The 115,343-nt window shown below is 59.8% G+C and carries 82 protein-coding genes and 4 pseudogenes (2 of these 86 only partly in view); 47 read left to right on the top strand and 39 right to left on the bottom strand.

Annotation, left to right across the window (positions count from 1 at the left end):
* Positions 1 to 2, bottom strand: a 2-nt sliver of a protein-coding gene (locus CKW17_RS19595; protein ID WP_077573787.1) for a hypothetical protein. 298 nt of this gene lie to the left of the window's left edge; just 2 of its 300 coding nucleotides fall inside the window; its start codon straddles the left edge of the window (only 2 of its three bases are visible, at positions 1 to 2); its stop codon lies off the left edge, out of view.
* Between the two features lie 188 nt (positions 3 to 190).
* Here CKW17_RS19595 and CKW17_RS19600 point away from each other — a divergent pair, with 188 nt between their 5' ends.
* Positions 191 to 631, top strand: a complete 441-nt coding sequence (locus tag CKW17_RS19600; protein WP_095121103.1) for a carboxymuconolactone decarboxylase family protein — start codon at positions 191 to 193, stop codon at positions 629 to 631.
* A 129-nt stretch (positions 632 to 760) separates the two neighbouring features.
* Here CKW17_RS19600 and CKW17_RS19605 read toward each other — a convergent pair whose 3' ends face one another.
* The 3 genes from CKW17_RS19605 to CKW17_RS19615 all read right to left on the bottom strand — a co-directional run bounded on the left by CKW17_RS19605 (position 761) and on the right by CKW17_RS19615 (position 4,320).
* The gene (locus CKW17_RS19605) at positions 761 to 2,353 is read right to left on the bottom strand and encodes a DHA2 family efflux MFS transporter permease subunit (RefSeq protein WP_095121104.1); all 1,593 of its coding nucleotides are present in this window, start codon (positions 2,351 to 2,353) and stop codon (positions 761 to 763) included.
* Positions 2,350 to 3,459 (bottom strand): HlyD family secretion protein, encoded by a 1,110-nt coding sequence (locus CKW17_RS19610; RefSeq protein ID WP_095121105.1) that lies wholly within the window; start codon positions 3,457 to 3,459, stop codon positions 2,350 to 2,352. Before CKW17_RS19610 ends, CKW17_RS19605 begins: the two co-directional genes overlap by 4 nt.
* Positions 3,460 to 3,555: 96 nt before the next feature.
* Positions 3,556 to 4,320: a helix-turn-helix transcriptional regulator gene (locus tag CKW17_RS19615; RefSeq protein WP_095121106.1), complete on the bottom strand. Its 765-nt coding sequence runs from the start codon at positions 4,318 to 4,320 to the stop codon at positions 3,556 to 3,558.
* Between the two features lie 98 nt (positions 4,321 to 4,418).
* On the opposite strand from CKW17_RS19615, the gene CKW17_RS19620 reads away from it, so the two are divergent.
* The 8 genes from CKW17_RS19620 (at position 4,419) to CKW17_RS19655 (ending at position 17,338) form a co-directional block, all read left to right on the top strand.
* Positions 4,419 to 5,552: an MFS transporter gene (locus tag CKW17_RS19620; RefSeq protein WP_095121107.1), complete on the top strand. Its 1,134-nt coding sequence runs from the start codon at positions 4,419 to 4,421 to the stop codon at positions 5,550 to 5,552.
* 108 nt (positions 5,553 to 5,660) lie between these two features.
* Positions 5,661 to 7,388, top strand: coding sequence for a ShlB/FhaC/HecB family hemolysin secretion/activation protein (locus CKW17_RS19625; protein ID WP_095121108.1), 1,728 nt, complete (start codon positions 5,661 to 5,663; stop codon positions 7,386 to 7,388).
* A gap of 97 nt (positions 7,389 to 7,485) precedes the next feature.
* Positions 7,486 to 11,955, top strand: a complete 4,470-nt coding sequence (locus CKW17_RS19630) for a hemagglutinin repeat-containing protein (RefSeq protein WP_095121109.1) — start codon at positions 7,486 to 7,488, stop codon at positions 11,953 to 11,955.
* Positions 11,956 to 12,213: 258 nt separating this feature from the next.
* Entirely contained in the window at positions 12,214 to 12,603 is a 390-nt protein-coding gene (locus CKW17_RS19635; protein ID WP_095121110.1) for a hypothetical protein, read from the top strand.
* A 212-nt stretch (positions 12,604 to 12,815) separates the two neighbouring features.
* On the top strand, positions 12,816 to 13,193 hold the full coding sequence (locus CKW17_RS19640; RefSeq protein WP_095121111.1) for a c-type cytochrome: 378 nt from the start codon (positions 12,816 to 12,818) through the stop codon (positions 13,191 to 13,193).
* Between the two features lie 104 nt (positions 13,194 to 13,297).
* Entirely contained in the window at positions 13,298 to 13,789 is a 492-nt protein-coding gene (locus CKW17_RS19645) for a sigma-70 family RNA polymerase sigma factor (RefSeq protein WP_095121112.1), read from the top strand.
* A 40-nt stretch (positions 13,790 to 13,829) separates the two neighbouring features.
* Positions 13,830 to 14,813 (top strand): FecR family protein, encoded by a 984-nt coding sequence (locus CKW17_RS19650; protein WP_095121113.1) that lies wholly within the window; start codon positions 13,830 to 13,832, stop codon positions 14,811 to 14,813.
* Between the two features lie 98 nt (positions 14,814 to 14,911).
* The gene (locus CKW17_RS19655; protein ID WP_095121114.1) at positions 14,912 to 17,338 is read left to right on the top strand and encodes a TonB-dependent receptor; all 2,427 of its coding nucleotides are present in this window, start codon (positions 14,912 to 14,914) and stop codon (positions 17,336 to 17,338) included.
* Positions 17,339 to 17,423: 85 nt separating this feature from the next.
* On the opposite strand, the gene CKW17_RS19660 is transcribed toward CKW17_RS19655, so the two are convergent.
* Positions 17,424 to 18,575 (bottom strand): MFS transporter, encoded by a 1,152-nt coding sequence (locus CKW17_RS19660; RefSeq protein WP_095121115.1) that lies wholly within the window; start codon positions 18,573 to 18,575, stop codon positions 17,424 to 17,426.
* A gap of 372 nt (positions 18,576 to 18,947) precedes the next feature.
* On the opposite strand from CKW17_RS19660, the gene CKW17_RS19665 reads away from it, so the two are divergent.
* Complete coding sequence (locus tag CKW17_RS19665; RefSeq protein WP_095121116.1) at positions 18,948 to 19,931, top strand: diaminopimelate epimerase; 984 nt, start codon at positions 18,948 to 18,950, stop codon at positions 19,929 to 19,931.
* 15 nt (positions 19,932 to 19,946) lie between these two features.
* Here CKW17_RS19665 and CKW17_RS19670 read toward each other — a convergent pair whose 3' ends face one another.
* The 8 genes from CKW17_RS19670 to CKW17_RS19705 form a co-directional block, all read right to left on the bottom strand.
* Positions 19,947 to 21,263, bottom strand: coding sequence for a T6SS immunity protein Tli4 family protein (locus tag CKW17_RS19670; RefSeq protein ID WP_095121117.1), 1,317 nt, complete (start codon positions 21,261 to 21,263; stop codon positions 19,947 to 19,949).
* Positions 21,263 to 24,667, bottom strand: a complete 3,405-nt coding sequence (locus CKW17_RS19675; protein ID WP_095121118.1) for a hypothetical protein — start codon at positions 24,665 to 24,667, stop codon at positions 21,263 to 21,265. Before CKW17_RS19675 ends, CKW17_RS19670 begins: the two co-directional genes overlap by 1 nt.
* Positions 24,664 to 27,156: a type VI secretion system tip protein VgrG gene (tssI, locus tag CKW17_RS19680; RefSeq protein WP_256586264.1), complete on the bottom strand. Its 2,493-nt coding sequence runs from the start codon at positions 27,154 to 27,156 to the stop codon at positions 24,664 to 24,666. The genes CKW17_RS19675 and tssI (CKW17_RS19680) overlap by 4 nt, the downstream gene beginning before the upstream one ends.
* A gap of 231 nt (positions 27,157 to 27,387) precedes the next feature.
* Complete coding sequence (gene codA, locus CKW17_RS19685) at positions 27,388 to 28,635, bottom strand: cytosine deaminase (RefSeq protein ID WP_095121119.1); 1,248 nt, start codon at positions 28,633 to 28,635, stop codon at positions 27,388 to 27,390.
* Between the two features lie 15 nt (positions 28,636 to 28,650).
* Positions 28,651 to 29,922, bottom strand: coding sequence for a cytosine permease (gene codB, locus CKW17_RS19690; RefSeq protein WP_095121120.1), 1,272 nt, complete (start codon positions 29,920 to 29,922; stop codon positions 28,651 to 28,653).
* 245 nt (positions 29,923 to 30,167) lie between these two features.
* Entirely contained in the window at positions 30,168 to 30,980 is an 813-nt protein-coding gene (locus CKW17_RS19695; protein WP_095121121.1) for an alpha/beta fold hydrolase, read from the bottom strand.
* A gap of 193 nt (positions 30,981 to 31,173) precedes the next feature.
* Complete coding sequence (queD, locus tag CKW17_RS19700) at positions 31,174 to 31,530, bottom strand: 6-carboxytetrahydropterin synthase QueD (protein ID WP_007915588.1); 357 nt, start codon at positions 31,528 to 31,530, stop codon at positions 31,174 to 31,176.
* 85 nt (positions 31,531 to 31,615) lie between these two features.
* Complete coding sequence (locus CKW17_RS19705) at positions 31,616 to 32,695, bottom strand: patatin-like phospholipase family protein (RefSeq protein WP_095121122.1); 1,080 nt, start codon at positions 32,693 to 32,695, stop codon at positions 31,616 to 31,618.
* 245 nt (positions 32,696 to 32,940) lie between these two features.
* Here CKW17_RS19705 and CKW17_RS19710 point away from each other — a divergent pair, with 245 nt between their 5' ends.
* Genes CKW17_RS19710 through CKW17_RS19725 form a run of 4 tightly spaced genes read left to right on the top strand, consistent with a single transcriptional unit; the run spans position 32,941 to position 35,542 of the window.
* Positions 32,941 to 33,249: a PepSY domain-containing protein gene (locus CKW17_RS19710; RefSeq protein WP_095121123.1), complete on the top strand. Its 309-nt coding sequence runs from the start codon at positions 32,941 to 32,943 to the stop codon at positions 33,247 to 33,249.
* On the top strand, positions 33,249 to 33,560 hold the full coding sequence (locus tag CKW17_RS19715) for a PepSY domain-containing protein (RefSeq protein ID WP_064118601.1): 312 nt from the start codon (positions 33,249 to 33,251) through the stop codon (positions 33,558 to 33,560). Before CKW17_RS19710 ends, CKW17_RS19715 begins: the two co-directional genes overlap by 1 nt.
* Before the next feature lie 3 nt (positions 33,561 to 33,563).
* Positions 33,564 to 34,232 carry a response regulator transcription factor gene (locus CKW17_RS19720; protein ID WP_095121124.1) on the top strand — a complete coding sequence of 223 codons (669 nt, stop codon included), beginning with the start codon at positions 33,564 to 33,566 and terminating at the stop codon, positions 34,230 to 34,232.
* A complete protein-coding gene (locus CKW17_RS19725; protein ID WP_095121125.1) occupies positions 34,229 to 35,542 on the top strand; it encodes a sensor histidine kinase in 1,314 nt (437 codons plus the stop codon). The genes CKW17_RS19720 and CKW17_RS19725 overlap by 4 nt, the downstream gene beginning before the upstream one ends.
* 250 nt (positions 35,543 to 35,792) lie before the next feature.
* Here CKW17_RS19725 and CKW17_RS30810 read toward each other — a convergent pair whose 3' ends face one another.
* Positions 35,793 to 36,548, bottom strand: a complete 756-nt coding sequence (locus CKW17_RS30810) for a methyl-accepting chemotaxis protein (protein ID WP_371044236.1) — start codon at positions 36,546 to 36,548, stop codon at positions 35,793 to 35,795.
* A 102-nt stretch (positions 36,549 to 36,650) separates the two neighbouring features.
* A pseudogene (locus CKW17_RS30815) lies at positions 36,651 to 38,039 on the bottom strand (HAMP domain-containing protein); the annotation flags it as partial.
* 290 nt (positions 38,040 to 38,329) lie between these two features.
* Between CKW17_RS30815 and CKW17_RS19735 the strand changes: the two are divergent.
* From CKW17_RS19735 to CKW17_RS30825, 3 genes and pseudogenes are all read left to right on the top strand, one after another.
* Positions 38,330 to 39,646: a Na+/H+ antiporter family protein gene (locus tag CKW17_RS19735; RefSeq protein WP_095121127.1), complete on the top strand. Its 1,317-nt coding sequence runs from the start codon at positions 38,330 to 38,332 to the stop codon at positions 39,644 to 39,646.
* 202 nt (positions 39,647 to 39,848) lie between these two features.
* Positions 39,849 to 40,625 (top strand): annotated as a pseudogene (locus tag CKW17_RS30820) (cache domain-containing protein); the annotation flags it as partial.
* Positions 40,626 to 40,937: 312 nt separating this feature from the next.
* Positions 40,938 to 41,531: pseudogene (locus CKW17_RS30825) on the top strand (methyl-accepting chemotaxis protein); the annotation flags it as partial.
* A 208-nt stretch (positions 41,532 to 41,739) separates the two neighbouring features.
* On the opposite strand, the gene CKW17_RS19750 reads toward CKW17_RS30825, so the two are convergent.
* Complete coding sequence (locus CKW17_RS19750) at positions 41,740 to 42,675, bottom strand: LysR family transcriptional regulator (protein WP_095121130.1); 936 nt, start codon at positions 42,673 to 42,675, stop codon at positions 41,740 to 41,742.
* A 114-nt stretch (positions 42,676 to 42,789) separates the two neighbouring features.
* Here CKW17_RS19750 and CKW17_RS19755 point away from each other — a divergent pair, with 114 nt between their 5' ends.
* The 3 genes from CKW17_RS19755 (at position 42,790) to CKW17_RS19765 (ending at position 44,837) form a co-directional block, all read left to right on the top strand.
* The gene (locus CKW17_RS19755) at positions 42,790 to 43,275 is read left to right on the top strand and encodes a DMT family transporter (RefSeq protein WP_016987941.1); all 486 of its coding nucleotides are present in this window, start codon (positions 42,790 to 42,792) and stop codon (positions 43,273 to 43,275) included.
* A 3-nt stretch (positions 43,276 to 43,278) separates the two neighbouring features.
* Positions 43,279 to 43,731 (top strand): DMT family transporter, encoded by a 453-nt coding sequence (locus CKW17_RS19760; protein WP_095121131.1) that lies wholly within the window; start codon positions 43,279 to 43,281, stop codon positions 43,729 to 43,731.
* 941 nt (positions 43,732 to 44,672) lie between these two features.
* The gene (locus tag CKW17_RS19765; protein ID WP_007919030.1) at positions 44,673 to 44,837 is read left to right on the top strand and encodes a metallothionein; all 165 of its coding nucleotides are present in this window, start codon (positions 44,673 to 44,675) and stop codon (positions 44,835 to 44,837) included.
* Positions 44,838 to 44,862: 25 nt separating this feature from the next.
* Here CKW17_RS19765 and CKW17_RS19770 read toward each other — a convergent pair whose 3' ends face one another.
* Both CKW17_RS19770 and CKW17_RS19775 read right to left on the bottom strand, forming a co-directional pair.
* Positions 44,863 to 45,135 (bottom strand): hypothetical protein, encoded by a 273-nt coding sequence (locus CKW17_RS19770; RefSeq protein ID WP_095121132.1) that lies wholly within the window; start codon positions 45,133 to 45,135, stop codon positions 44,863 to 44,865.
* Positions 45,136 to 45,174: 39 nt separating this feature from the next.
* A complete protein-coding gene (locus CKW17_RS19775; protein ID WP_007919026.1) occupies positions 45,175 to 45,402 on the bottom strand; it encodes a DUF6555 family protein in 228 nt (75 codons plus the stop codon).
* A 136-nt stretch (positions 45,403 to 45,538) separates the two neighbouring features.
* Between CKW17_RS19775 and CKW17_RS19780 the strand changes: the two genes are divergently transcribed.
* The 3 genes from CKW17_RS19780 to CKW17_RS19790 all read left to right on the top strand — a co-directional run bounded on the left by CKW17_RS19780 (position 45,539) and on the right by CKW17_RS19790 (position 47,703).
* Entirely contained in the window at positions 45,539 to 46,321 is a 783-nt protein-coding gene (locus tag CKW17_RS19780; protein WP_095121133.1) for a helix-turn-helix domain-containing protein, read from the top strand.
* A 221-nt stretch (positions 46,322 to 46,542) separates the two neighbouring features.
* On the top strand, positions 46,543 to 46,716 hold the full coding sequence (locus CKW17_RS19785; protein ID WP_007969534.1) for a DUF1427 family protein: 174 nt from the start codon (positions 46,543 to 46,545) through the stop codon (positions 46,714 to 46,716).
* Between the two features lie 30 nt (positions 46,717 to 46,746).
* Entirely contained in the window at positions 46,747 to 47,703 is a 957-nt protein-coding gene (locus CKW17_RS19790; protein ID WP_095121134.1) for a zinc-binding alcohol dehydrogenase family protein, read from the top strand.
* A 123-nt stretch (positions 47,704 to 47,826) separates the two neighbouring features.
* Here the strand turns inward: CKW17_RS19790 and CKW17_RS19795 are convergent, their stop codons facing one another.
* Positions 47,827 to 48,849 carry a purine nucleoside permease gene (locus CKW17_RS19795; protein WP_095121135.1) on the bottom strand — a complete coding sequence of 341 codons (1,023 nt, stop codon included), beginning with the start codon at positions 48,847 to 48,849 and terminating at the stop codon, positions 47,827 to 47,829.
* 15 nt (positions 48,850 to 48,864) lie between these two features.
* The gene (locus tag CKW17_RS19800; RefSeq protein ID WP_095121136.1) at positions 48,865 to 49,824 is read right to left on the bottom strand and encodes a nucleoside-specific channel-forming protein Tsx; all 960 of its coding nucleotides are present in this window, start codon (positions 49,822 to 49,824) and stop codon (positions 48,865 to 48,867) included.
* A 512-nt stretch (positions 49,825 to 50,336) separates the two neighbouring features.
* On the opposite strand from CKW17_RS19800, the gene CKW17_RS19805 reads away from it, so the two are divergent.
* The 7 genes from CKW17_RS19805 to mnmH all read left to right on the top strand — a co-directional run bounded on the left by CKW17_RS19805 (position 50,337) and on the right by mnmH (position 70,946).
* Positions 50,337 to 60,860 (top strand): autotransporter-associated beta strand repeat-containing protein, encoded by a 10,524-nt coding sequence (locus CKW17_RS19805; RefSeq protein ID WP_095121137.1) that lies wholly within the window; start codon positions 50,337 to 50,339, stop codon positions 60,858 to 60,860.
* Positions 60,861 to 61,071: 211 nt separating this feature from the next.
* The gene (tssI, locus tag CKW17_RS19810) at positions 61,072 to 63,075 is read left to right on the top strand and encodes a type VI secretion system tip protein TssI/VgrG (RefSeq protein WP_095121138.1); all 2,004 of its coding nucleotides are present in this window, start codon (positions 61,072 to 61,074) and stop codon (positions 63,073 to 63,075) included.
* On the top strand, positions 63,072 to 63,938 hold the full coding sequence (locus tag CKW17_RS19815) for a DUF4123 domain-containing protein (protein ID WP_095121139.1): 867 nt from the start codon (positions 63,072 to 63,074) through the stop codon (positions 63,936 to 63,938). Before tssI (CKW17_RS19810) ends, CKW17_RS19815 begins: the two co-directional genes overlap by 4 nt.
* The gene (locus tag CKW17_RS19820; RefSeq protein ID WP_095121140.1) at positions 63,935 to 67,525 is read left to right on the top strand and encodes a toxin VasX; all 3,591 of its coding nucleotides are present in this window, start codon (positions 63,935 to 63,937) and stop codon (positions 67,523 to 67,525) included. The genes CKW17_RS19815 and CKW17_RS19820 overlap by 4 nt, the downstream gene beginning before the upstream one ends.
* On the top strand, positions 67,515 to 68,624 hold the full coding sequence (locus CKW17_RS19825; RefSeq protein ID WP_256586265.1) for a hypothetical protein: 1,110 nt from the start codon (positions 67,515 to 67,517) through the stop codon (positions 68,622 to 68,624). Before CKW17_RS19820 ends, CKW17_RS19825 begins: the two co-directional genes overlap by 11 nt.
* Positions 68,625 to 68,808: 184 nt before the next feature.
* Positions 68,809 to 69,843, top strand: a complete 1,035-nt coding sequence (gene selD / locus CKW17_RS19830) for a selenide, water dikinase SelD (protein ID WP_007918229.1) — start codon at positions 68,809 to 68,811, stop codon at positions 69,841 to 69,843.
* Positions 69,843 to 70,946 (top strand): tRNA 2-selenouridine(34) synthase MnmH, encoded by a 1,104-nt coding sequence (mnmH, locus tag CKW17_RS19835; RefSeq protein ID WP_095121141.1) that lies wholly within the window; start codon positions 69,843 to 69,845, stop codon positions 70,944 to 70,946. The genes selD and mnmH overlap by 1 nt, the downstream gene beginning before the upstream one ends.
* 119 nt (positions 70,947 to 71,065) lie before the next feature.
* Here mnmH and CKW17_RS19840 read toward each other — a convergent pair whose 3' ends face one another.
* A complete protein-coding gene (locus CKW17_RS19840; RefSeq protein ID WP_095121142.1) occupies positions 71,066 to 71,740 on the bottom strand; it encodes a histidine phosphatase family protein in 675 nt (224 codons plus the stop codon).
* Between the two features lie 342 nt (positions 71,741 to 72,082).
* Here CKW17_RS19840 and CKW17_RS19845 point away from each other — a divergent pair, with 342 nt between their 5' ends.
* Positions 72,083 to 72,781, top strand: coding sequence for a glutathione binding-like protein (locus CKW17_RS19845; protein ID WP_095121143.1), 699 nt, complete (start codon positions 72,083 to 72,085; stop codon positions 72,779 to 72,781).
* 248 nt (positions 72,782 to 73,029) lie between these two features.
* Complete coding sequence (gene hemB, locus CKW17_RS19850; protein WP_016985320.1) at positions 73,030 to 74,004, top strand: porphobilinogen synthase; 975 nt, start codon at positions 73,030 to 73,032, stop codon at positions 74,002 to 74,004.
* 125 nt (positions 74,005 to 74,129) lie between these two features.
* On the opposite strand, the gene CKW17_RS19855 is transcribed toward hemB, so the two are convergent.
* Complete coding sequence (locus CKW17_RS19855; RefSeq protein WP_095121144.1) at positions 74,130 to 75,665, bottom strand: FAD-dependent oxidoreductase; 1,536 nt, start codon at positions 75,663 to 75,665, stop codon at positions 74,130 to 74,132.
* Positions 75,666 to 75,991: 326 nt separating this feature from the next.
* A complete protein-coding gene (locus tag CKW17_RS19860; RefSeq protein WP_095121145.1) occupies positions 75,992 to 78,196 on the bottom strand; it encodes a TonB-dependent siderophore receptor in 2,205 nt (734 codons plus the stop codon).
* 274 nt (positions 78,197 to 78,470) lie between these two features.
* Here CKW17_RS19860 and CKW17_RS19865 point away from each other — a divergent pair, with 274 nt between their 5' ends.
* Positions 78,471 to 79,562, top strand: coding sequence for a DUF1615 domain-containing protein (locus CKW17_RS19865; RefSeq protein WP_095121146.1), 1,092 nt, complete (start codon positions 78,471 to 78,473; stop codon positions 79,560 to 79,562).
* A gap of 71 nt (positions 79,563 to 79,633) precedes the next feature.
* Here the strand turns inward: CKW17_RS19865 and CKW17_RS19870 are convergent, their stop codons facing one another.
* The 12 genes from CKW17_RS19870 to CKW17_RS19925 form a co-directional block, all read right to left on the bottom strand.
* Positions 79,634 to 80,035 (bottom strand): hypothetical protein, encoded by a 402-nt coding sequence (locus CKW17_RS19870; RefSeq protein WP_095121147.1) that lies wholly within the window; start codon positions 80,033 to 80,035, stop codon positions 79,634 to 79,636.
* A gap of 132 nt (positions 80,036 to 80,167) precedes the next feature.
* Positions 80,168 to 80,860 (bottom strand): anti-sigma factor domain-containing protein, encoded by a 693-nt coding sequence (locus CKW17_RS19875; RefSeq protein ID WP_095121148.1) that lies wholly within the window; start codon positions 80,858 to 80,860, stop codon positions 80,168 to 80,170.
* Complete coding sequence (locus CKW17_RS19880; protein WP_095121149.1) at positions 80,857 to 81,390, bottom strand: sigma-70 family RNA polymerase sigma factor; 534 nt, start codon at positions 81,388 to 81,390, stop codon at positions 80,857 to 80,859. The genes CKW17_RS19875 and CKW17_RS19880 overlap by 4 nt, the downstream gene beginning before the upstream one ends.
* A 165-nt stretch (positions 81,391 to 81,555) precedes the next feature.
* Positions 81,556 to 82,077: a DUF3455 domain-containing protein gene (locus tag CKW17_RS19885; protein ID WP_003223564.1), complete on the bottom strand. Its 522-nt coding sequence runs from the start codon at positions 82,075 to 82,077 to the stop codon at positions 81,556 to 81,558.
* Between the two features lie 168 nt (positions 82,078 to 82,245).
* Complete coding sequence (locus CKW17_RS19890) at positions 82,246 to 83,880, bottom strand: ABC transporter ATP-binding protein (RefSeq protein ID WP_095121150.1); 1,635 nt, start codon at positions 83,878 to 83,880, stop codon at positions 82,246 to 82,248.
* 1 nt (position 83,881) lies between these two features.
* On the bottom strand, positions 83,882 to 84,904 hold the full coding sequence (locus CKW17_RS19895) for an ABC transporter permease (protein WP_095121151.1): 1,023 nt from the start codon (positions 84,902 to 84,904) through the stop codon (positions 83,882 to 83,884).
* Positions 84,904 to 85,968, bottom strand: coding sequence for a microcin C ABC transporter permease YejB (locus CKW17_RS19900; RefSeq protein WP_095121152.1), 1,065 nt, complete (start codon positions 85,966 to 85,968; stop codon positions 84,904 to 84,906). The genes CKW17_RS19895 and CKW17_RS19900 overlap by 1 nt, the downstream gene beginning before the upstream one ends.
* Position 85,969: 1 nt before the next feature.
* Positions 85,970 to 87,835, bottom strand: coding sequence for an extracellular solute-binding protein (locus CKW17_RS19905; RefSeq protein WP_095121153.1), 1,866 nt, complete (start codon positions 87,833 to 87,835; stop codon positions 85,970 to 85,972).
* A gap of 148 nt (positions 87,836 to 87,983) precedes the next feature.
* Positions 87,984 to 90,695, bottom strand: coding sequence for a TonB-dependent receptor (locus CKW17_RS19910; RefSeq protein WP_176470098.1), 2,712 nt, complete (start codon positions 90,693 to 90,695; stop codon positions 87,984 to 87,986).
* Between the two features lie 207 nt (positions 90,696 to 90,902).
* Positions 90,903 to 91,304, bottom strand: a complete 402-nt coding sequence (locus tag CKW17_RS19915) for a biopolymer transporter ExbD (protein ID WP_007918272.1) — start codon at positions 91,302 to 91,304, stop codon at positions 90,903 to 90,905.
* The gene (locus tag CKW17_RS19920) at positions 91,304 to 91,990 is read right to left on the bottom strand and encodes a MotA/TolQ/ExbB proton channel family protein (RefSeq protein ID WP_371044186.1); all 687 of its coding nucleotides are present in this window, start codon (positions 91,988 to 91,990) and stop codon (positions 91,304 to 91,306) included. Before CKW17_RS19920 ends, CKW17_RS19915 begins: the two co-directional genes overlap by 1 nt.
* Positions 91,991 to 92,057: 67 nt before the next feature.
* Positions 92,058 to 92,882, bottom strand: coding sequence for an energy transducer TonB (locus tag CKW17_RS19925; RefSeq protein ID WP_095121154.1), 825 nt, complete (start codon positions 92,880 to 92,882; stop codon positions 92,058 to 92,060).
* A 1,117-nt stretch (positions 92,883 to 93,999) separates the two neighbouring features.
* Here CKW17_RS19925 and CKW17_RS19930 point away from each other — a divergent pair.
* Positions 94,000 to 94,623: a glutathione S-transferase gene (locus CKW17_RS19930; protein ID WP_095121155.1), complete on the top strand. Its 624-nt coding sequence runs from the start codon at positions 94,000 to 94,002 to the stop codon at positions 94,621 to 94,623.
* A 133-nt stretch (positions 94,624 to 94,756) separates the two neighbouring features.
* Here CKW17_RS19930 and CKW17_RS19935 read toward each other — a convergent pair whose 3' ends face one another.
* Positions 94,757 to 95,197: a CBS domain-containing protein gene (locus CKW17_RS19935; RefSeq protein ID WP_008084932.1), complete on the bottom strand. Its 441-nt coding sequence runs from the start codon at positions 95,195 to 95,197 to the stop codon at positions 94,757 to 94,759.
* 198 nt (positions 95,198 to 95,395) lie between these two features.
* On the opposite strand from CKW17_RS19935, the gene CKW17_RS19940 reads away from it, so the two are divergent.
* Positions 95,396 to 97,756, top strand: a complete 2,361-nt coding sequence (locus CKW17_RS19940; RefSeq protein WP_176470099.1) for a DNA polymerase II — start codon at positions 95,396 to 95,398, stop codon at positions 97,754 to 97,756.
* Here the strand turns inward: CKW17_RS19940 and CKW17_RS19945 are convergent.
* Together CKW17_RS19945 and CKW17_RS19950 are read right to left on the bottom strand one after the other, a co-directional pair.
* Entirely contained in the window at positions 97,721 to 98,191 is a 471-nt protein-coding gene (locus tag CKW17_RS19945) for a DUF1810 domain-containing protein (protein WP_095121157.1), read from the bottom strand. The genes CKW17_RS19940 and CKW17_RS19945 overlap by 36 nt on opposite strands.
* 25 nt (positions 98,192 to 98,216) lie before the next feature.
* Positions 98,217 to 99,038: an aldo/keto reductase gene (locus CKW17_RS19950; RefSeq protein WP_095121158.1), complete on the bottom strand. Its 822-nt coding sequence runs from the start codon at positions 99,036 to 99,038 to the stop codon at positions 98,217 to 98,219.
* 479 nt (positions 99,039 to 99,517) lie between these two features.
* On the opposite strand from CKW17_RS19950, the gene CKW17_RS19955 reads away from it, so the two are divergent.
* From CKW17_RS19955 to CKW17_RS19995, 9 genes and pseudogenes are all read left to right on the top strand, one after another.
* Positions 99,518 to 100,033, top strand: a complete 516-nt coding sequence (locus CKW17_RS19955; RefSeq protein ID WP_007949952.1) for an Hcp family type VI secretion system effector — start codon at positions 99,518 to 99,520, stop codon at positions 100,031 to 100,033.
* A gap of 125 nt (positions 100,034 to 100,158) precedes the next feature.
* Positions 100,159 to 103,065: a type VI secretion system tip protein VgrG gene (locus CKW17_RS19960; protein ID WP_095121159.1), complete on the top strand. Its 2,907-nt coding sequence runs from the start codon at positions 100,159 to 100,161 to the stop codon at positions 103,063 to 103,065.
* Between the two features lie 34 nt (positions 103,066 to 103,099).
* On the top strand, positions 103,100 to 103,363 hold the full coding sequence (locus CKW17_RS19965; RefSeq protein WP_095121160.1) for a PAAR domain-containing protein: 264 nt from the start codon (positions 103,100 to 103,102) through the stop codon (positions 103,361 to 103,363).
* Positions 103,364 to 103,483: 120 nt separating this feature from the next.
* Positions 103,484 to 108,202, top strand: a complete 4,719-nt coding sequence (locus CKW17_RS19970; RefSeq protein WP_095121161.1) for an RHS repeat-associated core domain-containing protein — start codon at positions 103,484 to 103,486, stop codon at positions 108,200 to 108,202.
* Positions 108,199 to 108,630, top strand: coding sequence for a hypothetical protein (locus CKW17_RS19975; protein ID WP_095121162.1), 432 nt, complete (start codon positions 108,199 to 108,201; stop codon positions 108,628 to 108,630). Before CKW17_RS19970 ends, CKW17_RS19975 begins: the two co-directional genes overlap by 4 nt.
* Positions 108,631 to 108,955: 325 nt before the next feature.
* Positions 108,956 to 109,129, top strand: a pseudogene (locus tag CKW17_RS19980) (RHS repeat domain-containing protein); the annotation flags it as partial.
* 382 nt (positions 109,130 to 109,511) lie between these two features.
* A complete protein-coding gene (locus tag CKW17_RS19985; protein WP_095121164.1) occupies positions 109,512 to 109,829 on the top strand; it encodes a hypothetical protein in 318 nt (105 codons plus the stop codon).
* A gap of 198 nt (positions 109,830 to 110,027) precedes the next feature.
* Complete coding sequence (locus tag CKW17_RS19990; RefSeq protein ID WP_095121165.1) at positions 110,028 to 110,291, top strand: PAAR domain-containing protein; 264 nt, start codon at positions 110,028 to 110,030, stop codon at positions 110,289 to 110,291.
* Positions 110,292 to 110,371: 80 nt separating this feature from the next.
* Positions 110,372 to 110,767, top strand: coding sequence for a hypothetical protein (locus CKW17_RS19995; RefSeq protein WP_095121166.1), 396 nt, complete (start codon positions 110,372 to 110,374; stop codon positions 110,765 to 110,767).
* A 115-nt stretch (positions 110,768 to 110,882) separates the two neighbouring features.
* Here the strand turns inward: CKW17_RS19995 and CKW17_RS20000 are convergent, their stop codons facing one another.
* Positions 110,883 to 112,031, bottom strand: a complete 1,149-nt coding sequence (locus CKW17_RS20000) for an aldose epimerase family protein (protein WP_095121167.1) — start codon at positions 112,029 to 112,031, stop codon at positions 110,883 to 110,885.
* A 342-nt stretch (positions 112,032 to 112,373) separates the two neighbouring features.
* Between CKW17_RS20000 and CKW17_RS20005 the strand changes: the two genes are divergently transcribed.
* The 3 genes from CKW17_RS20005 to CKW17_RS20015 form a co-directional block, all read left to right on the top strand.
* On the top strand, positions 112,374 to 113,123 hold the full coding sequence (locus CKW17_RS20005; protein WP_095121168.1) for a hypothetical protein: 750 nt from the start codon (positions 112,374 to 112,376) through the stop codon (positions 113,121 to 113,123).
* Between the two features lie 228 nt (positions 113,124 to 113,351).
* Complete coding sequence (locus CKW17_RS20010) at positions 113,352 to 114,566, top strand: MFS transporter (RefSeq protein ID WP_095121169.1); 1,215 nt, start codon at positions 113,352 to 113,354, stop codon at positions 114,564 to 114,566.
* Between the two features lie 228 nt (positions 114,567 to 114,794).
* On the top strand, positions 114,795 to 115,343 hold the 5' portion of the coding sequence (locus tag CKW17_RS20015) for a sulfite exporter TauE/SafE family protein (protein WP_077573721.1). It continues 237 nt past the right edge of the window; the window shows 549 of its 786 coding nt (coding positions 1-549); it begins with the start codon at positions 114,795 to 114,797; its stop codon lies off the right edge, out of view.

The raw sequence follows: 115,343 nt of genomic DNA on the forward strand, positions 1-115,343 counted from the left end.
ATGATCCGTCTCCAGAAAGGGCATGTACCTGATATTGGTCTGATGCGCAGAACCCTTGGTGCCGATTGGCTGACGAGTGGTCAGCCGGGAAAACCGAAGTGGCCTCCTGATCTTCTGGAATATTGGCTATTTGCCGAACCCGGTGCGGGGACTAACGTAGCCACACATTCACTTGCTGCCCGGAGCCACCATGCAACCTCGTACCGATTTCTACACCGCCTCCCCAGACGCACTGAAAGCGATGATCGCCTTGGAAACCGCGGTGTCCAAACTGCCGCTGGAAAAAAACCTGATCGAACTGGTCAAGCTGCGCGCTTCGCAAATCAATGGCTGCGCGTTCTGCATCGACATGCACACCACCGATGCGATCAAAGGTGGTGAAACCCCGCGGCGCCTGTTCGCCGTCACCGCCTGGCGTGAAGCGCCGTTCTTCAACGACCGCGAACGCGCCGCGCTGTTGTGGACTGAATCGCTGACCCAACTGAGCCTGACCCATGCCCCGGATGAAGATTACGACGTGGTCGCGGCCCAGTTCACCCCGAAAGAAATGGTCGACCTGACCGTAGCAATCAACACAATCAACAGCTGGAACCGTCTGGCGGTGGGCTTCCGCAAAATCCCACAGGCTTAAGCTGCCCACAATCCCTTGTAGGAGCTGCCGAAGGCTGCGATCTTTTGACTTTGCTTTTAAAAGACAAGATCAAAAGATCGCAGCCTTCGGCAGCTCCTACAGGGGCCGGGAAAACTTCAGAAAGCTGGATCAATGCCCATCCGCACTCGGCGCTGCCGGTGGTTGCACCTTGCGCATCAAGGGCACCATCGCCGTGGCGATGACGAAGCACACGCCGATCATCAAAAAGGTGTCACCGTAGGTCTGCGTTTGCGCCTCGCGGTAAGTCAGCAGCCACAGCTGGCGCAGGCTGGCGGTGACGCCGACGTCGCCGCTCTGGCCCAGACTCGCCAGATTGCCGCCGACCTGCGACAGCCACTGATTCATCGCCTCATTGCTGCTGTTCAGATGCTCGGCCAGCCGCGTGAAGTGCAGGTTGGTGCGGTCATTGAGAATGGTCGCGCACGCCGCAATACCAATCGCCCCGCCGAGATTGCGCATCAGATTGAACAACCCCGACGCATGCTTCAAACGTGCTGGCGCCAACCCACCCAAGGTCAACGTCACCGCTGGCGGTACGGCCAGTTGCTGGGCAATCCCGCGCAACGCTTGCGGCAGCATCAACTCGCCGGCACCCCAGTCGTGGGTGATCGGGCTGAACTCCCACATCGACACCGCGAACAAGCCGAGACCGATCATCATGATCCAGCGCAGGTCCATGCGATTGGCCAGAAAGGCATACAGCGGAATCGCCATGATCTGGAACACGCCGGTGGAGAAAACCGCCAGACCAATGTCCAGCGCGCTGTAGCCGCGCACCCGGCCGAGGAACAGTGGCGTCAGGTAGATCGTCGCGAACAGACCAATGCCGGTGACGAACGAAAAGAAGCAACCGAGGGCGAAATTGCGATCTTTCAAAGCACGCAGATCGACGATCGGATTGGCCACGTGCAAGGTGCGACCAATGAAGGCCAATCCTGCCAAACCACTGATCCACGCCGTGGTCAGAATGGTCTGATCGCTGAACCAGTTCCAGCGCGGGCCTTCTTCGAGGGTGTATTCCAGGCAGCCGAGAAACAGCGCGAGAAACACCATGCTCAGATAGTCCGCGCCTTTGAGCAGGGACAATTCCGGCTGGTCGATCTTCACCAGCATCGGCACTGCCACGGCAACGAAAATCCCCGGCACCAGGTTGATATAGAACAGCCAGTGCCACGAGGAAATATCAGTGATCCAGCCGCCAATCACCGGCCCCAATGTCGGTGCCAGTGACGCGACCGCACCGATGGTCGCGGCGGCGATTACCCGTTGTTTGCCGGTGAAGAAAAAGAACGCCGTGGTGAACACCAGCGGGATCATCGAGCCACCGAGAAAACCTTGCAGCGCGCGAAAGGCAATCATGCTCTGGATGTTCCAGGTGATGCCGCAGAGCAAACTCGCCAAGGTAAAACCGACCGCCGAAGCGCAGAACAACCAGCGTGTCGAGAACACTCGCGACAGCCAGCCCGACAGCGGAATTACGATGATTTCGGCGATCAGGTAACTGGTCTGCACCCACGCGGTTTCATCGGTGCCGGCGGACAGTCCGCCGCCGATGTCGCGCAGCGACGCCGAGACGATCTGGATATCCAGCAGCGCGATGAACATGCCGATGCACATGGTCGCAAAGGCGAATACTTTGGTCGCGGTCGCCATGTCCGCCGCGTTGAACGGTTGCGCCGGGGCGGCGAGGGTGGTGCTCATGGCGCGACGGCCACGGCGCTGGTTTCCGGTTGCGCGCGGGTGTCGACTTCCGCCGTCACCGACAGCCCCGGGCGCAAGTGACCGAGCACGCCGTCAGCCGGGTCGAGGAGAATCCGTACTGGCACGCGCTGGACGATTTTGGTGAAGTTGCCAGTGGCGTTTTCCGGCGGCAGCACACTGAATTGCGAGCCAGTGGCGGGGGCGAGGCTGTCGAGGCGACCGTGGAATTCCTGACCGGCGAGCACGTCGGCGCGGATACTCACGCGTTGCCCGGGTTTCATCCGCGCCAACTGGTCTTCCTTGAAATTGGCATCGACCCACAAGCCGCTGGCCGGTACCACCGACAACTGTTGTGAACCGGCCTGCGCATAGGCGCCGACTCGAGCGCGGCGGTTGCCAATGACGCCGTCGACCGGCGCGCGCAGTTCGGTATAGCCGACATTCAACTGCGCCAGATCACGTTCGGCGCGGGCTTGCTGGAGGGCGGCGCGGGCCTGTTGTTTCTGGGTGTCGATCACCGCCAGTTGGCGTTGCGCGGCAAGCAGTTCGGCTTGGGCGCGGGCGCTCAAGGCTTGTGCAGTTTTGAAGGTGGCGTCGGCGCGTTGTGCGCTTTCTACCGACACCGCGTTGGTGGTCACCAGGCGTTTGTAGCGCGCGTTGTCATCCCGCGAGCGCGCGGTTTCTGCGCCGGCTGCGTCGATGCCGGCGCGGGCCTGGCCGATCACCGCTTGCTGCAGTTGTTCGGTGGCGTCGAGGTTGGCCAGCAGCGCTTCTTCGGCGGCGACGGCGCCTTCAGCTTTGGCCAGATTGGCGCGATAGTCGCGGGCGTCGAGGCGAATCAACACGTCGCCAGCCTTGACGTGCTGGTTGTCGCTGACCAGCACTTCGTCGATGTAACCGGCGACTTTCGGCCCGATCACCGTGACATCGCCACCAATATAGGCATCGTCGGTTTCTTCGAGAAAACGCCCGGCGCCCCACCAGTGCACGGCGTACACACCAGCGAAGATCAGCGCGAGCAAACCCGCGCCGGGAAGCAGCAAGCGTTTAAGCAGGGGCGGCTTGGTCTTCACCACAAAAGGTTCGAGGGTGGGCATGCTGGTCATGGCGAATTACCTGCGTAAACGGGTCGTTATTACGGCTGTAATATGACGCAGGTAATATTTAGTCGCAAATGATTTTTGGCGCCGATCGTCAGTTGTTCACTTGAGCCAGTGGCCCGGTGTACTGCCGGTCATGGATTTGAAGAAGGCGATGAAGGCGCTGTCGCTGGCAAAACCCGTTTCGAAAGCGCAGTAACTCAGGCTGCGTCCGGTGGCGAGCAATTCCATCGCGCGCATCAAGCGCCACTGCTGGCGCCATTGCTGGTAACTCATGCCGGTTTCGCGCTGGAAGATCCGCCCGATGGTGCGGCTGCTGGCGCCGATCTGCTGCTCCAGCACTTGCAGCTCCGGAGGCAGGCGTTCGGGCGTTTTCAGCAGTGGTGCCAAGCGTTTGTCCTGAGGTAACGGCAACAGCATCGGTTGCTGCGCCGCGTCAGCGATTTCGCTCAGGCACAGGCCGAGCAAGTGAGCAAATTTGCCTTGCTGCCAATCGCTGGCGAAATCCGCCAGCGCCATCGGTTCCAGCACCGCACGCAACAACGGGCTGACTTCAATCACGCAGACCTGCTGCGGCAGTGCGGCGCACAGTTCAGGGATCAAGTAGATGGAGCGGTAATCGACACTCTGCTGCATCACCGCGCGATGGCTGACCCCCGGCGGAATCCACGCAGCCCGCGACGGCGGCAGCAGACACAATTGCTGCGCCAAGGTAATCCGTGTACAGCCTTGTCGCGTGTACAGCAGTTGCCCGCGTTGATGACGGTGCAAACCGGAGTCGTGATCGCCCAGGGTCGAGGCGATACCGATTACCGGCGCCTGAAAGCGATCAGCGTCAAAGGTTGCGTGGGCGTCGAGCCAGGCCATGGGTTGTCCGATTTCAGCGATTAGTTGGCAGGGTTCGGATAATACGCCACTCCTTGATTCTTAAACTCCTCGGCGGTTTATGAGAGGAGTGATGAAGGATGCACAACAGAAATTTCTTGCTGCTGGCGATCGCGCTGCTGATGTTTCCGCAGATCGCGCAAACCCTGTACAGCCCGGCGCTCGGTGATATCGGGCGTGTGTTTAACGTTGGCCCGCAAGCCGCCGCGCAGACGTTGTCGGTGTATTTCCTCGCGTTTGCTGTCGGGGTGGTGGTGTGGGGGCGTTTGTGTGATCGCATCGGTCGGCGCCCGGCAATGCTCGCGGGACTGGCCATCTATGCGATTGCCACGCTTTTAGGCCTGCGGGTCAGCAGTTTCAACGGCTTGTTGCTGGTGCAGATGTTGGCGGCGTTCGGTGCTGCGGTGGGCTCGGTGGTCACGCAAACCGTGTTGCGCGACCGCTTCAAAGGCGCCGAACTGGCCCAGGTGTTTTCGTTGGTGGGCATCGCGCTGGCGGCCAGTCCGGCGATTGGCTTGTTCAGCGGCGCCAGTCTGGTTCAGGTTTTCGGTTATCGCGGTGTGCTTGGCGCGTTGCTGTTGCTGGCAACGCTGTTGTGGCTGTGGAGTTGGTACAACCTGGAGGAAACCCGGACAGCGCCAACCGGCCATGTCGGTTTGTTCGAAACCCTCGGGCGCATGTTGCGTGACTCGGGAATCTGGCGCTCGGCGCTGTGGATCGCGTCATTCAACGTGGCGTTGTTCAGTTATTACAGCCTCGCTCCGTTCATGTTTCAGCGGCTGGAGGTGGACGCCAGTGTGTTCGGTTACAGCGGTGTGATCCTCGCGCTGGGTTCAGGTTTTGGAGCATGGCTCAACCGGCGTTTACTGACGGCCGGGTTCAAGGCATTGCAGTTGATTCGCCTCGCGGGTGGTATCGCGTTGCTCGGTGGTGTGGGCGTGTGGGCGCTGCAGAACAGTGTCGCGTTCGTCCTGCCGATGTTGCTGGTGGTGTTGGCGTTTGGCTTGGCGATCCCCAACGTTCTCGGTTCGGCACTGGCCGATTACGCTGATCGATTGGGCACCGCCGGGGCGTTGTTGGGTTTGATGTATTACCTGCTGATCGGCACAGGGCTGATGCTCGCCGGCTGGTTTCAAGCCCTCGGGGAAACCCTGATAGCGTGCAGTGCCGTGGCCTTGCTGCTGACAATAAAGCCAGGCAAAGCAATTGTTTAAGAAATGTAAGCGCTGTAGGAAGCGTCTTGCATTTGTGTAGGAGGGCTCCGACTATCACGATCATTGATGACATGGCATTACGCCATTTTATGATCGCAAGGATGTTGCGTGCCGTTTCCGTTTCGCGCTGTTTTTCGCCGTCGTTCCCCGCTTTGCCCGCTGCTGTCGGCCTTTGTGTTGAGTGTCTGTGCCTCCTCGATTGAAGCCGCCGAACCTGTCGCGCCGGGCCAGGAAGTGCTGCGCCAGCAGCAACAGCAACAGCGCGATCTGCAACAACTGCAACTTGAACAGAGAAAACGGCAATTGGAGCGTGGCGCGTTCGGCCCGACGTCGATCACCCCGGCCATCCCGCAGACCGTTGCCCCCGATGAACGTTGCTGGCCTTTGAGCGGCGCGCGCATCGGCGGCGTCACGCTGATCGACAGCGACAAGCTCAATGCGCGGATCAAACCGCTACTTGCGCCATGCATGGGCGTCGGCCAGATCAACCATCTGCTGACGACCATCACCGCGAGCTATGTCGACAAGGGCTACATCGCCAGCCGCCCGTATCTGCTCAGCGCACCGGCAGCGGGGCAGTCGCTGGATATCCGCGTTGACGAAGGCTACATCGAGTCCATTGAACTGGCCGATCAAAGTCTGCCGGTTTCCCTCGGCGGCGCGTTTCCGAACATGCTCGGCGAGCCGCTGAACCTGCGCGATCTGGAGCAGGGACTCGATCAACTCAATCGCTTGCGTTCGATCGATCTCACCGCCGATATCGCTCCCGGCAGCCAGCCCGGCGCCTCGCGGATCATTCTGCGTTCGCGCACCTCGGCGCATTCGCGCTGGGCCTTGAACGCGGGGATCGACAACCTCGGCAGCGCCAGTACCGGACGCGATCGCGACACCGTCAGCCTCAGTCTCGACAGCCCACTGCAACTCAACGATTTGTTGAGCCTCAGCGCCAGCGACACCCTCAATCAGGGCGACCGCTACAACCGCAATGCCAGCCTGTATTACGCGATCCCTTACGGCTACTGGACCTACAGCGTGTTCGCCAGCCACGCCGAATACCGCGCGCCCTTCAAACTGCCGAGCGTGACTTTTCACAACACCGGCATCACCGATCAGGTCAGCCTGCGCGCCGACCGTGTGTTGTGGCGCGACCAGAGCCGTCAGCTCAGCGCCAACCTGCAACTGGCGCACAAGGATGTCGACAGCTATCTGCAAGACGTTCGCCTCGGTATTCAGAGCCCGACGCTGACCGTGGCCGAGGCTGGACTCAATCTGTTCTGGCTCGACCGCGCGGTGTGGAACCTCGACGTCAATTACGCCCAGGGCCTGCGCTGGTTTGGCGCCGACGATGACTCGCAGCAGCAGATCAACAACCTGCCCAAAGCGCAGTTCCGCAAGTACCGCGCCGGCCTCAGCCAATGGCGTAACGGTCAGTTCGGCGCGCAGGCCTGGCAGTGGCAGAGCCAGCTCAATGTGCAGTACAGCCCGGATCCGCTGCCGGCGATCGAACAGTTGCTCGGCACCGACGATTCGGCGGTGCGCGGCTACCGGGTCAGCAGCGCTTCCGGCGCCAGCGGCGCGATCTGGCGCAACACTTTGCGCCTGCCTTTGCGCAGTGAGTGGCCGCTGCAGATCACCCCGCGCGTAGGCCTCGACCACGGCTGGATCAAGGCCGATCACGGCGCGCAGGGCCAACGCCTGAGTGGTGCCAATGTCGGTCTGAATCTGGGTTGGAAGAACCTGCAAGTGGACGTCGATTACCAACGCGCGCTCAACACGCCGAACGGTCTGCAGCACGAGCCTGAAACCTGGCTGATGCGAGTCGGCCTGCAAATCTGAACAACGCAGTGAACAAACAGCCGTCGGATCTGAGCGCGTCAGCCACGGCCAAGACTAAACGCGCAACGTGATGCCGTACTCACATGGAGACGTTTTTATGCCAGCACACACCTTTGCATTTCATCTTTCCCCTCGGGGCAAATTGCGCTGGGCGATTGCCAGCCTGTTCTTCGCCGTGCACCTGCCGAGCGCGCTCGCCGGCGGCGTCGTGGTCGCACCGGGACCCGGCGGCACCGCGCAATTGCAGACCCAGGGCGGTGTGCCCATCGTCAACATCGTCGCGCCCAACGGTTCGGGCCTGTCGCACAACCAGTTCCTCGACTACAACGTCGACCGTCAGGGCCTGGTGCTGAACAACGCCTTGCAGGCCGGGCAATCGCAACTGGCCGGGCAACTGGCGGCCAACCCGCAACTGCAAGGCCAGGCGGCGAGCGTGATCCTCAACGAAGTGATCAGTCGCAACCCGTCCGCCATCAACGGCGCGCAGGAAATCTTCGGCCGGCCCGCCGATTACGTGTTGGCCAACCCCAACGGCATCTCGGTCAATGGCGGCAGTTTCATCAACACGCCGAACGCCAATCTGGTCGTCGGTCGTCCGGAATTGAATGACGGCAAACTGCAAAGTCTGAACAGCCGCGACGCCAGCGGTCAGTTGCAGATTCACAGCGGCGGCCTGCGCAACGGTGAGGGCTCGATCAATTTGATTGCGCCGCGTATCGACAGCCAGGGCGCGATCACTGCGCGCGATCAATTGAACCTCACGGTCGGGCGCAATCAGGTTGAATACGCCAGCGGTCAGGTGAAAACAGTCGACCCTGCCGGCAACACCGGCGATCAACGCATTGATGCCAGCCTGTTCGGCGCGATGCAGGCCGGGCGCATCAATATTGTCAGCACCGCCGAAGGCGCAGGCGTGCGGGTGGGCGCGGTGCAAGTGGCCGGGCGTGACGGCGTGCAGATTCGTTCCGCCGGTGATTTGAGTGTCAGCGGTGAAGCCGTGGCCAACAGCCTCGACGTGACCCGCGCCGGTATTCGCAGCAGTCAGGGCGATGTCGCTTTGCACAGCGGCAAGGACCTGACGTTGGCGGCTACCGATGTCAGCGCTCGCGACGTCGCCGTTGACGCGAAACGCAACCTGACCCTGTCCACGGTCGAAAGCCGCAAGCTTCAGGAAAAGCGTGAAAACTGGAACAACAGCACCATCGGCATCACTTGGGAAACCTACGACCGCACCCAGACCGACAGCGAATCGCGGCAGCATGGCAGCCAGATTATCGCCAGTCGCGACGCCAAGTTGTCGTCCGGCAAAGACACCGAGCTGAAAGCCGCCAAAGTCGAAGCGGCGAACAATCTCGACGTGCACAGCGGCGGCGATCTGCGCCTGACCGCCGCCACCGAAAGCCACACCCAGACCGATCAAGGCAACCATCGCAAGCACCTGTGGAAAGCCGATTGGAACAGCAGCAGCGAAGAGCAGCGCAGCGTCACCAGCCAGTTGAAGGCCGGTAACATCGCCCTGCAAACCGCCGCGCTGTTGCGCTCCGAAGGCGCTGAATTGAGCAGCGCCGGCGACATGCAACTGGCCGGTAAACAGGTGGAAATCAGCACCGCCACACGGACCCATCGCAGCAGCGACAACCGTTACTCCGGTGACTTGGTTGGCGGTGGTTTCTTTGGCAAGACCGGCGATGCCGACAAGGGCAAGACCCAGCATCAGGGCAGCAAGGTCAACGCCAGCGGCAAACTGATCGTCAAGGCTGACGATGTGCGCATCAGCGGCAGTCAGGTGCGTGGCGGCAGTGACGCCAGCGTGATCAGCGACAAAGGATCGCTGGTGATCGATGGCGTGCAGGACACCTCGCACAGCAACAACCACGACAAGGACAGCAAGTTCTTCGGCATCAGCAAGGACGAGTCGCGGCAGAACAGCAAAGACAGCAGCACCGTGCGCAGCGAACTGGTATCCGACAGCAACCTCAAGCTCAAAAGCGCCAAGGACATCAAAGTGGCGGGTTCGACGGTCAAGGCTGACGGGGCGCTGACGGCCGACGCGGCGGGCGACGTCAATGTGCATGCTGCGCAGAATACTCACGACAGCACTGACACCACGCAAACCCGTGGCTTCGATGCTTATGCGAAAGAGCAAACGCCGGAGCAGTATCGCGCCGGGATTCACTACCAAGACAAACAACAAACCGTCACCCGCAACGATGTTACCCAGCAAGGCTCCAGCCTCAGCGGCGGCAGTGTGCAGGTGAGGGCGGGCGGTGACGTCACGCTCAAAGGCGCGCAAGTGAACTCCACCGCTGGCGACACGACGTTGAGCGGCAAAAACGTCTCGTTGCTGGCCGAAGCAGACAGCCACAAAACCTCTTCCGATACGTCCAGCACCGGCGGCGGTTTCTACTACACCGGCGGCCTCGACCGTGCCGGCAGTGGCGTCGATTTCGCCCGCAGCACGGCGCAGGATTCGACCAGCAAAACCACCGCACAAACCAGCAGCGTACAGAGCAGCGGCAGCCTGACGATCAATGCCGACAAACTCGCCACCGAAGGCGCGCAACTCAAGGCAGGCAACGGTCTGAACGTCGCCGCCAACGAGATCGACAATCGCGCGGCCAGCAACAGCGAAAGCAGCACGCACAACGACAGCAATTGGTCGGCGGACATCGGCGCCAACGTCGAGTACAAGGACATCGCCCGGCCGATCGCGGGCGCAGTCAAAGACGTGCTCAACGGCAAGGTGCCGGACAAGGACTCGCTGGCCAATCTCGGTCAGCCGAATGTCGGAATCGACGTTGCAATCGGTCATGGCAGCGCCAGCAAAACCGAGCAAAACAACAACGCTGTGGTCAGTCGTTTTGATGGCGGCACTGTTGATGTGAAAACCACGGGCACGCTGCACGACCAAGGCACGCAATACAACGCCAGCGCCGGCCAAGTGAACATCAGCGCTGACCGACTGCTTGCCGATGCCGCCAGCAACACACACAACAGCAGCGCTAACGCGGTGGATGCCAAGGTTGATGTGCGCGTCTACACCAAGACCGGCGAAGACGTGAACGTCGCCGGCAGTGGCGCAGGTGGCAGCAGTGCGTCGAGCAAGAACAGCTCCACCGCTGTTGTCGGCGCTTATGCCGGCAGCCAGGGTGTGAATATCAAGGTCGGCGGCGATGCGCAGTTCGAAGGCAGCCGTTTCGACGGCGGGCAGGGCGGTGTGAATATCAAGACTGGCGGTGATCTGGCGCTGAATCAGGCCAACGACCGGCAGACCAGTAATGACAGCAGCCTGCGCGGCAACGCCTCGCTGGCGGTCGGCACCTTGCCGGGAACCGATGGCACCAACGTCGACGTCGGCGCCGGTTTCCAGCTCGATCACACAGGCAAGCAAACCACTGACACCCAGGCCCATGTGGCAAGCATCACCAGCAACGGTCCGGTGCAGTTGAGCAGCGGCGGCAATCAGGTGCAGCAAGGCGCGAAAGTCGACAGCGCTGGCGCCATTGATCTGCACGCTGACGGCAAGCTCGATCTGCAAGCGGCCACCGACACTCACACCGCCACCGGCAGCAACCTCGGCGGCGGCTTGAAGGGCGGCGGCAGCAAAACCAGCAGCGAGAAGAGCCGTGATCAGGGCGGCAATCTGAGTGGCAACTTCAATATCGGTCGGGTTAACGAGGATTCGAAAACCCTCAGCGGTGGCCAGCTCAACAGCCAGAGCGGCGTCGCGTTGAGCGGTGATTCGATTCATCTGCAGGGCACGCAAGTCAGCGCACCGAACGTCAACATCGACGCGCAGAAGGGCGGTTATGTGCAGGAGTCGGCGCAGTCCACCGACAACCGCAACAACTGGAACGTGGCGCTGAATGCTGGCGGCAACCTGAGCAGCAAAACCCCGACCGCCGCTGATGAGAAGGCCAGCGGCGATCACGGCTTCAACGCCGGAGCCAAAGTCGGTGTGGATTACCTGCAACGCAGCACCCAGCAGAACAGCCAGATCAAGGCTGACAGCGTGATGTTGAACAGTGCCGGTGATGCACAACTGGCGGGTGCGCGGATCGACGCGAAAACTGTCAGCGGCAAGGTCGCGGGTGATCTGAGCGTTGAAAGCCGTCAGGACTCGAGTAATCACGCCAAGATCGATGTCGATCTGGGCCTGACCGCGAAGAAAAATCCACCGAGCGACAAGGAGAAACTCGCCGGCACCGACTACAAACCGACGCTGAAAGCGCAGGGTGAGTACGCGCACAAGGACAGCGTTGCGCAGGCGTCCGGTATCAGTGCCAGCCAAGGCTTGAACCTCGCGGTCGACGGCGCAACACAACTGAGCGGCGCGCGGATTTCGGCGGCGCAAGGGAAGGTCGATCTGGGTGGTTCGAAGGTCAGCAGCACTGATCTGAGCAACCGTGACTACGGTGTGAAAGCGGGCCTTGAACTGCCGCATAAAGCCGAGGAAAACGCACCGAAGATTTCCCTGGAAAACGGCAATCTGAAAGTCGGTCCGGTCACCCTCAGCGGGCATCTGGACACCCAGACCCTGCAAGGCGGGATCGACGAAAAAGGCTGATCCAATGGCCAACGGTGGATGCACTTGAACCTGCATCCACCACCCAACCCTGTGGGAGCGAGCCTGCTCGCGAAAGCGTCCATCCAGTCAATGAAATAAGTGACTAGTTTATATTTTTTATTTCGAATTGATCTGTAAACCTGTTATTTCTGACAGTTACCGAATCGAGAGCGTTGTTTTTTAATTAGCTTGGTGGATGGTTAGCCACAACTGCTGACACTTCATTAAATTCTCTTACGCTGATTAAAGGAAATTGATATGAGTGAAATTACTTTTCCAGGTGCGGACTTCAGTTTCGATCCGCCCCTCATCAACTGTACCTCCAAGCCGATGGACGGAATCAGAGTAAAAATCGGCCCTCTGGGTAACGCGCAAGTCGGAGCGGTATTGAAGTTGACTTGGCAGGGTGAGGATATGAGTAATAAACCTATTCCAGATACTGAGATATCACTCAATCACTTTGTAACTGAAAATGATCAGGTAAAAGGGTTTGAGGAGTTAATTGGTGATTATTTCTTACATATCAAACCGATCCTCAATGGATATGGTCGCGCGAGCTATACGATTAATGGAGGCCCTGAACAGTCAGCCCGTATTAGAGTTTTTCTGAGTTATCCTGATGGTACGACCTGCGATGAGAATCACTAGTAGTTCAGATGTCTGGAAGCGCCCATTCAGTCAATGTTATGGGTGACTGGTTTACCGCTTTCGCGAGCTTGCTCGCGAAAGCGTCCGATCAGTCAATGCATTAAGTGACTGATGTACCGCCTTCGCGAGCAGGCTCGCTCCCACTTTGTTTTGCGTCAGGGGTTAAATCTCGCGCATCATGCGCGACCTTAAAGACGCCAGGGAGGCAAACAATGAAAACAGCATTCGTCGCTGTAATCGGGGCTCTGTTGATCGCCCAACCATCCGTGTCCTTCGCGGACACCAGCAACGGCAAAAATCTCTATTCGCAGCGCTGCGCTGTGTGCCACGGCGCCGATATAAAAGGCACAGGGCCGCTGGCGCATAAAAGCAACCCGCCCACACCTGACCTGACAACGTCCGCGTTCAAAAAACGCCTGAATGAATATCCGGGCGTGATTGTGTCGTCGATCATCCTTCGCCCGAACGGCAATCTGATTCCGAAAACGTTGCAGGAGAACGGGGTAAAGATACCGCCACACGCCTGGAGCATTAAGGATCTGCGCGATCTGCATGAATACATGAGCGGCGTGATTGCGCTAAAACGCTGAGCTTCAGTTGCTGCGCGGACAGTCGGTCGAGGAATCCATTGCTTCGGCTTAATGGTAACCATTACTATTCACGCCCCTTTCCTCAGCACGCCGCCCATACCCCCATGCGTCCCCGCAGACCCGGCTTTTTCGAGCATTACGAAGAGTTGATCGGCACCTGGACTCGCCGCCTGCGCAATCGCGCGCAGGCCGAGGATCTGGCGCACGACACCTTTGTGCGGGTGCTTGAGTCGGATTCGGCGGCGGTGCAGCAGCCACGGGCGTATTTGCACCAGACCGCGCGCAATATCGCGGTCGACGGTTATCGGCGTGAGGATCGGCGCGGCGCCATGGAGTCACAGGCCCTTGATCACAGTGAGTCGTCATCCGGCGACCCGGAGCATTACATGCAGGCGATCCAGCTGGCCGACTCCATCGAGCGGGCGCTCAGCGAGCTGCCGGTCAATTGTCGCAAGATCTTTGTCTGGCAGAAGATCGAAGGCCTGACTCAGGCCGAAATCGCCGAACGCCTGGGGCTGTCCAAGAACATGGTCGAAAAGTATATGATCCGCACCCTGCGGCATCTGCGTGATCGCCTCGACGGGTTGCAGTCATGAGCCGCTGCGACATTTCCTCCCCAGCCCAACAGGACATTCCATGATGGATACGCGTGATTGCGCGTGCGGGCAAACAACGGTGCGCGATGACGCGGCTCGCTGGTTTGTGCGTTTGCAGGAGCCGGCTATTGATGGCGACGAGCAGCAGCGCTTCGACGCCTGGCTGAATCAACATTCGCAGCACCGTGACGAATTCCAGTTGCTCCAGGGCTTGTGGTCGGCGGCCGATCTGCTGCCGGCGCCACGCCTCAAAGCCCTCGTTGAAACACCGCCGAGCCGCCGCGAACGCCGTCCGATGCTGCGTTATGCCGTGGCTGCCAGTGTGCTGGCGGTCGCACTCGGGCTGGGACTGTTCAGTGGTTTGAATCATCCGGGCGGTTACCGTGCCGAGTTCGCCACGGCGCTGGGCGAGCGTAAACACGTGGCGCTGCCGGACGGTTCGGTGATTGATCTGAACAGTCGCAGCCGCTTGCAGGTGCGCTTTGAACAGGATCGTCGCGTCATCGAACTGGCAGAAGGCGAAGCGATGTTCAGCGTCGCGCACGACACCACGCGACCGTTCGTGGTCGAGACCGGCAATGGCAAGGTCACGGTCACCGGCACGCGTTTCGATGTGCGTCGCGATATCGCGCAAACCCGCGTGGCGGTGGAGCAGGGCACGGTGAAAGTGCAGGGTCGTGATGCAGCGGATGATCAGTTCATCAACCTGACCGCAGGCCTTGGCACTTCTGTCGATGCGCAAGGCAAAGTGGCCGCAGCCTATGCGGTCAACGCGGCGGAACTGACGGCGTGGCGCGGTGGCAAACTGGTGTTCAACAACGCCAGCCTCAGCGAAGTGGTCGCCGAAGTGTCGCGCTATCGTGAGAAGCCGCTGACCGTGGCCAACCCGACCGTGGCCAGTCTGCGCCTGACCAGCGTGTTCAAATCCGACAACACCGACGCCTTGCTCAAGGCCTTGCCGAGCATCCTGCCGGTGGCCGTTCGCACTCTCGCGGATGGCAGTCAGGAAATAATCGCAAAATAAAATTCAGGTTTTTTTCGAGTTCATCGTCTTCCTGTTCAACTGCAACTGGTTTGCATTAACAGCCGCACACTCTTGCGATCCACAGGACTACGTACGACGTGAAAAACACCCCTGCCAACAACAAAAAATCCCCTTGGTTGCCGCTGGCCCTTGCGCTGGCGGTTAACGCGGCCATGCCACGGGCATTCGCTGGCGAAGCGATCCATATCCGCGCGCAGCCACTGGGTCAGGCCCTCAGCGAACTCGGTCAGCAGACATCGCTGCAAGTGTTTTTCAGCCCGGATCTGGTCGCTGGCAAACAGGCGCCGGCCGTCGACGGTGATATCTCGCCGGAGCAGGCGTTGCGTCAATTGCTGCAGGGCAGCGGTCTGGATTATCAGATCAATGAAGGTTCGGTGACGCTGTCGCCCGCGACGACTTCCGCCGCCAGCAACGGTCCGCTGGAACTGGGCGTCACCGACATCAAGGTGGTCGGCGACTGGCTCGGTGATGCCAACGCTGCGGTGGTGCAAAACCACCCCGGTGCGCGCACGGTGATTCGCCGCGAAGCGATGGTCGAGCAGGGCGCAATGAACGTCAGTGACGTGCTCAAGCGTGTGCCGGGCGTGCAGGTGCAGGATTCCAACGGTACCGGCGGCAGCGATATTTCCCTGAACGTCGGAGTGCGTGGTCTGACTTCGCGTCTGTCACCGCGCTCCACCGTGTTGATCGATGGTGTGCCGGCGGCGTTCGCCCCGTACGGCCAGCCGCAACTGTCGATGGCGCCGATTTCCTCGGGCAACCTCGACAGCATCGATGTCGTGCGTGGCGCCGGTTCGGTGCGTTATGGGCCGCAGAACGTCGGCGGCGTGATCAACTTCGTCACCCGGGCGATCCCGGAAAAAGCCACCGGTGAAATCGGCACTACGCTGGAAACCACACAGTACGGTGGCTGGAAACACATCGACACCGCGTTCCTCGGCGGCACTGCCGACAACGGCATGGGCGTGGCGTTGCTGTATTCCGGTGTCAACGGTAACGGCTACCGCGAACGCAACAACGGCAATGACATCGATGACGTGTTGCTCAAGACGCACTGGGCGCCGACCGATCAGGACGATTTCAGCCTCAACTTTCACTACTACGACGCCACGGCTGATATGCCCGGCGGCCTGACGCAAAAGCAGTACGACGCCAAACCGTACGATTCGGTGCGTGACTACGATCAGTTCACCGGTCGGCGCAAGGACGTGTCGTTCAAGTGGATCCGCCAGATCGACGATCGCACGCAAGCGGAAATCCTCACTTATTACACCGACAGCTTCCGTGGCAGCACCATCGCCGCCCGCGACCAGAAAACCCTCAGCTCGTACCCGCGCTCGTATTACACGCTGGGCATCGAGCCAAGGGTCTCGCGGGTTTTCGATGTCGGCCCGACCACCCAGGAAGTCAGCGTCGGTTATCGCTATCTGAAAGAGGCGATGCACGAATCGTCGAGCCGTGTGGCGCTGGTCAACAACCAGCCAGTGCTCACGCCGACGTCTGATGGTCATGTGTTCCAGGATCGTACCGGCGGCACCGAGGCCAACTCGGTCTACATCGACAACAAAATCGATGTCGGCAACTGGACCATCACCCCGGGCATTCGCTTTGAACACATCAGCACCGACTGGCATGACCGCGCGGTGCTCGACACGGCGGGCAAACCGGTGCAGGCGAAAAACCGCAGCATCGAAAGCAACGAACCGCTGCCGGCGCTGAGCGTGATGTATCACCTCTCGGACGCGTGGAAACTGTTCGCCAACTACGAAACCTCATTCGGCAGCCTGCAGTATTTCCAGCTCGGTCAGGGCGGTTCGGGTGATCAGACCGCCAATGGCCTGGAGCCGGAAAAGGCCAAGACCTACGAGATCGGCACGCGCTACAACGATGACGTGTGGGGCGGTGAAGTGACGCTGTTCTACATCGACTTCGACGATGAGCTGCAATACATCAGCAACGACGTCGGCTGGACCAATCTCGGCGCGACCAAGCACCAGGGCATCGAAGCCTCGGTGCATTACGACATGGCGGCGCTGGATCCGCGTCTCGACGGCTTGACCGCCAATGCCGGCTTCACCTACACCCGCGCTACTTATGAGGGTGAGATTCCGGGCTTCAAGGGCCGTGATCTGCCGTTCTATTCGCGGCAGGTGGCGACCGTCGGTTTGCGCTATGACATCAATCGCTGGACCTACAACCTTGACGGTTTCGCCCAGTCGAAACAGCGCTCGCCGGGTACCGGTGTGAATGCCGATGGCAGTTTCAACGGCAACTACATCACCGATGGCACGGCGGACGGGCAGTATGGCGACATTCCGGGTTACGTGACCTGGAACGTGCGTGGGGGTTATGACTTCGGGCCACAGGTGTCGAACCTGAAGCTGGGCGCCGGGGTGAAGAACGTCTTCGACAAGCAGTACTTCACCCGCTCCAGCGACAACAACTCGGGGATGTATGTCGGTGCGCCGCGCACGTTCTTTGTGCAGGCCAGCGTCGGCTTCTGATAGACCGCGTCACCTTCTTCGCGAGCAGGCTCGCTCCCACATGGATCACTGAAATCCTGTGGGAGCGAGCCTGCTCGCGAAGCTTTTAGACTTTAAGGACTTTGCCGCCAATGGCCACCGCGACCAACAGCACCGCCATCAAGCCAAAGGCAAAACTCAGACTGCTGGCATGCGCCACAAACCCGATCACCGCCGGTCCGGCCAGAATCCCTGCATAACCGAGCGTGGTAATGGCCGGCACGGCGATGCTTTCCGGCATCACCGTCTGCTTGCCTACCGCCGTGTACAGCACCGGCACAATGTTCGAACAGCCAGCGCCGACCAGCGCATAACCGACCAGCGCCGCTTGCCAGCTCGGAGCAAACGTCGCCAGAAACAAACCGGCCGCTGCCAATAGACCGCCAAACAAAATGATCCGCGTTGCACCGACAATCCGCACAATCCGGTCACCCATCAAACGCCCGGCCGTCATGGTCAATGCAAACGCCGCATAACCCATCCCCGCGTACGCCGTGTCGATCCCGCGTTCCTGCGCCAGAAACACCGCACTCCAGTCCAGCGCCGCGCCTTCGGTGAGAAAGACAATAAAGCACATTCCGCCGATAAACAGCACGATGCCATGGGGGATGGCGAATGCCGGGCCCGAGCTTTCACTGCCGTAAGGCAACATGTGCGGCACGCACTTGAACAGCGCCGCGATCAGCACCACGACCACCACCAGCATCGCCGCGAGTGGCGTCAAACCCAGGCCGAGCAAGGCACTGACCCCCGCCGCGCCGACAATCCCGCCGAGACTGAACAAGCCATGGAAACCCGACATCATGTTCTTGCCGCTGGCGCGCTCGACGATCACCGCTTGCAGGTTCACGGTCGAATCCACCGTACCGAGGCCTGCGCCGAACATGAACAGGGTAGCGATCAGCGCCGGTATCGATGACACCGTCGCCAGTAAGGGCAAGGCCGCGCAGATCAACAAGGTGCCGCCGGTAGCGACACGCCGACAGCCGAAGCGTGTGGCCAAAATCCCCGCCAGCGGCATCGCCAGAATCGAACCGACGCCGAGGCACAACAGCAGCAACCCCAACGTGCCTTCATCCAGTCCGGCGCGGGCCTTGGCGTACGGCACCAAAGGCGCCCACGCGGCAATACCGAGCCCGGCGATGAAAAAGGCGATGCGCGTGGACATCTGTTGCAGGCGTCCGGGGACGAAGGTGTCTTGAGGGTAGAGGCTGGTCATATCGATCCTTGGCAAAAAACTTCGCGTCCCCGAAGGACAGTGATACGGCGACGAGGTTCGATCGCCCATCATTCGAGGCAGTACAGCCGACATCCTACCCTGTGGGAGCGAGCCTGCTCGCGAAGGCGGAATGTCAGCTGAAAAATATATCGACTGACCCACCGCTTTTGCGAGCAAGCTCGCTCCCACATTGATTGGAGCAGGCTCACTAATCAGCGGTCATGCACCGATTCCTGTGGGAGCGAGCCTGCTCGCGAAGGCGCAGTGTCAGCTAAAAATATATCGACTGACACACTGCATTCGCGAGCAGGCTCGCTCCCACAAGGGATTGCGTTTTACAGTGGCCTTCTTCGGCGACAGGGGCAAACACTGATGACGCAGTTTTACGATGCACGGGGCAATATTTACGGGGTGATTGCGCCGCAGGCACTGCGCGACGCGGGCATTGCCTTGCCCGACAGCGCCACCGAATGCGCCTCTTCGCGTGGGTCGTGGAGCGAAGCAGCAATCAAAATCTGCTGCGACTGGCCCGCAGGCCAGCGCCGGGCGAACAGCAAATCCCACCGCAGCGACGGCCTGCTGATCGGTCCTTTCCAGACGTCGCCACCGTTCGACGTATTGATCGTCAACACCGACGGCTCCCTCGCCGAGCGCAGTGGCAATGGCCTGACGATTTTCTCGCAGGCGCTGACCGAGCAAGGCTTGATGTCGGAGGAGGGCGCGTTGTTGCGCGTGCATCACGACAAGGGTGGCGTCGTGGAGACCTCGGTGAAACCGGCTGAAGTCGAAGGCTCTCAAGGCTTTTGGCTCGATCTTGGCCGACCTGGTTTCGGGCCGGATGCCGTCGATGCGAAGACTGTTCAAGGCATTGAGTTCAACGCGCGGGACTTGAGCCACGTCCAACCCCTGGCACAACTTGATCCCGACTGGGCGCACAGCCAATTCGTGCGAATTGGCAATCCGCATTGCGTCACACTGCTCAACGATGCAGTTGCTTTGCCGAGCAACGAGCAAATGCGTGAATCACCCCTGAACGAAGGATTGACCGACATCGCCTACGCCATGCCCTCCGGTGCCGGTGATCCATGCCCGGCAGGTGTCAATCTGCAATGGGCGGTGCTGGAATCACCACAGAAAATTCTCGCCCGAGTGTTCGAACGCGGTGAGGGGCCGACGGCGTCTTCCGGCACCAGTGCCAGTGCGGTGGCCTGCGCGGCCTGGCGTGTGGGTTGGGTGGCGGCCGGTGAAGTGCAGGTGGTGATGCCCGGCGGTACGGCGCCGATCCTGCTTGATGCAGAACACGGGCAATTGCGCGGCGTCAGACTGTTTGGCACCGCGCGACGGATTGCGCACTGAACGCCGTGCACGGGGTTATTTCTGGGTGGACTCGGGAAGAGGGCGCACGCTTTGCAGCGTATGCATCAGCAGCGTTTTTACCTGTTCAAAACCCAAAGGTTGATGATTCGCGAAGCTTTCGACTTTCAGCACCAGCGCAGGACTGCTCTCGGAGTTTGTATGCCCGGCAGTAAGAGTGAAGCGTTCCGCGGTTTCTCTTTCGCCGTTATCCGGATCAATACCTCTATAGCGGGCACCGCCAATAACACCGTCAATAGCGCCGATTTTGGCAGGTTCAGGGCCAAACCTGTTGCGTTCAACGGCGTTCGCGAACGGATTGGCAAACATTGTGGAGGTTAACAAGGGTAAAAGCTTCAGCGCTTTATCACTTTCATTGCTCAAGTTCAGGCTGTAAAGAAGGCGCGGATTTTTGGTGGGATGCCATGCCAGCGTAACAGCGTAATTCTCGCGGCCATTGTCGGCAATAAAGCCGAAAGGCAAGCAAAACCCCGGCTCTTGCGGTATTTCGAATGGGGCTCGCGGGCGGAAATTTGCCAGTACTGTCTGGACTTTGGGTTTCAGTGTTTCCAGCGCTTGGTCAGTTTGGTTACCTGGCGTACTGTCAGTGACGGTGAAACGGTAGACATGGCCGCCACGCCAAAGCAATGCGACCAGTTTTCCGGGGGCCCAGGAAATCTGTGCATCGACTATGTCCCAGTCAACATAACGCTCTTGCTCAAATTGGGCATCAGACGGATAGGTGGCGAGCTCTTTTTGATAACGTTCAAGCTCTGACTGGAGTTTCTCGGTGGGCCGCCCACTTTCGGTAAACGCTGCGATGGTGCCTCTGAGCATGACGGTCTCTGAATAGAGTTTGCTCAAGCGTACGCGTTTGTCTTCCAATGCATACCGTTCAGCTTTCAAGGCGTTGAATTGTTCTGGGTTACTTTGCTCCAGCTCCCATGTCAGCGCTTGTTTGATGGCGTCTATTTTTTTTTCTATGGCGCGTGTTTGCGCGCCTTCCATGTCAGGGCCGTGGCGATCTTTCAACTGCTGAAAAACCGCCAGTGTTGTCGGTGGACTGACCTCGATATCGAAGAGATAGCCATTCTTCCGGAAAGGGCTGTCGCCATAGCTCAGTTGCTTTTCGCTGGGGTCAATATTAGGCGAATAGATTCCAAAGTCCGGATAGTTCCAGTGCCCGCCGGCGACGTGCCATTCAATGTCTCCCGGTACATCGAACAGCGTCCGGCCGAGGCACTCGGTACGCCATTTCGGGTTATCTGCAGGGGCTGCATTTGCCCAAGCCTCAGCTGGCGTCAAAAGTGCCAGCATCAGGGGGAGATGGCGCATCAGGTTCTTTCCTTGCTCTGAGTGTCTTGCGCTAAAACGGCATAGTGCTGAGATGTTGCAGCTCTGTCACGCGTGGGTTCGATTTTCGCCAGGATCGTAAGGTTGAACCCTGAGTTATTGTTTTCGTATTTCGTCCAATGGATCGGAAGTGCGGTGATGAATCCACATACTGTGGTCGGGTGCTTGCCGGCCATGGTGCTGAGCCAGAATTCTTTTTCAAAGGGCATGGCGTTGCTTGCACCTTTGACCGCGGCGCTAGAAGAGGGCGGTGCGACCGATACCTGTCCCCACAGTGGCCAGATGGATGCGTCGTTGCGAGGGACGTGGCGAAAAGCCTGCTCATAGGCCTCTGCATTGCTGAAGGCCTGACGCTGGATCGCTTGCCATGTCGCGGCCGCTGCGGGGGTTGCGATGACTTTCTCCAGATCACTGGCGGGTTGTACCGAGTTTTTTCGTGGTTGTGCATTCAAGGCAAAAATTTTTCGCCATAAATCTGTGCGCAATTGTTTGACTTGAGGGCATACCGGATATTGCATGCGGCCATTGATCGAAGTGGGAAGTGAGGTTGATCCAGCCACGACAACAGCCAATTCCGAGTCTCGATCTCCCATCTGACTACGATCATTTATGTTGGCGCTGCCAAGAATGGCGATCCGATCATCAGCGATCAGCAATTTGCTGTGAATGTAGATCTGTTCTGTGACCGGTTGCTGATTGATTTCCTCCCAGGAGCGCAAATTCAAAAGGGTCAGGTAGCGGCTCCAGTCTTCGTCTTCAAACACTCTCTTCGTTTCGGTGCGGTCTTTGAAAAACTTGATGGACTCTATGGCTTGAGTCTCTGTTTTGCCCCTGTCCATTTGAGCTTTTATGGCCATCGCTCGTTGGATACGCTTGATCAGACTCTGCTCTCCCAGAGAGAGACTTTGCATGGTCAAGTGCACTTGAGTCATCAGGTTCAGGGCGTTCAATGGACCTTCTGGATGAACGGGAAGCACCATGTAAACGTGAAAGTTCTCGCCCATTTCGATTGCCCGTTCGATACGCTCAGCGAGCGCCTCGCAGAGAGGGTTCTTGATCACATTTTGGGGTGTTTGCATGCCTTTGAGTATTTCGACGGTGGACTGGTTGCTCAGTACCTGCATCACTCCCTGTGTGAACGTCTCCGCCTCTTTGTTGCGAATCATTCTGGCAAGTTCGAAGTAATCCACATTGGCCAGGCTTTTGGGATTGTCTTTTAGATTCCCCAACCGCAGCCTGTCCTTGTATATCTCGTAGCCGGGAAGGCCTTCAATCTTCATCAGGCTTTGCATGGGCCCCGCAGTGACAGCAGCAGTATCAGCACTGTCTGCACCATATTCACTCTGGAAAAACTGGTTTTCAATGTAGATGAAGTGCTGCGCGCCAGAGATAGCCTGAAGCATCGCCTGCAAGCAGTTGGCTTGCACGCCGTTGGGGGCAGCAGACGTCAGGTTATGCCCTGCCTTGGCAGCGCCTTGTCGCTCTTCGTTGCGCATGCGCATCGGGGCGCTGCGAAGAACCTGTACGTTCATTTCGCCCGTGGGCGCGACACGTTCGGGTTGCGCGAGATAGTGAGCCTTGAAAGGGACAGGCTCGAGGTTTTTCGTCGCAAATTTCAGCAGACCGATCAGCGCGCTTGGCATTTTTTGCACCTTGCCATCAAAGCGAGCCTGCAAACTGTTCCATCGGTCAATAAAGTTGCGCGACAAGTCATAAACAGAGCTGCCCTCCAGGCGCATGTGGACGTCATGCCAAGGCATTCGCGGCTGCGTTTTGTCGTCGAGCATCATCCCACCACGCGGCAGCAAGCGAGTCGCTGGATCGGCCAGGTACGAATAGGGCTCGTCCTTTTGAGTCTCACTCAAACGATCAAGTACCGAATGCAGATAGAGGATGAATGGCGTGGAGATCTGCTCAAGTTCCTGCAGGGCTTTGGCCGTAAGAATCGGAGAAGGTGTGTTGTTGATCCAGGCGTAAAAAGCCCCCAGTCCAGTCTGCTGGATCCATAGACTGGTCAGTTCGCTGCCCTCGTTCAACAACTTGTCCGTGAGCTGCCCTCCAGACTTTATGATTTGCGTGGCCCAAGTCGACAGGTCCTGTTGCAGTTGATCCAACTGCGGAGTGACTCTTTGCACCCACATCTGGACTTCACTCTTGAGCTGGCCGACCTGATTATGCAGTCTGGCGCGGCCCGATTGAGTCATGGACGTCAGCATCGGAACTTTCTGTTGCGCGCGTACCAACCAGTCTTCGACTCGTTGCTGAATGGCTGAAGCTTCTTGCGGTTTTTCCAGCCACACACCGATTGCCAGACTTATGGATTTTGCCTCCTGACGCAATTCAGTCAGGGTACTGTCGGTTTTTTTCAGGGTCTGAGCTTCTTGATCGATAGTGTTAACCGCGCCGTCCAGTGAGACCTTCCATTGACGCAGAGTGTTTTTCCAGGCTTCCAGGTTGTCACCGGTCATCTGTCTTTTAACAAACTCGGCAATATAAAGGACGCTTCCGGTGGAGTACGCAGCGCCTGCGCCAAGCAAGCGCATGCCATCCTTGCCCTTGTCCGAGAACCACTCACCCACCTCTTTTTTTGCCTGACGGAGTACGTTGAACATTTTGTTGTCCATGGCCCAGGCCAGCTTGCGCTGGGCTTTGCTCAGCACATCGCCTTCCATCAACGCTGCGCTGATCAACTCGACGGTCGTCATGTAGGGGTATTGTTGGTGTGGATCGATTTCCTTGAGCGCAGGGATGCAAGGGTTGTAAAACTCGTTCGCAGTTCTTCCATCGGCGGCAAGCCGAAAGTTGTTGTCATCACGACGGCCATAGGCGAGGTCGATTCCGCCGACGTAAGCAACTTCGTTGTCGATCACTACCATTTTCTGATGGTGAGAAAAGAACAGGCCGAGACTACCCATATCACTTTGCTGGATCGCTGGCAGACACCAGACTTTTTTCTTCTTGAGACCTGCGTTCAGAATAAATGCAGCCACCATGGTTTCCAGGTCGCCAGTATCGACGGCAGCCTTGGGGGACAACCACGGCATGAGGTAGATATCCGGCGTCTCACCTTTTTTTCGCAGAGCGTGATTCAGGCAGTCCCAAAGACGGGTGTCACCCTCGAGGCGGACTTCGTAGTTGATTTGCCAACCGGAAATGAAAATCGACTTTTTGGCGTTTTTAATCGCACTGGCGACGTCTTTGAAGTAATCGCTACCGGTAGTGAAAAATTTGACCAGGTTGCCCGGGCGCTCTGGTGAAAAGGCTTCGCCATACGTTGAGTTACCCTTGATGAACCAACCTGGTGCAGAAGTGGCAGTGAAGGCTTCTCCGTCTTTCGAGTTCAGCTGGTTCAGTTGTTTGGACTGAATGCCGTTCAAATGGCTCATGCCTTGAATTCCTTTAACTTGTCGAACAGTGCGATGCCGTCAGCCATGGTCAGGTTCTCCAGGGCACTGCGCTTGTCGGTGCTGGCTTGCGCATGATCTGGATTCGCGTGGGGCTCGCTGCTGAAGTCCATGCTGGCCAATGCCAGCATTTCACGCTGAACCTCTGACCATCCCGTGTCGGTATGCGCTTTCAGGGCGACACACTGGCCTGGGTACACCAACCAGAACAGTTCCGGATTCTGCGAGTATTCGAGGGAGAGTTTTTTCTGCGCCTCCTCGGAAAGAATGACCCTGCCGTCGTCATCGGTTTCGCCTTTGGCAATGACATCACTTTCGGGTACACGGCCCAGTTTCTTCCAAGTGGGCTCACTCATTTTGATGATTCGCCACGCAGTATTGGCCAGCGCGAAGGATCCCTCGCCTGGCCTGTCCGCTAGACGAATATCGAAACGAAGGTTTTTCTGTTCGACAGGTGCGACGGGTGATTGCGCATTGCCCTGAGCGCGATCCATCAGGTGGCCTGCCTTGTCCTTATCCACAGGAATCGGCAGGGTGGGTGTCAGTATCGCAATCCCCGAACCACTTCCCGCCGCACCCCCGGCATTGATTTTCACCACTGGTCCGATCACGGTGATGCCGCCGCCATCGAGTTTGATGAAGCTGCCACCGGCCTTGATCGTCAGCTCCGTACCGGCCTCAATCACCATTTTATCGCCAGCCCTGAGATGGATTTCCTGGCCAGCGCTGGTCAGTTGGGCGGTGCCGAGTTTGACGTGCTGGTTCTGGCCGACGGTCAGGTGATCGTTGGCTTTGACCTCAACCTTGCGGTCGGAAATCGTGGTGCGGTGTTCTTCGGCCTTCAGCTCGGTATAGGTGTTCTTCACCACCGTGTCGTGGCGTTCATTGCCGACCCGAATCTTCTGGTCGTGCTCAACGTTTTCATCCCAATCGCGCTGGGCGTGGATGTAGATCTGCTCCGCACCTTTCTTGTCTTCAATGCGCAGTTCGTTGTACCCACCACCACCCGGCGAGCTGAGTGTCTTGAACACGCTGCGTGTCTTGTTCGCCGGCAGTGCATACGGCACCGGGTTTTCCTTGTGGTACAGGCAGCCGGTGACGAGCGGTTGGTCGGGGTCGCCTTCGAGGAAGGTGACGAGGACTTCCATGCCGATGCGCGGGATGCTGATGGCGCCGTAGCGGTCGCCGGCCCAGGAGCTGGAGACGCGCAGCCAGCAGCTGGTTTTGTCGTCGGCCAGGCCTTCGCGGTCCCAGTGGAACTGGACTTTGATGCGGCCGTACTGGTCGCAGTGGATTTCTTCGCCTTTAGGGCCGGTGACCATGGCGGTCTGGCTGCCGAGCACGCGCGGTTTCGGGTGTTCGAGGGCCGGGCGGTAGAACACGTCCCACGGGGTGGCGAGGAAGGTGTTGCGGTAGCCTTGGTGGAAGTCGTCTTTGTTGTCGGTGGTGTCGCTGGTCACGCCTTCTTCGAGGACTTGCGGCTGTTTGCCTTCGTGGACGATTTCGGTGAGCAGCCACAGGTCGTTCCACTCGCTGCGCGGGTGGTCGGACATGGCCATGAAGTGGCCGCTGACCAGTTTGGTCTGGTCGCCACGGCCTTCGGCTTGTCGGTAGTCGGCGCGGTGGCGTTCGAGGGCGCGCTGGCTGAGGAACTTGCCACGGGCGCGGTCGATGAAACGGCCGGGGTAGTCGTAGTCTTCCAGATCTGGCTCAGCGTCTTTGCTATCGAGAGCGCCTTCGGGTTTGTACGCCGCTTCCATTTGCAGGCGCGGTTTTTCGAAGTCGTAGTCGCGGCGCGTGGTGCGGCTGGTGCGGGTTTCCAGGCGCAGCTTGAAGCCTTTGATCACCGGTTCTTCGGCGACCATGCCGCTGCCCTGCACGTACGCGGTCGGCTGGCCGAGATCGGGGAACACGGTCTGGTCGTCGCCGAACACCAGCAGGTGGCCTTTGTCGCTGTGCTGGAAGTGGTAGTGAATCCCTTCCTCTTCGCACAGGCGCTGGACGAAGTGCAGGTCGGTTTCGTCGTACTGCACGCAGTAGTCGCGATCCGGGCACGGCTGGCTCAACTGGAAGCTGTAGGCGTTGCCCTTGATGCCGTGTTCTTCAAGGATCAGCGCGATGATTTTCGGCGCTGACATCTGCTGGTAGATGCGCTGGTTGGTGCGGTGATGCAGGTATTGCAGTTGCGGCACCATCGACACTTTGTAGCGAGTCAGGCGCTTGCCGGCATCGCCTTGGGCGACACGGTAGATCTGGCCGTGGATGCCCGAGCCTTGTGGATCGAATGCGAGAAACGCCTGCTTGTGCAGCAGTTGTTCGAGGTCCAGATCCGGGTTTTCGCTGACCAGTTCGAGGTCGAAACGAAACGGCTGGCTGATGCCTTCGGTGCCGGTGAACGACAGCACTTGGAGGTCGCCGACGTAGTCTTCGACCTTGAGGCTGAAGTGGGTTTCGTTAGCGGGGTTGAACATCTCAGGCTCCTTGAGATTTACGCCGGTCATCCACGGGCGTTTTGCATCGGTCTGGAGAACGCAGACAGGAGCTGGATGTTAAAGGGAAAAAGTTGCGCAAAAAGTTGCGCACATGGGAGGAGGTCCCCGGTCTATAAGGGTAAAAAGGAAGTGATTCAGAATGTTTCTTGGCGAAGTGCCATCAGCCAAGCCCGAAAAGACGTGGTTTTCGGGCTTTTTTTGAAAGTTCGTTCAGATCAGTTGCGGGGCAAACTCCACCACCGGCATCTGCCGCGTCATCAACACCTTGCCGCCGCGAATCGAATACAACGGCAAGCCCTGACTGCGGATCACCTCGTAATCACTGTCCGCCGAGAGAATCAGCAGATTCGCCGGACGCCCCTGTTCCAGCCCATAGCGCTCACCCAGATGCATGGCTTTGGCGCTGTTGTCGGTCACCAGGTCCAGCGCACTTTGCAGGTTGCGGTAACCGAGCATGTGGCAGATGTGCAGCCCGGCTTCGAGCACGCGCAGGATGTTGCCGTTGCCCAGCGGATACCACGGATCGACGATGGAATCCTGGCCGAAACACACATTCATCCCGGCTTCGAGCAATTCGTTGACGCGCGTTACGCCACGGCGTTTCGGGAAGTTGTCGAAGCGTCCTTGCAGGTGGATGCTTTCGGTTGGGCAGGAGACAAAGCTGATTCCGGAATGCCCGAGCAAGCGGAACAGTTTGGCGCAGTAGGCGTTGTCGTAAGAACCCATCGCCGTGGTGTGGCTGGCGGTGACGAGGGCGCCCATGTCGCGGCTGCGCGCTTCTTCGGCGAGCACTTCGAGGAAGCGCGAATGCGGGTCGTCGGTTTCGTCGCAATGCACGTCGACCAGGCAACCGGTGCGCTCGGCCAGGTCCATCAGGAACTTCACCGAACTGACACCCTGATCGCGGGTGTATTCGAAATGCGGAATCCCGCCGACCACGTCCGCGCCCATGCGAATCGACTCTTCCATCAGCTCGCGGCCATTGCGGAACGACTCGATGCCTTCCTGCGGGAACGCGACGATTTGCAGGTCGATGAGGTGACGGCTTTCCTCGCGCACTTCGAGCATGGCTTTGAGCGCGGTGAGTTGCGGGTCGGTGACGTCGACGTGAGTGCGCACGTGCTGAATGCCGTGGGCGGCCAGCGTCTGAATGGTTTTCTTCGCGCGGGTCTTGGTGTCTTCTTCGGTGATGGTGACCTTGCGCTCGCCCCAGCATTCGATGCCTTCGAACAGCGTGCCGCTCATGTTCCAGCGCGGCTCGCCGGCGGTGAGGGTGGCGTCGAGGTGAATGTGCGGTTCGACGAAGGGCGGCACCACCAGATTGCCGCCGGCGTCGAGGTAATCCGGGCCGAGGGTCGGTGCTTCGGTCTGCCGGGCGATGCTGCGGATCAGGCCGTCTTCAAGGTGCAATTCGTGCAAACCTTCCTGGTTGCGCAAACGGGCGTTGATGATGTGCATCAGGCGAATCCTTTTTTATAAGTCTTGTAGTGGCGCGGCCGCGCTGCGAGCGCCGAGCGCGCCGGTGACGATGACATACGTTAGCGCGGCAGCAGCGATCCCTACCAGCGGCGCGACCCACGGTGAGCTGAAAGCGGCGATGGTGCCGACCGCATAGGCCCCGAGGCCCGGCCAGTTGAACGCCGGCAACCGTGCGTCGGCCAGACGCGGATAGTGCCCGCGCCAGCGGTAGAAAAAGTCCGCCATGATCACTCCGCCAATCGGCGGAATCACCGTGCCGAGCAGAATCAGATAGGGCACCAACATGTCGTACATGCCCAGCAGCGCGAGCAGGGTGCCGATCACTGCGCCGGCGAGGGTCACGGTTTTGCGTCGGCCGGTGCGCAGCAGGTTGCAACCAGCGACGGCGAAGTTGTAGATGGTGTTGTCCTGCGTGCTCCAGATGTTCAGCAACAGCATGGCCATTGCGGCCATGGCGAAACCTTGCAACAGCAGCACTTCAACCACGTCCGGTTGTTGGTAGACGATGGCGCCGTATGCGCCAATCAGCACCATCAGGCCATTGCCGATGAAGAAACCGATCAGGCTGGCCAGTACCGCGACCCGCGCCGAACGTGAAAAACGCGTCCAGTTGGTTGCTTGCGTCGCGCCGCTGACGAAGGTGCCGAACACCAGAGTGATCGCCGTCGACCAGTCCAGCGAGCCGCTTGGCACGACGCTGAGCAAACCTTCGAAACCGCCGACTTTCACCGTCGCCACCCACATCGACAGCATCAGCAGCAACATCATCGCCGGCACCGCGATGTACGAGAGAATCTCCAGCCCGCGATAACCGACGTAAGCGGTGGCGCAGAACAGCAGACCGAACAGCACCATCAGCCCGAGCACCGTGCCTTCGTCGAGATTGAAATATTTACCGATCACCACGGCAGCCGTCGCGGTGCCCCAGGCGTACCAGCCGATCTGGGTGAAACCGAGAATCAGGTCGCTGAGCTTGCTGCCGACTTCGCCGAAGCAGAAGCGGCCCATCAGTACCGAATTCAGGCCGCTTTTGAAAGCGATATAGCCGAGGCCTGCCGCGTAGAGACCGAGCAGCAGATTACCGACGATGATCACCGCCATCATTTCGCCGAAACTGAACGCCACGCCCAGCTTGCCGCCGGCAAACATCGTTGCGGTGAAAAACGTGAAACCGAGCAAGACCATGGCCGTGGAGGCCAGGCCTTTGCGCGCGTGCATGGGGACTTCGCTGAGGGGGTAATCGTTGCCGGGATCGTTCTGCGTCATGGGGCGGTCCTTGCTGGAAGAGAGGAGACGCGGGGGAGGGTTGCAGTGGTCGTGCCAAACGCCGGATGGCGCGGGTTATGTATAGACGAGCCGCGCGGATTGGCGCGAAAGCGGTGCACCTGAATACACCCAAGCCCAATGTGGGAGCGAGCCTGCTCGCGAAGGCGGTGTGTCAGGCGACATCTGCAGTGGCTGATATTCCGCTTTCGCGAGCAGGCTCGCTCCCACAGGGGGAGGGTGTTGGCTCAGAGAAAGCGCAGCAGGGCGGCGACGATGGCTTCGGGGGCGTCTTCCTGGACAAGGTGGCCGGCGTTGGCAATCGGCTGGAATTGTGATCCCGGGATCATTTGATGTAACGCTCGGCCACGTTCGATGGGTATCCACTGATCGTCTTCACCCCAGAGAATCTGCACCGGACAGCGGATCGTCGGGTACAGCGGTTGCGCTTGCAGCGTGTAGCGCTCATCCATCTGCGCAATCTGCCGATAGAACGCCGCTTGCCCCGGCTCGCCCAGCCACGGCTGCACGTAGGGCGCCAGTTCGTCATCGGCAATATCACGGTGAATCGCCCCGCGAATATAGGTCGGCACGATGGCGCGCTGGATGTAATCGGGCAGGCCACTGAACGCCGCTTCATGCTGGCGCACATGCTGCACGAACGGCGAACCCCAAGGCGTCAGCGCCACCGGATCAATCAGGGTCAGGCTGCGGTAATCCTTGCCGTTGAGCAGGTGTGCGCGCAGCACGGTGGCGCCGCCGAAGTCGTGAGCGACGACGTCGGGGTTTTGAATATTCCAGTGGTCGAGCAACTGCGCCAACAGTTGGTTTTGCACGCCGAGGGAGACGTCGGCGTCGGGTTGCGCGGAGCGCCCGTAACCCAGCAGATCGAAGTAGTACACGCGATGCGTGGCGAAAAAGTGCGGCGCGATCCGGTGCCATACGTATGACGAAAACGGCGTGCCATGCACGAACACCAGCGGCGGGCCGTCGCCGCGCACGGCGTAACGAATGTGGTGCCCGTTGAAGTCAAAGACCTGATCCAGCAGCCAGTCTGTCATGGGCCTGTCCTCTTGGCGGGTGGGAGCCAAAAAGCATAGGCGTAAAAAAACAGCCGTGAAGGCTGTTCTCTGGCAATACACCAATCCCTTTGTAGGAGCTGCCGAAGGCTGCGATCTTTTGATTTTGCTTTTAAGAACCAAGATCAAAAGATCGCAGCCTTCGGCAGCTCCTACAAGGGAGATCTATCCCAGGTTATTCACCGCGATAGATGCAACCGCTGGTGCACGTCTCGTGAATACGGATCGCGCTCAGTTCCGGCAGCAACGGTTTCATTTCATTCCAGATGAATTTGGCCAGCACTTCACTGGTCGGGTTTTCCAGGCCGGGAATGTCGTTCAGGTAGTTGTGATCGAGACGCTCGTACAGCGGCTTGAAGATCGCTTTGATTTCGGAAAAATCGCGGATCCAGCCGGTGTGCGGATCAAGGTCGCCGCTGAGGTGAAGCGCCACTTTGAACGAGTGACCGTGCAGACGCCCGCACTTGTGGCCGTCCGGGACGTGCGGCAGGCGGTGGGCGGATTCGAAAGTAAATTCCTTGAAGATTTCCACAGTATTTTCGGCTCTGTTCAGATGGCGTTCGCCGCAGCGATTCGGGCAGGCGGCGAGTTTACCAGCTTGTGTTTGGCCGTGCTGACTAAAGGGTCAGCAAGCGCTCGGCGAGGCGACCATTGGCAGTCAGTTCAAGAAACTCATCGCCGAGGCGACGGCTCTCGTCCATCGCCGCGTGCCAGTATTTCTGCCGGCTCGGCGCATCACCCATGAAGCGTTTGAAGTCATTGCGGTCGGGCAGTTTGCCGAAGGGCAGGCGCGCCAGATATTCCTTCGATGGCGCGAGCAGCAGCACGTCCTGCAGGCGCTCCACCGAAGCCTTGCGCCACGGCAGGGTCTTGTCGAACCAGCCGGGAATCACCCGATCAGTGAAGTGCGGATAGAGCACGATGCCGTCGCCGCTGTAGGGCAGGTCGAGGTGATAGTCGAGCAGGCCGCCATCGCGGAACGTGCCAGCACCGGCGCCCGGCAAGTCGCGTACGCCTTCCATGACCATCGGAATCGAACCAGAGGCGAGCAGGGCCTGGCGCAGGTTACCGGCATTCAGGGCGACGAAGCGCGACGGGAAATCGTTCAGCGCATTCACCGGTGGGGCCAGGCGCGGGTCGTGGATGATCAGCCGTTCGAAGTGCCGCGACAGCCGTGCGCGGCCGCGCAAGTTGTCGGCAATCACCGAACCCAGTGCCAGACCCAGTCGCCCGCGATGGTCATCGGCCAGACGTCCCTGACTTTTCACCACCATGATGTTCAGGCGGTAATGCGCGTTGTCGAGGATGCTCGCGTCGCGGCCGTCGAGCAGGTCATTGAGCATGCGCTGCGAGCTCTGACTGATCTCGGCCATGGTCACGCCTTTGTTGAAGTTCTGCTCGGCGTACAGCTGACCGAGGCGGCGGATGCCTTCGGCGGCGTCCGGCAGACAGGCACTGGCGAAGCGCCAGGAACCGACCGAGGCGCCGATCAGCGAACGCTCGCGCGGCGCGCTGGGCAGCCATTCGGCGAACAACGCCAGATCCAGCCCCTGAATCCCCAACGCCTTCGGCCCACCGGCGGCACCGGGCAGGGTGCCGACGTCGGCAGCGTTCAGGCCTTGCGCACGAATGCGCGCCATGGCCCGCGGGCCGGCCTTGAGGGTGAGGGCGGGGAATTTGATGTGGATGGCGGTCATACCAGTCTCGATCGTTAGCAAGCGAACAATTATAAGCACATGTTGCAAAACCTTGTAGGAGTGAGCCTGCTCGCGATAGCGGTGTGTCAGTTAACACTTATTTGACTGATAGACCGCTATCGCGAGCAGGCTCACTCCTACAGGGGTTGTATGTTGATTCAGAGCAATGATGGCAATTCAGTTTCAGTTAAGTTCATCCCGCTAAGGTGCCCACCGTAAGCAACACATAAAAATACGGAGACCCCATGAAAACCCTGACTGCCCTGTCCATTGCCTCGATCATTGGTTTCACTGCCAGCCTCGCCCACGCCCGCGATCTCGGCCCTGACGAAGCCCTGCGTCTGCGCGACGCTGGTACTATCGTCTCCTTCGAGAAGCTCAACGCCACCGCGTTGGCCAAACATCCGGGTTCGACGATCACCGACACCGAGCTGGAAGAGCAGTACGGCAAGTACATCTACCAGATCGAAATGCGCGATCCGCAGGGGCTGGAGTGGGATCTGGAATTAGACGCGGTGACTGGGCAGGTTCTCAAGGATCATCAGGATGCGTAATGAAGGTTAATGTTCGCGCCACCCGCCGCACGGCGTTGGCGCTGGTGATGTGTTGCTCGACGGCGATGGCTCGCGACCTCGGCCCGGACGAAGCGCTCAATTTGCGCAAGCAGGGCGTGATCCTGCCACTGGAGCAAGTGCTGCAGCAGGCGATGGATCGCTATCCCGGCGCAAAGTTGCTGGAAGTCGAGCTGGAAGAAAAACACGACGTCTACATTTATGAAGTCGAGTTGCTCACCGTCGAAGGTGTCGCCCGTGAGCTGCACTTGAAGGCCGATACCGGCGAACTTGTGAAAGACAAGGAAGATTGATCGATGCGTTTGCTATTGGTGGAAGACCATGTACCGCTGGCCGACGAACTGCTCGCCGGCCTGCAACGCCAAGGCTACGCTGTGGATTGGCTGGCGGACGGTCGTGATGCGCTGTATCAGGGCAGCAGCGAGCCCTATGACCTGATCATTCTCGACCTCGGCCTGCCCGGCGTGCCGGGCCTTGAAGTGCTGGCGCAATGGCGCGCCGGCGGTCTGGCGATCCCGGTGCTGATCCTCACGGCGCGCGATTCCTGGGCCGAACGCATTGAAGGCCTGAAGGCTGGCGCCGATGATTACCTGACCAAGCCGTTTCACCCCGAAGAGCTTTATCTGCGCATTCAATCGTTGTTGCGCCGCTCCAAAGGGCAGGCCAATCAGCCGACGTTGCAGGCGGCCGGCCTGCATCTGGACGAGGGTCGGCAATGCGTGGTTCGCGACGGCGCCGACATTCAACTGACCGCTGCCGAATTCCGTCTGCTGCGCTATTTCATGCTGCACCCTGAGCAGATCCTCTCCAAAAGCCACCTCGCCGAACACCTCTACGACGGTGAAACCGAGCGCGACTCCAACGTCCTCGAAGTGCACGTCAATCATCTGCGGCGCAAGCTCGGCAAAAGCGTGATCGAAACCCGTCGCGGCCAGGGTTACCTGTTCGGCGGGCAAGCTTCGTGAGGTCGATCCAGCGCCGTTTGAGCCTGGGTTTGATCAGCGTGATGGTGGTCGTCGGTGTGGTGGTGGCGCAAACCAGTCTGTGGTTGTTCGAAGTGGGTTTGCAGCGCTACCTCGAAGCCGGTTTGCGCAACGACAGCGAAAGTCTGCTGGTGGCATTGGTGCGCGGGCCGCAAGGCCTGCAACTGGATGAGCGGCATTTGTCGCCAGCCTATCAGCGGCCGTTTTCCGGGCATTACTTCCGGATCGACTTTGCCGACAGCCATTGGCGCTCGCGTTCGTTGTGGGATCAGGATCTGCCGCTGCTCGACCATCCCGGTTTGCACAGCAATCTGCAACTGGGCCCGGACGGTCAGCAGTTGCTGGTGCTGCGTTCGGACTATCGACGCCTGGGCCAATCGATTTCGATCAGCGTCGCGCAGGATTACACGCCGGTGCGCGAGAGTTTTCAGCGCATGCGCCAGATCGGGCTGGGCATGGGGCTGGCGGCGTTGCTGTTGATTCTGTTCTTGCAGCGCTTGACCGTGCGCCGCGCGTTGAAGCCGCTGGAAAGGGCTCGCGAGCAGATCGCGCAATTGCAGCAGGGCCAGCGCTCGCAACTGGATGATCAGGTGCCGGTGGAACTGGAGCCGCTGGTGGCGCAGATCAACCATTTGCTCGCGCACACCGAAGACAGTCTCAAGCGTTCACGCAATGCTTTGGGCAATCTCGGGCACGCGTTGAAAACGCCGCTGGCGGTGCTGTTGAGTCTGGCTTCCAGCGAAAAACTCGATGCCCATCCTGAGCTGCGCAAGGTGCTCAAGGAACAGCTGGAGCAGGTGCAGCAGCGGCTCAATCGCGAGTTGAACCGTGCGCGGCTGTCCGGTGATGCGTTGCCGGGGGCGCTGTTTGATTGCGATGCGGAACTGCCGGGGTTGCTGGCGACGTTGAACATGATTCATGGCGAGCATCTGGCGCTGAGTTATGCCGCGCCGGCGGGGTTGCAACTGCCATGGGATCGTGAGGATTTGCTTGAGTTGCTCGGCAATCTTTTGGACAACGCCTGCAAGTGGGCGGATGCCGAAGTGCGTCTGAGTGTGATTGAACGTACGGACGGCTTTGCCCTGAGCGTGGAAGATGACGGCCCGGGGATTCCCGAATTGCAGCGCGCTCAGGTCTTCAGCCGGGGGACGCGGCTGGATGAGCAGACCCACGGGCATGGTCTGGGATTGGGGATTGTCCGCGATATTGTCGAGACCTGGGGCGGGTTGCTGGTGTTGGGCGAGAGTGAGTGGGGTGGGTTGAAGGTGGTGATCGAGTTGCCTCGGCGGTGAGTCTTTGAGAAGCCCCTCACCCTAGCCCTCTCCCGGAGGGAGAGGGGACTGACCGCGTTGTTTGGGAGAGTTACGCCGACGTGAGATACCGAGGCGAACTCAGGGTTTGAAAGCTTCCCCGTGACCTGAAATACCAAGCCGGACTCAAGTTTTGAATGACATGAAGATCGGCTCCCTTTCCCCCTCGCCCCCTTGGGGGAGAGGGCTGGGGTGAGGGGGGGAATCCCACTGACACCCCACAACCTGCGAATCACACCCGAAACTGATCCATCAAACTCTGCTGCTGATTCGCCAGACTATTGAGCGACTGGCTCACCCGCGCCGACTCATTCGCCTGACCGGACAACGACTCCGTGACATCACGGATCGTCGCCACGTTGTTGTTGATCTCCTCGGCCACCGCACTCTGCTCTTCCGCGGCGCTGGCAATCTGCAGGTTCATGTCACTGATCACCGTCACCGCATCGCCAATCTGGCGCAGTGCAGTCACCGCTTGGCCAACCTGTTCGACACTGCCCTGAGCCTGACGATGGCTGTTGCCCATCGACCCGACCACATCCTGCGTACCGCTCTGCAACTGCTCGATGACCTGACGGGTTTCTTCCACCGACTCTTGCGTGCGGCGGGCGAGGTTGCGGACTTCATCAGCGACCACGGCAAAACCACGGCCGGCCTCACCGGCACGCGCCGCTTCGATCGCGGCGTTGAGTGCCAGCAGGTTGGTCTGCTCGGCGATGGCGCGGATGGTTTCCAGCACCGCGCCGATTTTCTCGCTGTTGGCGGCGAGGCCTTCGACCTGCACCATTGCTGCGCTCATATCGGCGGCGAGGGTGTCGATGCTCGCAGTGGTGCGGTCGATCACGGTCAGGCCCTGACGGGTAGCGCGATCGGCATCCTTGGCAGCCTCGGCAGCTTGTGCGGCGCTGCGGGCGACGTCTTGTGCGGTGGCGCTCATTTCGTGGGAGGCAGTGGCGACCTGATCGACCTGTCGGTATTGCTGTTCCATACCGGCGCTGGTCTGGGTCGCAATCGCTGAGGACTGATCGGCGGTGTTGCGCGCGTCCTGCACCGAGCGTTTCACTTCGGCGATGATCGGCTGCAACTTGTCGAGGAACTTGTTGAACCAACCGGCCAACTGACCGAGTTCGTCCTTTTTGTCGTAGGCCAGACGGCGGGTCAGGTCGCCTTCGCCGCTGGCGATGTCTTCGAGCATGTGTGCCACGCCGAGGATCGGTTTGGTCACGCTGCGCGCCATCAGCCACACCAGCAGCAAGCCGATCAATGCGGCTAGCACGCCGAGGCTCAATTCGATCAGCGTGCCGGAGTTGTTGCTCGCGTCCAGTTGTTGCTTGAGCGCTTCGGCACGGCTGACCAGCACTTTCTCCGGTACATCGAGCAAAACGCCCCACGACGGGCCGCCGGGAATCGGCGGGAACGGCGACAGCACTTTCAACTGACCGTTGCTGTGCAGGCTGCTGACGCTGCTGGTGGAAGCGAGTTTGCTCAGCAGTTCGGCACCGCTGACCTTGTCGACGGTATCCAGACGCTGGCTGAGTTTGCCGGCATCCGGGCTGTAACCAGCGAGCAGGCCGGCGGGGCTGATGATGCTCACGGCGGTCTGGCCGTCATAGAGCTTCTTGCTCGCGCCTTGACTGATGGCTTGCAGACTGTTGAGGTTGATGTCGACCGACAGCGAAGCGATGACTTTGCCGTTGACCATCAGCGGGAAGACGATGCTGGTCATCAGCACCTTCTGGCCGTCGATCACATAGAAGTACGGTTCGATTACACACGGCTTGAGCGTGGCGCGTGGGCAGGTGAACCAGGCGTTGGCCGCTTGACCGCTGGGGCCGGTGCTGGTGTCGGCCATGTCGCTTTCCGGCAGGGCCATCGAGGTGACTTTGCCCGGGGTCGGTTGCGACCAGTACAGGGCGAAACGACCTTTGTCGTTGCTGCCCAGTTCAGCCTGACCGGCGAACAGTTCGTCTTTGCCATCCAGCGCGTTGGCTTCGAACACCAGCGACAGGCCGAGCAGGTCCGGATTGGCCTGCAGCGCCGATTTGACTTGGCGAGTCATGTCCTCACGCAGGTCGAAGGCATCGAGGAAACGCTTCTCGGCTTGTTCGCGCAGAAACAGCACCTGCCGCGAGAAGCCGTGGCCATATTGATAGGCGTCCATGAACTGCTGGCGAATGCCGGCGGCCTGCACTTCACCTTGCGACTCGATGCGCGCTTGCGCCGACTCGGTGAGCATTTCCATGCTCGAAGCTTTCACCAGTGCAGAACTGTGCTCCATGCGATACAGCGAAAGACCGACCAACAGGGTCACGATACCGGCCAGGCAGAGGCCGGCGAGCAGGGTGATTTTCCATTGGATGGAAAGTTGTCTGAGCGACATGGAGACGTCCTTATTCGATAAATATCTGAGACTTTGCACTGTAACGGCCTCAAATCGGCTTTCTTTATCCTTGAAACACAATATGACCAATTGTCGCATCCGGTGATCTACACCTTTCAACGTGGTTGATCGTTCCCACGCGCAGCAAAGGAATGCAGCCCGGGACGCTCTGCGTCCCAAAGCGGACGCAGAGCGTCCATTGAGGCGTTACCACGCAGAGCGTGGGAACGATCACTGGAGGCGGTGTCGGCTTTGACAAGGGAAGTTCGCTGCGGCACAGTGCGCGCCCTTCTAATAAGACCCTCTTTGCAAATCCGCCAATCAAACGCTGGCGGACTCATTCTGTCTGGCGGTCGGTTTTCCACCGCAGTGTTTTTCGAGGAAGTGAAATGAATGCAGTCATAGCGGCAGTCGGCGTCATGCTGATTCTCAGCCTGTCCCGCGTGCACGTGGTGATCGCCCTGATCGTCGGTGCACTGGTCGGCGGCCTGACCGGTGGTCTGGGCATCGACGCCACGCTCAAGGCGTTCAACAGCGGCCTGGGCGGCGGCGCGACGGTGGCGTTGTCCTACGCGTTGCTTGGCGCTTTCGCCGTGGCGATTGCCAAGTCCGGCCTGGCCCATGCGCTGGCCGACAAGGCGTTGGCGATGGTCGATCGTCAGCACGCAACCGGCGGTGGCAGCGTCAAATGGCTGTTGATCGGCCTGTTGTGGGTGGTGGCGATCGCTTCGCAGAACATCCTGCCGATCCACATCGCATTCATTCCGCTGCTGGTGCCGCCGCTTCTCTATGTACTGACCAAGCTGCAACTCGACCGCCGCTTGATCGCCTGTGTCATGACATTCGGTCTGATCACGCCGTACATGTTCCTCCCGGTAGGCTTCGGTAACATTTTCCTCAATGAGATTTTGTTGGCGAATGTTGCGCGCAGTGGCGTCGACATCAGTGGCATCAACGTCACCCACGCCATGGGCATTCCGGCGCTGGGCATGTTGGTTGGGCTGGGCATTGCCTTTATCAGCTACCGCAAGAAACGCGTTTATGACCTGGCGAAGATCGAGCAGGTTGAACAGGTGGCGGTGCAGTACAACCCACTGAGCCTGATGATTGCCGGGGTGGCGATTGCCGCCGCGTTCATTATTCAGTTGTTGCTGGACTCGATGATTATCGGCGCGCTGGCCGGCTTCCTGATCTTCTCCGCGTCCGGCATCGTCAAGTGGCGTGAGACCGATGATCTGTTCACCGAAGGCATGAAGATGATGGCGATGATCGGCTTCATCATGATCGCGTCTTCCGGTTTCGGCGAAGTGATCAAGGCTACCGGCGAAGTGCAGACACTGGTGCAAACGTCGGCGGCGTGGATCGATCACAGCAAGGGCATCGGCGCCTTGATGATGTTGCTGGTGGGGTTGCTGGTGACCATGGGCATTGGCTCGTCCTTCTCGACCGTACCGATTCTGGCGGTGATTTTCGTGCCGCTGTGCGTGCAACTGGGCTTCAGCCCGATCGCGATCGTGTGCATCGTCGGTACCGCTGGTGCGCTGGGCGACGCCGGTTCGCCTGCTTCGGATTCGACGCTGGGCCCGACCTCCGGGCTGAACATTGACGGTCAGCATCACCACATCTGGGACACCGTGGTGCCGACGTTCCTGCACTATAACTTGCCGTTGCTGGCGTTCGGCTGGGTGGCCGCGATGGTCCTCTGAACCCCGCGGGTGATCGTTCCCACGCTCTGCGTGGGAATGCCTCTTGTGACGCTCTGCGTCACGTTGTTGGACGCAGAGCGTCCGGGGCTGCATTCCCACGCAGAGCGTGGGAACGATCCTCATACCGAAGCTCAACTTTTGATCTGGCGTGCCGTTAAAGCCTTTAACCACGCCAATAAAACCAAAAGAGTGAGCTCCCACAATGCGCCTGAGCCTCAAGGCTAAAGTCCTGTCCCTCGCCGTTCTCCCGGTGTTGCTCTTTGCGCTGGTCATCAGCCTGACCACGCTGTTCATCCTCCAGGAACAGGCGCACAAAGAGGTCGAACAGACCCGCGAACGCCTGCTCGGCGATGCCAAAGCCACTCTGCAAAGTTACGTCGCCGTGGCCATGACCACGATCAAACCGCTTTACGACGCCGCCGCGCCGGGTGACAACGAGGCGCGAGCGCAGGCGATCAAACTGCTGTCGGGCATTCGCTACGGCAAGGACGGCTACTTCTTCGGCTACGACTCCGAAACCGTGCGCCTGTTCAAGGCCAACGACCCCGAAGGCGTGGGTAAAAGCTTCAAGGACAACCGCGATCCGAACGGCGTCTACGTCAATCTCGGGCTGGTGAAAGTGGCGAAGGACGGCACGCACTATCTACAATACAGCTCGCCGCTGCCGGGTAATGCCAAGGTGCTGGTGCCGAAACTCGGCTACACCGAATATCTGGCCAAGTGGGACATGGCCGTCGGTACCTCGGTCAACCTCGACGGCATCGAGGCACAAGTGGCGTTGGTCGAAGCGCAGGTGCAGGAACGTGTGCAAGGCGTGGTACTGAGCATCGTCGGCGTGGCGGTGGTGGTGTTGTTGGTGATTGCGGCAGCGGGGATGCTGCTGGCCAATACCATTTTGCGTCCGTTGACCCTGATGAAAGCCAACCTTGATGACATCGCGGCGGGTGAGGGCGATCTGACCCGCCGACTGAACATCACCAGTCAGGACGAACTCGGCGAACTGGCTGGCTCGTTCAACCGCTTCGTCGACAAGATCCATGGCCTGGTGCGGCAGATCACCGAGATGACCACGCAACTGACCGGGCTGGTGACGCAAGTGTCCGATCAGGCCCAGCGCTCCGATCAGGCGATGGAGCGGCAGCGTCACGAGACCGATCAGGTCGCCACCGCCATCAATGAGATGTCCGCCGCCGCGCAGGAAGTGGCCAAGAGCGCGCAGAACGCCGCCGTCGCCGCCCAGCAGACCGACGAAGAAGGCCAGAGCGCCAAGCGTGTGGTGGCCGGCAGCATCAAACAGATCCATGCGCTGGTCGATGACATCCGTAGCAGCGGCGTGTCGCTCGACAGCCTGCAGCAGGACGTGACGTCGATTGTTGGCGTGCTCGGGGTGATTCGTTCGATTGCCGAGCAGACCAACCTGTTGGCCCTGAACGCCGCGATTGAAGCAGCGCGCGCCGGTGAGGCCGGGCGCGGGTTTGCCGTGGTGGCGGACGAGGTGCGGGCATTGGCCAGTCGCACGCAGATCAGCACTCAGGAAATTCAGGGGATGATCGATCGTTTGCAGGCGGGTACGCAGCAGGCCGTGGAAGCGATGCGCCGCTCCAGCGAGGCGGGTGACGGCACTTCACAGCAAGCCAATCAGGCCGGCGCTTCGCTCGACGCGATGGCATCGTTGATTGCGACGATCAACTCGATGAACGCGCAGATTGCCAGTGCGGCGGAAGAGCAGACGGCGGTGGCCGAAGAGATCAACCGCAGCGTGCATCAGATTGCGGTGGCGGTGGATAACGTGGCTGATGAAACGCAGTTGGGTGCGCAGACTTCGCGAAGTCTGGCGGAGCTGGGGCAGCGCCTTGGCAAACTCGTCGGTCAGTTCCGGATCTGACAGCCTGAAAAGCCCCTCACCCTAGCCCTCTCCCTGAGGGAGAGGGAACTGACCGAGGTGTCTTGCGTCATACATCGACCTGAAAGATTCAGTCGATTATGGATTCGGTAAAGCTGTTTCAGGTCGGCGTAGTTCCACAGCATCCCCCAATCAGTCCCCTCTCCCTCCGGGAGAGGGCTAGGGTGAGGGGCTCTTGATCTTCATCCCCTCAAGGCCTGTCCCAGTAGGGCACTTCGCCAAAGCATTCGATAAAGAAATCAATCACCGTCCGCACCTTCACCGACAACCGCCGGCTCCCCGGCCACAACACCGCAATCTGCTGCGGCTCCAGGCTGTTCGACACCTGATACTCCCTAAGCACCGGCACCAGCGTGCCATCGCGCACCGCTTCACCAATCAACCACGACGGAAACATCACCAGCCCCAGGCCTTGCTCGGCGGCTTGGGTGAGGGTGTCGGCGTGGTTGCCGGTGATCGGGCCCTTCACCGAATACGGCGTCCAGTCCTCGCCATCGCGGCGGAAAAACCAGCGCTGCTGGCCGGTCGCGCCTTTGTAGGCGAGGCATTGGTGTTGCGCCAGATCTTCGGGTTTCTGCGGCGTACCGTGGCGCTTGAGATACGCCGGGCTGGCCGCGACCTGAAAACGGTGCGGCGCCAGAATCCGCGCCTGCATGCTTGAGTCGTGCAGCGGGCCGATGCGGAACAGTAAATCCGCGCCTTCCTGCAACGGGTCGACGTAATGGTCAGTCTGCTGGATATCCAGTTGCAGCTTCGGATAGCGCGCGCACAACTGGCCCAGCCATGGCGTCAGATGCCGCTGGCCGAACACCACCGGGGCATTGATGCGCACCAGACCGGTGGGTTCGCTTTGCTGCTCCTGCAACGCCTGTTCGGCCTCTTCCAGTTGCACCAGTACCAGCCGCGCATGATGACCGAGCATGCGCCCGGCTTCGGTCGGCGTCACCGCGCGGGTATGGCGGTAGAGCAATTGCTGGTTCAGCGCCTGCTCCATCAACTGGATCTGCCGGGAAATCGACGAGGGCGCCACGCCTTCACGGCGGGCCACTTCGGAGAAACTGCCGTGGTCGAGTACCGCGACAAACAGCCTTAGCGCCTTGAATCCGAGTTCGTTGAGCCCGTGCATTGTTTTGTCCTGCTGTGCGAGTTGCGCAAAAGTGTTGTCCGGATGCTCCCATTTATCGCACAGCTTGGCCAGCCGATAATCCGCGCCATCGTTTACTTGAGTGGAAGGTTGTTTATGCAGACGTTGGATGAGGTGAGTGTCAGCGCACCGGCGACGAAATCCGGATTGCGCTTGTTGTTGCTGCCGCTGGTGATTCTCGCGGGTATGGGCTTGTCGGTGGAGGCTGGATTGCTCGGGCCGTTGGGGGTTCAGGTCGGGCATCTGTGGGCGACCTTGAGCATCTTCGGGGTCGGCTCGGCGATTCTGTTTTTGCTGTTGTTGTTTGCGGGGCCGCAGAAGGGGCCGGCACTGACTGATCTGCCGCGTTGGCAGTTGATCGGTGGGTTTCTTGGGCCGATGTATGTGGTGGTGTTGACCCTGGCAACGCCGCATATCGGTATTGCCATGACCATGATTGCGATTTTATCCGGGCAGGTCGGCAAGAGTGTGTTGATTGACCATTTCGGCTGGTTCGGGGCGACGCGCAAGAAGGTCAATGCCGAGCGGTGGCTGGCGTTGGGGTTGATTGTGGTGGCTTTGGTTTTGATTGCGCGGGGGTGAGTGATGAGTCTGGTTATTTTGTTGGCGGTGGTGGTGTTGGCGGGTGCGGTGTTGAGTGTGCAGGCGGCGATCAATGGGCGTCTGGGTGAGAGCGTCGGGGTGTTGCGCAGTAGTTTGCTGACGTTTGTTGTGGGCGCGGTTTCGACCGGTTTGTTGATTTTGTTTTTTGAGCCGGCGCATGCGGTGAGTTTGTTGGATGTGCCGAAGTGGCAGTTGACCGGGGCGTTGTTTGGCGTGGTCTACATGATGGTGATGGTGGGGGCGGTACCGGTGGTGGGGACGGCTGTGGCGACGGTGGCGGTGATTGTCGGGCAGTTGGGGATGGGGATGTTGATTGATAATTTTGGCTGGTTGGGGAATCCGGCGATTGAGCTGTCTGGTTCGCGGATTTTGGCGATGGGGTGTTTGGGGGTGGCTTTGGTGTTTATGTATCGCAGTTCGCGTGCTGCTGAGTGATTTGGATTGGGGGCATATCCGTTGCTTCGGGTGTTGCTGATTAGGGTTCCGCCCTTACGGCGGGTCACTTTTTCCAGACGCCGAAAAAGTAACCAAAAAGGCTTGCTCCTACGTGCGGCCCGCTCGCTGGGGCTCGGGGTTCCTTCGCTACGGGATCGATCCGGGCGCAGCGTCTACGGTTTGCTTCGCTGCACCTCCTCTCGCTGTGTTTGGCTGCGCCAAACGGTCGCTGCGCTCCCACGCCCGGATCAATCCCTCCACTCAGCCTTCCGACGTCGCCTTACAGATCAAAAGCCGCAGCCGAGCTAACGCTCATCCTGTTAAGTGGTGAGAGCACAGCGTGCTCGGCTTTGGTTTTGTGGTGGGGCTACCCCTCACCCCAGCCCTCTCCCGAGGGAGAGGGGGCCGGTTTGTGTGCTTTTCAAAGCCTGAGTTCAACGCGGTATCGCACGTCGGCGTACCTCTCCCAAGCACCACCGTCAGTCCCCTCTCCCTCCGGGAGAGGGCTAGGGTGAGGGGCTCTTGATCTGGCTTTTGATCTTGCTTTGGCTTTTGATTTTTTGCCCCTTCGGCAGGCCGAGCGTAGGTGTTCATCCGGGGGTGGGCGCGCAGCGCCGTGCGGCGCAGCCGCATTCATCGAGAGGAGGTGCAGCGAAGCAAACCGTAGGCGATGCCCCCGGATGGACACCGTAGCGAGGGAACACTGAGCCTAAGCGAAGTGCCGTACGCCAGGGGCAAAGCCTTTTGCTTACTTTTTGGCGTTTGAAAAAGTGAGTCGCTGTAAGAGCGAAACCGCCAGCGGCAACACCCGCCGCAACGGATATGCCCCCAATCCCAATCCCAAACAAAATCAAAAGATCGCAGCCTGCGGCAGCTTCTACACTGGTTATCACGGCTTGCCCATCAAGCCCCAGACAACCACCACCCAAGGAATCTGCCCCATGCCCGATAGAAAATGCGATTGTCCCAACTGCAAATGCACCATCAAGGAAGGCGAGCATGCCTACGCCGTCCACGGCAAACACTATTGCTGCGAGGCCTGCGCCCACCACCACAAGAGTGGCGAAGAGTGTTCAACCAAAGGCTGTAAATGCGCCCACGGATGACGAACGACGCAGAAAAAAGTGGAGCCTAATCAGGCTCCACTTCCAGTTTCAGGCTCTCATCATCCAGCCGCTCTGCATGCCTTACCGTACCTTGCAGCCTTCGCCCTTCAACCCTGACCACCACGGTTTTCGCCTGGTCGAGGTCTTCCGGCAGCGGTGCCGGCACACGCAGCGCAAAGCGAAACGGATCATCCTCGACCGCCTCCAGCCCAACGCGGCAATCCACGCTTTTGGTGATACGCCCGAACAACGTATCAAGGCCGTAGTCCAGATGCGCCGGGCTGCTGATATTGGTCATTGTGCATTCCCCCGAATGATGCCGATCGCCAGGCTGAGCTTAGCTGGTCGGTCGCCAGACGACGTTTTCCACGCCGAATTTTTCCGCCATCGGTTTGCTGGTCTTCTGCACCTTCTCACGGCCAAAGCGCGGGATGCGACCGACTCCGGCGTCGCAACTCGCCCAATGCCACGCCTCGGTGTTGTCCATTTTGTCCGAGCGGATAATGAACGACTTGGGCGTGCCGTGAAGGGTGTATTCGATGACATACAGTTTTGCGTTGTTCATAAAGCCCGTATTCCTCCCTGTGGTAATAGAGGGATCGCGGCGCATCGGGAAAATTCACTCGGATTGTCCGACGGTATCTATCGTTGGCGACGCTGTGGCGCACTGGTTACCATGGCGCTCTCGCCAAGCCCAATGAATGCTCGCCATGGCCCTCGCCACGCCCCCCGATCTCAGTGATACCGATGTGCCCGTGCAGCCGCTGGCGCGTACCTATCCGCGCGGCTTGTTTATCGAGCCGCACGAGCATGTCTGGGGGCAGTTGTTGTATGCGATGAGCGGGGTGATGTGGGTCGAGACGCCGCACGAAGCGCTGGTGGTACCGCCGCAGCGCGCAGTGTGGTTGCCGCCGGGTGTGCCGCACGGGATTCGGGTGGTGTCGGATCTGCAGATGCGCAATATCTACTTGCGCCCGGCGCTGGCGGCGACGCTGGATCAGAAGGTGCAGGTGATCGAGGTCGGTGGGTTGCTGCGCGAGTTGATTGTCGGGCTGGTGGAGCAGGGTGATAGCGGGGATCCGGCGTATTACGAGGCACTGGTCGGGTTGGCCTTGCTGGAGCTGAAACGCGCAAGGCGTTCGCAGTTGAAAATCCCGCTGCCGGACGACTCCGACCGGCGCTTGATGAATCTGTGTCAGGCAGTGATGGCGGCGCCGTCGCTGGAGATTCCCTTCGAACAGCATGCGGAAAATGCCGGAGCCAGCGTGCGCACGCTGGCGCGGTTGTTCAAGGACAGCCTCGGCATGGGCTTCGCCGAGTGGCGGCGGCAGGTACAACTGGCGACGGCGGTGGCGGAGTTGATTCAGGGCGTGGCGGTGAGTGTGATTGCTCGGGAGCTCGGCTATTCACCCAGTAGTTTCAGCGACATGTTCCGCCGCGAATTGGGCGTCGCCCCCTCGCAATTCATGACTCACAGCGGATGATCAGACTGGCCTAAGACCTGTAGGAGTGAGCCTGCTCGCGATAGCGGTGTGTCTGTTGATACATCGGTGACTGACAGACTGCTATCGCGAGCAGGCTCACTCCTACAAGGGTTTGTGTTGGCTCCAAAGGTTTGTCCGAAATTCAGAAGTCCTTGGCCGATGCCATCCCGGCCAGTTCCCTAAACTCTGCCCATTCCTTTCCACGGGCGGAGTTGCTCCCCATGAACTACCTGATTTCGCTGGCCATCGGTCTGGGCGTCGGCCTGTTGTACGGCGCGCTGGATTTCCGTTCTCCCGCGCCACCGGCCATCGCGTTGGTGGGTTTGCTCGGCATGCTCGCCGGTGAGCAGCTGTGGCCGATGGGCCGACAGCTGGTCGCGGGTTGGTTGTCCTGAATTTCCTCTTTTCCTTTGGTGGATGTCCCCATGAAAGCACTGCAATTCGATAAAACCGGCGACCTGTCTTCCCTGCGCTATGTCGAGGTGCCGACCCCGGTCCCCGGCGCTGACGAAGTGCTGGTGCAGATCAAGGCTGCCGGGCTGAATCCCAGCGATGTGAAAAACGTCCTCGGCCGTTTTCCCTACACCACGCTGCCACGAATTCCCGGTCGCGATTTCGCCGGTGTCGTCGTCGAAGGCCCGCAAGCGTTGATCGGTCAGGCAGTCTGGGGCACTGGCCGAGAGCTGGGCTTTTTTGCCGATGGCACTCACGCGCAATTCGTCAAACTGCCGGCCAATGGTGTGGCGCACAAACCCTCGCACCTGAGTTTCACCCAGGCCGCCAGCCTCGGCGTGCCTTACACCACAGCGTGGGATGCGCTGGAACGCAGTCTGGTAACGGCTGAAACACGTTTGCTGGTGATCGGTGGCGGTGCGGTGGCCACGGCGGCATTGGCTCTGGCAAAAGTGCGTGGCGCGCAGTTGCTGGCGGCGGCGCGGCGCCCGGAGCAGGTGGCGGAGTTGCATGCGCAGGGTTATCAGACAATTCAGCTGGATAAGCCGGAAGACCTCGGCGCGCAGGTCAATGCGGTGTATCGCGGCGGCGCCGATGTGATCTTCGACACCACCGGTTTCTGGTTGCCAGCGTCGGTGGCAGCATTGGCCACCTTCGGACGGATCGCGATCATCGCCGCGCCGGTGGATGGGCATGTGCAATTGCCGGCGCTGGCCTTGTATCGCAAGGGCGGGTCGGTGGTCGGGATCAATTCGCTGCTGTATGGCGTTGAAGCCTGTGCGGCGATGCTCGAGCAGTTCGGGCGGTTCTTTGATGAAGGCTTGCTGCCGTTGCCGCAAGGGCTGGTCGAAGCGCCGCTGGCCGAGGGCCTACAGCGTTATGGCGATGTGAATCTGGGCAGCGGCGACAAAGTCGTCCTCATTCCCTGACCCACCGCAAAACCCCGTGTAGGAGTGAGCCTGCTCGCGATAGCGGTGTATCAGTCACTCATGATTAAACTGACACACCGCTATCGCGAGCAGGCTCACTCCTACATTAGATGGGTGTTGGGCTCAGGATTGCGGTACGCCGTTTTCCCACGCCGACCAGTTTTTCAGGATGTCCTGCACCAGCGGATTACCCGCGCGATAGAGGTTCTCCAGCGCCGGCACAAAACCGCCCTGATCGGCGTACTTGAGCAGATTGTCCACTTCACTGCCACCCGGTTCCGGGCGGTCAAAGTCGGAGCCGGCACGCACCACGGCCAGACGTTGCACATCGACCAGACCTTCACGACCGGCACGCAGCAACGCCTCATAGGTCGAGTTGTCTTCCTGCTGCGTCGTGCAGTATTCGCCCTTGTTGTCGGTCAGCAGTTTGGTCCAGATCTCGGCCCGTTCGCTCAGGCGCGTGCCGGAAAACCAGGTGTTGCCGGCCAGTGTGTCGCAACGGGTCACCACCGGTGGTTGATTGGCCGGGGCCGACGGGTATTTCAGGCGCCACGTGGCGGACTCCTTGCTTTCGCTCAGCTCAACCTTGTGGCTGAGGGCGAAGGCCTTGGCCTGCAGTTTCGGGTTGAGTTCAAAGACTTCGGTCTTGTAGTCCAACGGTGGTTTTTCGTTCGGGCCTTTGGTGTTGATGCCCAGGTAGCCGGTCGGCCAACTCGACGGCGCATCGCGCGAATCGATCTCCCATTGCGTGCCGAACTCCACCAGATAATGCGCCCACGCAGCCGTGCCGATCGTCCCGTGCTTCGGGCTGATCCCGGCAATGCCAGCGATCAGGAAGTAACTTTTGCGCAGGTCGAATTTCGGCGACAGCGCCAACGCCAATGTCGAAGCGGCCGCATTGGTCTGACCCATGCCAGTGGTCAACAGGCACACTTGCTGCGTGTTGCAGCGGATGCTCGGGTACTCGGCGGACAGGCCCGGCACGCGGATTTCCTGCTTCAACTCCAGGCGATCAATCCAGTTTTGTGCCTCGGGGGCGAACATGGTGATCAGCATGACTTTCGGTTGGATCGGTGCCTCGGCCGCCCACGCGGTGGAGGAGAGCAGGGCTGCACCGGCCAGGGTCAAACGCATCATTGTTTGCATGGAAAACTCCTTGATTCAGAACTGATAACCGACGCCGGCGTAGTAACCCCAGCCGTTGGAACGTGCGCGGAAATTGCCGTCGCCAAAATTCGGCTCGCTGCCGTCTTCCCAGTTGCCGCCGTTGTGGAAATAACGGCCGACCAGGGTGAAGCGCAAGTGGGTGAACGAGTAGAGCAGGACGTTGGTCGCCACCGTCGCGTTGGCCGTACGCGCGGGGTTGTCCTTATGGATGTCCGAACCGAAATCGAAGTTGGTGAAACCGATGTAGGTCAGCGACGCGCCGTTGCTGAATTTGTCGATCGGCACGATGTACTTCAGTTGCGCGCGATAGCCGTCCCACGAATATTCGTTGCTGGCGCCGTAGTTTTCCCACTGATAGCGACCGTACAGGTTGGCCGACAGATTGACTCGCGAATGGGTGTCGATGTCGGTGCCGAAACCGCTGTAGAGGGTGTTGGCGCGGTTCTCTTTGCGGCTGCCATGGTCGTAGATCCAGTCGAACGCTACATACCATTCCTTGAACGGGCCGATGGCCAGGCTGCGGCCGGCAAGGTAGTCGATGGAGATGCGCGGTTCGTGTTCCATAAACACCGGCGAGCCGTGATCCCACACGCCTTTGTCGTGGCTGTTGCCGATGTTGAAGATCTTTGGAATGTCGATGTAGCCGTACAACTCGAACGGACCTTTGCGGCCGAAGTACTCGTATTCCAGATAGATGTCGTCGGCCGGTTGCGGGCCGAAGCTGATGTCTTTGCTGCCGATCAGCATCAGGTCCTGGTTGTACCAGTCCGACAGATAGGCACCTTTTTTCGGCGGACTGGCTTCGGGGCTGAGGGCTTCGCCTTGGGCGGATTCTTCGGCTGGCGCCGGTTGCGCCAGAACGCTGTGGCTGAGAACTCCGGTAACGCCGGTCAGTAGCAGGGAAACAGCGAGCGTGCGCGCAAACGGTGCGCGAAAAGGGCATGCGATGGGCATTCAAAGTCCTTTTTTTGCGGATCGAGGCCCGTGTTCCGTGGGCTTGTACGGTTTTGTTACGAAAACGTTGGGATTGACGTTACGCAAACGTTTGCACAAGGCGTACCAGTTTTCTCAATGTCCTGAAATTTCGAAGGTTTCAGCTTATTTTTTGATGGGGCAGTCAGGTACGGTTTGTACACCCCTAGTCCCCTGTGGGAGCGAGCCTGCTCGCGAAGGCTGAGTATCAGAAAAGTAGTTCTCAGCTGACCCACCGCTTTCGCGAGCAGGCTCGCTCCCACAGGTTTTGTATCGCCCTCAGACCAGTGTTTGCGGGCTGAAACGCCGATTCCAGACCCCTCTAGTATTAAAGTATTAACACCATTTAATCCGTGCCCCATTGCCGGGCGTCTACTAGCTTTGTCCCCAGTTAAACGGTTTTGTGATGACCGTCGCAGTCTTGATTCGCGTGTGGAATAAGCACGGCTCTTCGCGCGCTCAAGGAAGAAATTGGCCACGAAAAGGAGTAGCCCGTGGAAGCAAGGTTTAGTGTCGCCCTCGTTTCGCGCTTTTCCCCTCTTTCCCTTGCTGTGCACTTGAGCGTTGCCGGGCTGTTGTTCGGCGGCGTCAGCGCACCTGCGTTGGCCACGTGCTCCACGGCGGGTTCAACGGTGACCTGTACCGGCGTGCCCAGCCTGCCGCTGTTTCTCAATAATTTTTCCAGCGCCACCAGTGGCTTGACGGTTAACGTCAACAGCGGCGCGCAGATGAACGCGACCCTCGGCGGCCATGTGATGGACTTGACCGGGGTGAATATCTCCCTGAACAACTCCGGCACTATCGACCCGGCGCTGCTCGGCCTGGTCTCGGTGTTGAGCGGCGGCGCGTTCATCGGCACTGGCGCAACAAGCACGGTCAGTGTGCTCAACAACGCCAGCGGGATCATCCGTGGTACGGGCATGCTGCTCGGGCTCAACCTGACCAGCATCGACGGTCTGGCCCTTTCGGTTAACAACGCGGCAACCGGCACCACCAGCATCACCAACAACGGCACCATCACCTCGACCGGACTCTCGATCGGCGGAATCACGTTGGCGGATACCCCGGTGATCGGCGTCTACGGTGGTTCGCAGGTCAACATGACCAACAGCAGCACCGGTGTGATCAACGGCCGGATCGCGTTCGAGACCTCGGCGGCGGGCAACACCTTTACTAACGCCGGTGCGATTACCGGCGGTGTGTCGATGGGCGCGGCGAGCACCAACACCTTCACTGCGCTGACCGGCTCCAGCGTCAACGTCGGTGACGGTGTACAGATCAGCGTCGGCCTCGGCGGTTTGATCGGCATCAACCTGACCTTCGCCCCTACCGGTACGGTGGATGGCGGTGCGGGCGGCACCAACAGCCTGATCCTGCAAAACCCGGCTGGCGTCGGCGGCGGTATCACCGGGACTGGCACGGCATCGAGCGCCACCTACATCAACTTCAACAACCTGACCCTCAACAGCGGCACCTGGACCTTGCAGGGGCCATTGGTCAGCGGCGCGACCACGCTCAACGGCGGTATCGCGAATTTCAACAACAACGCCACCTTTGGCAGCGGCGTAATCACCTCCAACGGCGGGACTCTGCAGGCCAGCAATGCCGGGTTGAACATCAGCAATCTGATTTCCCTCGGCGCTGGTGGCGTGACGGTGCAAGGCACCAACGCGACCACCCTGAGCGGGGTGATTTCCGGCAGCGGCGGTTTCACCAAGGCCGGTACCGGCCAGCTAAACCTCAGTGCCGCCAACACCTATCTGGGTAACACCACGCTCAATGGCGGCACGGTGCAGTTGGGCAACAATCAGGCGTTCAGTACTGGCACCCTCAACGTCACCGGCGCGACGACGTTGAGCGCACCGGGCACCATCAGCCTGGCCAACGCCATCAGCCTCGGCGGCACCTTGACCGCCGGTGGCACCGGCGCACTGACCCTCGGCGGTTTGATCAGCGGCAGCAGCGGCCTGACCAAAACCGGCAGCGGCAGCCTGACCGTCAGTGGTGCCAACAGCGGTTTCACCGGCACCACCACCCTGAGCGCCGGTAGTCTGCTGGTGACCAATAACAACTCGCTCGGCAGCGGTGCGCTGAATACGGCCGCCGGTACCAGTCTCGACAGCACCGCCAACGTCACTCTGGCCAACAACATCGCGATGACCGGCGCGCTCAACGTGCTCGGCAGCAATGCGCTGAGCCTCGGCGGCGTGTTGTCCGGAACTGGCGGGATTACCAAATCCGGCAGCGCCAGCCTGACCTTGAGCGGCAATAACACTAACAGCGGCAACACGTTGCTCAATGCCGGCAGCCTGTTCGTTGGCAGCAACACCGCGCTGGGGACCGGCGCGCTGAATGCGGCGGCTGGCACCACACTGGATGCGACCACGGCGGTGACCCTGGCCAACGCCGTCGCGCTGGCAGGCGATCTGACCCTTGGCGGCACGCAGGCATTGGGCCTGAGCGGCGTCGTCAGCGGCGCCGGCAATCTGATCAAGAACGGCACCGCCAACCTGAGTCTCAGTGGCAACAACACCTTCTCTGGCGTTACTGCGCTGAATGCCGGCACGCTGATTGTCGGTTCCAACACCGCGCTGGGCACTGGCGCCTTGACCACGGCAGCCGGCACTACGCTCGATGCCAGCACCGCAGTTGCGTTGACTAACGCCGTCTCACTCGGCGGCAACCTCAACGTCGGCGGCAGCGCCAACCTGACCTTGGGCGGGATTGTCAGCGGCAGCGGCGGGCTGACCAAAAACGGTGCGGCCAACCTGATTCTCAACGGCACCAACACCTTCCTCGGTGCCGTAGCGTTGAACGCGGGCACGATCACCGCGGGTGCCAACGCGGCGCTCGGCAGCGGCAATATCACCGTCGGTGGCGTGGCGACCCTAGACAGCAATGCGGCGGTGACCCTCAACAACGCGGTCATTCTCAACAACAGCCTGGGCATTGGCGGCAGCAACGCGCTGACCCTCGGCGGGGTGATCAGCGGCGCCAGCCAACTGGTGAAAAACGGCGCCGCCAATCTCACGCTCAACGGCACTAACACCTACAGCGGCGGCTCCACGCTGAATGCCGGCAGCCTGACGGTCGGCAACGGCGCAGCACTGGGCACCGGCGCCTTGTCGGTGGAAGGTGCGGGCACGCTCAACAGCAGTTCGGCCGTGACCCTGAACAACAACGTGATTCTCAACGCCAACCTCACCGCTGGCGGCGCCAACGCACTGACCCTTGGCGGCGTGATCAGTGGCAGCAACGGTTTGATCAAGACCGGCGCATCGAGCCTGACTCTCAACGGCAACAACACCTACACCGGCACCACGGCGCTGAATGCCGGTTCACTGATTGTCGGTTCCAGCACCGCCCTCGGCACCGGCACACTCAATGCCTCGAACGGCACTACCCTCGATGCCAGCACCGCCGCCACCCTGGCCAATAACGTCAACCTCGGCGGCACCCTGACCTTGGGTGGCAGCAATGCGCTGACCCTCGGCGGCGTAGTCGCCGGTATCGGTGGGCTGACCAAGAACGGCGCTGCCGACCTGACCCTCAATGGCGCCAACACTTATTTTGGCAACACCGCGTTGAACACCGGCAAACTGATTGTCGGCAGCAACACCGCGCTGGGTTCCGGTACGTTGAACGCGGCGGCCAACACCACGCTGGACGCCAACACCGCCGTCAGCCTGAACAATGCCGTGGCACTCGCCGGTGCCTTGAACATCGGCGGCACGGCGAATATCACCCTGACCGGTCTGGTCAGCGGCGCAGGCAGTCTGGTGAAAGACGGCGCGGCTAATCTGATTCTCAACGCCGCCAACAACTACCTCGGCGGCACCACGCTGAACGCCGGCACCCTGACCGTCGGCAACAGTTCGGCGCTGGGTTCCGGTGCATTGACCGTCGCTGGCGCCGCGACACTGGACAGCAACTCGCCGCTGGTCAGCCTCAACAACGCGGTCGCATTGAATGCCGCGCTGACCGTGGGCGGCACGCAGAACCTCACCCTCGGCGGCGTCACCAGTGGCACCGGCCAGTTGATCAAGGACGGCGCGGCCAACCTGACTCTCAACGGCAGCAACACGTTCAGCGGCGGCACCACGCTGAATGCCGGCACGCTGACTCTGGGCAATGCCAACGGTCTGGGCAGCGGCGCATTGGTCGTCGGTGGCGCGGCGACTCTGGATAACAGCGCCTCGTTCGGCATCGGTAATGCGATCACGCTCAACGCCGGGCTGACTGTTGCCGGCAACAATGATTTGAGCTTGAACGGCATCATCGACGGCGCTGGCAGCCTGACCAAAAATGGTTTGTCCGACCTGACCCTGGCCGGCAACAACACCTTCACCGGTGCGCTGAATATCGTGTCCGGCAGCGTCACCACGCTCAACACCAATGCACTGGGCAACACATCCGGGGTCAACATCAGCGCCGGCGCCGGGCTGAATCTGGGCAGCAACGCCAGCCTCGGTGCGCTGACCGGCAGCGGCAGTGTGCAACTGACCGGCAGCAACACCCTGACCGTCGGCAGCGGCAACGTCACCAGCACCTTCGACGGTGATCTCAGCGGCAGCGGCGGCCTGGTCAAAGTCGGCACCGGCACCTTGAACCTCACCGGGATCAACGGCATTACCGGCAACACCGCGATCGATGGCGGTATCGTCGATCTCAGCGGTTCGCTGGGCAGTGCACAGGTCAACGTCAACACCGGCGGTACCCTCACCGGCACCGGTTCGGCGCTTGGTAGCGTCAACGTTAACAGCGGCGGGCATCTGGCGTTGTCGTCGGGCAACCAACTGTCCGCCGGTGCGCTGACCCTCGCTGCCGGCAGCAATGTCGATGTGGCGTTGGGCACGCCGTCGACCGCGTCGCTGATGAACGTCGGCGGCAACCTCACCCTCGACGGCAATCTTAACGTCACTGATGCCGGCGGTTTTGGCGTTGGTGTGTATCGCCTGTTCAACTACACCGGCGCCCTGACAAACCTCGGTCTGGATGTCGCCAGCGTGCCGGTCGGCTACGGCCTCGGCGATCTGCTGGTGCAAACCGGCGTGGCCAATCAGATCAACATTCAAGTCTCTGCGCCGAACAGCAACATCCGTTACTGGGACGGCAGCCAGACCATCGCCAACGGCGTGGTCGATGGCGGCAGCGGCACGTGGAATGCGGTCGGCACCAACTGGACCGACGCCAATGGCTTGGTCAACCAGCCGTGGGCGGGTGATTTCGCGGTGTTCCAGGGCACCGCCGGCACGGTGACGGTGAACGGCACGCAAGCGTTCACCGGCATGCAATTCCTCACCGACGGTTACAACCTGGTCAACGGTGCAGCGGGGCAACTCACAGCGGTCAACGGCACCGGCGGCACCACTTCGTTGCGCGTCGATCCGGGCGTGACGGCGACCATCAATGCCAATATCGATGGCAGCGGCATCCTCAATAAACTCGACGCCGGCACCCTGGTGCTCGGTGGTGCCAACACCTATACCGGCGGCACGCAACTGGACGGCGGCAAGATCATTGTCGGCAGCAACACCGCGCTCGGCACCGGAACGTTGACGGCGAATGCCGGTACGCAACTGGACAGCAACGCGGCGGTGACACTGGCCAACGCCGCGACGCTGAACGGCAACCTCACCGTGGTCGGCAGCAATGCGCTGACCCTCAACGGCGTGCTTGGCGGCACTGGTGGCCTGATCAAAACCGGCACGGCCAACCTGACCCTCGGCGGCAACAACGCCTTCCTTGGCCCGGTGGCGCTGAACGCCGGCGGACTGATTCTGGCGTCGAACTCGGCGCTGGGTTCCGGCACGTTGAACGCGGCGGGCGGCACCACGCTGGATGCGAGCACTGCGGTTTCGGTAAACAACGCGGTCAACCTGGCCGGCAATCTCGGCATCAGCGGCACGGCAGATCTGACCCTGGCCGGTACGGTCAACGGCGCCGGCAGCCTGAGCAAAAACGGCGCCGCCAACCTGACCCTCAGCGGCAACAACAATTTCCTCGGCGGCACCACCCTCAACGCCGGCACCCTGACCGCCGGCAGCAACTCGGCGCTGGGCCTGGGCAACCTCACCGTAGCCGGCGCCTCGGCGCTGGACAGCAACAGCGCGCTGAGCCTGGGCAACAACGTCGTGCTCAACGCCAATCTGAGCAACACCGGCAGCAACAACCTGACCCTCGCTGGCGTCGTCAGCGGCGCGGGCGGGTTGATCAAGAACGGTGCGTCGAACCTGACGCTAAACGGCATCAATACTTACTCCGGTGGCACCACGCTGAATGCCGGTACGCTGACCCTTGGCACTGGCGGGTCGCTGGGCAGCGGCGCGCTGACCGTGGCCGGTGCTTCCACCCTCGACAACTCCGCGCCACTGGTGCTGGCCAACAACCTCAACGTCAATGCCAATCTGGCCCTGGCCGGTAACAACAACCTGACCCTCGGTGGCGTGATTGCCGGCGCCGGCACGTTGACCAAGAACGGTCTGTCCGACGTGACGTTGAGCGGCAGCAACACGTTCAGCGGCACCTTCGATGTGGCGTCCGGCAGCCTGACCACACTGAGTGGCGCGGCGCTGGGCAACAATGCCACGGTCAATCTCGCGGGCGGCGCGGCGTTGAATCTCGGTGCATCGGGCAGCCTCGCCAGCCTCACCGGCAGCGGCACGGCGCTGATTGGCACTGGCAATACGTTGAGCCTCGGCGGCAACAATGTCAGCAGCACCTTCGCCGGCATCCTCAGCGGTGACGGCAGCCTGAGCAAACTCGGCAGCGGCACCCTGACCCTCAGCGGCATCAGCGACCTGACCGGTGACACCAACGTCAACGCCGGCACCTTGCAGGTCAACGGTTCGCTGGCCAGCGGCAATGTGCTGGTCAACAGCGGCGGCACTCTCGGTGGCAGCGGCACCTTGAGCGGTGCCGTGACGGTGGCCGATGGCGGTCATCTGGCGGGCGTCACCGGCAGTACGCTGAGCGTCAGTTCGCTGCTGTTCAACGGCAATTCAAACTTCGACGTCGGCCTCGGCACACCGGTGTCCGGTGGCGGCAATGCGCTGGTCAGCGTTGGCGGCAACCTGACCCTCGACGGCACCCTCAATGTCAGCGACATCGGCGGTTTCGGCAGCGGTGTGTATCGCCTGATCGACTACACCGGCGGCCTGACCGACAACGGCATGCTCTTCGGCACACTGCCGGGCAGCGTCAGCCCGGGCGATCTGACCCTGCAAACCGCACTGGCCAATCAGATCAACCTGCTGGTCACCGCACCGGGCGTCACCGTGCAGTTCTGGGACGGCAATCAACTGGTGGCCAACGGTTCTGTGGAGGGCGGCAGCGGCACCTGGGGCACTGGCACCACCAACTGGACCGATGTCAACGGCACCACCAACCAGGCCTGGACCAACAGCTTCGCGGTGTTCCAGGGCGCGGCCGGCACGGTGACCGTCAACGGCGCGCAAACCATCACCGGCATGCAATTCGTCACCGACGGCTACAGCCTGGTGAATGGCACGGCGGGCTCGCTGAACCTGGTCAACGGTTCGCTGGGCAATGCCACGGTGCGGGTTGACCCGAACGCCACGGCAACCATTGGCGTCGCACTCAACGGCAGCGGCACACTGGGCAAATACGACAGCGGTACACTGGTGCTCAACGCGGCCAACGGCTACACCGGCGGCACCGCGCTCAACGGCGGCAAGATCGTCGTCGGCAACAACGCGGCGCTCGGCACTGGCGTGTTGACTGCTGCTGACGGCACAGCGCTGGACAGTAATGCAGCCGTGACCTTGGGTAACGACGTGGTCGCCAACGGTGGTTTGACCGTTGCCGGTTCCAACGCCCTGACCCTCGACGGCGTGGTCAGTGGCAGCGGCAGCATCATCAAGGCCGGCGCATCGAGCCTGACCCTCAACGGCAGCAACACATACACCGGTGGTACTCAACTCGCCGGCGGTACGCTGGTTCTTGGCAACAACAGTGCACTCAGCAGCGGTGCGCTTAACGTGACCGGTGACGGCACGCTCGACAGCACCTCGGCGCTGCAACTGGCCAACGCCGTCAACCTGGGCGCGCAACTGACCCTCGCCGGCAATCAGAACACCACGCTGATCGGTGCTGTGACCGGCACCGGAAGTCTGCTGAAAAACGGTAGCGGCGATCTCGTCCTCAGTGGTGCCAACACCTACAGCGGTGGCACCACGTTGAACAGCGGCACGACGCGCGGTGACACCAGCAGCCTGCAAGGTGCGATCGTCAACAACGCGACGCTGACCTTCGAGCAAAACGCCGATGGCAGTTACACCGGCAATCTCACCGGCGCCGGTACGCTGAACAAAACCGGTACGGGTGAGTTGCTGCTGACTGGCAACAACACCTTCACCGGCAACACCTCGGTGCAGGCCGGCAACCTGATCGTCAACGGTGTGCTCAACAGCGCCAACGTCAACGTTGCCAGCGGCGCGAGCATCGGCGGTGGCGGTCAGCTCGGTGGCGCTGTGCAACTGGCCGACGGTGCGACGCTGGCCGGTGGCGGCACCGCGACGCCGTTGTCGGTCGGTTCGCTGGCACTGTCCTCGGGGACCAATCTGGACTTCAGTCTCGGCTCGGCGGCCAGTTCGACCACGGTGGTCAATGTCGCCGGCAACCTGACCCTCGACGGTACGCTGAACATCAGCAACGCCGGCGGCTTCGGCACCGGGGTTTATCAACTGTTCAGCTACGGCGGCAGCCTGACCGACAACGGTCTGGTGTATGGCAGCCTGCCGGTGTCGGCGGCCAATTTGACCCTGCAAACCGCGATTGCCAATCAGATCAACCTGCTGGTGCAAGGCACCCCGGGTGAGGTGCAGTTCTGGAACGGTGGCACCACCAATCCGGACGGCAGCATCGGTGGTGGCAGCGGCGTGTGGGGGCCGGGCACCAACTGGACCGATCCGAGCGGTACTCAGGCCCTGGCATCAAATGGTCAGTTCGCGGTGTTCGGTGGTCAGGCGGGTACTGTGACCGTGCAGGGCAATCAGAACTTCACCGGTCTGCAGTTCCTCTCCGGCGGCTACAGCCTGGTTCCGGGGGCTGGCGGTACGCTGACGCCGGTCAATGGCGCCGACGGCAGCCTTGCACCGGTACGGGTGAATGCCGGCGCGAGTGCGGAAATTTCCACGCCACTGGTGGGCACGGGAGGGATCGAAAAGCTTGATTCCGGCACGCTGGTGCTCAGTGGCGCCAACACCTACAGTGGTGGCACCACCGTCAGCGGCGGTACGTTGATCGGTAATACCACCAGCCTGCAGGGCAACATTCTCAACAACGCTTCGCTGGTGTTCCAACAAAACGTCAATGGTCAGTTCAACGGGGTCCTCAGCGGTCTCGGGGCGATGGCCAAACGTGGCGCCGGTACCTTGCTGTTGACCGGTGATAATCCGTTCAGCGGTACCGTGTCGGTCGATCAAGGTGTGCTGCAAGTTGGCAGCCGCGCCGCGCGAGCTTCGCTGGGCGCGCAAGTCACCGTGGCCAACGGCGCGGGTCTGAGCGGCAACGGCAGCGTCGGCTCCGTGGTCAACCATGGGGTTGTGGCTTCGGGGTCCGAAGCCGGAACCCTGAGCGTCGCCGGTAACCTGACCAACGCCTCCGACGGTGTGCTGGCGCTGACGGTCAGCGCACCCACCGCAACGCCACTGGCGGTCGGCGGTACGGCAACGTTGGGCGGCGGCTTGCAAGTCAACTCGCTGGCACCGTTCACCGGCAACACCACGTATTCGCTGATCACGGCGGGCGGTGGCGTGAACGGCACCTTCAGCGCTGCGGACCTTCCGCAATACGCGTTCCTCAACAGCGCCCTGGTGTATGACGCCAACGCGGTGAACCTGGTGGTCAGCCGCAATGGCAATTCGTTCGCCGATGTCGCCGCCACCGACAACCAGTTCCGCACCGCCACCGCGCTGTCGAACAACGGCCCGGCGGGCGCGGCGTTGCAGAACGAGATCGTCAACCTCAGTGTCGCCGGCGCGCGTAATGCCTTCGACAGTCTGTCCGGTGAGATCCACGCCAGCACCGCCAGTGCCATCCTCGAGGATTCGCGCTACGTGCGTGACGCGGTCAACGACCGTATGCGCCAACCGTCATGCAGCGCGGCGGACGATCCACGCCGTGCCTTGGCGCCAAGTGGCAACCAACTGAGCAGTAATGGTTGCCACGGTGAAATGGTCGGCTGGGCCCGTGCACTCGGCGCGTGGGGCGAGTCTGATGGCGATAGCAACACGGCGAAACTCGACCGTAACCTCAGCGGCTTCATGCTCGGCACCGACAAGCAACTCGATGACCAGTGGCGCGTGGGTATGGCCGCCGGCTACACCCGCAGCGACCTCGATGCCCATGATCGTCGCTCGGATGCGACCGTCGAAAGCTACCATCTGGCGGCGTACCTCAACTCGCAGTTCGATGCCTTGGCGGTACGCCTCGGCGCGGCTTATAGCTGGCACGACATCGAGACCAAACGCAACGTCAGCGTCGGCAGCTACAACGACCGCTTGAAAGCCAACTACGACGCACGCAGCGCCCAGGTGTTCGGTGAAGTCGGTTACACGATTGAAGCCGGCGGCATTGCGCTTGAACCGTTCGCCGGTCTGGCCTACGTCAACTACGACACCGACAAAGCCAAGGAAAAAGGCGGAGTAGGGCGCCTGGAGGCCGATGCCGATCAAGACATCACCTTCTCGACCCTCGGCGTACGTGCCGGCAAAGTCATCACCCTGGCCAACGGCGGGCAATTCACTCCGCGCGCGGCCATCGGCTGGCGCCATGCCTTTGGTGATACCAAGCCTGATGCTGATCTGACCTTCATCGACGGCGGCGCCTCGTTCAGCACACAGGGCGTGCCGATCGCCAAGGACAGCGCGATTGTTGAAGCGGGTGTCGACTTCCAGATCAGTCCGACCGGCAAACTCGGCGTCGGCTACTCGGGGCAACTGTCGAACGACAGCAACGACCATGCGATGACCATCAGCTTCAGCCTTGGCTTCTGATTTAGGGTCGAAGCACTTTTAGCCGCCCGTAAGGGCGGTTTTTTTTGCACGGGCAAAAAGTCGCGGTCATGTCTGTAGGAAATCCGGCCTGAGGTCGACCATTTATCCCCAATCGGAAAGAACCTACGTCAAACATCGAATCATCTGACTTCACCAGTTCAGCCGTCGCCCCCCACAGTCCCGAGCCTTAAACAGACACAGGGAAATGTGGATGCTGACTGCTGGCAAGTCCGTGATGTTCAGACTCGATATCGAAGGTTTTTCCCATGATCTCCAGGTATACGAATTCAGCGCGAAGGAGGCGCTCAACCGAACTTATGAGGTCGAACTGGAACTGGTCAGCGAGCGCCCCGACCTTGATCTTGAATCCTTGCTGCACCGTCCCGCCTTCCTCTGTTTCAGTGCCGACGGCGCCGGCCTGCATGGGCAGATTTATCGAATTGCCCAAGGCGACTCTGGCAAACGCCTGACCCGCTACCAGATCACGCTGGTGCCGCATCTGGCCTATCTGGCGCATCGACACAACCAGCGAATCTTCCAGCAACAGAGCGTGCCGCAAATGGTCGCCCGGGTGTTGCGTGACCACGGCATGCAAGCGGATGCCTGGCGCTTCCAGCTCAGTGCCGACTATCAACCTCGCACCTATTGCGTGCAGTTCGCCGAGACTGACCTGCACTTCATTCAGCGCTTGTGCGAGGAAGAGGGCATTCACTTTCATTTCCAGCACCGCCGCGATGGGCACCTGCTGGTGTTCGGTGACGATCAAAGCGTTTTCCTCCCGCCAGCCCAGCCCACGGCCTATAAACAGGACAGCGGCATGGTTGCCTACGCGGCAGTGATCGACCGTTTCAACGTGCGCCTGGAAACACGCACCACGCAGGTCAGTCGCCGTGATTACCACTTTGAAAAACCCAACGTGCAACTGGATGCCGAAGCCAAGGAAGTGCAGGTTCCAGTGCTTGAGGATTACGCCTTTCCCGGACAGTTCACCCACCGTGATCGCGGCAGACACCTGAGCCAGCGAGCCCTTGAACGCCATCGTGCCGATTACCGGCAGAGCCACGGACGCAGCGACCAAAGCCTGATGCGCAGTGGCAGCTTCGTCGACATGCGTGAACACCCACGCGACGATTACAACGGTTTATGGTTGTTGACCAGCGTCGAGCATCTAGGTCGGCAGCCGCAGGTGCTGGAGGAATCTTCAACCGTCCCGGCTGCCGACGACGGCCTCAAGCAGGGGTATCGCAACCACTTCGTCGCAACACCGTGGGAGGTGATTTTCCGACCCGCACTCAAGCATCCGAAACCACGCATGACCGGCAACCAGCATGCCGTGGTGACCGGTCCGCCCGACAGAGAAATCTACAACGATCGCTACGGGCGAGTAAAAGTCCAACTGATATGGGACCGCGAAGGCCAGTTCAATGAACAGTCCAGTTGCTGGCTACGCGTCGCCACAAGCTGGGCTCATGACCGATACGGCAGTGTGCAGACTCCACGCGTCGGCATGGAAGTGCTGATCGGGTTCACCGAGGGCGATCCGGACAAGCCGTTCGTGCTGGGTTGCTTGCCCAACGCAGTGACGCCGGTGCCGCTGGACCTCCCGGCAGAGCAGACGCGCAGCATTTGGCGCAGCCAGAGCAGTCCTGGCGGCGGTGGCTACAACGAGCTGCGCATCGAAGACCGCAAAGGCGCCGAAGAAATCGCCATCCGCGCCCAGCGTGACTTTGCGCAACTGGTGCTCAATGACCAGCGCGTGCAAGTCGACAATCAACACACCCTGGTCGTTGGTGGTATCAGCAGCCAGGAGCTACGCAGCGACGAACACCATATGACCCATGGCAATCGCCTGACCGAACTCAAGCAGGACGATCACCTGTGGGTACACGGCGACCGCCATATCCGGGTCAGCAGCCAGCGGCTCAGCGCTACGCAGCACCTGCATTTTGGTGCCACTGCGCAAGTTGTCATCGATGGCGGCACGCAACTGGTGCTGCAGTGCGGTGGGCATTGGTTGACGCTGGGGCCGGAAGGGATTTTCAGCAGCGTGCCGATTGTTCAGGGCGGTGTGCCGGCGGTCGGGTTGGCGGCAGAGCCTTTGGTGCCGGGGGCGGTGCCGTTGTTGACGGTGGTATTTGATCCGGTTCAACAGCGACAGGCGTTGGTTTCCAAGCGCCCTGCGCGCTGCCAGATTTGCGAGGCTGCGCAAGCATGAGCGGGTTGACTTCCTTTCCCGAGGGTTTGCCTTGGGGCGAGCAGCAGGCCTTTTTGTTGCTGGACGGTGCGACGATCAGCGATCTGCCGCAGCGGTTGAAACAGCTCAACCCGACGGCCAGCACGCTTGCCCTCTACGACCAACCACCGTTTTCAGCGTTGCGCGATGTCTCGCCATTATTGGTGGCGATCGAGCAACCGGACGATTCCTTGGCGCAGTTCTATCTGCACGGCGCGCAGGAGGAGTGGGGCGTGTTGTTGTTCAGTGCTGCGCCGCTGCACGGCGTCGCCGAACACCTGCGCAAACTGATCACGGTCGAGTTGCCCGCCGGGCAATCGGCGTTTTTGCGCATGGCCGATGCAGCGGTGGCGCAGGCGTTGTTTGCCTGTGCCGATCAGTCTTTGTTCGGACCTTTGACCTGTGTAGTGACAGCCGACGTCGTCAATGACCTATGGCGGTTTCAGCGGCCCCGCCAGACGCAACATCCAGAGCTTACCGTGCCCTATCGCCTGAGTCCTGAGCAGGACATTGCGCTAGATCAGGTTGACCGGCGCCGAACGTTGCTTGAGCTCGATGCGCATTTGCTCCGCTACTTCTCTGAGCGCCATAGCGGCGAGAGCCTGGCACAACGCTGGGGCGTACTTGATCAGTTGGAGACTCAAGCATCTGCCCTTGGCCTCGGCGGTCCCTCTGCGTTGTTTTATTACGCCAACGTCGTGTTCTGGCTCGGCAGCAGCGAGTTCGAACAGCATCCGCAAATCCATCACTTACTCCACACGCCCTCGCTGCAATCACCCGGCGAGCGCGTCGCGCTGGCTGCGGCCCTGGCGCATCAGTGGGCAGCTGAACGAGTTCGATCATGAACCATCCCGCCAACCTCGCTGCTGCTGCGGCGTCCAAAACCCCCATCGGTTCTCCCGGCGCTTGCCCATTGCGGCAAACCCATGTGCAACTGTTGCCGTTGGCCTATGGCCTGGTGGAACGACCGCACGACCCGGCCGCCGAATTGACGCTGCCCTATGCCTTGACCGCGCGGCCAATGGGCATACGCCGGTTGCGCGACGGCTGGCTGTACATCATCGACAGCCTCGGTGGCGAGTTGTACGAATACCGCGTACTTGACGGCATCGTCACCGCGCTGCTGCACCAAGGTAAAACCGTTACTGAGGATCAACGCGCGGCCATCGAAGAACGTCCGGCGTTGATATTTTCCCGCAAGAGCACGTTGTACGTGACCTTTGCCGAAGTGCAGCTAAGCGCCGCCAAGTGCCGGCAGGTGCTGGATAGCACGGAGGAGCGCGAGCACTTCATGCAGGCGGTCGATCTGGGGCCGGTCAATTGCCTGGTCGGCGGCGAGCACTTGTTGACCGTCGAGCAGACCCGGCAATGGCTCGCGGAAGTGGCGGTGGGGGCTGAACCGGTTGCCGAAGCCGATGCGACGCGGATGCCTGCGGTGCAGGTCAGCGACGCCCCCGAACACGAACGCGAACCGTATCTGTGGGAACAACCGCGACGCTTTCGCGAGGCACACATCGGCGAGTTTCTCGGTCGGGTGCGCGGGCCTTATCAGGACGACACGCTGTTTCTGCTGGTCAATGATGACCTGGGCGTGATGCGCGATCTGGCCGAGTATCAGGACACCGTGGTCGGCTGGGTCGAAGAGTGGAGCAACAGCGGCAACAACGAGCGCGATTACCTGCTGGCCAGTTACATCGAGTCTTTGAGCCAGCTCGGCAGCGCAGATTTCGACAGTCTGGCCAAGGCCAGTGACGATCCGCGAGCCAAGGCTTTTTATGCCGAGCTGGAGCAACTGCCCGAACCGGATCGGGAAAATACGCGCAAGGCGTTGCTTGAGTATTTGAACAAGGGCGGCAAGGTTGAGCCAGCTTCTGCGGAGGCAACGCCAGAGCTTTCGCAACTTCGCGAAAAGGCCCTCGACGATTCGCTGGCGCTGAACCGGTTTGACGGCGTCGCCCCGGACTTCACCGCTCACGGTCGCGTCACCGCCGAGGCGGATCGACGTTTTTATACGCGTGAGTATTTTGCTGAAGTCGCCCCGGTCGATTTCGTCGAGCGGCACCTGAGCACGCTGGTCGACCTCGGCAAGGATCAGGACCGACGCATGCGCGACGTGCTCGACGGCCCGTTCCTTAGCGGCAAACGCGGGGTCAACGACCTGATCGACCGCCCGGCGATGGACGAAGTCCTCAACCGTCATCGCGACAACCTCGGCCGTTGGAACCGCGTGCTCGAACGCATCACCGCCGACCGCACGCAACTGCTGCTCGCCGGACGCTTCCATCGTTCGGCCTGGTACTACGACGCGCAAGTGGCGGCGCAAATCGGCCAGGCCCTTAGCACCGAATACGCCTGCCTCAAAGACCTGTGCCGCAGCGACATCGCCAGCGAACAATTGCTCGGTTATCTCGAACAACATCCAGAGCTGACCCGCACGTTGTTCTACACCTTGCCCCTGCGCCTGCAAACCCAGCAAGCCGGGCAGTATTCAACGCTGTTCAACGCCGGTATGGCCACCTTCAACAACCTGCCGGACTGGCTGGCTAAACTCAAAAAGATCGAACAACCGCACCTGCCGGCCCTCGACGATCTGCCCGAGCACTCCCGCACCGTCGCGGCCGCCGTGCAGGACACCTACAGCCCCGCACTGAACCTGGGCCTGAACCGCGTACTGGAAGGCTTCGACCTGTCGGGCGAAAAAATCTCCGAGCTGGATGAACTGTTCCAGCGCCTGCCCAAAGCACTGCGCCTGCGCCTCTTCGACGCGGCAAAAACCAGCGGCGTGACCTTCACCGTCGCCAGCCCCGCCGAACAGACCGCGCTGCAAACCGCGATCAAGGAAGTGCTGCGCGAACGCGAATACCTGAAAACCCTCAACCGCGAACGCAACCAGCTCACCCACAATAAAAACCGCCAAGGCCATAAAACGGCGCGGGCGGTGGAATTGCAGGAAGAAATCGTGCGGGTTCGGGCGCAATTGACGCTGTTCGAAGGACGGTTGGCAGCGGCGTTGAGCCCGATCGAAGAACTGCCGGATCGCTCGGCGCGGCTGTACGGCGCGACACCGGCTCGCGCAGGGGTGACAGTGGTGTTTCCGCCGGCGCAGCAGGGGGAGTTGAGGAGTTTGCTGGGGAATATTCGGTTGGGAGTGAGTGGGGTGTCGGCGGGGAGTCTGGTGAAGACGGAGGGGATGGGGTTGGTGGTGGTTTTGGTGCAGGTGGTGAATTTGGTGGGGGCGTACCGGGAGTTGATGAAGCAGACCCGAGACAAGAACAAGCGGGCGAATTTTCTCTCTGCTTTGGCTGCAACGGGTGCGGCCGGGTTTACAGCGGCGCAGGGACTTGCGGATACGGCGTTGAAAGCTCGTGGAACAGCGCTTGTGGCAAGTTTGCAGCTTGAGGCCTTGCAACATGTTCAGGTTCAAATGGGGAAATTGCATGTGGGACTGGGTTTCTTTACTTATATCTTCGGCTTCAGAGCTTCTGCTACCAACTTCGGCAACCAACATCGAAACTGGCAAGCGGCGATTCGCAGCGGGAGTCAATCTGAGCGGAGCATGGCCGCATTGGCGACGTTGGGCGCCGGAGGAATGGTGATAACTAACGCTTACGGAGTGGGTAACACTGTTCACGCTTCTTTCAAGGTATTGGCTGCGCCGAATAACTCAGCACGAACAGCCGCTTGGGCTGCCGCTGGCACACGTCTTTCCAGCGTGTTCTTTCGCTTCAATCTGGCTGGTGCATTGTTCACTGTGCTGGAGTTCGTGGGTACTTGGCTGTTCAATCGATACAACCTGTCTGCCCACGACAAATGGCTGAAAATTACGCCTTGGAGCCGTGACCCGGAAGTGCGCGGTGACCACTCACTAGATGACTATCAGAGTTATCTAGCCTTTTTGATGCACGCACCTTACGCACAACTGGGGCCAAATCCGGATGACGCCTGGTTAAAAAGTCTGCTGTTCGGCGCCAAGCCCAGCGATATTCATTTGGTGCTGCCAAGGTTGATGCTGAATGATTTCCTGCCTCCTTTAAACAGTAAGCCAACTCATCGGTTGGGCATCGGTGCCCACCGAATTTTGATGCCATTGCATGCTCGAGGAGCACCGCGAGAACGCAAGGAAGTAATTAGCGACGAGATACTGCGCAGCTTGCATATTGTGAAGTCATCGCCAGAGGGATTGATACTCTGTCTTCAATACCCTGTTACTCCCAACTCTGAATACGCGCCTGCAAAGGAAACGCTAGAACTGGCAATCTGTGTTCAATCCCTGAATGGCAAAGGCGAGTGGGCGTCGCGAACTCGTGTAATCCATCTGGATCCGAGGGGTGATGGTCATTTTTCAGTGGTTGCTCCTTCATTGGTAAAAGAAAATCCTCCGATGTTGCTTGTCGAAACCCAATATCTCGAGTGGGCTGACCATGCTGAATAATTACGACAAGCCCTTTGGTACTTCGCAGATTGAGAGCCCTAGAAAAGCAGGAGATGTAGAGTCATTTTCAGGCGGAAAAACTACATACCTCGCACCGTTGCCACTACCTACGCCGATTTCGCCTTATGGGCCGCACATTGCAGGGTTAAATGAAACGTACATGGACTTTGGTCTTGGATCACCGCAAGTATTTTCCTGGCAGCTAATTCTGGGTGGGTCATTCACCGGCGCTTTCATGGTCATAGTTTTATTCCCTTTATTTACTGGGTTGTTGGGGATTATTTTTGGCTACGGGCATGAGGCAATCTGGGAGTCAGTAATTGGTATGTTCGAAGAGGGCTATGAGAACGAGTTAATTGCCGGCCCTTTCATTTTGCTCATCTGCCTCGCCGTCTGGCACCACAATCACAAAAAACGCGCCCATATCATCCCAACCCGCTTCAACCGCCAACGACGCGAAGTCTGCTTCATGCCCGCAGGCGCCACAGAGCCCGTCTTCGTCCCCTGGGAATCTCTTTCCGCCTGGATCATCGAAGCCAAAGGCGCGACCCAGTACGGTATCCACCGCCAATACGGCATGGGCATCGGTTTCTACCACGGCGAAACCCTCACCAGCCTCGAATTCCCCTGCGCCGGCCTGCCGCTCGCGATCAGCCATTGGGAAGCGATCCGCGGCTACATGGAATACGAAGTCAACGACCTCAAATCCATCCAGGACCTGCAAGACCTGCAAGGCCCCGACGACCCACCCCACGAAGGCCTGCACACCTTTCGCAACGCCCGCGCACGCATGCATCAGCAGATCCGCGAAGGCACACGAACAAGGCTGTCGGGCTTCTTCTGGTACCTCTACCACGTCATGACCCTGTGGACGATTCCCAACCACCTCGTCGAATGGGAAGTGCGCCGCCTCGAAAGAATCGGCAAACAGGCACTGCCCGACGTCATGCGCGAATGGTCAGAACCGCTGCCGCAAGACCAATGGGCCAAACCCAGTGAAGAGCTGCTGCGGATGAGTGAACAGGTGCGGCAGATGCAAAAGCGTCAACCTTATCGACCAATTACCGAAATTTTTGCGCAGGTGCAGCGCGAGCGTTAACAGAGCAAAAGACCGCAGGCAGCGATTTTTTGATCGTGCGCACGAAGGTAAAGCCGAATATCGCAAACGGATACGGACAGTTTGCGCAGTTCGAAGTGGCGCCGAGGGGTCGCTCGGTCAGTGCAAAAATCTGCTGCCTCGCGCTCTGCTAGAATCCGCCCCATCAACAGCCTGAGACTCCCCCATGAGCGAGCCGATTCGTCTGACCCAATACAGCCACGGCGCCGGTTGCGGCTGCAAGATTTCCCCGCAGGTGCTGGAAGTGATTCTGGCCGGCAGCGGCGCACAGAACCTTGATCCGAAACTGTGGGTTGGCAATGCCTCGCGCGATGACGCGGCGGTGTACGAGATCGATGCCGAGCGCGGTGTGGTCTCGACCACGGACTTTTTCATGCCGATCGTCGACGACCCGTTCGACTTCGGCCGCATTGCCGCGACCAACGCGATCAGCGATATCTATGCGATGGGCGGTGATCCCCTGATGGCGATCGCCATTCTCGGCTGGCCGGTTAACGTGCTGGCGCCGGAAGTGGCGCGCGAAGTGATTCGCGGTGGTCGTGCCGTGTGCGACGCCGCGGGCATTCCGCTGGCCGGCGGGCATTCGATCGATGCGCCGGAGCCGATCTTCGGCCTCGCTGTCACCGGTCTGGTGGAAAAGCGCCACATGAAACGCAACGACACCGCCACCGCCGGTTGCCTGTTGTACCTGACCAAACCGCTGGGCATCGGCATCCTCACCACCGCCGAGAAGAAGGGTAAATTGCGCGCCGCCGACGTCGGCGTGGCCCGCGACTGGATGTGCACCCTGAACAAACCCGGCAGCCGCTTCGGCAAACTCGCCGGCGTTACGGCGATGACCGACGTCACCGGTTTTGGTCTGCTCGGGCATCTGGTGGAAATGGCCGATGGCAGCCAACTCACTGCGCGCATTGCCTACGACCGCGTACCGCGTCTGGACAGCGTCGAGTACTACCTCGATCAGGGCTGTGTGCCCGGCGGCACGTTGCGCAATTTCGACAGCTATGCGAGCAAGGTCGGCCGCGTGCAGGAGCTGCACAAACGTGTGCTCTGTGACCCGCAAACCAGCGGTGGCCTGCTGATCGCGGTGACGCCTGAAGGCAACGAAGAATTCCTCGCCGTCGCCGCCGAACTGGGCCTGAACCTTGCGCCAATCGGCGAACTGGTTGAGCGACAGACGAACGCAGTCGAGGTGATTTGATGCTCCGCGACTGCACTGACTACCGTGACATTTTTCTCAATGACCGGCCAATGATGGACGCCCGTGCGCCGGTTGAATTTTCCCACGGTGCGTTCCCCGGCGTGGTCAATCTGCCGCTGATGAACGACCGTGAGCGCGAACAGGTGGGCACCTGTTACAAACAGCACGGACAGCAAGCTGCGATTGCCTTGGGTGAGCGCCTGGTGTCCGCCGAGGTTCGGGAGCAGCGCATTCAAGGCTGGGTCGAGTTCGCCCGTAACAACCCCGATGGCTATTTGTATTGTTTTCGCGGCGGCCTGCGTTCACAGATTGTCCAGCAATGGATCAAGGACGAGGGCGGCATCGATTACCCGCGTGTCGGCGGCGGTTACAAGGCCATGCGCACATTCCTCCTGGAAACGGTCGATCAGGCTGTGACCGAATGCGATCTGGTTCTGCTCGGCGGCATGACCGGCACCGGCAAGACCGAAGTGCTGGTGCAGTTGAGCAATGGCCTGGATCTGGAGGGCCATGCCAATCATCGGGGTTCGAGTTTCGGCAAGCGCGCCACCGGGCAACCGACCAACATCGATTTCGAAAACCGCCTGGCCGTTGACGTGCTGAAAAAACGCGCCAATGGGATCGGGCAATTTGTCCTGGAGGACGAGAGCCGGGTGGTCGGCAGTTGTGCCTTGCCATTGCCTTTGTACAGGGGCATGCAAGCGGCCCCGCTGGTATGGCTGGAGGACAGCCTCGACAATCGGGTCGAGCGAATCCTGCAGGATTATGTGATTGAACTGCATGCCGAATTCGTTGCGGTGCATGGTGAGCAGGGCTTTGCGCTGTACGCCGAACGATTGATTTCCAGCCTGAACAATATTCAGCGTCGACTGGGTGGCGAGCGTTATCAACGCATGTATTTGCAAATGGAGGCGGCACTGGCCGAACAGGCACGCAGCGGTTCGGTTGAGCTGTTCCGTGAGTGGATCGGCGTATTGCTGCGCGATTACTACGACCCGATGTATGTGTTCCAGCGCGAGAAGAAGGGCGGGCGGATCGAGTTCGCCGGGGAGCGTGGGGCGGTGCTTGAGTATCTGCGCGAGCGGGTCAATCAGAAAGTTTGACGTTATAGCGGCTGGCCTCTTCGCGAGCAGGCTCGCTCCCACATTGGATCTGAGTGAAGTACAAATCCCCTGTGGGAGCGAGCCTGCTCGCGAAGGGGCCGGTTCAGGCCATACAAAACTCAGGTCGGACAGGTTTCCTTGCCATGATCCAGGCCCTGCTTGTAGCTGTGGCTCTGCAGACTGGCCTTGCCGTTGTGCCAGGTCAGGGTCAGTACGTACAGCGAGTCAAAATCGTTGCCCGCCCAGTCCTCGGTGATGTTCTGTTTCTCGCCGACCGCGTTGCCCGCCACCTTGTTGATCAGCTCCGGCAGATAGCCGTGGGACCAGGCGGTGTAGATCGTCGAGTTGTGATACTTGTCTTCCAGCAGTTCGCGGGCCAGGTCACTGGTGTCGTTGGCCGAAAACTCGATATTCACCGGCAGGCCGAGCTTGATCGCGGCGGGGCTGATGGTCATCAGTGGGCGAATATAGCTGTAGGAATTGTCCAGCTCTCCTTCCTCGACATTGCGCGTCGGATTGGCGGCGAACACGTAGTCAGCCTTGCCGAACTTCTCCGGCAGCAGCGTCGACAGGTCGATGGCGCGGTTCAGGCCCTGGCAGTTGAGCTGGCCGAGACCACCCTCGGGCTTCTCCGCATGGCGCAGGAACACCAGTGTCTGGGTGCCGTCCGCTGGTTGCGCGCGGCTCTCGCTCGACTCAAGAGACAGGAACAGCGCACTGACGGCCAGCAGGGAAGGCAGGGCCACATACGCGCGATGTTTGAAACGTTTGGCGAAACGCATAAGGTTCGTCATCAAATAGAAAGTTCTTCAGCTGATTCAATTAAGGCTGACAAACCTTTACACCGCGGGCTCCCAGCACCGGGTGTTTTCCCTGTCATAAACGGCTTCCTTTGCAACAAAGGCATAGCTCAGAGTCCCCTGAGGGCCGTTTGGTTCGATCGTCAGAGTGCGCAGCACTCTAACGGCTATGTTCAGCGGCCTGGTGGCAGGTTAACGACAGGATGTTACGGTTCATGGAGGCGCTGGCGCAGGCTGCGATCTTTTGCTGTTGCCGGAGGCTCAAGATCAAAAGATCGCAGCCTGCGGCAGCGTCTACATTATGATCAGGCTTTAATTTGTGACTGGATGCTTCCCATGACCGATCTGTCCGCGTTCCCGATCACCCAGAAATGGCCGGCGCAGTACCCTGACTGGATTCAGCTCTATTCCTTGCCCACGCCCAACGGCGTGAAAGTCTCGATCATGCTCGAAGAAATCGGCCTGCCGTACGAGCCGCACAAGGTCGCTTTCGACAGCAATGATCAGTTGTCACCGGAGTTCCTGTCGCTGAACCCGAACAACAAGATCCCGGCAATCCTCGATCCCCATGGTCCCGAAGATAAGCCGCTGCCGCTGTTCGAGTCCGGTGCGATCCTGATTTATCTGGCCGACAAAAGCGGCCAGTTGCTGGCGCAGGAAGGCGCGCTGCGTTACGAAACCATTCAGTGGTTGATGTTCCAGATGGGCGGCATTGGCCCGATGTTCGGCCAGCTTGGCTTCTTCAACAAGTTTGCCGGCAAGGACTACGAGGACAAGCGTCCGCGTGACCGTTACGTCGATGAAAGCAAACGCCTGCTCAAAGTGCTCGATGGCCGGCTCGAGGGCCGTGACTGGATCATGGGCGAGCGTTACACCATTGCGGATATCGCCACGTTTCCGTGGGTGCGTAATTTGATCGGGTTTTATGAGGCCGGTGATCTGGTGGGCATCAGCAACTTCCCGAACGTTACCCGTGTGCTGGAGCGATTCCTCGCCCGCCCAGCGGTCATTCGCGGCCTGACCATCCCTTCCTGACTACACACAAACCCATGTAGGAGTGAGCCTGCTCGCGATAGCGGTTTATCAGTCGATATCAATGTTGACTGACACACCGCTATCGCGAGCAGGCTCACTCCTACAAGGGAATGTGCAAAGTCCGAGGGATTATTACACCCCCGGTAATGCACTCTTGATTGATCCAGGTTTGTACGCCAACCCCCGCAAGGCATAAGCTTCGCCCCCTACGACTTTCGTCTCATCTGCCGTTTTCAGGAAAGGCCCCCATGTCCAGTCAGTTCCCCGAAGCACGTCCCCGCCGTCTGCGCCGCAATGCGAGCCTGCGCAGCCTGTTCCAGGAAACCGAGTTCAGCCTGAACGATCTGGTGCTGCCGATTTTCGTCGAAGAAGAAATCGACGACTTCGTGCCGATCAACAGCATGCCCGGGGTGATGCGCATTCCCGAGCGCAAACTGGCCAGTGAAATCGAGCGCTATGCCCGCGCCGGCATCAAGTCGGTGATGACCTTCGGCGTGTCCCACCATCTGGACAGCAACGGCAGTGACACCTGGCGCGAAGAAGGCCTGGTCTCGCGCATGTCGCGCATTGCCAAAGACGCAGTGCCGGAGATGATCGTGATGTCCGACACTTGCTTCTGCGAATACACCGATCACGGCCACTGCGGCGTGATGCACAACCATGAAGTCGACAACGACCAGACCCTGATCAACCTCGGCAAGCAAGCCGTGGCAGCGGCACGCGCCGGTGCGGACGTGATCGCGCCGTCGGCAGCGATGGACGGTCAGGTGCGCGCCATTCGCCAGGCGCTGGATGCGGCAGGTTTCACCCAGATTCCGATCATGGCCTACTCGACCAAATTCGCTTCGGCACTCTACGGCCCGTTCCGCGAGGCGGGTGGCAGCGCGCTGAAGGGCGATCGCAAAAGCTATCAGATGAACCCGATGAACCGCCGCGAAGCCCTGCGCGAATCGCTGCTCGACGAGCAGGAAGGCGCCGATGCGCTGATGGTCAAACCGGCCGGCGCTTACCTCGACATCATCCGCGACATTCGTGAAGCCTCGAACCTGCCGCTGGCGGCGTATCAGGTCAGCGGCGAGTACGCGATGATCAAGTTCGGCGCACAGGCCGGGGCGATCGATGAGGATCGTGTGGTGCGTGAAAGCCTGGGCGCGATCAAGCGCGCGGGTGCGGATCTGATCTTCACTTACTTTGCGATGGATCTGGCCCTGGCCGGGATCTAAGCAACACCGCAAATCCAAACTGTAGGAGTGAGCCTGCTCGCGATAGCGTCTTGTCAGTCAACATTAATGGCGGCTGATACACCGCTATCGCGAGCAGGCTCACTTCTACAGGGTTTTGTGGTGGGTCAGGGGCAGTTGAAGTAAGGCCGGATCCCATGATCGCGGAAGTAGCGTTCGATGACTTTCGGATCCGCGCTGTTCTCGGCAATCGCCACATAGGTATCCGGGCGCAGCAGATAAAAGCCATTACGCCCCAACCCCGCCGTTTCAAACGCCGGGCGCCAGTCGAACACATGCAGCGGCAAATGATGTTCCTGGCACCAGGCGATCATTTCGTCACTGGTGTCGCCGTAGACATGCACCTGCCAGCACGGCTGTCTGAGCGGTTCGTAGTTATCCCCCTCACCATCATGCGCCCAGGGCAAACGGTCGCCGCCGTGGACATGACCGGCCGCGCCTTGGCTCAGCGGCATGCCGCGATAGTGGAGGGTGACTTGCGATACCGTGCGAAAAAGGAATTCGCGACTGGCCTCGAACGAGGCCATTTTCGGAATCAGAAACGGTGCCACGCGCATGCGCAGCAGGTCTGCCATACGCCCTTCGGCGGTGACGAAACTGAAGACTTTGTCGGTGGTCGACACCAGTCGACGGGCGAAGGCGATGCGTTCGGTTTCGTAGCTGTCGAGCAGGCTCGGTTCGGCGGCGCCGCTGAGCACGGCGGCAAGTTTCCATGCCAGATTGATCGCGTCGCCGATGCCGGTGTTCATGCCCTGACCGCCCGCCGGGCTGTGCACATGCGCGGCATCGCCAAGCAGAAATGCGCGGCCACTGCGAAAATGCTCGGCCACGCGGTGATGCACACGGTAGGTCGAGAACCAGTGCACGTCTTCGATGTGCACCTTGAGATGTTCGATGGCACGGCTGCTGACATCGGAAAATTCAAGGGTTTCGGCGCGATCAGCGCGCTCGTCCCGCACGGTGCCGATCAACCGTGCGCGGCCTTCGCCGGCCAGTGGAAACACAGCGAGAAAGTCTGCTTCATCCAGGTCCAGGTGCAGCTCGCCGTTCATTGCCGGGCCGCTGGCCTTGACGTCCGCGACGTAGAAAATCTGCTGATAAGTGCCGCCGGGGAAACCGGTGTCGAGGGTTTTGCGCACCACTGAGCGGGCGCCGTCACAGCCGGCCAGATAACAGGCCTGGCAGATTTCCTGCTCGCCATCGGGCAGGCGCAGATGCGCGGTGAGGCCGTCGCCGGTTTCTTCGAAGCTTTCCAGCGTGGTGTTGCGTTCGACCGTGACGCCGTAGTCTTCGAGGCGCTCGATCAGCAGCCGTTCGTGCTCATCCTGCGGAAAAATTTCGACGAACGCGTACGGCGTCAGGCCTTCGCCAATGCGGTTCAGTGGCAATTGCGCGACCGGTTTGCCGTTGACCCAGAAATTTGCTGCAGCCACCCGATGGCCGTTGCGCACGATGGTGTCGGCGAGGTCCAGTTGTCGGTACAGCTCAAGGGTACGCGCCTGCACTGCCAGCGCTCGCGAAGTGGTGCCGGGTGCGGAGGTTTTATCGATGATGCGCACGCGTACGCCGAGTTTGCTCAGCCACAGGGCCAGCACCAGACCGGTGGGGCCGGCGCCGATGATCAGGACGTCGCTGCGGTTCATGGGCCTGTCCTCCTTTTGCTGTGGAGCAAGTATGGATCAGAAGGAGAGGGTGGCCAGTTGATCGGCCAGACGGAAGAAGGCCCCGCAGCGGTGAGGCTGTGGGGCCTTTTTTGGGTGTTCGGCAAGGGGGCTGTTGTGCTGCGTAGATCCGGGCCCCTCACCCCAGCCCTCTCCCGAGGGAGAGGGAGCCGATTTGTGTGTTTTTTAAGACCTGAGTTCGACTCGATGTTTCAGGTCGGTGTAACTTGCAAGAACACCACGGTCAGTCCCCTCTCCCTCTGGGAGAGGGTTAGGCGGGCGGCGTTCCGATGAGGGGCTTTTCAGCCTTAGAAATCAATAGTCCCGGACAACTTCGCCACCCGCGGCTCACCCTGAGTCAGATACCCACCCTGAGCCGATTCCCAATACTTCTTGTTCGCCAGATTCTCCACACCCAGACGCACGGTCACGTCCTTCTCCGACACCTTGAACGCATAACGCGCACCCGCATCGAAGCGGTTCCAGGTCGGCAGGCTCAGATTGTTCGCCGCGTCGGCGTATTGACCGCCGGTACGCAGCATCCGCGCATTCAGCGCTACGCCTTGCAGGCCCGGCACGTCCCAATCCGCACCAGCGTTGAACTGGAAGGTCGGCACGCCGATCGCACGGTTGCCGTCATTGGCGCCGTTGAGGGTGTTCTTCAGCTCGGTGTCCATCAGGGTCAGGCCGCTGATCAGGCGCAGGCCCTGGATCGGCTCGCCGAACACGTTCATTTCCACGCCTTTGTTGACCTGCTCGCCTTCACGCACGTAGGTGCAGGTGGTGGCGCTGTCGATTTCGCAGTAACCATCGCTCGGCTGTTCGATGCGATAGACACCCAGGCTCGCGCCGTAAGTGCCCATGTCGACTTTCACACCGGCCTCGGTCTGTTTGGAACGCGCGGGCGCATAGACTTCGTTGCCGTTGGTCACCCGGAAACCGCCGGAACTGGTCGGCGAGGTAGGGCCTTGGGCCAGGCCTTCGATGTGGTTGGCGTAGAACGAAACGTGTTCCCACGGTTTGAACACCACGCCGTACACCGGCGTGGTGATCGATTCATCGTAGCTCGACTTGCGGTCGCCGCTGCCCCAGCTGGCGTAGTTGTAGCCTTGCACCACCAGTTGCTGGCGACGCAGGCCGGCGGTGACCAACAGGCGATCATCGAAGAAACCGAGGGTGTCGGAAATCGCGATACTGCGGTTGAAGGTCTTGCCGACGATGCCCGGATCATTCAAGTCGCCGCCGGCAAAGTTACCGACCGGCGACGGTGTTTGCACCGGGTGGTAGATGTTGTTGGCGTATTGGGTCAGGTCAAAATCATAGGCACTGCGCTGTTCGGCCCAGATGCCGGTCAGGCCGAAGTTGAGCTTGTGGCTGACCGGGCCGGTATTGAATTTGCCGTTGAGGCCGGCCATCACGCTGGTGTTGTCTTCATCGTGGGGGACGAACGAACCGGTGGTAAACGACGCGCCGCTGTTGCCAACCAAAGTGGTCGAGTTGTAACGCCCGACTTCGCGGGTGTGCTTGGCGCCGCCGGCCGCGTAAGCGGTCCAGTTATCGTTCAGGTCATATTCGGCGCGAAGCATGCCGAAGGTGTCTTCGATGTCGGTATAGCCCCACTTCGGCGCGTAGTTGGTATCGGCCGATGGCGCGTCCGGAATGTGCGTGGCAGTGCCGAGGTTGACCGAGCTGCGGCCACCGTTGACGCGTTCTTTCTGGTAGGCGAAGTCGCCGGAGACGCGCAGGGCGTCGCCGCGATAGTCGAGGCCGATGGCGAACAGTTTCGAGCGCTGGTTTTCGTGATCGATACCGATGTCGCCTTCACGCTGGGACAGGTTGATCCGGGCGCCGAAGCGGTTGTCTTCACCGAAACGCTGGCCGATGTCGAAGTGATGACCGATACGGCCTTCGCTGTTGATGTCGGTGGTGTAACGACGCAGCGGCACGTCGCCGGCGCATTTCGGTTGCAGATTGACGCCGCCGCCGATGCCAGAACCGGTCGGGGTCACGCCGTTGATAAAGGCGTTCGGGCCTTTGAACACTTCCACGCGCTCCAGTGCATCGGTGGAAATGATCTGCCGTGGCAGCACGCCGTACAGGCCGTTATAGGAAATGTCATCACCGTTCAGCGGCAGGCCGCGAATCATGAAGACCTGCGCCTGGTTGGAGAAACCCGAGGCCTGACGCACCGACGAATCGTTGAGCAGCACGTCGGCGACGTTTTCGGCCTGCTGATCCTGGATCAGTTGTTCGGTGTAGGACGCAGCGCTGAACGGCACGTCCATCATGTCCTGATTGCCGAGCACGCCGAGTTGACCACCACGGGCGACCTGACCACCCGCGTAAACCGGGGGCAAGGCGTTGGGCGTCGGGGCCTGAGCATTGACGTTGACGTCGTCCAGCACCAGCGCTTTGGTATCGCCTTCAGCGGCGTGAGCGGTGACAGTCAGGGAGCACAGCAGGGCGAGAAGCGTCGGGCGAAACGGGACGGCGAGTCGAGCTGAAGCGGGCATGTAGGGACCTGGAGGCACGCGGCCGGTGAGAAAAATAAGGGCGGCGCGGGAACTCCTTGCGCAAATGCGACTCCAGGTGCAAATGATAGATTTTCTCAGTAACGTTTTGCAATCAGTTTGTCATCACCTCTTCAAAACCCACATTCCTGTGTAGGAGCTGCCGCAGGCTGCGATCTTTTGATCTTGTTTTTTAAAGTCAAAAGATCGCAGCCTGCGGCAGCTCCTACACGGATTGTGTATGGTGGTTCTGGCTTATTGGACTGGATGGAGCAACATGCACAACCCTCGATTACCGATCACCCTCGCCGCACTGCTGGTGCTCGCCGGTTGCGCAGGGCAACGCAGTACCGAGCCGGTGCCGCGTGCGCCTGCCGAAGTGAAGGCTGAGATCGTGCGGCTGATGCCGGCCAAGACGGCCGATCGCCAAGGCTGGGCCACCGATATCTACGCCGCATTTGCCGCGCAGAACATCAGCCCGACCACGCAAAACCTGTGCTCGGTGCTGGCCGTTGCCGAACAGGAATCCACCTTTCAAGCCGACCCCACCGTGCCCGGCCTGGGCAAAATCGCCCGCGACGAAATCGACCGGCGCGCCGCCAAAGTGCATATCCCCAACCTGTTGGTCAGCGGCGCTCTGCAAGTACGTTCAACCAACGGCAAGACCTACAGCGAACGCCTGAATGCGGCACGCAGTGAAAAAGAACTCAGCGCGATCTTCGACGACTTCATCGGTCGTGTGCCGATGGGCCGCACGTTGTTCGGCGGCTTCAACCCGGTGCACACCGGCGGGCCGATGCAGGTCAGCATCGAATTTGCCGAGCAACACGCCAAGGATTATCCGTATCCGGTGGACGGCACGATCCGCCGTGAAGTGTTCAGCCGCCGTGGTGGCATGTACTTCGGTATCGCGCATTTGCTCGGTTATCCGGTGAGTTATCGCGAGCCGCTTTATCGCTTCGCCGATTTCAATGCCGGCTGGTACGCCAGTCGCAATGCTGCATTTCAGAATGCGGTTAGCCGCGCGTCGGGCATCCCGCTGGCGCTGGATGGCGACCTGATCCGCTACGACTCGATCATGCCCGGCGGCACGGAACTGGCGGTGCGTACCCTCGGCAAGTCTTTGGGCATGCGTAACCCGACCATTCGCGATCAGCTGGAGAAGGGTAAAACCCTGGAATTTGAAGAGACCAAACTCTATCAGCGGGTATTCGAACTAGCGGAGCAAGCGGAGGGCAAGAAGCTACCGCGTGCGGTGCTGCCGGGCATCGTGCTGCAGAGCCCGAAGATCACCCGCAAACTGACAACGGCGTGGTTCGCCAAGCGCGTGGACGAGCGCTACAAGCGCTGCATGGCCAAGGCCGGGTAAAACTCACAGACATAAAAAACCCGGCCAAGGGAGCCGGGTTTCTCTGGGTTGTTGCGCTTGAAGCCATGCATTCAGGCAACGCGGCGTTCGATCAGACGATCCGAACCACCTTCAGCAACGCGACGTTCGATCAGACGATCAGAACCACCTTCAGCAACGCGACGTTCGATCAGACGATCCGAACCACCTTCAGCAACGCGACGTTCGATCAGACGATCCGAACCACCTTCGGCAACGCGACGTTCAATCAGACGATCCGAGCCACCTTCGGCAACGCGGCGTTCGAGCAGACGATCCGAGCCACCTTCGGCAACGCGACGTTCGATCAGACGATCCGAGCCACCTTCAGCCACACGGCTTTCGATCAGTTTGTCCGAGCCACCTTCAGCGATCATGGTGTGGGCCGGGGTAGCGGCGAAAGCGTTGATAGCGAAGACCGAGAAAGCGATGCCGAGAAGAGTTTGGCGTTTCATGATGGTGTGCTCCGGGGTGTTGTTGGTTGGTATGGAGCAGATGTTACGCCCGGGATTTTTTATGAGAACTTCATTGCCGTGATGGTGAACATCGATGCCGATGATGTTTGCCAGGAGCCGCAGAGCAGAGCCTTACAACACCTTCACAGCACGCCCGATCGCCTGAATCGGCCCGGTCGGTTTGCCGATTGGCGAGCCATTGGCGCCCTCAAGTGTCAGCTCGAACAACTGATTGGGTTGCAGCGGCGGCAGCTTGTCCAGCGGCACCGACAACGCCTGCCCAGGCTTGACCAGACCCAGCGACACCGGCCCCTGCCAGCCATCAGCCTTGGTCCAGAATTCCAGCGCCTTGTCCGCCGGCACCTCAACCACACCGAGCGGAATCAACTGAATTTCCCGCGAGTTGCTCGCCTGAATCACCCAGCCCGGGGCCTTGTCCTGCGGCGCAACCAGCACCACCAGATAGCTGGGTTTCGGCGTGGTCTGGGTCAGCAGGATCGAACCCAAAATCAACGTGGCGGCCAATCCGATAGCACTCAACCCGCGCCAGAGTGGCAGCAGGTTCCACCATGAAGTCGACGGCGCTTTTGCCGTGAGTCGGTCGAGGCTGCGTTCGATGCGCGGCCACAACAGCGCAGACGCTTGCTGCGAGGGGACAAGATCAGTCAACTCCAGCAGGCGCCGCTCCCAGGCATCCACCGCTGCACGCAATTCAGGATCATTCGGCAAGCGTCGTTGCACCTCGATCCGTTGTTCAAAAGAAAGCGTGCCGAGCACATATTCGCCGGCCAGTTCATCGCGGTCTTGCGCCGATTCGCTGGTCATCCCATGCACTCCCGCAATGCGTTGAGGCTGCGTTTGATCCACGCTTTGACGGTGCCCAGCGGCGTGTCCAGGCGCGCGGCAATCTGCGCGTGGCTGTAGCCGTCGACATAGGCATGCAGGATGCAGTGGCGGCGTTGTGGCTCGAGTTGTTCGAGGCAACGATGAATGCGTGCCGAATGCGCATGGGCATCGAAGTCGTCAGCATCCCCGACTGTTTCGTGCTCAACCCCGAGCGACGTTTCACGGCCCTGATCTCGCAGCAGATTCAGCGCCAGATGCCGGGTCACGCTGAACATCCAGCCACGCGCCGAACCGCGCGCCGGATCAAACCCCGCCGCGCCGTTCCAGATCTTGATGAACGCCTCATGAACGATGTCCTCCGCCAGCGCCGTATCGCGCACCAGCCGTTTGGCCACGCCGAGCAGACGCGGGCCTTCCTGCACATACAAATCGCGCAGGGCCGCGCGCTCGCCTCGGGCACAGGCAGCGAGGCGGGCTTCGTAATCGAAAACGGATTCGGCTAAAGGCATGTCGTGCAATCTAGCTCACATTCCGCAAACATCCACACAATCCAGTTCCACCCTGTGGGAGCGAGCCTGCTCGCGAAGGCGGCGTGTCAGTCGATACATCTTTCTCTGACCCACCGCCTTCGCGAGCAGGCTCGCTCCCACCTTGGATCTCGGTAAGTCCGGAGATCAGTTCGCCGCCCAGAAAATGTAATCGGCCTGATACTTCACCACTTCCTGCTTGCCCTTGTTCGCCGCCGTGCATTCACTGCCCGGCGCTACGCCGCCCTTGAGCGCGACCCGCTGGATGTAACTCACTCCGCTCATCGCGCCTTTGCCTTCTGCGGGATTGGCCTTGACCAGTTGATAGGGCAGGTTGCCCGGGCTTGATGGCGCCACGGCCAATTGTGTGCCGGTGACTTTCGAACCGTCCTTGGCCTGCCAGGTAGCAGGTGGGCCAAAGTAGGTGCCGACCTGTTTGCCGCTGCGGTCATTGAGCACCGCTTTCGGGCCGACGAAGGTCCACTCGGTCTGCCCGGCCGCGTTGGGCTTGTCGCGGCATTCGTAGGTGATCTCACCGACGCCGGTGGTTTCCAGGGCGATCTTGTGGCCGTCCGGGACTTTGATCGCGTCGGGATAGTTGCTTTGGGCGAAGGTCGTCGAGGACAGGGCGAGCAAACCGGTGAGGCCAATCAGCTGGGTGATGTTCATCAGTGTTATCTCCGAAAAGGGTAGACCGCTGACAGCCGAAGAGGGCTGTTACAAGGACTACCCGTGACGGAGGCGTTTGGATGCAGTGCCCGACAAATAAATTTCAATGACTCACCACCATCCCTGTAGGAGTGAGCCTGCTCGCGATGGCGGTGGGTCAGGCAGCACTCATGTCACTGGGATACCGCTATCGCGAGCAGGCTCACTCCTACAGGGTTTTTTGTCGGGCTTTAGGCCGGAGGCTTTCAGGAGTTCCTGGGTGTAGGGGTGTTTGGGCGCGGCAAAGATTTCCCGCGACGAACCCTGCTCAACCACCTTGCCATCCTTGATCACCATCAAGTCATGCGCCAACGCATGCACTACCGCCAGATCATGGCTGATGAACAAATAGGTCAGTCCATGCCTGATCTGCAATTGCCGCAACAACTCCACCACCTGTTTCTGCACCGTACGATCCAGCGCCGAGGTCGGCTCATCGAGCAGAATCAGCGCCGGTTCCAGCACCAGCGCCCGGGCGATGGAAATACGCTGGCGCTGGCCACCGGAAAATTCGTGGGGATAACGATGACGGCTCTGCGGGTCGAGGCCGACTTCCTCCAATACGCGAATCACCGCCGCCTCACGCTCGGCTTCAGTGCCGATGCCATGGGTCAGCAACCCTTCGGCGATGATCTGCTGCACCGACATCCGTGGGCTGAGGCTTCCGAACGGATCCTGAAACACCACCTGAATCTGCCGGCGCAACGGCCGCATCAAGCGCTGATTGAGCAGACTGAGTTGCTTGTTGCCAAAACGGATATTGCCCTCGGATTCGACCAGTCGCAGGATCGCCTGACCCAGCGTCGACTTGCCTGAACCCGACTCGCCAACAATGCCCAAGGTCTTGCCCCGTTGCAGGGTGAAACTCACGCCGTCCACAGCTTTGATGTAATCCTGCTGGCGACTGAACAACGCCTTGGGCAGTGGAAACCACACCTTCAAATCATCGACTTCAAGCAAGTTGTGCTCGTACTCACTGGGCACCGGAGCGCCGCTGGGTTCCGCCTCGATCAACAAGCGACTGTAAGGATGCTGCGGCGCACCAAACAGCGTTTCGCAATCGGCCTGCTCGACGATCTCGCCATGGCGCATCACGCACACCCTTTGCGCAATGCGCCGCACCAGATTGAGGTCATGGCTGATCAGCAACAGCGACATGCCAAGGCGTTGCTGCAACTCGATCAGCAGCTCAAGAATCTTCTGCTGCACCGTGACATCCAGCGCCGTGGTCGGCTCATCGGCGATCAACAGTTCCGGCTCGTTGGCCAGCGCCATGGCAATCATCACCCGTTGCCGCTGCCCGCCGGAGAGTTGATGTGGATAGGCTTTCAAGCGCTGCAAAGGCTGACGAATGCCGACGAGTTCCAGCAGCTCCAACGTCCGCTCACGTGCCGCGCGCCCCTTCAAACCTTTGTGAATCTCCAGCACTTCGCTCACCTGCTTTTCCACCGTGTGCAACGGATTGAGCGAAGTCATCGGTTCCTGAAAAATCATCGCAATGCGGTTGCCACGCAAGCTGCGCATCTGCTGCTCGCTGGCGTGCAATAAGTCCACGCCGTTATAGCGGATCGCGCCGCTGCTGCTGACGTTCTTGCCCGGCAACAAACGCAGAATCGAATGCGCCGTCACCGACTTGCCCGAGCCGGATTCACCGACCAGTGCCAGGCATTCGCCACGGCGAATATCCAGGTTCAATCCGTGCACCACTTCTTGTCCGGCGAATGCGACGCGCAGATCGCGAATTTCAATCAGGTTGTCGTTCATGTCAGCTCCGGGGATCAAATGCATCACGGCAAGCCTCACCGATGAAAACCAGCAAAGACAAAATCAGCGCCAGGGCAAAAAACGCCGTCAGCCCCAGCCACGGCGCTTGCAGATTGCGCTTGGCCTGACCGATCAGCTCGCCCAGCGATGCAGTACCCGCCGGCATACCGAAACCAAGAAAATCCAGTGCAGTCAGCGTCGCAATCGCGCCGGTCAGAATGAACGGCAGGTAGGTGAGGGTGGAGGTCATCGCGTTGGGCAGAATGTGCCGACACATCAGTTCGTTGTCGGTCAGGCCCAGTGCCCGCGCGGCTTTGACGTATTCCAGATTGCGCCCACGCAGAAACTCGGCGCGCACCACATCGACCAATGCCAGCCAGGAAAACAGCGCCATGATCCCCAGCAACCACCAGAAACTCGGCGAGACGAAGCCGGACAGAATGATCAGCAGGTACAGCACCGGCAACCCCGACCAGATCTCCAGCAGCCGTTGCCCGAGCAAATCGACCCAACCGCCGTAATAACCCTGCAACGCCCCGGCAACGATGCCGATCAATGCACTGATACCCGTAAGGATCAGCGCAAACAGTATCGAAATCCGCGTGCCGAAAATCACCCGCGCCAACACGTCGCGCGCCTGATCATCGGTGCCCAGCCAATTGCTCGATGACGGCGGACTCGGCGCCGGTTCGCTGAGGTCGTAGTTGACCGTGTCGTAGCTGAACGGTATCGGCGGAAACAGCATCCAGCCGCCCTGATCCTCGATCAGTTTGTGCACGTAACCGCTGGCGTAATCGGGCTGAAACGGCAACTCGCCGCCGAAGTCGGTTTCCAGATAATCGCTGAGGATCGGAAAGTAAAAGGCGTCGTGGTAACGGATCACCAGCGGCTTGTCGTTGGCGATCAACTCACCGCCGAGACAAATCAGGCACAGGCCGATAAACAGCCACAGCGACCAGCGCCCGCGCCGGTTGGCCTTGAACTGCGCAACGCGACGTTGACCAAGAGGAGAAAGAGTGAACATCAGGCAGTCCTCGCCGAGAAGTCGATGCGCGGGTCGAGCAGGGTGTAGCAGAGGTCGCCGATCAGCTTGATCAGCAAACCGAAGAGGGTGAACAGGAACAACGCACCGAACACCACCGGATAGTCGCGCGACACCGCCGCTTCGTAGCTCATGCGCCCCAAACCATCGAGGTTGAAGATGGTTTCGATCAGCAGGGAGCCGGCGAAAAACACCTCGATCAGCGCCGACGGCACACCGGCCACCACCAACAACATGGCGTTGCGAAACACATGGCCGTAGAGCACGCGCCTCTCGGTCAGACCCTTGGCCCGCGCGGTGATCACGTACTGGCGGCTGATCTCGTTGAGAAAGCTGTTCTTGGTCAGGATCGTTAGCGTGGCAAAGCCGCCGATCACCAGCGCCGTCACCGGCAACACGAGGTGCCAGAGGTAGTCGCCGACCTTGCCCATCGTGCTGAGGCTGTCGAAGTTATCCGAGACCAGCCCCTGCACCGGAAACCAGTTGACGTAGCTGCCACCGGCAAACACCACGATCAACAGAATCGCGAAGAGGAACGCCGGCATCGCGTAGCCGATGATGATCGCCGTGCTGCTCCAGACATCGAAGGCGCTGCCGTTCTTGATCGCTTTGCGAATGCCCAGGGGAATCGAAATCAGGTAAGTGATCAACGTCGCCCACAAGCCCAGCGACAGCGACACCGGCAACTTCTGCACGATCAGATCGGTGACCTTGGCGCCGCGAAAGAAACTGCTGCCCAGATCCAGCTGCGCGTAGTTTTTCAACATCAGCCACAGGCGTTCGTGCATGGGTTTGTCGAAGCCGTAATGGTGTTTGATCTCCTCGATCAGCGCCGGGTCGAGGCCACGGCTGCTGCGCCCGGCACCGCCAATCGCGGCAACCTCGCCACCGCCGCCCATGCTGTGCCCGCCGAAGCCTTGCAGGCGGGCAATGGCTTGCTCCACCGGGCCACCCGGCGCGGCCTGCACAATCAGAAAATTCACCACCAGAATGCACAGCAACGTGGGGATGATCAGCAGCAAACGTCGACTCAGATAACGCAGCATGTCACTGGCCCCCCGCGAGTTGAGAGTGCATCTGCTGGGTGGTCAGCGCCTTGGCCGATACCTCCCACCAGGTGTTGAGGCCTTCGTCATACGCCGGTTGCACGGGTGGCATGCCGAAGCGGTTCTGATACACCGTCGGTGTGCCTTTGGAGTAGTAGTTGGGAATCATGTAGTAACCCCATTGCAGCACCCGATCGAGGGCGCGGGCGTAATGCACCATGGCTTCGCGGGTGTTGGCCTGGACCAGCCCGTCGATCAGTTGATCGACCGCCGGATTGGCCAGCACCATCGAGTTCGAACTGCCGACTTGCGTGGCGCTTTGCGAGGCGTACAGGCTGTACAACTCGCGGCCGGGAGAGACGATCGGATCGCCGCTGCGCGGGAAAGCGACGACGATCATGTCGTAGTCGCGGGCGTTGAGGCGGTTGATGTATTGCGCCGAATCGATCCGGCGCAGATTGAGGGTGATGCCGATCTGCGCGAGGGTGCGTTTGAACGGCAGCAACATGCGATCGAAGCCGCCCTGACCGTCGAGGAAAGTGAACTCCAGCGGCTCACCCGCAGCGTTGACCAGACGATTGTGTTGCGGCGTCCAGCCAGCTTCGGCGAGCAGCTTCAGCGCTTGCAATTGTTTGTCGCGGATGTAGCCACTGCCATCGGTTTTCGGTGCCTCATACACGGTCGTGAAAACTTCGTCGGGAATCTGTCCGCGCAGTGGTTCGAGGATCTTCAGTTCCTCGGCATCGGGCAGGGCGGTGGCGGCCATTTCGCTCTTCGGCCAGAAGCTGTTCTGGCGCACGTAGAAGCCGCGCATCATCTGTTTGTTGGTCCACTCGAAATCCCACAGCAGGCTGATCGCCTGACGCACGCGGCGATCCTTGAAGAACGGGTTCTGCAGGTTGAACACGAAGCCTTGGGCGGCGGTCGGTTTTTCCGGGGCCAGAATCGACTGCTGCAAGCGACCGTCACGCAGTGCCGGGCTGTCGTAGCCGACCACGTAACCGGACGAGGAGAACTCGCGGTTGTAGTCGAACGCGCCGGCCTGCAGCAGCTGTCGGGCAACGTCGGTGTCGCCGTAGAAATTCACCGTGAGATTGTCGAAGTTGTACATGCCGCGACTGACCGGCAGGTCCTTGCCCCACCAGTCCGGGTCGCGCTGAAAACTGATGCTGCGCCCGGCGTCGACCTTGCTCACCCGGTACGGGCCGCTGCCCAGCGGTGGCTCGAAACCACCGCCATTGGCGAAGTCGCGGGTTTTCCACCAGTGTTCGGGGACCACACGCATGGTCGCCAGATCCAGTGCGAGGGTGCGGTTGAGATTGTTCTTGAAGGTGAAGCGCACCTGCCGCGGGCCTTCGATCAGCACGTCCTGCACATCGGCGTATTGCTGGCGATAACTCAAGCTGCCCTTGGTCATCAGCAGGTTGAAGGTGTAACGCACGTCTTCAGCGGTGATCGGCGTACCGTCGGCGAAGCGTGCTTTTGGATTGAGGGTGAAGCGCACCCACAAGCCATCCGGATCGCGCTCGATCTGTTGCGCGACCAACGCGTAAACGGTGTACGGCTCGTCGAGCGAGCGGAACGCCAATGGCGAGTACACCCAGTCGTTGACCTGCACCACGGAAATGCCCTGATCGGCGTACGGGCTGATGTAGTTGTACTGGCCGATTTCCATCGACGCGCGACTGAGTGAACCACCCTTGGGCGCCTTGGGATCAACGAAATCAAAGTGCTGGAAGTTCGCCGGATACTTCGGCGCCTCGCCGTACACCGTCAGCGCATAGCTGCCGCCGGCCAGCGCCGAGGTGCCGGTGCACAGCAGCGCACTGCCCAGAAGCAGGCCCGCCATGTTGCGCAAAAAACTCATGCAATCACTCCTCAATTCCTGAATGCACACAGATCAAAACTGTAGGAGTGAGCCTGCTCGCGATGAGGCCAAGTCAGACCCTGCAAGGTTGACTGAAAAAACGCTATCGCGAGCAGGCTCACTCCTACAGGAGTTGCGGTGCTCTTGGTTAGAAGTGGTAAGTCATGCGCGCAAACAAGGTACGCCCCAGCGGATCGGTATAGCGCGGGTCATAGCCGCTCTGGAAGTTATAAGCCTGGTTGGAGAACGGCGGGTTGCGGTCGAACACGTTCTTCATCCCGGCATCGACATCCAGCACCTTGTTGAAGGTGTAGCCGGCCGACAGGTCCCAGACCGAATACGACGCCACGCGCGCGTGGGTGTCGCGGTCGTAGTCGTTGTAACCCGTGGTGAAGCGGTTGGTCAGCGCCGCCCGCGCCGCGCCGAAGGTCCAGCTGCCGGTGAGGTTGTGCTTCCAGCGCGCGATCACGCCGTCACCCTGAAAGTCGCCGACCTTGTCGGTGAATGGGCCTTTGATGGTGCTCTGGAAGTCGTACTCGTCAACGTAAGTGCCTTGCAGGCCCAGACCGAACTGACCGTAAGGCGTGTTCGGGAAGCGATAGTCGAGCGACACGTCGACACCGTTGGTTTCGACGATGCCGAGGTTGGCGTTGCCGGTGACGATGTAGTTGAGCGTGCCATCGGCATTGCGCACGAAGCGGTCCGGGTAGGAACCGGCCTGATCAAACACGGTGGACTCCGGGAACGGCTGGATCTGGTTGGAGATGTGAATCCACCAGAAATCCAGACCTACTGACAGGTTGTTGATCGGCTGATAGACGAAGCCGAGGGTCACGTTGCGTGCCTTCTCCGGGGCCAGGTCTTCGTTGCCGCCAATCTGGTTGAGGAACTGCTGACCGCAATCGCGGCCGCCGTTGCCGCCCGGTTGCACCACACCGCCGGTACATAGCACCGGGTCGTTGTAGTAGCCCTGAGTGAAGGTGATGCTGCGCGGCGAATACAGCTCGTACAGCGACGGCGCACGGAAACCTTCGCTATAGGCGCCACGTACCACCAGCTCTTTCAATGGCTGATAACGGAACGAATATTTCGGGTTGGTGGTGCTGCCGAAGTCGCTGTATTTGTCGTGACGCACGGCGGCGGACAGTTCGAGGCTGTCGAGCACCGGCACGTTGATTTCCGCATACGCAGCTTTGACGCTGCGGTCGCCTTCGACGCTGCCGGCCGGGTCGATGCCGAGGCTCTGGATGTCGCCGGCGAACGACTCGAAGTCCTGATGGAATTTCTCCTTGCGGTACTCGCCACCCAGCGCCAGACCGGACGGGCCGGCACCGAACCAGTCGCCGATTTCACGACTGATACGACCATCGAAACCGGCTACACGGCCCACAGCAGTCGAATAGGCGCCGTGATATGCCGCGTTGTCGATGTACTGCTGACCAGCGGCCGACTGCGGGCCGAACGGGTTGAGCAAACCGCTGGCCAGACCGTCGATCATTGCCTGATCGCTGACATAGCCACTGGTGACGCTGGAGACGATTTTGTTCTGGTTGTACGAGGCCCCGACGTTGTAATCCCAACCGCCGACCAGACCATCGAAACTGAGCAGGAAGCGCTGGCTGGTATTCTGGTCTTTCGATTCACGCGGGCCGGCAGCGGTTTCGCGCCAGTTCACATCGACCGGTTGCGTCGGGTCGAGGGCGAAATCGGTCGGCGCCGGGGTGATGCCGTTGCCGGGGTAGTAGGGTGACGAGGAATCGAGACTCAGCCCGGTCAGCGGCGCAGGGCCGACGGCGACGGCGTTGTTGTTGCGCGACCAGAAGTATTCGAGGTTGACGTTGTGATCGTCGCCGAGCTTGCCGGTGGTCTTGCCGAAGAAAGAGGTCTTCTCGGTCTGCGGCACCAGGTCGATGAATTCACGGGTACTGAAGCGGCACAAACCGTCGCGGGCGATCAGGTTGGGGCCGTTGCAATTGCTGTTGGCCAACGGGTTGGTGGCGTTGCCGTTCTGGCTGTAGTTACCGGGGAACGCGGTGCCGGAGGTCTGATCGAGGCCGCGACCGGGGGCGTAGTCGGTGGCGAACGAGCGGTCGTTGGCGTCGAGGTTCTGCTGCTTGTTGTAGTTGAACACGCCGAGCACGTTGAAGCGGTCCTCTTCTAGGTCGCCGTAGCCCCAACTGGCGCTCATGTCTTTGGTTTGGCCGCCGCCGCTGTGGGTCGGGGTTTCGCCGCCGAGGGTCAACTGGCCGTCGGTCAGGGATTTCTTGGTGATGAAGTTGATCACACCGCCGATGGCGTCGGTGCCGTACAGGGCCGAGGCGCCGTCACGCAGCACTTCCACGCGTTCGATGGCGGCAAACGGAATCATGTTCAGATCCACCGCGCCGCCGGCCGAGTTGGTGCCCGACAAGGCATTGTTGGCCAGGCGTCGACCGTTGAGCAGCACCAGCGTCTTGTTCGCGCCGATACCGCGCATGTCAGCGAACGAGGCGCCGCCAGTGGCTGCGCCCACGGAGCCTGCGCTGTTGTTGATCGACTGGCTGCCAGTGATGCGCTGGACCAGTTCGGCGGTGGTGGTCACGCCCTGTTTGCGCAGCTCATCGGCCTTGAGAATGGTGATCGGCACCGCCGTTTCCGCATCGACCCGGCGAATCGCCGAACCGGTCACTTCCACCCGTTGCAGTTGCGTGGTCGGCGCAACCACCGCTGCAGCCGCCGGGACGCCAGCGTTGTCGTCCTCGGCCGCCTGCACAGTCCCGGCGCCCATCCCCATGGCCACCAGATACAACGGAACAAAACGGTGGCGAGAAATCGTGGCCACCAAGGGTTTGAGCGTGAAGCGTGGAGTGTTCATCAGCATGGTTATTTCCGACTTTTTAGACGTTATCGAATTGGCCTTGTGAGCCCCTCATTGCTCCGCTATCGGTGATACCGCGTGCGGAAAACCACTTTCTTCAAGCAAGCCGATCCCCTCCGAAGACGCGTGGCGTTTTTTCGGTCGGCTGATTGCGACAGGATTCAGCGGGCGGTGGCGGGCGCGTTTTTCACTGCGCGCCCGCCACCGCACTCAGTGGGTGGTCATCACCGATATTTTGGTAATGCCCGAGCGTTCGATCGACGCCATGGCTTTCGCCACCTGGCCGTAATTGACGGCGGAGTCGGCCTGCAACTGCACGCGGACTTCGGCGTCCTTGGCCTTGACCTCCTTGAGGCTGGCTTCCAGTGATTCCGGGGCCAACTCGGTCTTGGCCAGATAGAACTTGCCGTCCTGATCGACGCTGACCACCACCGGGTCTTTCTTTTCGGCGGGGGCGACGGCGTCGGTTTTCGGCAGGTTGACCTTGATCGCGTTGGTCATCAGCGGCGCGGTGACGATAAACACCACCAGCAGCACGAGCATCACGTCGACCAGTGGCGTGACGTTCATTTCGCTGAGCACTTCATCGCTGTCTTGCGTAGAAAAAGACATCAGCTGGCCTCCCGCACGGCGGCAGTGGTTTTGCTGGCGATGGCCTGACGGCTGATGGAAAACGCACTGCGCGAGGCGAGGGCGTCGAAGTCGTGGGCGAAGTCATCCATGTCTGCCGAGGCGAGCTTCAAGCGGCGCAGGAAAAAGTTGTAAATCAGCACCGCTGGCACGGCGACAGCAATGCCGACGCCGGTGGCGATCAGCGCGTGACCGATCGGCCCAGCCACTGCTTCAAGGCTGGCCGAACCGGTTTCGCCGATGCTTTTCAGCGCCTCCATGATTCCCCACACGGTGCCGAACAAACCAATGAACGGCGCGGTGCTGCCGATACTGGCGAGAATTGCCTGGCCGTTTTCCAGTGAGCGGCGTTCCTTCTGGATCTGCTGGCGCAGGTTGCGTTCCAGACGATCCGAACGGTTGATGGTGTGCGCCAGTTGCTGGGTGGTGCGCGGCGAATCTTCCACCAGCAGCGCCTCGAAACCGCTGCTGGCGATGCGCGCCAGAGCGCCCGGATACTGGCTGGCGTGTTCGGCGGCGGTGAGCAGATCCGGCGCGCCCCAGAAGGCCTTGGTGAATTGTTTGTTCTGCGCTTTCTGCCGCAGGTACTGCGCCGACTTGACCAGCAGGATCGCCCAGCTGACCACGGAAAACAGCACCAGACCCCAGAGCACGCCGGGGACAATCATCGAAGACAAATCGTTCATGGTGACACCTCGCTTGCGTTATTCGGTTGTGCGTTGATTGAGCGTTCGGTTATTGCGGCAATTTGAAATCGATGGTCTGGGTGGCGAAGCCGTCGATCGGCGTGTCACCGCGTTTGGCCGGAATAAATTTCCAGTTCTTCACGGCAGCAACAGCAGCGTCATCCAGTTGCGGCTTGCCGCTGGATTTGGTCACCGTCACCGAGCCTGCACGACCATTGGCGAGCACCTGAATGCGCAGCACCACGCTGCCTTCCCAGTTGCGTCGCAGGGCCAGCGACGGGTATTCCGGCGGCGGGTTGCCGAGGCTGGCGAGACCGGAAATCGCTGCCGACTCCTTGACCGGACCCGGCGCGGCGGCAGGGGCCGGCGGTGCGCTCGGGGTGGCCGGGGCAGCGGGTGCAGCCGGTTGTGCCGGGGCCGGTGGAGCTTTCGGCGGCTCGACCTTTTTCACCGGTTTCGGCTTCTCGACCGGTTTTGGTTTTTCGATCGGCTTGGGTTTCTCCACCGGTTTCGGCGGCGGCTTGACCGCGTCCTCGTCTTCCACCGGTTGTTCAGGTTCCGGCGGTGGTGGCGGAGGAGGCGGGGGTGGTGGTTCCGGCGTCGGCGGTGCCGGTGGCGTCGGGCTGGTCAGCTCGACGGTCATTTCCGGAATCTGCGGGGGCGTTGGCAATGGCTCTGTTTTGGATTGCTGGAGAAACCACCAGGCGCCGCCATGTATCAGCGCCGACACAGCCACCAGCAAGACCATCTGCTGTTTATTCAGCCCGCCAGGTTGCGAGGTATTGGCTTTAAACGCCGGCCTGCCCGGTGGCGGCGGGACTGGCGCTTCCCGCAACGGCCCCGGCAGGGTTCTGTGCTTTACCGCATCGTTCATTAAAGCTCCCTCGGGTTGATGAAGGGCAATAAGGTGCCGTCCGAACATCCGGGGGATGTTCGAGTGGGTGGGTGCAACTTTCTTCAAGGTGAGCAGAAGCCGATAGTTAGTTGAACTATCCGGTTAACAAGGCTTGTGCAAACTTACTGGCTTAGCGTCATCGACTTCGAGTGTTCATTGGCCATTCCCTGGTTGTTCTTCTATTGCGTGAGCGCACTGTCGGTGTCTCATGCTTGTTACATATAGCAACGGTTGTGCCAGATATTGCCGAAATGTAGAACGCTTATTTCCTGAGTGTTACCCATGTCGCATTTATATAAGTTTTGCCATCGCCGTGGTTTTTCTCCGGCGCACGGATTCCCGTTACTCCGGTTAAGGGAGCTTTTTCAGAGACGAGTCAGGCTCTACGCGCTATCACGCTGATCGGCGGGATAGAGCGGCGGCGTGGCTGGCGGCCGGGGCACTTGCTGGTGCGCGGCGGACTGATTTGGTGCGGGCCAATGTTTTAGCGGGTCACGGCGTATGTTCCTTGTTGTTGTTTAAATGAAATCAATGTTTGCTGTGCTGTTTGGTCCAAGTCGCTGGTGCTGTTTTGGTGCGCTTGTAAAATCGCTGGAAGTTATTGTTCGACAATCCTGCCTGTGTTCATTTAATACATTGGTTGTGCAATAACTTTGTGAGTTGTATTTAAAAAATAAATAGCACGCCATTGCCGGCGAATAAGTCATTGCCGATCACAGGGCGCGGTCGTGGAGTCAGGTAATAAAGTAAAGGCGTTGGTCGCCGGGACTGTTCGAATGAACTCGGCGTTGTGCACAAAGAGGCAAGCAGAGGTTGATGCGGCAGAGCGTTTGAAGATTCACGCGGTGAACTCCTTGTTGCCAGCTCGGATACGCGAACTTTTGGTTCGGTATCGCACCTTACAAGAACGCGGATAGCGTTCGATGATTGCTCTTGGTGCGGGATGGGCACCGCCAGCGCTGTTTTGCGAGGTTTGAATTCGCAAGTCGCGAGTGCATGGGAAAACCGTGCCAAAACCGATACACAGACAGATTATTTCTACACCCGCGCTACAGCCATCTACCCTGTGGCAATGGCCTTTTCGGGGGGATTGGATATGTACCAGCTCTACGGGCACAGAAACTCGGGCGCCGCCGCCATCGAAGCGGCGCTGGAACTGTGCCAGATCGCTTACCGCTTCATTGATATCGAAGCCAGCACCGAAGCCGCCGAGGCGCTGGCCCAGCTCAATCCACTCAAGCAGATACCGACCTTGCAACTGCCCGACGGCAGCGCCATCACCGAAAGCGCGGCGATCCTGATTCATCTGGGCCTGACGTTTCCCAAGTCCGGCCTGCTGCCGGTCAGGGCGGATGATCGCGATCAGGCGATTCGCGGCCTGGTGTACATCGTCAGCAATTGCTACGCGGCGATCGGCGTCATCGATTATCCGGAGCGCTGGCTGCTGATGCCCGACGAAGCCTCGCGGCAGAATCTGATCGCTGGCGCGCGTGAGCGCTTGCACTGGAGTTGGGAGGTGTTTGCCGACCAGTTTTCTGCCGAGCTGTATCTGGATGACGAAACGCCGGGGGCACTGGATGTGCTGGCGGCAGTAGTGACGCGCTGGGCGGGCAGCCGCGAGCATTTACGTCAGACGCGACCGGGGTTTTATGCGTGGTTGCAGCGGATTGACCGGCACCCGGTGCTGGCGCCGGTCTTCGCCCGGCATTGGCCTTCTTGAACACACCGCAGATGATCGTTCCCACGCTCTGCGTGGTAACGCAGCCCGGGACGCTCCGCGTCCCAATGCGTGACGCAGAGCGTCACAGGAGGCATTCCCACGCGGAGCGGGGGAACGATCAGGAGGAGGGGCTTTATTCCCCGCGAATGTACTGCTCCAGCTGTTTGATCAGCTCCGCCTGTTCGGCAATCGCTTCCTTGACCAGGTCACCGATCGACAGCAAGCCGATCAGCTTGCCGTTCTCCACCACCGGCAAGTGGCGCAGGCGTTTGTCCGACATGATGCCCAGGCAGGTGTCGACGGTTTGGTGGGTGTCGACGGTGATCACGTTCGCCACCATGATGTCACGCACCGGCGTGCCTACGGATGAGCGGCCATGCAGCACCAGTTTGCGCGCGTAATCGCGTTCGCTGATGATGCCGACCACTTTGTCGTCTTCGACCACCAGCAAGGCGCCGACGTTTTTCTCGGCCATCTTCATCAGCGCTTCGAGCACCATGTGATCAGGTTTGATCTGGTGCACTTCCTGATTTTTCTGATCTTTGAGCTTGAGCAGTTGGGCGACGGTCTTCATGGCGGTTACTCAGGTGTTGTCGTTGTTATCCAAGCATCGTAGACGCAAGCGCGCAGGGCAAGGTGGCAAAGCGGCAGATAACACGCAAAAAACGTCATTTGCCGGGTTTTTCCGTGGCTGGCGGCTGTTTATCGTCAGGGTCATCCCAGGCAATGCCGCGTAGAATGCCCCTCTGTTTCAATTCCTGAGGTTGCAGTGGTGGATTTACCGCAGGGCTTCGTCCTGACCCGGCATTGGCGCGATACTCCGGCCGGCACCGAAGTCGAGTTCTGGCTGGCGACCGACGCCGGGCCGCGCCGTGTGCGCTTGCCGCATCAGCCGTCGGTGGCGTTTATTCCCGCCGAGCAGCGTGCCGTGGCCGAACGCCTGCTGCACGATGAAAAGAATGTAGAACTGCGCCCGCTGGCCCTGCAGGATTTCGAACATCGCCCGGTGCTCGGTCTGTATTGCCAGCAACACGGCCAATTGATGCGCCTGGAAACCGCGCTCAACCGCAACGGGGTCGACGTCTACGAAGCCGACGTACGCCCGCCGGAACGCTACCTGATGGAGCGTTTTATCACCGCGCCGGTGCGGTTCAGCGGCACGCCCGATGCCGACGGCGTATTGCTCAACGCCCAGCTCAAACCCGACCCCGATTACCGGCCGACGCTACGGCTGGTTTCGCTGGACATCGAAACCACCGAAACCGGCGAGTTGTATTCGATTGCCCTCGAAGGTTGCGGCGAACGTCAGGTGTACATGCTCGGTGCGCCGAACGGCGATGACAGCATCGTCGACTTCGACCTTGAATACTGCGACTCGCGCACGGTCATTCTGAAGAAACTCAACGACTGGTTCGCCCGCCACGACCCCGATGCGATCATCGGCTGGAACGTCGTTCAGTTCGATTTACGCATCCTCCACGAACACGCGCGGCGCCTCGGTGTGCCGCTGAAAATCGGTCGTGGTGGCGAAGAAATGCAATGGCGCGAACACGGCAGTCGCAATCATTACTTTGCCTCGGCAGCGGGGCGGCTGATCATCGATGGCATCGAGTCCCTGCGTTCGGCAACCTGGAGTTTCCCTTCGTTCAGCCTGGAAAACGTTGCCCAGACTCTGCTCGGCGAAGGCAAGTCGATCGACAACCCGTACCAGCGCATGGACGAAATCAACCGCATGTTCGCCGAGGACAAACCGGCGCTGGCCAAGTACAACCTCAAGGACTGCGAACTGGTTACGCGGATCTTCGCCAAGACCGAGTTGCTGACCTTTCTGCTCGAGCGCGCCAGTGTCACCGGACTGCCGGCGGATAGAAGCGGCGGCTCGGTAGCAGCGTTCACGCATTTGTATATGCCGTTGATGCACCGACAGGGTTTTGTCGCGCCGAACCTCGGCACCAATCCGCCGCAGGCCAGCCCCGGTGGCTTCGTCATGGACTCGCAACCGGGCCTGTATGAGTCGGTGCTGGTGCTCGATTACAAGAGTCTGTATCCGTCGATCATTCGCACCTTTCTGATCGACCCGGTCGGGCTGATTGAAGGCCTGCAACACCCGGACGACGCCGACTCGGTGCCGGGTTTCCGTGGCGCCCGTTTCTCGCGCACCCGTCACTGCCTGCCGTCGATTGTCTCGCGCGTTGCCGAGGGCCGCGAGACCGCCAAGCGCGAACACAACGCACCGCTATCGCAAGCGTTGAAGATCATCATGAACGCCTTCTACGGCGTGCTCGGCTCCAGCGGTTGCCGCTTCTTCGATACGCGGCTGGCCTCATCGATCACCCTGCGCGGTCACGAGATCATGTTGCGCACGCGCAAGCTGATCGAAGAACAGGGCCACGCGGTGATCTACGGCGACACCGACTCGACCTTCGTCTGGCTGCGTCGCCCGCACGGGCAGGAAGAAGCGGCGAGCATCGGTCATGCGCTGGTCAAACACGTCAACGATTGGTGGCGCGCGCATGTGCGTGATGAATATGGCCTGGAAAGCGCCCTCGAACTGCAATTCGAAATTCACTACAAACGCTTTCTGATGCCGACCATTCGCGGTGCGGAGGAGGGCAGCAAGAAGCGCTACGCCGGCCTCGTCACCCGCGCCGACGGCAGCGATGAAATGGTCTACAAAGGCCTGGAGACCGTGCGCACCGATTGGTCGCTGCTGGCCCGGCAGTTTCAGCAGGAACTCTACGAGCGGATCTTCCAGCGCAAGCCCTATCAGGATTACGTGCGCGACTATGTGCGTAAAACCCTCGCTGGCGAATTCGACGATCGACTGGTCTACCGCAAGCGCCTGCGCCGCACTCTCGACGATTACGAGCGCAACGTGCCGCCCCATGTGCGTGCGGCGCGGCTGGCCGACGACTACAACGTGCAGCACGGGCGCCCGCGCCAATACCAGAATGGCGGCTGGATCAGCTACGTCATCACACTGGCAGGTCCCGAGCCGCTGGAGGTGCGCCGCGCCGCCATCGACTACGACCACTACATCACCCGCCAGCTGCAACCGGTGGCGGATGCGATTCTGCCGTTTGTCGACGACGATTTCTCAACCCTGATCGGGGGGCAACTGGGCCTGTTTTGAGTCGAGCAACTGCAGCGTCCATTCATCGAGAATGCCGTGAAAGTAGCGCTCCAGCGCTTGCGTGAACACGCTGTCTTCAGCGGCAAACTGTGCGAACAGAGTCATTGAGGAATGGAATTTCAGGTCATCGGGATGGCCGAAAATCTCCGCAATCGAACGCTGTTGCACCTTCAGCACTAACTGCGTGCAGGTGCGCAGGCGTGCGCCGAGCAACTCATGGGCCAGATAGGCCCGGGCTTCCTCGGCTGAACCGATGGCGAAGCGCCGGGACATTTCACTGCCGCCCAGACCGGCGAACTGCGGGAAGACAAACCACATCCAGTGGCTGCGTTTGCGGCCCTCATCGAGTTCGCGTTGCACGCGCTCGAACACCGATTCCTGGGCCTGGACAAAACGTTGCAGGTTGAACGGGTCGTACTGATCAGTGCTTCTCATCGCGAAGCCCTCGCCAGCCGCTGGCTCAGACCATGGCCAGCCGCTGCTTGCGTTGTGGCGCTTGAAACGCCTGGTCCAGCGCCGCCAGATCCCCGGCCTCCAGTTGCAGTTGCGCGGCTTGTGCATTGAGTTGCACGTGTTCCGGTCGCACAGCCTTGGGAATCGCAATCACACCATCCTGACGCAGAATCCACGCCAGCGAAACCTGCGCGGGGGTTACACCATGACGAGCGGCAATTTCATTCAGCAGCGGTTCAGCCAGCATCGCGCCGCCCTGGCCGATCGGGCAGTAAGCCATCAGCGGCATGCGCTGGTGTTGGCACCACGGCAGCAGATCGAATTCGATACCGCGCTCTTCGAGGTTGTAGAGCACCTGATTGGTCGCACAGGCGGAACTGGAGAGTTCTTCGAGATCATCGACATCGAAATTCGACACGCCCCAACGGCCGATCTTGCCGTCCTCGCGCAGACGTTCGAAGGCCTCGACGGTTTCTTCCAGCGGATACTGACCGCGCCAATGCAACAGATAGAGGTCGATGTAATCGGTGTCGAGCCGACGCAGACTGCGCTCGCAGGCCTGCGGGATACCTTTGCGGCTGGCGTTGTGCGGGTAGACCTTGCTCACCAGAAACACCTGATCGCGCAGGCCGGCAATGGCTTCGCCAACCACGCTTTCGGCGCCGCCCTCGGCGTACATTTCCGCCGTGTCGATCAGGCTCATGCCCAGCTCGATCCCCGTGCGCAGCGCCGCCACTTCACGCTTGTGCGCCGAACGGTCTTCGCCCATGCGCCAGGTGCCTTGGCCAATGACTGGAACCTGGACGCCGGCCAATTCGAGGGTACGCATGCAAACCTCCTTGCTGAATGTGTCGATACCTTTTAGTGGGCAGCAGGATAGCTCAGGGGTTCAAAAAGCAAAGAGATCGCGGCCTTCGGCAGCGCTTTCCTTATGGGTACCGGTTTCCCATGTAGGAGCTGCCGAAGGCTGCGATCTTTTGATCTGGCGCTCTTCTTTATCCATCCACGGGCAAGTGCGCAAGAAGTTGCGCAGTGCCTTGCCTGTTTTCACCCGGGCAAGTCTCTGCAGGCCGCGTAGCTCGTGGCCTCCAGCCAAGTGCGCAACTTCTTGCACACCACTGCGCAAGAAGTTGCGCACTTTCCCTTGTTTTTCATTGGCTTAGTCACAGAAAAAAAACAGTCGATGAGCTCGGGACCTTGATCTGTATGGGTTGCACAAAAGCTGGCATGAACTTTGATGGCGCATAGCCATCCTTTCAGGCAATGGTGCCTGTGAGGTATGTCTTTTCAAGCAAGGAGAGCATCCCCATGGCAACACCAGCGTACATGTCGGTTACCGGCGAAAAACAAGGCCTGATCACTGCCGGCGCATTCACCGCCGACTCCGTTGGCAACACCTACCAGGAAGGCCACGAAGACCAGGTCATGGTGCAGGCTTTCACCCACGACGTAATCATCCCGCGTGACCCACAATCCGGTCAGCCAACCGGTCAGCGTGTGCACAAGCCAGTTGTGATCACCAAGGTCTACGACAAGGCTTCGCCTCTGCTGCAAGCGGCGCTGACTTCCGGCGAGCGCATGAGCGAAATCGTTATCCAGTGGTACCGCACTTCGGCGCAAGGCACCCAAGAGCACTACTACACCACCAAACTGGAAGACGCGATCATCGTCGCCATCAACAACAAAATGCACAACTGCCAGGATCCAGGCAACGCGCACTTCACCCACCTGGAAGAGGTGCAGTTCACCTACCGCAAAATCACCTGGACCCACGAAGTATCCGGTACTTCGGGTTCCGATGACTGGCGTGCTCCAGTCGTTTAATTACGGCTGACAGTTGTACCGCCCCGGCCGGCATCGCTGGTCGGGGCGCAATCACTTTTAAAGAATTTTTGCCAATAGCCCCTTGAGGGCTGTTGCGCGTCGCAGCACTGCGCGAGGAACAAGGGATGTTCTCACCGGCCAACCAGCCTCATTTCAATCTGACCGTCGATGGCATCGACAGCGATTTCCAGGTGCTGTCGTTCACCGGTCGTGAGGCCCTTAACACGCCGTTCGAATTCGAGCTGGAACTGGTCAGCGAAAAGGCCTCGATCAACCTCGAAAGCGTGCTGCACAAACTGGCGTTTCTGCAGTTGTCGCCGAGCGGCAGCGGCATTCACGGGCTGGTCTACAGCATCGCCCAGGGCGAGGCGGGCAAGCGCCTGACCCGCTACAAGATTTCCCTGCGCCCGCAACTGGCCTACCTCGCGCACCGGGTCAATCAGCGCATCTTCCAGCAGATGACCGTGCAGCAGATCGTCAGTCAGGTGCTGGAAGAACACGGCATCCTCGCCAGCGATTACCACTTCCAGCTCAGCGCGATTTACCCCGAGCGCATTTACTGCGTGCAGTACGACGAATCGGACCTGGATTTCATCCAGCGCTTGTGTGAAGAGGAGGGCATTCACTACCACTTCCAGCACACGTCCAGCGGCCACAAGCTGACCTTCGGTGATGACCAGACGGTGTTCCCGAAATTGGCGCCGGTGGCCTATCAGCAGGACTCCGGACTGGTCGCCGACAAACCGGTGGTCAAGCGCTTCGGCCTGCGTTTGGCCACCCGCACCAGCCGCACCACGCGCCGTGATTACGACTTCGTCAAACCGAAAATCGAGCTGGAAAGCGACGCCAAAAGCAGCGCGCAACCGGACCTCGAAGACTACGATTACCCGGGCCGTTTCGTTGACCGCGAGCGCGGCAAGCATCTGGCCAATCGCGCCTTGGAACGCCATCGCAGCGACTACCGTCTGGCCGAGGGCAACAGCGATCAGCCGATCCTCGTCAGCGGGCATTTCCTCGCCCTGACCGACCACGCCAACCCGACCTGGAATGACCTCTGGCTGCTCACCGAAATCTTCCACGAAGGCAAACAGCCGCAGGTACTGGAAGAGTCGGTGACCAGCGACACCACCGACAACAAAGACGATTTCCACCAGGGCTACCGCAACCGCTTCAGCGCCATTCCGTGGGACGTGCCGTACCGTCCGCCGCTTGATCACCCGAAACCAAAAGTCCTCGGCACCCAGAGCGCGGTGGTCTGCGGCCCTGAAGGCGAAGAGATTTACTGCGACCAGTACGGCCGGGTGAAGGTGCAGTTCTTCTGGGACCGCGAAGGCAAACACGACGACATGACCAGTTGCTGGATGCGCGTCGCGTCGAGCTGGGCGGCCGAGACTTTTGGCTCGATCAATATTCCGCGGGTTGGCATGGAGGTGTTGATCACCTTCCTCGAGGGCGATCCCGATCAGCCGCTGATCACCGGTTGCTTGTACCACGGCGCCAATCTGCCGCCGTACAAACTGCCGGATTTCAAGACCCTGGCCACGGTCAAGAGCAAGGAATACAAGGGCAGTCGCGCCAACGAATTACGCATCGACGACACCACCAGCGAGATCAGCATCGCGCTGCGCAGTGACCACGGTGCGAGTGCGATCAACCTCGGTTACCTGACCCATCCGCGCCCTAGCGGTGGCCAGCCGCGCGGTGAAGGTTTCGAACTGAGAACCGATCGCCACGGTGCGGTGCGTGCCGCCGCCGGTTTGCTGATCACCACCGAGCCGCGTCCGAACGAATCCAAGCACCACAAGGATCTGCCGGAAACCGCTGAACGCCTCGCCACGGCCAGCGATCAGCAGGACGGATTCGCCGTTCAAGCCAAAGAGTTGCAAGCCCAAGAGGCGGGCGACCAGGACGACGTGGCCAAAGCGCTGCACGCCCAGCATCAAGGCGTGCTCGGCTCAGGTCCGGCGAACCTCACCGCCAATGAATTCCCCGAGTTCACCGAACCGCACTTGGTGCTCGCCAGCCCGGCCGGCATCGCTCTGACCACGCCACGCTCCAGCCACATCGCCACCGGCGAACACCTGGCGCTGAGCAGCACCGGGCACACCAGTCTGTCGATCGGCAAACGCCTGCTGGCCAGCGCCAGTCGTGGCATGCGCCTGTTCGTGCAGAGCATGGGCTGGCGGCTGGTCGCAGCGTCCGGCGACATCGATGTGCGCGCGCTGAAGGACAGCATCAACCTGCTGGCCAAACTCAACATCACCGCCAACGCCGACCGCATCACCATCACCGCCAAGACCGAACTGGTGATCCAGGGCGGCGGCAGCGCCACGACCTACAACGCCGGCGGCATCACCCACGCCACCAGCGGCCCGTACACCGCGCACGCGGCGAACTTCGCCTACACCGGGGCGAAATCTTTGGCCGGGGTATTCCCGGAACCACCGAAACCGGGCAAGGGCAATCTGGAATTGTTCAACCAGTACGCCGGGCGTCAGGGCATCAAGGAAGGTGATTACGAAGTCATCGATGCGCTGGGCAAAAGCATCAAGGGCAAGCTCGACGGCAAAGGTTTTGCCAGTGTCGCCGGCGCTGCGCCGGGGCCGGCACGTGTGCTGTTCGGCAAGGATCCGGCGGACACCTGGAGCGATGGCAGTTACATCGGCAAACCGGAGTGGCCGTTGAATCCGCCGGGGGCTGAAGACGTGCCGAGTCAGGTGCAAGCCATGGTCGCGCAGGTCTTGCCGAGCAAGAGTTGGGAGATGTTGGAGAAGGGTAAGGACATGGCGCAAACAGGGATGAGTGCGATGCAGACCGCGCAAGGTGCGATGCAAACAGCGCAGCAAGTGAAGGGTGTGGTGCAGGGCGGGGTGGCCGGGTTGCCGAAATTGGCGAGTGCGGCGTTGCCGAGTGCTTCGGGGCTTCTTGGAGCGGCGAGCAAGGCGGGCAACTTGCCGAGCCTGCCTGCACCGAGTCTGCCAAATCCTTCCTTGAAAACCCCGGGCCTGTTGGCGGGTGAGATGCTGTCATGACAACGGAAACGATTTCAGTCAAAGGAGTGACGCAATGAAAGACGCTATTCGTTTGGGGGACTCCACCACCCACGGTGGCAAGGTGCTCGAAGCCTTCTCTCAAACCGACCTCAATGGCAAGCCGATTGCCGGGCTCGGTCACAAGGTCAGTTGCCCGTTGTGCAAGGGTATTTTCCCGATTGCCGAGGGCAGCAGCACTTACTCCGTCGATGGCACGCCAATCGCGCTGGATGGCATGAAGACCGCCTGCGGTGCTGCGCTGATTGCCAGTGGCCCGAAAGGCGCGGTTGTTAGTTGAATCACCCAAATTATTGCTTCGGCCTCATGAGGCTGCGATCTCGAATCGCGAACTCGACGAGGACCTGCGCCTTTCAATTCATCTTCGAAACTCCAGCCTGTTGGCCGGTAAGACGCTTTCATGACGACTGATATCGCTGTTGCAAACAAACGTGAACCCCAGGTAGCCATCGTTCCACTCAATGCTATCGACATCAAGGATGTCGCAAGCAGTGCAGCGACATTTGATGCATGGCTGCAGTCTGCGAGTGGTGGTGTGGTCACGCTTGACCGGATCAAAAACGTCGCCGGAGCACTGCCCGTAGTGGGTAACATCATGGCGTTGGTCGACGCTCTGGGTGACATCGTTACTTTGTCGAATGCGCAGAAACGAGATCTGCTTGCTTGGGCGAGCTTGGGTATCAACCTGATCGGTGTGTTGCCGTTGCCACCGGCGATGGCGGCGGCGCGCATGACTTTGCGTCCAACGCTGTTTCTTGTGCGTCAGGAGATGAAAGCCTCCGGCAAGGTACTGCTCAGTTCATCGGTCATTGAGGTCCTGATAGGGCACTTGAACGAATCCATCGTTGGTACTCTCGATGACTTTGTCGCACAAGCCAAAGGCAAGCTACCCGGTATCTTGGCGGACGCCGGCAAGCTCGGTGAAGACGTCATCAACGAGATTGCCAAAGGCCTTGAAACGGTTGCCAACGGTAAACTCGACGCCAAAGGCGACGCTCAGGCCGCCAGTCAAAAACTCAGCACCGCTGGCGACCAACTTCTGAACGATCCACTCGCGGCGATCGACAATATATTCGGAGCGGCTGCCAGTGCGTATAAGGCTGCAGGCAAGGGCTTGGCCAACAGTGCGGCGGATAATCTGCTACCTGATGATGTGAAGAAACGGGTGGTCACGGAGACAGCAAAACTCCGCGCAATGGGGCCTGAATTACGTACTCAGTTGAGCAAACTCGATGATGAGTCAGTTCAGAACTCTATTGGCTGGTTACTGCTGACCCTCTCCACTGCTGTGACTCTTTGGCGCAAACGTAATGCCCACGGCCAGAGTGCGGGCGTTCAACCGGACAAGACCAGCAAGGCGAATCACACTGCCTCCGAGGGCGGCCTAGGCGCCACCGGTCAACAGGCTGCGGCAGCGCATGCGCCCAACCCGGATAAAAACTGCGCCTGCTCCAGCACTCGTCGCAGCATCAATTTTGCTCTGGGTTCTGAAAGCCTCAGCCATACCGATTTCAGTCTTCCGGGTCCTTTTCCTGTTGAGTGGACGCGCACCTACAATTCTCGCCTGGGTGCATTCGACCATAGCGAGCTCGGTGCGCGTTGGATCAGCGAATTCACCACACGATTTGATTGCATGGATGACGGCCTGACGTTCTACGGCGCTGACGGCCGGGACCACAGTTATCCTTTACCCAAAGTCGGTCTGTTCCACTACGACGCCATTGAGAACGTCACGCTGATTCGTGCCAGCGAAGATCAGTTGGTACTGTGCCGCGGTTTTGAGCGCAAGGAAACCTACATACGCCTTGGCCAACGCTATGTGCTGACCAACATTTCGCGGCGCAATGGCGCCGGGGTCATGCTGCATTATGAGCATCGCCATGGCGAGCAGTCGGTACTCTCAGACCTGATCACGTATCAGGAAAACGACATCAGCAAAGTGCATTCGCATCTGGGCACGATGCTTGATGGTCAAGGCCGCTTGGTTGGCATCTGGGAAATTCGTGACGGCGTACCGCATCGTCAATTGTGCGCCTATCAGTACGACGCTTATGGCGATTTGACTCAGGGGCAAGATGAGAACGGTGCGGCCTGGTCGTATCAGTATCAGCGTCACCTGGTCACTCGTTACACCGACCGTACCGGCCGAGGTATGAACCTTGAGTGGGACGGGCAGGGCTCCAACGCGAAAGCCATCCGTGAATGGGCCGATGATGGCAGTTTCGATACGCGTTTGGAGTGGGACGAGAACATTCGTCTGACCTATGTCACCGATGCCCATGGCAACGAAACTTGGCACTACTACGACATCCTTGGCTACACCTACCGCATTCGCCATGCTGACGGACGCTCGGAATGGCTTTTCCGTGACGACGCAAAAAACGTCGTGCGCCACGTACAAGCCGATGGCAGCACCAACCGTTACCGTTATGACGATCGCGGTAATTTGCTTGAGCATACCCGCGCCGATCATACCGTCATGCATTACGCCTATGACGATCAGGATAAGCTGATCAAGATCAGTGATGCCGAGGGTGGCCAGTGGCAAAGGGCTTATGACGACATGGGCAATCTAGTCGAAGCCATCGACCCACTAGGCAACAAAACCGAATACGCCTACAACAAGTCAGGTCTGCCTACGGCGATCAAAGATGCCAACGGCAACGAAAAGACCTTGGGCTACAACGATTCCGGGCAAGTAGTTGAATACGTTGATTGCTCAGGCAAGACCAGCGCCTGGGAGTACAACGAATTTGGGCAGATGATCTGCTTTACTGACGCTGCGGGAAACGCCACCGAGTACGATTACAAGGCCGGGCAAGTGGTGCTGATCAAGCACCCGGACAAGACTGAGGAGCGTTTTGAGCGCGACGCTGAAGGTCGTTTGCTGGCCCATGTTGATGGACTGGATCGCTGCACGACATGGAGCTACAACGCTGCTGGTCTGATTGCCGAACGCGTCGACGCCGCTGAGCAAACCTTGCGCTATCGCTGGGACCGTCTCGGTCGTTTAACGGCCCTGGAAAACGAAAACGAGCAGCGCGCGCATTTTAATTACGACCCGGTCGGTCGTATTCTGGAAGAGAGCGGCTTTGATGGGCGGAGCACACGCTATCAGTACGACCCCGTCACGGGGCGCTTGGCACAATCGGTCAATGGCGAACGTGTGATTTCGATGAGCTTTGACCCGATGGGGCGCTTGACTGAACGTTGCGCTACTTTGGGGGAAAAATCACAAGTCGAGAACTTCGCTTACGATGGTAACGGTCGTTTGGTATTGGCCAAGAATACCGACAGTCAGCTGCATTGGTTCCATGACTCAGCGGGTAATTTGCTGCGCGAACACCAGCATTACCTCGGTCTTGAAAAAGCCACTGTCGCGATTTGGCAGCATGAGTACGACTTGCTCAACCAGCGTGTAGCCACCATTCGCCCGGACGGGCATCGCGTCAGTTGGCTCACTTACGGCAGCGGCCACTTGTTGGGCATGCGCTTGGATGAGCACGAACTGGTCGGCTTTGAGCGAGATGATTTACACCGCGAAATTGCCCGTCATCAAGGTAACCATCTACTGCAGACCCAAAGCTGGGACCCTGTAGGGCGATTGCAGGAACAGGTTTTGGGGCGCAGCGATGACAAATCTACCCTGCTCAAGCGCGAGTACAAATACGATGCTGTAGGCCAACTGACCGACATCAATGATAGCCGCCGTGGCCCCCTGGCTTATCGATATGATCCGGTCGGTCGTCTGCTTAGCGCGACTACACGTCAAGGCGTAGAAACGTTCGCTTTTGACCCGGCAGGTAACCTACTTGACGACAAAACGAATGAAATTCGCCGTCCACTGGATTTAACTCCACCGCGAAGCAAGCTAGTCGACAACCTGCTGCGTGAGTACGCTGGTACCCACTACGATTATGACGAGCGCGGCAACCAGATCCAGCGTTGGCATAACGGCCAGCGCAGTGACCTGCAATGGGATCTGTTTGATCGGTTGGTGCATTTCGAGGACTCAAGATTATCCGTCGATTTTGCTTACGACGCTTTGGGACGGCGCCTGCACAAAAACTCCCTTGCGCACTACAAACAGCGTCCGGAAGCTGGTTCGCTCTGGAATCGTAATGAGCATGCTCGCAAACAGCGAGAACTGGGTTGTGGTTTCACCTTGTATGGGTGGGATGGCGACAACCTCGCCTGGGAAAGTAGCCCAGCACAGGCCGATGGTGAACCTGGTCGAACGGTTCACTACATATTCGAACCGGGCACCTTCGTCCCGGTCGCTCAAGCTGTGCGCCACGCACCGATCAACCTCATGGGCCAGCCGGACTACAGTGGTGAATACAGCCTTGATGAAGATCCGCTGTGGAATCACAAAGCTAGCGCGTTACCGTTTGATGCGTTGGCTTGGTATCAGTGCGATCACTTAGGTACGCCCCAAGAGCTGACTGACTATCAAGGCAGCGTGGCTTGGGCTGCGCAATACAAGGCATGGGGGCAGGCAACGGAACAGCACTCAGAATGGGCGCGGCAGAATGGGGTGATGAACCCTATACGCTTCCAGGGCCAATATCATGATCATGAGACGGGACTGCATTACAACCGACATCGGTACTATGACCCCACAGTAGGGCGGTTCATCAGTAAGGATCCGCTCAGTTACGATGCCGGGTTGAACCTTTATCAGTACGCACCGAATCCGACAGGTTGGACCGATGCTTTGGGACTGTCTCGAAAAGGCGCTACATCTGGCTCCAAAAAAAACAACACTGCCGAGGGTGCAGCTGACGCTGCGGTAGCAGGAGGGAAAACATCTGGGGCGGCATCTGAGTTCCGCCAAGGAGACCATGTTATTACGGGTGTAAGCGGTGAAGAAGTGCCGCATAATTCCCAGGTAACGGCGGGGCTGATGGGCACGCCAGCTGATAAACGCGCCCAGTGGCACGGCGGATGCGCCGAGGTGGTTTGCTTGGATAAAGCTATGAATGCAGGTATTGATCCTGCTGGAGGAACCATTCGGACCGTTAATATTGGTAGCTCCGGAAATGGTCATGGCACAAACAAGGCTCCCTGCTCCTCGTGTACCGACCTTTTACAACATTTCAAGGTTAACGTCGTATGAATCAAATTGATTTTAAGAAATATAACGTTGGCGCGATTATTCGGCCATCTGACAATCGCGAAGCGCTCAAGCAGCAGATCGGATTTTTGGTCAAGGTTTTGGATGCTTTGGATATCAAATTCTCTGATTGTGAGAATGATCCTTTGCGTCTTGCTAAAGACTATGTGGAAGGCAAGATCCCCATTGAAGTCTGTAAGGCCGAGGCTTCGGTTTGGTGGGCGAAAATCGATGAGATAGGCGCAATACGTGACTTTCAAGATAAGGACGTATTACTGGCGCGGCTAGCTATCTGCCTGCTGTCAAATGATGAAGATGATGTTTCTGTAATGGGAGATAATCTTTCATGGTTTTTTGAGGTGCTGGGATTCTTGAAAGTTGATATGACAATGCCAATGAGAATGATGATTGAGTATTTTGAATTTAAATGAAATTTAAGTTCGCTAGGCAAGGATCAGTGTAGTGGCACTGTGAGGCGAAACTTGCCGCTGACGCCTAAAGGAATAAGGAGGTGTGGAGGGCAATGGCGTCAGTTGGTCAGAATTAGGCTCCGGTTCGATGACTGTGTGGAGCTTTTCGAGATCCTTCGTATTTCTCTCCGGTGAGGTGCGAGACTACGGACGTTCCCGATAGCTTGCGCCACCGGATTTCAGCCACGATTGGACATATATTCTTTAAAAGGCGAGCCAGTGCGATGCGCTGTTGCGCTTTATGCTGCGCGCCTATTTAAGTAGCGTTGAATTGGTGGCGATCAAGCAGCCCGACAAGACCGAAGAGCGCTTTGAACGCGACGCCGAAGGTTGGCTGCTGGCGCATGTCGACGCTCTCGATCGTTGCACCACGTGGAGCTACAGCGCTGCCGGTCTGATCGCCGAACGTGTCGACGCTGCCGAGCAGACCCTGCGCTATCGCTGGGACCGTCTCGGACGGTAAACGGCTTTGGAAAACGAAAACGAACAACGCGCGCACTTCCACTTGGCCTTTCCGCCTCTTCTGATCTACCTCGGATGAAAGGTACGAGTATTCCTCGCGCCGGTAGAACGTTGAACAGCGCCGGATTTTCGAAAACCAAAGACAATGGGGTTAACGAAACCTGGAAGCATGCAGACGGTTCAGAGGTCAGGGTTCACAAGTACGGAAACTTGAATGCCTGCCCTCACAAATCTGGCAACAATGCACACATCCATAAACAGGATCCGTCCAATCATCAACTGGATGATGAGGGTAAAGTTTCCACCGATCCTAATAAAACTCACATTGGCATTCGTAATCCTGCCGATTTACCAGCTGTCCGAGGGAGACCACACGGATCATGAGTTATGAATACAAATTGGTGTTTGACGACAACTCTACAGCTCAGCATGTCATCGACATTGTTAAAGCTAGTAGTGCTTGTGTTCGCTCGGGCGACGGTGATCTTTATTTGAAGGATCACTCGTTGAATAGCAGTGGGGCTTACGATACTCGTCTCATTTATGGGGATGATGAATCCCTGTGGCTCCAAGTGAATTTCCAATCAGCAGAACTGTACGCCCTACTTAAAACAGCACTCAATGGAAGAAATTTCAGGTGTCTTGAAGATGGGGACGAGGATGAGGAGGTTGGCTTAAATGAGGTCTTCCGCGTGTAGGTTGACTCTCGGTCAAATTGCAGCCGAATAGCCACTTTTTAATCTCTAAAAATTTATGAAATATATCAGGGGCAGGCCACGTTTTTGAAGGTTGATTAAACGCAACCTGCCTCTGATAAAACTCTCTGCCATTGGTGGCCGAAAGCCGCGAAATTGATCGAGGCTGCAGTCAACCCTCGTAGTCGAAGGAATGACAACATGAAAGACGCCATTCGCTTGGGCGACTCCACCACTCACGGTGGCAAAGTCCTCGAAGCCTTTTCCCAGACCGACCTAAACGGCAAGCCCATCGCCGGGGTGGGTCACAAGGTCAGCTGTCCTCTGTGCAAAGGCATTTTTCCAATTGCCGAAGGCAGCAGCACTTACACCGTCGATGGAACGCCCATCGCGCTCGACGGCTTGAAAACCGCCTGCGGGGCCGCGCTGATTGCCAGTGGCCCGAAAGGAGCGGTGGTCAGTTGAATCCGCGAGGGTGAGCTTTTCGTTCGCCCTCAGGAATACTGCAAGTAAACAACCTGGCTTCATCCATTAAAGGAATAAACATGAAGAACACCGCTTTGATCCTCGCACTGACCGCCGCTCTGGGCACCGTCAATGTTGCTCACGCAGAAGGACCGGACGCCGCTACGTTGAAAGGGATGTACGACACTGGGCGCAACATGTCCGGGCTGATCAATCATTGCGTCGACAAAGGTTTCCTGAAAGCTGAAAGTACTGCGAACGCCAATAAAATGGTGGCGTTTGTTGCCGGTATTCCAGGGCAGATGGACAAGAGCGACGGCGATAAGAACGAGGCCCATGGTCGCAAGGGTGAGGTATTGGACGATGGTCAATACAAAACCCTGGAGGCCAATCTGCCGCCGAGTCTGACGCTCAAGCAGTGGTGCGAGCAGGCGGATCAAGGCATGCGTCGGGGATTGGAGCGTGTGGGTCTGTAATCTCCTTGGTGATTGATTGTTCCCACGCGCAGCAATGAAATGCCTCAAGGGACGCGGAGCGTCCTGGGCCGCATGCCTTTGCTGCGCGTGGGAATAATCAGGTGCAACGGGCAGGTTATTTGGCGGAGAACTTCAGCACGACGCTGTGGCTGTAAGTCTGCCCCGGATCAAGCCGAGTGCTCGGGAAGTTCGGCTGATTCGGTGAGTCCGGATAATGCTGAGTCTCCAGGGTAAACGCGCCCCAGTGCGGATACACCTTGCCACCCTTGCCCTTGACCGTGCCGTCGAGGAAGTTGCTGGTATAGAACTGCACACCCGGTTCCGTGGTGAACAACTGCAGCACGCGACCGGACTGCGGGTCACTCACCTCAGTCGCAACTTTGCCGATATCGCCCTTGGTATCCAGCGCCCAGTTGAAATCAAATCCACCCTGTTTCGGCTCGGCGAATTTCAGTTGCGGATGATCAGCCTTGATGTGCGTGCCGATCGCGGTTGGCTTGCTGAAGTCCATCGGCGTGCCGGCCACGGGTGCCAGTTCGCCGGTCGGGATCAGTTTGGCGGTGACCGGGGTGTAATGGCTGGCGTGCAGGGTGGCGACCTGTTTGAGGATGTCGCCATTGCCGGCGCCGGCGAGGTTGAAGTAGCTGTGGTTGGTCAGGTTGAGCACGGTCGGTTTGTCGGTGCTGGCCTTGTAGTCGATGCGCAGTTCGTTGTTGTCGGTGAGGCGATAGGTCACTTCGGTGGTGAGGTTGCCGGGGAAGCCCATTTCGCCGTCCGCCGACAGATAGGTCAGGGTCACGCCGACGGAATCCTTGTCCTTGGTTTCCTGTGCCTTCCAGACTTTCTTGTCGAAGCCCAGCGTGCCGCCGTGCAGCGCGTTGGTCTTGTCGTTCTGCGGCACTTGATAGCGCTTGCCGTCGAGTTCGAACGCACCTTCGGCGAGGCGATTGCCGAAGCGGCCGATGGTCGCGCCGAAATAGGCGGTGCCTTTCTGGTAGCCCTGCACATCATCGAAGCCGAGCACGACGTCGTCGAACTTGCCGTGCTTGTCCGCCACTTTCAGCGATTGCAGGGTCGCGCCGTAGGTGATGACGGTGGCCTGCATGCCGTGGCTGTTGCGCAGGATGTATTGCTCGACGGGCGTGCCGTCATTGGTTTTGCCGAAAGCTTTGTGTTCGGCGCTGAGGCCGGCCGCGTTGGCGGAGAGGGTGGCGATCATCAGGGACAGTCCGAGGCCGGAGAGCAGGTGACGGGATTGAAGCATGGTTGACCTTCCTTTTTGTTGTTGTTTTCAAATTGCTGCTGACGCTGTGTAGGAGCTGCCGAAGGCTGCGATCTTTTGATCTTGGCTATAAAAACAGAGTCAAAAGATCGCAGCCTTCGGCAGCTCCTACACGGTTACTAGTCATGCTATTTGTGGTTTGGAAGGAAATTTATAGTTGATTAATCGTTTATTTCAACAATAAAGACAGACTAATTGTTAGGCAGGCATTGCCGAAGGTCGGCTGGTCGTGCGCACCACTGCACTTTTTCGCAATCGGCGGCTCTATCCATGGCCAGGATGCGGTGACTCCCGCCGCACAGGAATGTGCCTGTTCGAGATTTCATGCCGAGAGCTTTTGCCCTGATCACTGCTTTTTTCCGCCGCCTGTGTCTGTTGCTGGCGTGTTTGTCGTCGCTGTTTTTCAGCGGTTGCAGTCACCAGGACGGCAACGGCTTCTTCAACCAGATGCGTGAAGGGAAGCCGCAGGAGTTCCTGCAGACCAGCGTCGACCGCATGGCCACGCTGGCGATGCGCGACAACCTCAACAGTCTCTATCGCTTGCAGGGCAAGCTGTATTTGCGCAACCCGGAAGAGCTGCGCAAGTCAGGCTTTCTCAACATCCATGCCGCCGTGAAACAGGTGCGCCAGGCCATCGAGCAGCAACAGCCGTTGCCGGTGCTTGGCGGTCGCAAGGATCTGGCAGCGCTGAGCTATGCGATGAGTCCGGAGTTTCTCGGTGACCGTGTCGGCGCGTTCATCTATGCCATCGGCAGCATGCTGGTCACCGCCCATGGCAATCGCACTGAGTTCTACATGACCGACGCGATCAACCCGACATTCGTTCACAACGCTGCACGCAATATCGAAAAAGCCACGTGGATTTTGTCCCAGCGGCAGAACAAGGAAGGCCAACCGCTGCTGTTTTCCAATGAGATCTCGGAGGAAGGCACCAATCTGAGTTTCGCCACCGAGTTCGGCAAAATCGTTGCGCGACTGGACCTGATCACGCAGATGCTTGATGAGCGTTACCGGCGGATCGGCCTCAACTACGCGCAGAGTTTGCTGTTCCTGAATTTCTTGCCGGTGCAGTGAGTTTGGTGGGGCGGTGATGACGATCTATGCAGCTTCCACAAGGGTTTGTGGTGTGCAGAGATCCAATGTGGGAGCGAGCCTGCTCGCGAATGCAGTCATTCAGGCGCTGAAGTGTTGACTGAACTAGCGCATTCGCGAGCAGGCTCGCTCCTACATTGATCGAATAGTGAAGGTTGTTCTTGTATACAATCCGTCACCGCTATTGATCAAAATGGAGCCGCACCCGTCATGACCGACCCCGCCAGCGCCGATTTCAGCCGCGTCGACCGCACCGCCCGTGCGGACAAACTGCCCTATGCCGCGTTGCTGGCGTTCGCCATGACCGGGTTCATCGCCATCCTCACCGAAACCCTGCCCGCCGGGCTGCTGCCGCAAATCGGCGCCGGGCTCAACGTCAGTGAAGTGCTTGCCGGGCAACTGGTAACGCTGTATGCGCTCGGTTCGATTGTCGCGGCGATTCCGCTGACCGTCGCCACGCGGGGCTGGCCTCGGCGCCGGGTTTTATTGATGACGGTCGGCGGGTTTCTGATATTCAACACTGTCACCACATTCTCCAGTCATTACGGCCTGACCCTGGCCTCGCGCTTCCTCGCCGGGATGGCGGCGGGATTGTCGTGGGGGATCATGGCCGGTTATGCGCGCGGCATCGTGCCGGTGCATCAACAGGGGCGGGCGCTGGCGATTGCTATGCTCGGCACGCCGGTGGCGTTGTCGTTGGGCACACCGGCGGGGACGTGGCTGGGCAATCTGATCGGCTGGCGCGCGTCGTTCGGGATCATGTCGGCGCTGGCTCTGGTGCTGGCGGCGTGGATTGTTATCGCGGTGCCGGATCGTCCGGGGCAGGCCAGTGATGAGCGTCTGCCGTTGCTCGAGTCGATGCGTTTGCCCGGCGTGCGGCCGGTGTTGTTCGTGGTGCTGACGTGGATGCTCGGGCACAACATTCTCTATACCTACATCGCGCCATTTCTGATGCAGGCCGGGCTGGCTGACCGGGTCGATCTGGTGCTGCTGGTGTTTGGCCTGTGTTCGCTGGTGGGGATCTGGATTATTGGCATGCTGGTGGATCGCTGGTTGCGCTGGCTGACGTTGATCAGCCTCGCGGTGTTTGCGCTGACGGCGCTGGTTCTGGCGTTGGCAGCGCCGTCGCCGCTGATCATTTACGCCTGCATGGCGGTGTGGGGATTGTCGTTTGGCGGCTCGGCAACCTTATTGCTCACCTCTGCGGCCGACTCTGCTGGCGATCACGTCGACGTGGTGCAGGCAATGCTCACAACCTCTTGGAACGTGGCGATTGCCGGGGGCGGGTTGTTTGGTGGCTTGTTGCTCGATCGGGCAGGGGCGATGTCGTTTCCGTGGGCGTTGCTGATTTTGTCGCTGATTGCGTTGGCCACGGTGTGGATCAACAAAACCCACAGCTTCAAACCAGGCCGAAGGGTGCACTGAATCTGCATCCACCACCTAACCCTGTAGGAGTGAGCCTGCTCGCGATAGCGGAGGGTCAGTCACTGAATCCATCACTGATAGACCGCTATCGCGAGCAGGCTCACTCCTACAGTAAGGCAATGGTGAGTTCGATATGGCATAACGATAGACCGCATCGATATATGTGGTTATAAGAAAAATCGCTATGCTGCGGGCCAGATTTTTCCTGTCGTTTTTCTGGACGTGTTAATGGAATTGGCGAATTTCGGCCTGGTGATTGCCGGGCTGGTGGTGGGTTTTATTGTCGGCATGACCGGTGTCGGCGGTGGTTCGTTGATGACGCCGATCCTGTTGTGGTTCGGCATCAACCCGGCAACGGCGGTGGGCACTGACCTGTTGTACGCCGCCATTACCAAATCCAGCGGCGTCCTCGTTCACCGCAAAAACAAGAACATCGACTGGGCCATCACCGGTTGGCTGACCCTCGGCAGCGTGCCGGCGGTGGCCATGACCCTGTGGTTCCTCAGCACCCTGCACACCGCGCCGGACGCGATGAACGCCATCATCAAACAGGCGCTGGGCTTCGTCCTGTTCGCCACCGCGCTGGCGATCTTCTTCAAGAAACGCTTGCTCGAGTTCGCCCACAAACGCGCCGGCGGCAACTACAACCCGAGCGGTTCGCGCCTGAACGTGATGACCGTGATCACCGGTCTGGTCCTCGGCACCATGGTCGCCCTGACCTCGATCGGTGCAGGCGCCCTTGGCACAGTTGCGCTGTTCATCCTCTATCCGTTGCTG

Origin of the sequence: Pseudomonas sp. Irchel s3f10 (assembly GCF_900187515.1) — a bacterium.
Taxonomy (GTDB): Bacteria; Pseudomonadota; Gammaproteobacteria; order Pseudomonadales; family Pseudomonadaceae; genus Aquipseudomonas; species Aquipseudomonas tensinigenes.

Coding starts and splice junctions, on each gene's coding strand:
- CKW17_RS19705 (WP_095121122.1), bottom strand. CDS start 32,695: ATGACCGCCATCCACATCAAATTCCCCGCCCTCACCCTCAAGGCCGGC.
- CKW17_RS19925 (WP_095121154.1), bottom strand. CDS start 92,882: ATGAACGATGCGGTAAAGCACAGAACCCTGCCGGGGCCGTTGCGGGAA.
- CKW17_RS19860 (WP_095121145.1), bottom strand. CDS start 78,196: ATGCCCGCTTCAGCTCGACTCGCCGTCCCGTTTCGCCCGACGCTTCTC.
- CKW17_RS19960 (WP_095121159.1), top strand. CDS start 100,159: ATGTTCTCACCGGCCAACCAGCCTCATTTCAATCTGACCGTCGATGGC.
- CKW17_RS19915 (WP_007918272.1), bottom strand. CDS start 91,304: ATGTCTTTTTCTACGCAAGACAGCGATGAAGTGCTCAGCGAAATGAAC.
- CKW17_RS19630 (WP_095121109.1), top strand. CDS start 7,486: ATGCCAGCACACACCTTTGCATTTCATCTTTCCCCTCGGGGCAAATTG.
- CKW17_RS19710 (WP_095121123.1), top strand. CDS start 32,941: ATGAAAACCCTGACTGCCCTGTCCATTGCCTCGATCATTGGTTTCACT.
- CKW17_RS19845 (WP_095121143.1), top strand. CDS start 72,083: ATGACCGATCTGTCCGCGTTCCCGATCACCCAGAAATGGCCGGCGCAG.
- CKW17_RS19765 (WP_007919030.1), top strand. CDS start 44,673: ATGCCCGATAGAAAATGCGATTGTCCCAACTGCAAATGCACCATCAAG.
- CKW17_RS19965 (WP_095121160.1), top strand. CDS start 103,100: ATGAAAGACGCTATTCGTTTGGGGGACTCCACCACCCACGGTGGCAAG.
- CKW17_RS19720 (WP_095121124.1), top strand. CDS start 33,564: ATGCGTTTGCTATTGGTGGAAGACCATGTACCGCTGGCCGACGAACTG.
- CKW17_RS19910 (WP_176470098.1), bottom strand. CDS start 90,695: ATGCTGATGAACACTCCACGCTTCACGCTCAAACCCTTGGTGGCCACG.
- CKW17_RS19890 (WP_095121150.1), bottom strand. CDS start 83,880: ATGAACGACAACCTGATTGAAATTCGCGATCTGCGCGTCGCATTCGCC.
- CKW17_RS19755 (WP_016987941.1), top strand. CDS start 42,790: ATGCAGACGTTGGATGAGGTGAGTGTCAGCGCACCGGCGACGAAATCC.
- CKW17_RS19795 (WP_095121135.1), bottom strand. CDS start 48,849: ATGCAAACAATGATGCGTTTGACCCTGGCCGGTGCAGCCCTGCTCTCC.
- CKW17_RS19790 (WP_095121134.1), top strand. CDS start 46,747: ATGAAAGCACTGCAATTCGATAAAACCGGCGACCTGTCTTCCCTGCGC.
- CKW17_RS19610 (WP_095121105.1), bottom strand. CDS start 3,459: ATGACCAGCATGCCCACCCTCGAACCTTTTGTGGTGAAGACCAAGCCG.
- CKW17_RS19760 (WP_095121131.1), top strand. CDS start 43,279: ATGAGTCTGGTTATTTTGTTGGCGGTGGTGGTGTTGGCGGGTGCGGTG.
- CKW17_RS19990 (WP_095121165.1), top strand. CDS start 110,028: ATGAAAGACGCCATTCGCTTGGGCGACTCCACCACTCACGGTGGCAAA.
- mnmH (WP_095121141.1), top strand. CDS start 69,843: ATGCTCCGCGACTGCACTGACTACCGTGACATTTTTCTCAATGACCGG.
- CKW17_RS19935 (WP_008084932.1), bottom strand. CDS start 95,197: ATGAAGACCGTCGCCCAACTGCTCAAGCTCAAAGATCAGAAAAATCAG.
- CKW17_RS19815 (WP_095121139.1), top strand. CDS start 63,072: ATGAGCGGGTTGACTTCCTTTCCCGAGGGTTTGCCTTGGGGCGAGCAG.
- CKW17_RS19635 (WP_095121110.1), top strand. CDS start 12,214: ATGAGTGAAATTACTTTTCCAGGTGCGGACTTCAGTTTCGATCCGCCC.
- CKW17_RS19895 (WP_095121151.1), bottom strand. CDS start 84,904: ATGTTCACTCTTTCTCCTCTTGGTCAACGTCGCGTTGCGCAGTTCAAG.
- CKW17_RS19735 (WP_095121127.1), top strand. CDS start 38,330: ATGAATGCAGTCATAGCGGCAGTCGGCGTCATGCTGATTCTCAGCCTG.
- CKW17_RS19855 (WP_095121144.1), bottom strand. CDS start 75,665: ATGAACCGCAGCGACGTCCTGATCATCGGCGCCGGCCCCACCGGTCTG.
- CKW17_RS19995 (WP_095121166.1), top strand. CDS start 110,372: ATGAAGAACACCGCTTTGATCCTCGCACTGACCGCCGCTCTGGGCACC.
- CKW17_RS19870 (WP_095121147.1), bottom strand. CDS start 80,035: ATGAAACGCCAAACTCTTCTCGGCATCGCTTTCTCGGTCTTCGCTATC.
- CKW17_RS19970 (WP_095121161.1), top strand. CDS start 103,484: ATGACGACTGATATCGCTGTTGCAAACAAACGTGAACCCCAGGTAGCC.
- CKW17_RS19620 (WP_095121107.1), top strand. CDS start 4,419: ATGCACAACAGAAATTTCTTGCTGCTGGCGATCGCGCTGCTGATGTTT.
- CKW17_RS20000 (WP_095121167.1), bottom strand. CDS start 112,031: ATGCTTCAATCCCGTCACCTGCTCTCCGGCCTCGGACTGTCCCTGATG.
- CKW17_RS30810 (WP_371044236.1), bottom strand. CDS start 36,548: ATGGAACAGCAATACCGACAGGTCGATCAGGTCGCCACTGCCTCCCAC.
- CKW17_RS19770 (WP_095121132.1), bottom strand. CDS start 45,135: ATGACCAATATCAGCAGCCCGGCGCATCTGGACTACGGCCTTGATACG.
- CKW17_RS19875 (WP_095121148.1), bottom strand. CDS start 80,860: ATGACCAGCGAATCGGCGCAAGACCGCGATGAACTGGCCGGCGAATAT.
- CKW17_RS19950 (WP_095121158.1), bottom strand. CDS start 99,038: ATGCGTACCCTCGAATTGGCCGGCGTCCAGGTTCCAGTCATTGGCCAA.
- hemB (WP_016985320.1), top strand. CDS start 73,030: ATGTCCAGTCAGTTCCCCGAAGCACGTCCCCGCCGTCTGCGCCGCAAT.
- codA (WP_095121119.1), bottom strand. CDS start 28,635: ATGCACATCATCAACGCCCGTTTGCGCAACCAGGAAGGTTTGCACGAA.
- CKW17_RS20005 (WP_095121168.1), top strand. CDS start 112,374: ATGCCGAGAGCTTTTGCCCTGATCACTGCTTTTTTCCGCCGCCTGTGT.
- CKW17_RS19695 (WP_095121121.1), bottom strand. CDS start 30,980: ATGACAGACTGGCTGCTGGATCAGGTCTTTGACTTCAACGGGCACCAC.
- CKW17_RS19840 (WP_095121142.1), bottom strand. CDS start 71,740: ATGACGAACCTTATGCGTTTCGCCAAACGTTTCAAACATCGCGCGTAT.
- CKW17_RS19900 (WP_095121152.1), bottom strand. CDS start 85,968: ATGCTGCGTTATCTGAGTCGACGTTTGCTGCTGATCATCCCCACGTTG.
- CKW17_RS19975 (WP_095121162.1), top strand. CDS start 108,199: ATGAATCAAATTGATTTTAAGAAATATAACGTTGGCGCGATTATTCGG.
- codB (WP_095121120.1), bottom strand. CDS start 29,922: ATGACGCAGAACGATCCCGGCAACGATTACCCCCTCAGCGAAGTCCCC.
- CKW17_RS19985 (WP_095121164.1), top strand. CDS start 109,512: ATGAGTTATGAATACAAATTGGTGTTTGACGACAACTCTACAGCTCAG.
- tssI (WP_256586264.1), bottom strand. CDS start 27,156: ATGTTCAACCCCGCTAACGAAACCCACTTCAGCCTCAAGGTCGAAGAC.
- CKW17_RS19825 (WP_256586265.1), top strand. CDS start 67,515: ATGCTGAATAATTACGACAAGCCCTTTGGTACTTCGCAGATTGAGAGC.
- CKW17_RS19715 (WP_064118601.1), top strand. CDS start 33,249: ATGAAGGTTAATGTTCGCGCCACCCGCCGCACGGCGTTGGCGCTGGTG.
- CKW17_RS19775 (WP_007919026.1), bottom strand. CDS start 45,402: ATGAACAACGCAAAACTGTATGTCATCGAATACACCCTTCACGGCACG.
- CKW17_RS19885 (WP_003223564.1), bottom strand. CDS start 82,077: ATGAACATCACCCAGCTGATTGGCCTCACCGGTTTGCTCGCCCTGTCC.
- CKW17_RS19660 (WP_095121115.1), bottom strand. CDS start 18,575: ATGACCAGCCTCTACCCTCAAGACACCTTCGTCCCCGGACGCCTGCAA.
- CKW17_RS19800 (WP_095121136.1), bottom strand. CDS start 49,824: ATGCCCATCGCATGCCCTTTTCGCGCACCGTTTGCGCGCACGCTCGCT.
- tssI (WP_095121138.1), top strand. CDS start 61,072: ATGCTGACTGCTGGCAAGTCCGTGATGTTCAGACTCGATATCGAAGGT.
- CKW17_RS19930 (WP_095121155.1), top strand. CDS start 94,000: ATGTACCAGCTCTACGGGCACAGAAACTCGGGCGCCGCCGCCATCGAA.
- CKW17_RS19780 (WP_095121133.1), top strand. CDS start 45,539: ATGCTCGCCATGGCCCTCGCCACGCCCCCCGATCTCAGTGATACCGAT.
- CKW17_RS19670 (WP_095121117.1), bottom strand. CDS start 21,263: ATGCGCCATCTCCCCCTGATGCTGGCACTTTTGACGCCAGCTGAGGCT.
- CKW17_RS19820 (WP_095121140.1), top strand. CDS start 63,935: ATGAACCATCCCGCCAACCTCGCTGCTGCTGCGGCGTCCAAAACCCCC.
- CKW17_RS19650 (WP_095121113.1), top strand. CDS start 13,830: ATGATGGATACGCGTGATTGCGCGTGCGGGCAAACAACGGTGCGCGAT.
- CKW17_RS19750 (WP_095121130.1), bottom strand. CDS start 42,675: ATGCACGGGCTCAACGAACTCGGATTCAAGGCGCTAAGGCTGTTTGTC.
- CKW17_RS19615 (WP_095121106.1), bottom strand. CDS start 4,320: ATGGCCTGGCTCGACGCCCACGCAACCTTTGACGCTGATCGCTTTCAG.
- CKW17_RS19640 (WP_095121111.1), top strand. CDS start 12,816: ATGAAAACAGCATTCGTCGCTGTAATCGGGGCTCTGTTGATCGCCCAA.
- CKW17_RS19665 (WP_095121116.1), top strand. CDS start 18,948: ATGACGCAGTTTTACGATGCACGGGGCAATATTTACGGGGTGATTGCG.
- CKW17_RS19920 (WP_371044186.1), bottom strand. CDS start 91,990: ATGATTGTCCCCGGCGTGCTCTGGGGTCTGGTGCTGTTTTCCGTGGTC.
- CKW17_RS19600 (WP_095121103.1), top strand. CDS start 191: ATGCAACCTCGTACCGATTTCTACACCGCCTCCCCAGACGCACTGAAA.
- selD (WP_007918229.1), top strand. CDS start 68,809: ATGAGCGAGCCGATTCGTCTGACCCAATACAGCCACGGCGCCGGTTGC.
- CKW17_RS19880 (WP_095121149.1), bottom strand. CDS start 81,390: ATGCCTTTAGCCGAATCCGTTTTCGATTACGAAGCCCGCCTCGCTGCC.
- CKW17_RS19645 (WP_095121112.1), top strand. CDS start 13,298: ATGCGTCCCCGCAGACCCGGCTTTTTCGAGCATTACGAAGAGTTGATC.
- CKW17_RS19945 (WP_095121157.1), bottom strand. CDS start 98,191: ATGAGAAGCACTGATCAGTACGACCCGTTCAACCTGCAACGTTTTGTC.
- CKW17_RS19955 (WP_007949952.1), top strand. CDS start 99,518: ATGGCAACACCAGCGTACATGTCGGTTACCGGCGAAAAACAAGGCCTG.
- CKW17_RS19785 (WP_007969534.1), top strand. CDS start 46,543: ATGAACTACCTGATTTCGCTGGCCATCGGTCTGGGCGTCGGCCTGTTG.
- CKW17_RS19865 (WP_095121146.1), top strand. CDS start 78,471: ATGCACAACCCTCGATTACCGATCACCCTCGCCGCACTGCTGGTGCTC.
- CKW17_RS19675 (WP_095121118.1), bottom strand. CDS start 24,667: ATGAGCCATTTGAACGGCATTCAGTCCAAACAACTGAACCAGCTGAAC.
- CKW17_RS20010 (WP_095121169.1), top strand. CDS start 113,352: ATGACCGACCCCGCCAGCGCCGATTTCAGCCGCGTCGACCGCACCGCC.
- CKW17_RS19905 (WP_095121153.1), bottom strand. CDS start 87,835: ATGAGTTTTTTGCGCAACATGGCGGGCCTGCTTCTGGGCAGTGCGCTG.
- CKW17_RS19605 (WP_095121104.1), bottom strand. CDS start 2,353: ATGAGCACCACCCTCGCCGCCCCGGCGCAACCGTTCAACGCGGCGGAC.